104 protein-coding genes (2 of these 104 cut by a window edge) are annotated in these 112,342 nt (G+C 71.1%); 51 read left to right on the forward strand and 53 right to left on the reverse strand.

The features are described 5' to 3' along the window. The 3 genes from FZO89_RS10050 to FZO89_RS10060 all read left to right on the forward strand — a co-directional run. A protein-coding gene (locus FZO89_RS10050; protein WP_187471113.1) for an RtcB family protein crosses the window boundary here: on the forward strand, positions 1-177 show its final stretch. 1,041 nt of this gene lie to the left of the window's left edge; only the last 177 of its 1,218 coding nucleotides appear in the window; its start codon lies off the left edge, out of view; the stop codon is at positions 175-177. Between the two features lie 530 nt (positions 178-707). After that, a complete protein-coding gene (locus FZO89_RS10055) occupies positions 708-1,082 on the forward strand; it encodes a nuclear transport factor 2 family protein (RefSeq protein ID WP_149103122.1) in 375 nt (124 codons plus the stop codon). 230 nt (positions 1,083-1,312) lie between these two features. Beyond that, the gene (locus FZO89_RS10060) at positions 1,313-1,531 is read left to right on the forward strand and encodes a polyprenyl synthetase (RefSeq protein ID WP_149103123.1); all 219 of its coding nucleotides are present in this window, start codon (positions 1,313-1,315) and stop codon (positions 1,529-1,531) included. Positions 1,532-1,803: 272 nt separating this feature from the next. Here FZO89_RS10060 and FZO89_RS10065 read toward each other — a convergent pair whose 3' ends face one another. Beyond that, complete coding sequence (locus FZO89_RS10065; protein WP_149103125.1) at positions 1,804-2,130, reverse strand: nuclear transport factor 2 family protein; 327 nt, start codon at positions 2,128-2,130, stop codon at positions 1,804-1,806. A 92-nt stretch (positions 2,131-2,222) separates the two neighbouring features. Here FZO89_RS10065 and FZO89_RS10070 point away from each other — a divergent pair, with 92 nt between their 5' ends. Beyond that, positions 2,223-2,591: a winged helix-turn-helix transcriptional regulator gene (locus FZO89_RS10070; RefSeq protein WP_149103126.1), complete on the forward strand. Its 369-nt coding sequence runs from the start codon at positions 2,223-2,225 to the stop codon at positions 2,589-2,591. A gap of 870 nt (positions 2,592-3,461) precedes the next feature. On the opposite strand, the gene FZO89_RS10075 is transcribed toward FZO89_RS10070, so the two are convergent. From FZO89_RS10075 to FZO89_RS10100, 6 genes are read right to left on the reverse strand one after another with little or no spacing between them, the layout of a single operon-like run. Next, complete coding sequence (locus FZO89_RS10075) at positions 3,462-3,842, reverse strand: hypothetical protein (protein ID WP_149103127.1); 381 nt, start codon at positions 3,840-3,842, stop codon at positions 3,462-3,464. 18 nt (positions 3,843-3,860) lie between these two features. Beyond that, positions 3,861-4,847: an SDR family oxidoreductase gene (locus FZO89_RS10080; protein ID WP_149103128.1), complete on the reverse strand. Its 987-nt coding sequence runs from the start codon at positions 4,845-4,847 to the stop codon at positions 3,861-3,863. Between the two features lie 36 nt (positions 4,848-4,883). Continuing rightward, entirely contained in the window at positions 4,884-6,002 is a 1,119-nt protein-coding gene (locus tag FZO89_RS10085) for an SDR family oxidoreductase (RefSeq protein ID WP_149103129.1), read from the reverse strand. A gap of 46 nt (positions 6,003-6,048) precedes the next feature. Further along, positions 6,049-6,993: an alpha/beta hydrolase gene (locus FZO89_RS10090; protein WP_149103130.1), complete on the reverse strand. Its 945-nt coding sequence runs from the start codon at positions 6,991-6,993 to the stop codon at positions 6,049-6,051. Position 6,994: 1 nt separating this feature from the next. After that, positions 6,995-7,807 (reverse strand): MipA/OmpV family protein, encoded by an 813-nt coding sequence (locus FZO89_RS10095; RefSeq protein WP_262378599.1) that lies wholly within the window; start codon positions 7,805-7,807, stop codon positions 6,995-6,997. After that, positions 7,804-9,189 carry an NTP/NDP exchange transporter gene (locus FZO89_RS10100; RefSeq protein ID WP_149103131.1) on the reverse strand — a complete coding sequence of 462 codons (1,386 nt, stop codon included), beginning with the start codon at positions 9,187-9,189 and terminating at the stop codon, positions 7,804-7,806. The genes FZO89_RS10095 and FZO89_RS10100 overlap by 4 nt, the downstream gene beginning before the upstream one ends. Before the next feature lie 231 nt (positions 9,190-9,420). Between FZO89_RS10100 and FZO89_RS10105 the strand changes: the two genes are divergently transcribed. Both FZO89_RS10105 and FZO89_RS10110 read left to right on the forward strand, forming a co-directional pair. Then, positions 9,421-10,119, forward strand: coding sequence for a response regulator transcription factor (locus tag FZO89_RS10105; protein WP_262378600.1), 699 nt, complete (start codon positions 9,421-9,423; stop codon positions 10,117-10,119). Beyond that, a complete protein-coding gene (locus tag FZO89_RS10110) occupies positions 10,116-11,504 on the forward strand; it encodes a sensor histidine kinase (RefSeq protein ID WP_149103132.1) in 1,389 nt (462 codons plus the stop codon). Before FZO89_RS10105 ends, FZO89_RS10110 begins: the two co-directional genes overlap by 4 nt. Before the next feature lie 99 nt (positions 11,505-11,603). Here the strand turns inward: FZO89_RS10110 and FZO89_RS10115 are convergent, their stop codons facing one another. Genes FZO89_RS10115 through FZO89_RS10135 form a run of 5 tightly spaced genes read right to left on the reverse strand, consistent with a single transcriptional unit; the run spans position 11,604 to position 18,446 of the window. Further along, the gene (locus FZO89_RS10115) at positions 11,604-13,004 is read right to left on the reverse strand and encodes a glycosyltransferase family 2 protein (protein WP_149103133.1); all 1,401 of its coding nucleotides are present in this window, start codon (positions 13,002-13,004) and stop codon (positions 11,604-11,606) included. Next, positions 13,001-14,086: a HEAT repeat domain-containing protein gene (locus FZO89_RS10120; RefSeq protein WP_149103134.1), complete on the reverse strand. Its 1,086-nt coding sequence runs from the start codon at positions 14,084-14,086 to the stop codon at positions 13,001-13,003. The genes FZO89_RS10115 and FZO89_RS10120 overlap by 4 nt, the downstream gene beginning before the upstream one ends. Positions 14,087-14,089: 3 nt before the next feature. Continuing rightward, on the reverse strand, positions 14,090-15,247 hold the full coding sequence (locus FZO89_RS10125) for a YaiO family outer membrane beta-barrel protein (RefSeq protein ID WP_149103136.1): 1,158 nt from the start codon (positions 15,245-15,247) through the stop codon (positions 14,090-14,092). Then, entirely contained in the window at positions 15,244-15,630 is a 387-nt protein-coding gene (locus FZO89_RS10130) for a response regulator transcription factor (protein WP_149103138.1), read from the reverse strand. The genes FZO89_RS10125 and FZO89_RS10130 overlap by 4 nt, the downstream gene beginning before the upstream one ends. Next, positions 15,627-18,446, reverse strand: coding sequence for an ATP-binding protein (locus FZO89_RS10135; protein WP_222928109.1), 2,820 nt, complete (start codon positions 18,444-18,446; stop codon positions 15,627-15,629). Before FZO89_RS10135 ends, FZO89_RS10130 begins: the two co-directional genes overlap by 4 nt. Positions 18,447-18,713: 267 nt before the next feature. Here FZO89_RS10135 and FZO89_RS10140 point away from each other — a divergent pair, with 267 nt between their 5' ends. The 3 genes from FZO89_RS10140 to FZO89_RS10150 all read left to right on the forward strand — a co-directional run bounded on the left by FZO89_RS10140 (position 18,714) and on the right by FZO89_RS10150 (position 19,942). Continuing rightward, on the forward strand, positions 18,714-18,941 hold the full coding sequence (locus FZO89_RS10140) for a hypothetical protein (protein WP_149103139.1): 228 nt from the start codon (positions 18,714-18,716) through the stop codon (positions 18,939-18,941). Between the two features lie 321 nt (positions 18,942-19,262). After that, positions 19,263-19,565, forward strand: a complete 303-nt coding sequence (locus tag FZO89_RS10145) for an autorepressor SdpR family transcription factor (RefSeq protein ID WP_149103140.1) — start codon at positions 19,263-19,265, stop codon at positions 19,563-19,565. After that, positions 19,562-19,942 carry an ammonium transporter gene (locus tag FZO89_RS10150; protein ID WP_149103141.1) on the forward strand — a complete coding sequence of 127 codons (381 nt, stop codon included), beginning with the start codon at positions 19,562-19,564 and terminating at the stop codon, positions 19,940-19,942. The genes FZO89_RS10145 and FZO89_RS10150 overlap by 4 nt, the downstream gene beginning before the upstream one ends. Positions 19,943-19,964: 22 nt before the next feature. Here FZO89_RS10150 and FZO89_RS10155 read toward each other — a convergent pair whose 3' ends face one another. After that, the gene (locus FZO89_RS10155; protein ID WP_149103142.1) at positions 19,965-20,615 is read right to left on the reverse strand and encodes an NrsF family protein; all 651 of its coding nucleotides are present in this window, start codon (positions 20,613-20,615) and stop codon (positions 19,965-19,967) included. A 3-nt stretch (positions 20,616-20,618) separates the two neighbouring features. Beyond that, positions 20,619-21,182, reverse strand: coding sequence for a sigma-70 family RNA polymerase sigma factor (locus FZO89_RS10160; RefSeq protein WP_149103143.1), 564 nt, complete (start codon positions 21,180-21,182; stop codon positions 20,619-20,621). Positions 21,183-21,302: 120 nt separating this feature from the next. Between FZO89_RS10160 and FZO89_RS10165 the strand changes: the two genes are divergently transcribed. Beyond that, positions 21,303-22,085 (forward strand): alpha/beta fold hydrolase, encoded by a 783-nt coding sequence (locus tag FZO89_RS10165; protein WP_149103144.1) that lies wholly within the window; start codon positions 21,303-21,305, stop codon positions 22,083-22,085. A 304-nt stretch (positions 22,086-22,389) separates the two neighbouring features. Next, positions 22,390-23,436, forward strand: coding sequence for a class I SAM-dependent methyltransferase (locus FZO89_RS10170; protein ID WP_187471114.1), 1,047 nt, complete (start codon positions 22,390-22,392; stop codon positions 23,434-23,436). Between the two features lie 35 nt (positions 23,437-23,471). On the opposite strand, the gene FZO89_RS10175 is transcribed toward FZO89_RS10170, so the two are convergent. From FZO89_RS10175 to FZO89_RS10185, 3 genes are all read right to left on the reverse strand, one after another. Then, positions 23,472-23,927 (reverse strand): nuclear transport factor 2 family protein, encoded by a 456-nt coding sequence (locus FZO89_RS10175; protein WP_149103146.1) that lies wholly within the window; start codon positions 23,925-23,927, stop codon positions 23,472-23,474. Positions 23,928-24,216: 289 nt separating this feature from the next. Continuing rightward, positions 24,217-24,951: an SDR family oxidoreductase gene (locus tag FZO89_RS10180; RefSeq protein ID WP_149103147.1), complete on the reverse strand. Its 735-nt coding sequence runs from the start codon at positions 24,949-24,951 to the stop codon at positions 24,217-24,219. 172 nt (positions 24,952-25,123) lie between these two features. Continuing rightward, a complete protein-coding gene (locus FZO89_RS10185) occupies positions 25,124-25,492 on the reverse strand; it encodes an Atu4866 domain-containing protein (protein ID WP_149103148.1) in 369 nt (122 codons plus the stop codon). A 100-nt stretch (positions 25,493-25,592) separates the two neighbouring features. Here FZO89_RS10185 and FZO89_RS10190 point away from each other — a divergent pair, with 100 nt between their 5' ends. Next, the gene (locus FZO89_RS10190) at positions 25,593-26,489 is read left to right on the forward strand and encodes a LysR family transcriptional regulator (RefSeq protein ID WP_149103149.1); all 897 of its coding nucleotides are present in this window, start codon (positions 25,593-25,595) and stop codon (positions 26,487-26,489) included. A 51-nt stretch (positions 26,490-26,540) separates the two neighbouring features. Here the strand turns inward: FZO89_RS10190 and FZO89_RS10195 are convergent, their stop codons facing one another. Beyond that, positions 26,541-26,945: a hypothetical protein gene (locus tag FZO89_RS10195; protein WP_149103150.1), complete on the reverse strand. Its 405-nt coding sequence runs from the start codon at positions 26,943-26,945 to the stop codon at positions 26,541-26,543. 184 nt (positions 26,946-27,129) lie between these two features. On the opposite strand from FZO89_RS10195, the gene FZO89_RS10200 reads away from it, so the two are divergent. Together FZO89_RS10200 and FZO89_RS10205 are read left to right on the forward strand one after the other, a co-directional pair. Next, the gene (locus FZO89_RS10200; protein WP_149103151.1) at positions 27,130-27,969 is read left to right on the forward strand and encodes a restriction endonuclease; all 840 of its coding nucleotides are present in this window, start codon (positions 27,130-27,132) and stop codon (positions 27,967-27,969) included. 145 nt (positions 27,970-28,114) lie between these two features. Further along, on the forward strand, positions 28,115-28,318 hold the full coding sequence (locus FZO89_RS10205) for an excalibur calcium-binding domain-containing protein (RefSeq protein ID WP_262378709.1): 204 nt from the start codon (positions 28,115-28,117) through the stop codon (positions 28,316-28,318). Positions 28,319-28,438: 120 nt separating this feature from the next. Here FZO89_RS10205 and FZO89_RS10210 read toward each other — a convergent pair whose 3' ends face one another. From FZO89_RS10210 to FZO89_RS10220, 3 genes are all read right to left on the reverse strand, one after another. Then, the gene (locus tag FZO89_RS10210; RefSeq protein WP_149103153.1) at positions 28,439-28,873 is read right to left on the reverse strand and encodes a hypothetical protein; all 435 of its coding nucleotides are present in this window, start codon (positions 28,871-28,873) and stop codon (positions 28,439-28,441) included. A gap of 237 nt (positions 28,874-29,110) precedes the next feature. After that, positions 29,111-30,508 carry an ATP-binding protein gene (locus FZO89_RS10215; protein WP_222928110.1) on the reverse strand — a complete coding sequence of 466 codons (1,398 nt, stop codon included), beginning with the start codon at positions 30,506-30,508 and terminating at the stop codon, positions 29,111-29,113. Beyond that, entirely contained in the window at positions 30,462-31,145 is a 684-nt protein-coding gene (locus tag FZO89_RS10220) for a response regulator transcription factor (protein ID WP_149103155.1), read from the reverse strand. Before FZO89_RS10220 ends, FZO89_RS10215 begins: the two co-directional genes overlap by 47 nt. Before the next feature lie 715 nt (positions 31,146-31,860). On the opposite strand from FZO89_RS10220, the gene FZO89_RS10225 reads away from it, so the two are divergent. The 5 genes from FZO89_RS10225 (at position 31,861) to FZO89_RS10245 (ending at position 38,585) form a co-directional block, all read left to right on the forward strand. Continuing rightward, a complete protein-coding gene (locus FZO89_RS10225; protein ID WP_187471115.1) occupies positions 31,861-32,376 on the forward strand; it encodes a phosphatase PAP2 family protein in 516 nt (171 codons plus the stop codon). Between the two features lie 129 nt (positions 32,377-32,505). Next, a complete protein-coding gene (eptA, locus tag FZO89_RS10230) occupies positions 32,506-34,056 on the forward strand; it encodes a phosphoethanolamine--lipid A transferase EptA (protein WP_187471116.1) in 1,551 nt (516 codons plus the stop codon). Positions 34,057-34,452: 396 nt separating this feature from the next. Continuing rightward, a complete protein-coding gene (locus FZO89_RS10235) occupies positions 34,453-35,943 on the forward strand; it encodes a glycosyltransferase (protein WP_149103158.1) in 1,491 nt (496 codons plus the stop codon). Positions 35,944-35,997: 54 nt separating this feature from the next. Further along, entirely contained in the window at positions 35,998-37,086 is a 1,089-nt protein-coding gene (locus tag FZO89_RS10240) for a glycosyltransferase (protein ID WP_149103159.1), read from the forward strand. After that, positions 37,083-38,585: an ArnT family glycosyltransferase gene (locus FZO89_RS10245; RefSeq protein WP_149103160.1), complete on the forward strand. Its 1,503-nt coding sequence runs from the start codon at positions 37,083-37,085 to the stop codon at positions 38,583-38,585. The genes FZO89_RS10240 and FZO89_RS10245 overlap by 4 nt, the downstream gene beginning before the upstream one ends. Before the next feature lie 55 nt (positions 38,586-38,640). On the opposite strand, the gene FZO89_RS10250 is transcribed toward FZO89_RS10245, so the two are convergent. Both FZO89_RS10250 and FZO89_RS10255 read right to left on the reverse strand, forming a co-directional pair. Beyond that, the gene (locus FZO89_RS10250; protein WP_262378601.1) at positions 38,641-39,192 is read right to left on the reverse strand and encodes a DUF6630 family protein; all 552 of its coding nucleotides are present in this window, start codon (positions 39,190-39,192) and stop codon (positions 38,641-38,643) included. Between the two features lie 101 nt (positions 39,193-39,293). Next, complete coding sequence (locus FZO89_RS10255; protein ID WP_149103161.1) at positions 39,294-40,787, reverse strand: LytTR family DNA-binding domain-containing protein; 1,494 nt, start codon at positions 40,785-40,787, stop codon at positions 39,294-39,296. Positions 40,788-40,919: 132 nt separating this feature from the next. Between FZO89_RS10255 and FZO89_RS10260 the strand changes: the two genes are divergently transcribed. The 3 genes from FZO89_RS10260 to FZO89_RS10270 all read left to right on the forward strand — a co-directional run bounded on the left by FZO89_RS10260 (position 40,920) and on the right by FZO89_RS10270 (position 43,338). Beyond that, on the forward strand, positions 40,920-42,383 hold the full coding sequence (locus tag FZO89_RS10260; RefSeq protein WP_149103162.1) for an alpha/beta fold hydrolase: 1,464 nt from the start codon (positions 40,920-40,922) through the stop codon (positions 42,381-42,383). Between the two features lie 186 nt (positions 42,384-42,569). Further along, complete coding sequence (locus FZO89_RS10265; RefSeq protein ID WP_262378602.1) at positions 42,570-42,896, forward strand: ArsR/SmtB family transcription factor; 327 nt, start codon at positions 42,570-42,572, stop codon at positions 42,894-42,896. A gap of 10 nt (positions 42,897-42,906) precedes the next feature. Next, positions 42,907-43,338: an SRPBCC family protein gene (locus FZO89_RS10270; RefSeq protein ID WP_149103164.1), complete on the forward strand. Its 432-nt coding sequence runs from the start codon at positions 42,907-42,909 to the stop codon at positions 43,336-43,338. A gap of 33 nt (positions 43,339-43,371) precedes the next feature. Here FZO89_RS10270 and FZO89_RS10275 read toward each other — a convergent pair whose 3' ends face one another. Beyond that, positions 43,372-44,424: an aldo/keto reductase gene (locus FZO89_RS10275; protein WP_149103165.1), complete on the reverse strand. Its 1,053-nt coding sequence runs from the start codon at positions 44,422-44,424 to the stop codon at positions 43,372-43,374. Between the two features lie 547 nt (positions 44,425-44,971). Here FZO89_RS10275 and FZO89_RS18520 point away from each other — a divergent pair. After that, positions 44,972-45,454, forward strand: coding sequence for an EF-hand domain-containing protein (locus tag FZO89_RS18520; protein ID WP_187471117.1), 483 nt, complete (start codon positions 44,972-44,974; stop codon positions 45,452-45,454). A gap of 99 nt (positions 45,455-45,553) precedes the next feature. Here FZO89_RS18520 and FZO89_RS10285 read toward each other — a convergent pair whose 3' ends face one another. Next, positions 45,554-46,408 carry a type II toxin-antitoxin system RelE/ParE family toxin gene (locus FZO89_RS10285; RefSeq protein ID WP_149103166.1) on the reverse strand — a complete coding sequence of 285 codons (855 nt, stop codon included), beginning with the start codon at positions 46,406-46,408 and terminating at the stop codon, positions 45,554-45,556. 254 nt (positions 46,409-46,662) lie between these two features. On the opposite strand from FZO89_RS10285, the gene FZO89_RS10290 reads away from it, so the two are divergent. Then, positions 46,663-47,748: an AraC family transcriptional regulator gene (locus tag FZO89_RS10290; RefSeq protein ID WP_149103167.1), complete on the forward strand. Its 1,086-nt coding sequence runs from the start codon at positions 46,663-46,665 to the stop codon at positions 47,746-47,748. A 170-nt stretch (positions 47,749-47,918) separates the two neighbouring features. After that, positions 47,919-48,701, forward strand: coding sequence for a CPBP family glutamic-type intramembrane protease (locus FZO89_RS10295; RefSeq protein WP_187471118.1), 783 nt, complete (start codon positions 47,919-47,921; stop codon positions 48,699-48,701). 6 nt (positions 48,702-48,707) lie between these two features. Here the strand turns inward: FZO89_RS10295 and FZO89_RS19110 are convergent, their stop codons facing one another. Continuing rightward, positions 48,708-48,794: a small membrane protein YohP gene (locus tag FZO89_RS19110; protein WP_484496929.1), complete on the reverse strand. Its 87-nt coding sequence runs from the start codon at positions 48,792-48,794 to the stop codon at positions 48,708-48,710. Positions 48,795-49,291: 497 nt separating this feature from the next. Continuing rightward, positions 49,292-50,200 (reverse strand): AraC family transcriptional regulator, encoded by a 909-nt coding sequence (locus FZO89_RS10300; protein WP_187471119.1) that lies wholly within the window; start codon positions 50,198-50,200, stop codon positions 49,292-49,294. Positions 50,201-50,304: 104 nt separating this feature from the next. Between FZO89_RS10300 and FZO89_RS10305 the strand changes: the two genes are divergently transcribed. Then, complete coding sequence (locus FZO89_RS10305; RefSeq protein ID WP_149103170.1) at positions 50,305-51,048, forward strand: SDR family oxidoreductase; 744 nt, start codon at positions 50,305-50,307, stop codon at positions 51,046-51,048. 79 nt (positions 51,049-51,127) lie between these two features. Here the strand turns inward: FZO89_RS10305 and FZO89_RS10310 are convergent, their stop codons facing one another. From FZO89_RS10310 to FZO89_RS10325, 4 genes are all read right to left on the reverse strand, one after another. Then, on the reverse strand, positions 51,128-51,616 hold the full coding sequence (locus FZO89_RS10310; RefSeq protein ID WP_149103171.1) for a hypothetical protein: 489 nt from the start codon (positions 51,614-51,616) through the stop codon (positions 51,128-51,130). A 302-nt stretch (positions 51,617-51,918) separates the two neighbouring features. Further along, a complete protein-coding gene (locus FZO89_RS10315; protein WP_262378710.1) occupies positions 51,919-52,449 on the reverse strand; it encodes a fasciclin domain-containing protein in 531 nt (176 codons plus the stop codon). A gap of 361 nt (positions 52,450-52,810) precedes the next feature. Next, positions 52,811-53,038 (reverse strand): DUF378 domain-containing protein, encoded by a 228-nt coding sequence (locus tag FZO89_RS10320; protein WP_149103173.1) that lies wholly within the window; start codon positions 53,036-53,038, stop codon positions 52,811-52,813. Between the two features lie 62 nt (positions 53,039-53,100). Beyond that, positions 53,101-53,649, reverse strand: coding sequence for a fasciclin domain-containing protein (locus tag FZO89_RS10325; RefSeq protein ID WP_149103174.1), 549 nt, complete (start codon positions 53,647-53,649; stop codon positions 53,101-53,103). 99 nt (positions 53,650-53,748) lie between these two features. On the opposite strand from FZO89_RS10325, the gene FZO89_RS10330 reads away from it, so the two are divergent. Then, the gene (locus FZO89_RS10330; protein ID WP_149103175.1) at positions 53,749-54,666 is read left to right on the forward strand and encodes a MerR family transcriptional regulator; all 918 of its coding nucleotides are present in this window, start codon (positions 53,749-53,751) and stop codon (positions 54,664-54,666) included. A 351-nt stretch (positions 54,667-55,017) separates the two neighbouring features. Here the strand turns inward: FZO89_RS10330 and FZO89_RS10335 are convergent, their stop codons facing one another. The 4 genes from FZO89_RS10335 to htpG form a co-directional block, all read right to left on the reverse strand. After that, a complete protein-coding gene (locus FZO89_RS10335) occupies positions 55,018-55,473 on the reverse strand; it encodes a PA2169 family four-helix-bundle protein (protein WP_149103176.1) in 456 nt (151 codons plus the stop codon). Between the two features lie 236 nt (positions 55,474-55,709). Next, entirely contained in the window at positions 55,710-56,777 is a 1,068-nt protein-coding gene (locus tag FZO89_RS10340) for a LysM peptidoglycan-binding domain-containing protein (RefSeq protein WP_149103177.1), read from the reverse strand. Between the two features lie 88 nt (positions 56,778-56,865). Next, entirely contained in the window at positions 56,866-57,375 is a 510-nt protein-coding gene (locus tag FZO89_RS10345) for a hypothetical protein (protein ID WP_222928111.1), read from the reverse strand. 665 nt (positions 57,376-58,040) lie between these two features. Further along, a complete protein-coding gene (gene htpG / locus FZO89_RS10350; RefSeq protein ID WP_149103179.1) occupies positions 58,041-59,951 on the reverse strand; it encodes a molecular chaperone HtpG in 1,911 nt (636 codons plus the stop codon). Between the two features lie 85 nt (positions 59,952-60,036). On the opposite strand from htpG, the gene FZO89_RS10355 reads away from it, so the two are divergent. Then, entirely contained in the window at positions 60,037-60,588 is a 552-nt protein-coding gene (locus FZO89_RS10355) for a YdeI/OmpD-associated family protein (protein ID WP_149103180.1), read from the forward strand. Between the two features lie 106 nt (positions 60,589-60,694). Here the strand turns inward: FZO89_RS10355 and FZO89_RS10360 are convergent, their stop codons facing one another. From FZO89_RS10360 to FZO89_RS10385, 6 genes are all read right to left on the reverse strand, one after another. Beyond that, positions 60,695-61,189: a lipocalin family protein gene (locus FZO89_RS10360; RefSeq protein WP_149103181.1), complete on the reverse strand. Its 495-nt coding sequence runs from the start codon at positions 61,187-61,189 to the stop codon at positions 60,695-60,697. Positions 61,190-61,316: 127 nt separating this feature from the next. Beyond that, positions 61,317-62,516: a glycosyltransferase gene (locus tag FZO89_RS10365; RefSeq protein WP_149103182.1), complete on the reverse strand. Its 1,200-nt coding sequence runs from the start codon at positions 62,514-62,516 to the stop codon at positions 61,317-61,319. Between the two features lie 23 nt (positions 62,517-62,539). Next, positions 62,540-64,474, reverse strand: a complete 1,935-nt coding sequence (locus tag FZO89_RS10370; protein ID WP_149103183.1) for an SLC13 family permease — start codon at positions 64,472-64,474, stop codon at positions 62,540-62,542. Between the two features lie 57 nt (positions 64,475-64,531). Further along, positions 64,532-65,689, reverse strand: coding sequence for a mechanosensitive ion channel family protein (locus FZO89_RS10375; protein WP_149103184.1), 1,158 nt, complete (start codon positions 65,687-65,689; stop codon positions 64,532-64,534). A 316-nt stretch (positions 65,690-66,005) separates the two neighbouring features. Beyond that, the gene (locus FZO89_RS10380) at positions 66,006-67,019 is read right to left on the reverse strand and encodes a saccharopine dehydrogenase NADP-binding domain-containing protein (RefSeq protein WP_149103185.1); all 1,014 of its coding nucleotides are present in this window, start codon (positions 67,017-67,019) and stop codon (positions 66,006-66,008) included. Positions 67,020-67,253: 234 nt separating this feature from the next. Next, positions 67,254-68,105: a helix-turn-helix transcriptional regulator gene (locus FZO89_RS10385; RefSeq protein ID WP_149103186.1), complete on the reverse strand. Its 852-nt coding sequence runs from the start codon at positions 68,103-68,105 to the stop codon at positions 67,254-67,256. A gap of 153 nt (positions 68,106-68,258) precedes the next feature. Here FZO89_RS10385 and FZO89_RS18525 point away from each other — a divergent pair, with 153 nt between their 5' ends. Beyond that, the gene (locus FZO89_RS18525) at positions 68,259-68,411 is read left to right on the forward strand and encodes a hypothetical protein (RefSeq protein WP_187471121.1); all 153 of its coding nucleotides are present in this window, start codon (positions 68,259-68,261) and stop codon (positions 68,409-68,411) included. 100 nt (positions 68,412-68,511) lie between these two features. Further along, complete coding sequence (locus FZO89_RS10390) at positions 68,512-69,489, forward strand: zinc-binding dehydrogenase (RefSeq protein ID WP_149103187.1); 978 nt, start codon at positions 68,512-68,514, stop codon at positions 69,487-69,489. 98 nt (positions 69,490-69,587) lie between these two features. On the opposite strand, the gene FZO89_RS10395 is transcribed toward FZO89_RS10390, so the two are convergent. After that, positions 69,588-70,640 (reverse strand): LysR family transcriptional regulator, encoded by a 1,053-nt coding sequence (locus FZO89_RS10395; RefSeq protein WP_149103188.1) that lies wholly within the window; start codon positions 70,638-70,640, stop codon positions 69,588-69,590. Between the two features lie 129 nt (positions 70,641-70,769). On the opposite strand from FZO89_RS10395, the gene FZO89_RS18530 reads away from it, so the two are divergent. From FZO89_RS18530 to FZO89_RS10450, 12 genes are all read left to right on the forward strand, one after another. After that, entirely contained in the window at positions 70,770-71,015 is a 246-nt protein-coding gene (locus FZO89_RS18530; RefSeq protein ID WP_187471122.1) for a hypothetical protein, read from the forward strand. A gap of 23 nt (positions 71,016-71,038) precedes the next feature. Continuing rightward, positions 71,039-71,899, forward strand: a complete 861-nt coding sequence (locus tag FZO89_RS10400) for an SDR family oxidoreductase (protein WP_187471123.1) — start codon at positions 71,039-71,041, stop codon at positions 71,897-71,899. Further along, the gene (locus tag FZO89_RS10405; protein WP_149103190.1) at positions 71,886-73,118 is read left to right on the forward strand and encodes an efflux RND transporter periplasmic adaptor subunit; all 1,233 of its coding nucleotides are present in this window, start codon (positions 71,886-71,888) and stop codon (positions 73,116-73,118) included. The genes FZO89_RS10400 and FZO89_RS10405 overlap by 14 nt, the downstream gene beginning before the upstream one ends. Before the next feature lie 310 nt (positions 73,119-73,428). Continuing rightward, positions 73,429-76,605: an efflux RND transporter permease subunit gene (locus FZO89_RS10410; protein WP_149103191.1), complete on the forward strand. Its 3,177-nt coding sequence runs from the start codon at positions 73,429-73,431 to the stop codon at positions 76,603-76,605. Positions 76,606-76,724: 119 nt separating this feature from the next. Beyond that, entirely contained in the window at positions 76,725-77,471 is a 747-nt protein-coding gene (locus FZO89_RS10415) for an SDR family oxidoreductase (RefSeq protein WP_149103192.1), read from the forward strand. Beyond that, positions 77,465-78,934: an efflux transporter outer membrane subunit gene (locus FZO89_RS10420; RefSeq protein ID WP_149103193.1), complete on the forward strand. Its 1,470-nt coding sequence runs from the start codon at positions 77,465-77,467 to the stop codon at positions 78,932-78,934. Before FZO89_RS10415 ends, FZO89_RS10420 begins: the two co-directional genes overlap by 7 nt. Before the next feature lie 205 nt (positions 78,935-79,139). Then, entirely contained in the window at positions 79,140-79,745 is a 606-nt protein-coding gene (folE, locus tag FZO89_RS10425; RefSeq protein WP_425480440.1) for a GTP cyclohydrolase I FolE, read from the forward strand. Continuing rightward, the gene (locus tag FZO89_RS10430; protein ID WP_149103195.1) at positions 79,746-80,129 is read left to right on the forward strand and encodes a YchJ family protein; all 384 of its coding nucleotides are present in this window, start codon (positions 79,746-79,748) and stop codon (positions 80,127-80,129) included. It abuts the gene before it with no gap. Between the two features lie 368 nt (positions 80,130-80,497). Beyond that, entirely contained in the window at positions 80,498-81,754 is a 1,257-nt protein-coding gene (locus tag FZO89_RS10435) for a lytic murein transglycosylase (RefSeq protein WP_149103196.1), read from the forward strand. A 140-nt stretch (positions 81,755-81,894) separates the two neighbouring features. Beyond that, a complete protein-coding gene (locus FZO89_RS10440; RefSeq protein ID WP_149103197.1) occupies positions 81,895-82,668 on the forward strand; it encodes a hypothetical protein in 774 nt (257 codons plus the stop codon). A 306-nt stretch (positions 82,669-82,974) separates the two neighbouring features. Beyond that, entirely contained in the window at positions 82,975-84,225 is a 1,251-nt protein-coding gene (locus FZO89_RS10445; RefSeq protein ID WP_149103198.1) for a TCR/Tet family MFS transporter, read from the forward strand. Positions 84,226-84,314: 89 nt separating this feature from the next. After that, positions 84,315-84,548 (forward strand): hypothetical protein, encoded by a 234-nt coding sequence (locus tag FZO89_RS10450; RefSeq protein ID WP_149103199.1) that lies wholly within the window; start codon positions 84,315-84,317, stop codon positions 84,546-84,548. Positions 84,549-84,594: 46 nt separating this feature from the next. Here the strand turns inward: FZO89_RS10450 and FZO89_RS10455 are convergent, their stop codons facing one another. Continuing rightward, the gene (locus FZO89_RS10455) at positions 84,595-85,005 is read right to left on the reverse strand and encodes an I78 family peptidase inhibitor (protein WP_149103200.1); all 411 of its coding nucleotides are present in this window, start codon (positions 85,003-85,005) and stop codon (positions 84,595-84,597) included. 103 nt (positions 85,006-85,108) lie between these two features. Continuing rightward, the gene (locus tag FZO89_RS10460) at positions 85,109-85,993 is read right to left on the reverse strand and encodes a hypothetical protein (protein WP_149103201.1); all 885 of its coding nucleotides are present in this window, start codon (positions 85,991-85,993) and stop codon (positions 85,109-85,111) included. Positions 85,994-86,205: 212 nt separating this feature from the next. Here FZO89_RS10460 and FZO89_RS18660 point away from each other — a divergent pair, with 212 nt between their 5' ends. Together FZO89_RS18660 and FZO89_RS10470 are read left to right on the forward strand one after the other, a co-directional pair. Then, on the forward strand, positions 86,206-90,096 hold the full coding sequence (locus tag FZO89_RS18660; RefSeq protein ID WP_149103202.1) for a patatin-like phospholipase family protein: 3,891 nt from the start codon (positions 86,206-86,208) through the stop codon (positions 90,094-90,096). Between the two features lie 209 nt (positions 90,097-90,305). Further along, positions 90,306-91,976, forward strand: a complete 1,671-nt coding sequence (locus tag FZO89_RS10470; protein ID WP_149103203.1) for a serine hydrolase — start codon at positions 90,306-90,308, stop codon at positions 91,974-91,976. A gap of 124 nt (positions 91,977-92,100) precedes the next feature. Here FZO89_RS10470 and FZO89_RS10475 read toward each other — a convergent pair whose 3' ends face one another. Beyond that, complete coding sequence (locus tag FZO89_RS10475; RefSeq protein WP_149103204.1) at positions 92,101-92,712, reverse strand: hypothetical protein; 612 nt, start codon at positions 92,710-92,712, stop codon at positions 92,101-92,103. Between the two features lie 26 nt (positions 92,713-92,738). Next, positions 92,739-96,476 carry an indolepyruvate ferredoxin oxidoreductase family protein gene (locus FZO89_RS10480; protein WP_149103205.1) on the reverse strand — a complete coding sequence of 1,246 codons (3,738 nt, stop codon included), beginning with the start codon at positions 96,474-96,476 and terminating at the stop codon, positions 92,739-92,741. Positions 96,477-96,670: 194 nt separating this feature from the next. On the opposite strand from FZO89_RS10480, the gene FZO89_RS10485 reads away from it, so the two are divergent. Beyond that, complete coding sequence (locus FZO89_RS10485) at positions 96,671-98,512, forward strand: putative bifunctional diguanylate cyclase/phosphodiesterase (RefSeq protein ID WP_149103206.1); 1,842 nt, start codon at positions 96,671-96,673, stop codon at positions 98,510-98,512. A gap of 149 nt (positions 98,513-98,661) precedes the next feature. Here the strand turns inward: FZO89_RS10485 and FZO89_RS10490 are convergent, their stop codons facing one another. The 3 genes from FZO89_RS10490 to ubiK form a co-directional block, all read right to left on the reverse strand. Beyond that, on the reverse strand, positions 98,662-100,746 hold the full coding sequence (locus FZO89_RS10490; protein ID WP_149103207.1) for a S9 family peptidase: 2,085 nt from the start codon (positions 100,744-100,746) through the stop codon (positions 98,662-98,664). A gap of 87 nt (positions 100,747-100,833) precedes the next feature. Beyond that, positions 100,834-102,348 carry a YifB family Mg chelatase-like AAA ATPase gene (locus tag FZO89_RS10495; RefSeq protein WP_149103208.1) on the reverse strand — a complete coding sequence of 505 codons (1,515 nt, stop codon included), beginning with the start codon at positions 102,346-102,348 and terminating at the stop codon, positions 100,834-100,836. Between the two features lie 10 nt (positions 102,349-102,358). Beyond that, a complete protein-coding gene (ubiK, locus tag FZO89_RS10500; RefSeq protein ID WP_149103209.1) occupies positions 102,359-102,637 on the reverse strand; it encodes a ubiquinone biosynthesis accessory factor UbiK in 279 nt (92 codons plus the stop codon). Between the two features lie 156 nt (positions 102,638-102,793). On the opposite strand from ubiK, the gene FZO89_RS10505 reads away from it, so the two are divergent. Then, on the forward strand, positions 102,794-103,132 hold the full coding sequence (locus FZO89_RS10505; RefSeq protein WP_149103210.1) for a P-II family nitrogen regulator: 339 nt from the start codon (positions 102,794-102,796) through the stop codon (positions 103,130-103,132). A 52-nt stretch (positions 103,133-103,184) separates the two neighbouring features. After that, complete coding sequence (locus tag FZO89_RS10510; RefSeq protein ID WP_149103211.1) at positions 103,185-103,769, forward strand: hypothetical protein; 585 nt, start codon at positions 103,185-103,187, stop codon at positions 103,767-103,769. 35 nt (positions 103,770-103,804) lie between these two features. Here the strand turns inward: FZO89_RS10510 and speE are convergent, their stop codons facing one another. Further along, positions 103,805-104,653: a polyamine aminopropyltransferase gene (speE, locus tag FZO89_RS10515; protein ID WP_149103212.1), complete on the reverse strand. Its 849-nt coding sequence runs from the start codon at positions 104,651-104,653 to the stop codon at positions 103,805-103,807. Positions 104,654-104,860: 207 nt separating this feature from the next. Here speE and FZO89_RS10520 point away from each other — a divergent pair, with 207 nt between their 5' ends. The 3 genes from FZO89_RS10520 to speA all read left to right on the forward strand — a co-directional run bounded on the left by FZO89_RS10520 (position 104,861) and on the right by speA (position 110,555). Then, a complete protein-coding gene (locus FZO89_RS10520) occupies positions 104,861-106,678 on the forward strand; it encodes a M48 family metalloprotease (RefSeq protein WP_187471124.1) in 1,818 nt (605 codons plus the stop codon). Positions 106,679-106,751: 73 nt separating this feature from the next. Next, complete coding sequence (locus FZO89_RS10525; protein WP_149103214.1) at positions 106,752-108,608, forward strand: M48 family metalloprotease; 1,857 nt, start codon at positions 106,752-106,754, stop codon at positions 108,606-108,608. Positions 108,609-108,665: 57 nt separating this feature from the next. Then, positions 108,666-110,555 (forward strand): arginine decarboxylase, encoded by a 1,890-nt coding sequence (gene speA, locus FZO89_RS10530; RefSeq protein WP_149103215.1) that lies wholly within the window; start codon positions 108,666-108,668, stop codon positions 110,553-110,555. A gap of 198 nt (positions 110,556-110,753) precedes the next feature. Here the strand turns inward: speA and FZO89_RS10535 are convergent, their stop codons facing one another. The 3 genes from FZO89_RS10535 to FZO89_RS10545 all read right to left on the reverse strand — a co-directional run bounded on the left by FZO89_RS10535 (position 110,754) and on the right by FZO89_RS10545 (position 112,026). Further along, the gene (locus FZO89_RS10535; protein WP_149103216.1) at positions 110,754-111,026 is read right to left on the reverse strand and encodes a DUF4242 domain-containing protein; all 273 of its coding nucleotides are present in this window, start codon (positions 111,024-111,026) and stop codon (positions 110,754-110,756) included. 75 nt (positions 111,027-111,101) lie between these two features. Beyond that, positions 111,102-111,473 carry a DUF6768 family protein gene (locus FZO89_RS10540; RefSeq protein ID WP_149103217.1) on the reverse strand — a complete coding sequence of 124 codons (372 nt, stop codon included), beginning with the start codon at positions 111,471-111,473 and terminating at the stop codon, positions 111,102-111,104. Continuing rightward, a complete protein-coding gene (locus FZO89_RS10545) occupies positions 111,457-112,026 on the reverse strand; it encodes an RNA polymerase sigma factor (RefSeq protein ID WP_149103218.1) in 570 nt (189 codons plus the stop codon). The genes FZO89_RS10540 and FZO89_RS10545 overlap by 17 nt, the downstream gene beginning before the upstream one ends. Before the next feature lie 152 nt (positions 112,027-112,178). On the opposite strand from FZO89_RS10545, the gene FZO89_RS10550 reads away from it, so the two are divergent. Then, positions 112,179-112,342, forward strand: the beginning of a protein-coding gene (locus tag FZO89_RS10550) for an MBL fold metallo-hydrolase (protein ID WP_149103219.1). The gene runs 778 nt beyond the window's last position; 164 of the gene's 942 nt are visible here — the first part of the coding sequence; it begins with the start codon at positions 112,179-112,181; the stop codon falls past the right edge of the window.

Consider the following 112,342-nt stretch of genomic DNA (forward strand, 5'->3'; position numbering starts at 1 on the left):
AGCATCACCCTCAAGCAGCACCGCGAGGCGACCGCGCACGTCGAATGCCGCAAGGACCAGGCCGTGATCGACGAATCCCCGGCCGCGTACAAGGACATCGACGCGGTGATGGCAGCACAGTCGGATCTGGTGGAAGTGGTGCACACCCTGCGCCAGGTGGTGTGCGTCAAGGGATGAGGAATGGCCCGCGCAACTGCCGCTTCCCCCCGTAGCCCGGATAAGCCCGCAGGGCGCATCCGGGGGACCTCCGCATCAGAGCCCCATGTCGTCTCCCGCCTAGGGACGCGCCCGGTCGGGTGGCGCGCGCCCGGCCAACCGCAGGTGCACCGGGCGGCGCGTCGCGTCGAGCTCAACCCCGCCGGCATGAAGCCGCTGCGACGGCTGATGGAAGTGTCCCCGTCGATCGTGGATCGCGATGCGCTCGAAACCCGCCCTGGCCGGCACCCCGTTCCCGGTGGATCAGGCCTTGGCCGCGGCATCGTGCTGCGGCTGTACGGGTGCAACCGCGGGGACTTCCCGATACGCGAGGACAAGTCGCGTGACCACCTGTCTCTCCCGGCGAGCGCGGCAGGCTGCCTCGCAAGCAGGAGGCACACGTGGCACCGCATGGCGGGCGGACGATCGCTCGCAGCTTTCGACAAACCGCAGCAGGAAAGTCCAATGCCTTGCGCGGGCGGCGGAAGCATACTCCGGGGCTGGCCTCCCGCATGACGACACCCATGGACTACGACACCCTGATGCAGGCCAACCTGACCCGCGTGTTCGGCGAGCACGATCCCGGGCGCCGGATCGAAGCCATCGCCGCACTCTATGCCGCCGATGCAGCACTCTACGAACCGCACGCGGTGGCCAGGGGTCATGCCGCGATCAACGCCGCGGTCACCACGCTGCTCGCCGGCCTTCCGCCGGACTTCGTGTTCACCGCGCAGGGCCCGGCCGTGGGCCATCACGGGCTTGGCCGATTGAGGTGGAACGCAGGCCCTGCCGGCGGCCCCGCGGCCGTGACCGGAATGGATGTCGCGCAGGTGGACCGCGGGCGCATCCACGCGCTGCACGTGTTCATCGACCCCGCCAACGCCTGAACTCCTGCGGGTTCGACCGTGTCCCATCGCCCGAAATCGGCGTCGACGGCCTGCTGCGTCCGCAGGACGGCAACCTGGTGCTGATCGACCACTAGCCTCCCGGTTCGTCGACCCTCCCACCGGGGGAGCAGGCTGCTGGCACACGGCCGGGCGCATCTTGGCCGCCCCCGCGGATCGTGCAGTGGTGCATGGCGCACAATACCCGGCACCCCGCACCATCAGGACGTGGCATGGACGTTGAAGCTACGCTCCGCGCAGCCCTGCGCGAAGCAGGTTATGGCCCCGATGCCATCGGATCGGCCTTGCCGCGGATCATGCGCATCGTGCAGGCGGAGGACGTGCGTATCGAAGCCGGACGCGTCCTTTCGCGCAAGGAGCGCGAGTACGTACGCGTGCAGCTCGAGATGGGCGTCGACGTGTCCGAGATCGTGGCCGGCCTGAAACGCTGATGTTCGCCGGGCCCTTTGCGGATGCCCGGGCGGACGCAGTTGTTGCGGGAGCTCGCGCCCGAAGACGTCGCGTGCATCGCGATCCCCGCGGAGTTCACCGCCTGGCATCGCCACGGTGCAGTCCGCGGTGTGGGTGATGGCCACCGGCGTCCCGTTCGCGTGCGTGGGTGCGTGGGCGGCGTGGCGGCTGACGCGTCCGCCCGCGGGCGTGGCGCCTGCCTGAGCGGGGACCGGCTGCCGGCGCCCGTTCCTCGATGCGGAGCGGGGCGTGGTCAGCCAATCGTCAGCGAGCGGATCCGATCGCCCTGCAGTTCGAACACGTGGTCGAGCCGCACCGGGCTGCCGGGGAAGTTGCCCGCCACGTTCGCGGTGACCGTCAGCCGCTCGCCGTCGCGGACCGCATCCACGGGTTCGACCGAATAGTCGAACCTGGCGCGCGCCTCGTCCTTCCAGGCGCGGATCGCGGCGTGTCCGCGGTGGGTCCGGCGCTCGTCGTGCACGATCGCGTCGTCGGTGAAGCAGTCGTCGAGCCGGGCCGTGTCCGCGCCATTGCTGGCCTGGAAGTAGCGGGAGACCGCATCGGGCAGGGAGATGGGCATCGTCGTGTCCTCGCAACGGATTGTCGGTATCCGATGGTGGTCATAGACTCGCGACGCATCAAGAACGCACCCGAAGGTAAGTGGCCCGACCCATGGGGAAGCCGTACACGCCGGAAACCGCCGCACGCGATGTCGAAGCAGCGCTCGGCCTGCTCGAGGGCCGCTGGAAGCTCGTGCTGCTGTTCCACCTCTTCGGCGGGCAGGTGCAGCGCTATTCCGATTTCGAGCGGCTGATCCCGGGGATCTCGCAGAAGATGCTCGCCCAGCAGCTGCGGCAGCTGCAGGCCGACGGGCTGGTGTCGCGCAAGGTCTACCCGCAGGTGCCGCCGAAGGTGGAGTACCGGCTCACGCCGTGGGGCCAGGCGCTGTGCCCAGCGCTGGACGCGATGCTGCAGTGGGCCGCGCAGCGCGAGGCGCTGCCGGCCGGCGGGCCTGCGGACGAGGCGCCTGCCGACGGGTAGACCGCGGTGCCGGTGCGTGACGACATCGCGCCCGCGGCGAGCGCGTCGGCCAGGCGCGGATATTCCGGATCGCGCGCGGCCTGCAGCAGCGTCACGCTCAAGCAGCACCGCGAGGCCACCCACCCGTAGCCCGGATAAGCCCGCAGGGCGCATCCGGGGACCTCCGCATCTGCGCCCCATGTCGTCTCCCGCGTCGGGACGCGTCTGGGCGGGTGGCGCGTCGTCCGGCCAACGTCCCGGGTGCGGCGTTGCCTTACCCGGGCTACGTGGAAGCGGCAACGAGGGTGCGGTGGGCTACATTGCGCCTGCCGCGACCGCATCGGCCAGGCGGGGATACTCGGGCGCGAAACCGAGGTCCTCGCGGATCCGACGCGTGTCCATCCCCATCTCGAACGCCGCTGCACGCGATGCGTCCGCGCCGTCGGGCGGCGGCGTGTCGTCCGGCCACCGCCCCGGGTGCGGCGCTGCCTTACCCGGGCTACGGCGCTCGCGGCGCCGGTCGGGAGGAGTCGCGTAGCCCGGATAAGCCCGTAGGGCGCATCCGGGGATCCCCGCATCCCAGACCCCGCGTCGTCTCCCGCGTCAGGGACGCGCCAGGGTCGGATGGCCGGCCGCCCGGCCACCGCCCCGGGTGCGGCGTTGCCTTACCCGGGCTACGGCGCTCGCGGCGCCGGTCGGCTGGAGTCGCGTAGCCCGGATAAGCCCGTAGGGCGCATCCGGGGATCCCCGCATCCCAGACCCCGCGTCGTCTCCCGCGTCAGGGACGCGCCAGGGTCGGATGGCGGGCCGCCCGGCCACCGCCCCGGGTGCGGCGTTGCCTTACCCGGGCTACGGCGCTGTGTGTCGCGGCGCCGGTCGGGTGGAGCCGCGTCAGCCCGCCATCGCCCCAGGACGCGCCATCCACGCCGCGAGTACCAGCGCGCAGAACACGCCCGCGTTGATCCGCGGCGGCAGATAGGGCGAGAACAGGAACGAGATCGCCAGCCAGCCCAGCCCGGCCAGCAGCGCGAGTGCCAGCGGGGGCGTGGTGCCCAGCAGCGGCAGCGCGCGCGCCGCGACCATCAGCCCGAGCGCGCCGAGCGCCACCTGGCCCAGCGCGTACGCCGAGTGCAGGCCGTAGTACAGCAGCGTGGTCTGCGCGCCGGGCGGGTGCACGCCGCGCACGTGGTGCGAGACCACGTCGATGACGAAATGCGCGATGCCGGTGAGCGTGAGCCAGCCGAAGGCGGTGTACACGAGCCACTTGTGCATGGATGTGCTCCGGATCGGTCAGGCGTGCGCGACGTGGCGCAGGCGGGCGAAGGGAGCGACGCCGCGCGCATCCGCGCCTTCGCGGGCCTCGTCGGCGACGCGCAGGCCGGTGAGCCGCTCCGACACTTCCCACAGCCGCAGCGCGTGGCCGAGGTCCAGCGCGCGGTCGGGCACGCGGGCGAAGCTCGGCGCGCCGCGCGTTTCCCCGAAATACGCCGGCCCGTAATACGCGCCGCCTTCGGCCTGCGGCGCGGTGGCCGCGAACAGCGTCGGCCAGGCGCCATTGGCCGCCGGCTGGAACAGGAACCACAGCCAGCGCCGTGCACGGCCGGCGGCGCTGTCGGGGCCGGCGCCGTTGAGCAGCAGATCGGTGCGCGAGATGCCCGGATGCGCGGCGATGCTGCGCAGGCCCCAGCCGAAGGCCTCGCTGCGGCGCTGCAGTTCCATCGCGAACACCAGGCAGGCGAGCTTGGATTGCGCGTAGGCCGCCATCGGGTCGTAGTGGCGTTCGCCCTGCAGGTCGTCGAAGTCGAAGCGGCCCTGGCGCGCGGCCACGCTCGACAGCGTCACCACGCGCGCATCGCCGCTTCGTCGCAGCAGCGGCAGCAGCTGCGCGGTGAGCGCGAAGTGGCCCAGGTGGTTGGTGCCGAACTGCAGCTCGAAGCCGTCGGCGGTGGTGCGGCGTTGGGGCGGGGTCATGACGCCGGCGTTGTTGACCAGCAGGTCGACGCGCTCGAACGAGGCGCGCAGGCGCGCGGCGCAGGCCGCGACCGAGTCGAGGCGTACCAAGTCGAGCGGCACGTACTCGACGTCCGCGCCGGGCACGGCCTCGCGGATGCGGCGGGTGGCGTCGGCGCCCTTGGCCGCATCGCGACCGGCGATGGCGACGGTGGCGCCGGCGCGCGCGAGCGCCAGCGCGGTCTCGAAGCCGAGGCCGCCGGTGCCGGTGACCACGGCGATGCGGCCGCGTTGCGAGGGGATGTCGGTGGGGGTCCAGCGGTCCATGACGATGCTCCGGTGACGTGGGGATGGCGGCGCGCGTCAGCGCGCGCCGGTGGGGAAGCGGGTGCCGGTCAACTGCTCGGTGACCGACCACAGGCGCGCGGCGACGTCGGCGTCCTGCGCGGCGGGCGGCACGGTGGCGAGGCCGAGCGGGCCGTTGATCTCCTGTGGGCCGGTGGGGCCGTAGTACGCGCCGCCGGCGGCCTCGGGCGCGGTGGCGGCGAACAGGGTCGGAATCGCGCCCTGCGCGGCGGTCTGGAAGTGCTCGCGGCGCGCGGCCCACTGCTGGCCCTGTTCGCTGTCCAGCCCCGGTCCGCGCGCGACCAGTTCGGTCACCGCCACGCCCGGGTGCGCGGCCAGGCTCTGCAGGCCCCAGCCGGCGGCCTCGCTGCGCCGCTGCAGTTCGCGCGCGAACATCAGGCAGGCGAGCTTGGACTGCGCGTACGCCACCATGGGCTCGTAACCGCGCTCGGACTGCAGGTCCTCGAAATCGATCCGTCCGCGCAGCGCGGCGATGCTCGACAGCGTGACCACGCGTGGCGCTTCGCTCCGGCGCAGCAGCGGCAGCAGTTCGGCGGTGAGCACGAAGTGGCCGGCGTAGTTGATCGCGAACTGCGACTCCAGGCCGTCGGGCGAGGTACCGCGCCCGGGCGGCGCCATGATCGCGGCGTTGTTGATCAGGCCGTCGACGCGCGGCAGCGATTCGCGCAGGCGTGCGGCCAGCGCGCGCACCGTGGCGAGGTCGCCAAGGTCGACTGACTCGAACTGCACCTGCGCGTCGGGGTCTTCGGCGCGGATCTTCGCGATCGATTCGGCGCCGCGCTCGGCGTTGCGGGCGACGATCACCACGCGCGCGCCGGCGCCGGCCAGCGCCTTGGCGTCCTCGAAGCCCATGCCGCTGGTGCCGCCGGTGACGACGAAGATGCGTCCGGCCTGCGACGGCATGTCGGCGAGCGACCAGTCGGGCTTGGGCGCGGCCTGCGCGCGTACGCCGCTGCTGGCGAAGGCGGCAACGGCCACCAGGCACAGCGCGGCGATTCGCTGGCGCCAGGCGGCGGGGGCATTGCGCGGATCGCGGGTGGACAGGCGCTGGTGGGCGCTGGACAGCGCGCCGGCGCGGTGCGCGAGGGAGGGTGTGGCGAAGCTCTGGATGGGCATGTCGATCTCCTCGTGGGCGTCGTGGGGAACTGCGGCGGGGGCCGCGTCAGGGGTCGAGGTGGAACTGCAGGAACGGCGCGATGCGGTCCAGCGCCGGGTCGATGTGTTCGTCGCGGTGGTAGAGGTCGTAGTGGCCGGCGCCGGGGATCACCACCAGCGCCTTGTCCGGCCCGCGCGCCAGGCCGTACAGCGCCTGCCCGGTCTCGTACTGGCAGGTGCTGCCCTGGCGGCCGCCGACGATCACCATCAGCGGCTGCACCAACAGGTCGGGCACCAGGTGGAAGGCGTCGAAGCCGAGCATCGGCCCGAGGCTTCGGAACAGCAGCCGGTTGCTGGCGTTCGGGTGGCGATGCGGCGATTCCCGGTAGAAGCGGATCGCTTCGAGCAGGTCGCGGTCGGTGACGCTTTCGGCGCCGGCGGCCTCGAGGCTGTCGGGGATCCAGGGCTTGCGCCGTTCGGCCGCGCCGCGTGCGGCGGCGGTGCGCGCGCGGCCCACCTCGGCCAGGCGCGCATGCAGGCGTTCGCCGCGCAGCATGCGACGGAAGGCGCGGCCGACGTCGGTAGCCACCACCGTGGCCACCGCCTTGAAGCGGTGCTCGGTCAGCGCCGCGTTGACCGCGTAGCCGCCGCCGGCGCAGATGCCGAGCACGGCGATGCGCGACTCGTCGACGAACGGCAGCGTCACCAGGAGGTCGACCGCGCAGCGCAGGTCCTCGACCCGCGTGGCCGGGTCTTCCAGGTCGCGCGGCTCGCCGCCGCTGGCGCCCTGGTGCGCGGGGTCGAACGTGATCGCGACGAAGCCGCGCGCGGCCAGCTTGCGCGCGTAGATCGCGCCGACCTGTTCCTTGACGCTGCTGCCGGGCGTGGACAGCACGACCGCCGGCCAGCTGCGGTCCTGGTCGAAGTCCGGCGGCAGGTGCAGCTGCGCGGCGATCGGGATCGCGCCGTTGTGGAACGTCGCCTCGCGCAGGGTGGGGGTCGCGGCAGCCATGTCAGAAGCGCCGGCTGAAGCCGAGGAACAGGCGGCCGCTGCGATCGCTGTCGGGGTCCAGCAGCGGGCTGTCGCGCAGTTCGTCGGGCAGCTGGCTGGCCTCGGCCGAGGCGACCACGTGCCAGGTCGCGCCCAGCGGATGCATCCAGGTCACGCCGATGCGGTGCACCAGCGCCGAGCCCGGCGCGTATGCGGTCACGCCGCGCGCGACCTCCTCGTCGAGGGTGCCGTAGTAGTAGCCGGCGAGATCGTCCGACAGCAGGCTGCTGCCCACGTTCGCGGTGATCGCCGAGCGCCCGAGCAGCCAGGTGTAGCGGTAGTCGAGCGCGACTTCGAAGCCGTCGCTGGCGTCGCTGACGTCGTGCACGGCCTCCAGCGCCAGCGCGCCCCAGCCGCCGCCGTAGGTCGCGCGGAAGCCGGCATCGAGGCCGTCGTCGCGATCCTCGAGCAGGGCGGCGTCGACGCCGTTGGCGAGCAGTTCGCTGCGGCCGAGGTCGTCGATGTCGAAGCCGTCCAGCCGCACCGAGGCGATGGCGTCGAGCGTGAACCCGCCCGACTGCACCAGGTGCACGCCGGCGGCGGTGCCGCGCACGAAGAAGCGGTCGCCATCGAAGCCCAGCAGCGGCACCGGACGCAGCCGCGAGTCTTCGCCGGCGTAGGGGCTGTCGATGGCGATGACGCCGGCGCCGAGGGTCCATTCGCCGCGCGTGGACGGATCGGCGACCGGTGGCGCGGACTGCGCGGCGGCGGCCGCGGACAGGGCGAGGAGGACGCCGCCGGCGCTGCCGGCGATCGCGTGTCGGATCATGGTCATGGGAAGTCCTGCGATGGAGCCGCGATGCCGCGGGTGCGGCGAGGGGGCGCGGCGGGTGGGGGAAGCGAGGGCGAGGCATCGGGCGCGGCTTCCGGCGCGGCGCGGCGCGCATGCGCGCGGCCCAGCCACAGGCCCAGCGCGGTCCAGGCGAAGGCCAGCGGCACGACCACGCCCACCAGCCCGCCGAGCGCGAAGCCCAGGCGCCCGAGCAGGCCTTCGACCTGGGCGCCGAGCACGTCGCCGCTGCGGTAGACGAAGGTGTCGATCGCGGCCTTGGCCTTGTAGGTATCCTCGCGGCCCAGCACGGTGAACAGCGCTTCGCGCGCGGGCCGGGTGATGCCCCGCTGCATCGCGCGGTTGCCCGCTTCCAGCACCACCAGCACCACGAACGAGCCGTACGCGGCCAGGCCGATGAAGCCGACCGCGGTCGCCACCGGCAGCAGCGCCAGGGCGATGCCCAGGCCGAAGCGCTGGATCAGCCGCCCGGTCACCGTCACCTGCAGCACCAGCACCGCGATCTGGGTCCACATGTCGATGCGGCCCATCACCGCGGCGCGCGCATCGGTATCGCCGGCGACATCGGCCACCATCTGCAGCCGGGTGAAGTAGATGAAGGTCGCCATGACCGTCATCAGCAGCACGTAGCCGGCGATCCCGCTCAGGTACGGCGAGCGCACCACCGCGCGCAGCCCGGCCCAGGCGCTGCCACCCACCGGCCCGTCGCGTTCGCGCATCGATGCGGCCTTGCGGTCGGGCAGCAGCCGCAGCAGCCAGCCGCCCAGCGCCAGCGCCGCGAGCACGAACGCGCCGGCCACCAGCAGCAGCGCGGGCGTGCCGACCACCTCAGCCAGGCGCGAGGTCAGCCACGGGCCGAATATCGCGCCCAGCGTGCCGCCGACCGAGATCGGCGCGAACAGGCGCTTGCCCTGGTCGGCGTCGAAGCGTTCGGCCAGCAGCGCCCAGAACACCATCGTCGCGAACAGGTTGAACACGCTGAACCAGACGTAGAACACCTGGCCGCTGCGCTCGCCCACCGCGCCGGGCGCGAACTGCAGCAGCGCCCAGAACGTGGCCAGTCCCACCGCGAAGAAGCCGTAGGTCGCGGCCAGCAGCGGGAACCGGCGCAGCCGCGCGGCCAGCCAGCCGAACGCCGGGTTCACCGCCAGCGTCACCAGCGCGGTGCCGACGAACAGCCAGCGCACCTGGTCCATGCCCTGCGACATGCCCAGCGCGTCGCGCACCGGGCGCAGCAGCATCAGCGCGGTGAGCACGCAGAAGAAGAACAGCGCCGCGACCGCGACCGCGGCGCGTTCGCCGTGGCGGATGTTGGCCAGCGACTGCAGCAGGCCGGTGCGAGCTGGCGATGACGTGGACGCGCCCATGTCAGCGCGACGCCCCGCGACACAGATCGCCTGTCGCGGGGAACGCGGCGTGAGCGCGCCGCGCGTCCATGGCCGGATCGGTGGTGGGGGTCATCCTTGCGCTCCTGCGTGTGCGGTCGGCGGATGCGACCGTGGCGATGGAGTGCATGCTCGATGGATGCGATTAATTCGGGTTTAAGCGATGCGCCTCGCGCACGCCGCGGCTTAAAACCGTTTTAATAGGCGCACCGCATGATTCCCGGCACCGCCTGCGCACAGCCCCCAATGGACGAAATCCTGCTGGTCGAAGACGACCACATGCTCGGGCGCGCGCTCACCGCCGCGCTGGCCCAGGAGGGCTGGCGCGTGGTGCATTGCGAAGACGCGGCCGCCGCGCGTGCCGTACTGATCGACCACGCCTTCGTCGCCGTGCTGCTCGACCTCGGCCTGCCGCAGGGCTCCGGGCTCGACGTGCTGTCCGCGATGCGCGCCCGCTACGATCCCACGCCGGTGCTGGTGATCACCGCGCGCGACCAGCTCAGCGATCGCGTGCGCGGGCTCGACGCCGGCGCCGACGACTACATCGTCAAGCCGTTCCAGCGCGACGAGATGCTGGCGCGGCTGCGCGCGGTGCTGCGCCGCAGCCGCGGCGCGGTGACGCCGATGCTGCACTGGCGCGACGTCGAGATCGACCCGGCCGCGCGCGTGGTCACCCGCGGCGGCGAGCGCGTCGCGCTGAGCGCGAACGAGCTGCGCATCCTGCTGACGCTGTTCGAGGCGCGCGGGCGCGTGCTGGGCCGCGAGCAGCTGCAGGCGCGGCTGTACGGCAGCGACGGCGGCGTGGGCAGCAACACCGTGGCCGTGTACGTGCACCAGCTGCGGCGCAAGCTCGGCGACGGCGTGGTGCTGACCGAACACGGCCACGGCTACCGCGCGGGAGACGAGGCGTGATCCGCGCGCCACGCGCCCTGCGCACACGGCTGCTGGCCGCGCTGGCGATCGTGCTGTTCGCCGGCTGGGCGGGCTGGTTCGCGCTGCAGTACGTGCAGATGTCCAAGCGCCAGGTCGGCGACATCGACGGCATGATCCGCAACGTCGGCGAGCAGATCCTGCAGTCGCTGCCGCAGGACATCACCGGCGCGGCGCGGCACTCGCGCCGGTTCGAACTCGACCTGGAAGAGAAGAAGACCCTAGGCAAGTTCGACCTGCTCGCGTTCCAGGCCTGGGATCTCGATACCCGCCGGCGGCTGGTGTCGTCGCGCTCGGCGCCGGCGCAGGCGATGGTGGGCGATTTCGAGGAGGGCTTCACCTCGCAGTCGATCGACGGCGTGCCCTGGCGCGTGTACGCGGTGCGCGACCTGGGCGGCAGCGTGCAGGTGCAGGTGGGCATCCCGGAAGCGGGGGTGCACATGGAGATGAAGCGCTGGTTCCGTTCGAGTCTCGGCACCGCGCTGGCGTTGCTGCTCACGCTCGGGCTCGCCGTGTGGCTGGTGATCGAATGGTCGCTGCGGCCGGTGGCGCGTCTGGGCGAGGCGCTCAACGCGCGCGCGCCGCTGGACTTCGCGCCGCTGCCCGATGCCGGCCTGCCGAGCGAGGTCGTGCCCCTGGTGCACGGCTTCAACCGCCTGCTCGAGCGGCTGGCGCAGGCGCTGCAGCACGAGCGCGAGTTCCTCGGCGAGGCCGCGCACGAACTGCGCACCCCGCTGGCCGCGCTGCTGGCGCAGGCGCAGGTGCTGCAGCACGCGGGCGACCGCGAGGAGGCGCGCGTCGCGCTGGAAGAGCTGATCGCCGGCATCGAGCGCACCGCGCGGCTGGCGCAGCAGCTGCTCGACGCGGCGCGGGTCGAAGCCGGCGGCGGCGCACGCACGACCGACCTGGACCTGGCGCTGGTCGCCGGCATGGTCGCGGACGAGTTCGCGCAGGTCGCAACGCGCGACGGCCGCACGCTCGAACTGGATTTGCGCCACGCGCCGGTGCGCGGCGACATCGACGACCTCGGCATCCTGGTGCGCAATCTGCTCGACAACGCGCTGCGCCATGGCGGTGCGGGCGCACGCGTGCGCCTGTCCACCGCGGTGGCGGCGGAGGGTGGCACGCGGATGGCCGTGCTGCGGGTGGCGGACGATGGTCCCGGCATCCCGGAGGCCGACCGCGCGCGCGTGTTCGAGCGCTTCTATCGCGGCGGCAATGGCCACCGCACCTCGGGCATCGGCATGGGCCTGTCGCTGGTGCAGCGCGTGGTCGCCGCGCACGGCGGCGCCGTGTACTGCGGCGAGGGCATCGACGGACGCGGCTGCAGCATCGAGGTCAGGCTGCCGGCGCGCGACCGGGCCTGACGCACCCGCGCGGGGGGCGGATGCATGCGTGGGCGTTGCGGGTTTGCCGCCGTGCGTCCCGGTCGACCGCGCGCTCGTGGCGTCCTTGCGGCCCGCGCGCTACTGCCCCCACTTCCCGCTGCGGCGCATGACGCCCCAGTAGTGCTTGCGGCGGGAGAACCACTGCCACATGCCGCGGCAGCGCCACAGCGTGTTGAGCTGGCGGTAGCCGAGGTTCTCCAGCACCGCCATCGCGAACATCAGCAGCATGTCGCGCTTGCGCGCGTACACTCGGAACGACAGGGTCTCCAGCAGCAGCCCGTTGACCGACAGCAGGATGCCCATGCCGATCGCCACCAGCAGGAACACGATCAGCGCCGCGGGCGAGACCACGCCCAGCGCGAACCCGCCGAGCATCACCACGTAGCCCGCCAGCTCGACCAGCGGGCCGATCCACTCGAACACCGCCATGAACGGCCACGCCAGCAGGCCGGCCGCGCCCGCGCGCGGACTCAGCGCCAGCCGCGCGTGCCGGGTCAGGCTCTCGGCCAGGCCGCGCTGCCAGCGGCTGCGCTGGCGCCCGAGCGTGACCAGGTCCTCCGGCGCCTCGGTCCAGCAGATCGGATCGGGCAGGTAGCGGATGCGGTAGGGAATGCGGCGCTCGCGGTGCCAGCGGTGCAGGCGCACGACGAGCTCCATGTCCTCGCCCACGGTGGTGGTGCTGTAGCCGCCCACCGCCAGCACCCGCTCGCGGTTGAACAGGCCGAACGCGCCGGAGATGATCAGCACCGCGTTGAGCGGCGACCAGCCGAGCCGGCCGAGCAGGAACGCGCGCAGGTATTCGACGATCTGGAACCGCGCCACCCAGTTGCGCGGCAGTCCCGCGCGCACCAGGAATCCGCCGCGTACCTCCGAGCCGTTCGCCAGCCGCACGGTGCCGCCCGCGGCCACGGTGCGCTCGTCCTCCAGGAACGGCTGCACCACGCGCAGCAGGCTGTCGCGCTGCAGGATGGAGTCGGCGTCGACCGCGCAGAACAACGTGTGGCGCGCGGCGTTGATGCCGGCGTTGAGCGCGTCGGCCTTGCCGCCGTTGTCCTTGTCGATCACCCGCAGGTTGGCGTAGCGCCGCGAACGGTAGACCACGCGGATCGGCTTGTGCTCCAGCGTGCGCCGCATCGGTTCGGGGTGCGGCACCAGCTCGAATTCCTCGCGCAGCACCTCGAGGGTGCGGTCGCGCGAGCCGTCGTTGATCACCACCACCTCGAAATCGGGGTACTGCAGTTGCAGCATCGAGCGCACCGAGGTGCGGATGGTCGCCTCCTCGTTGTAGCCGGGCACCAGCAGCGAGATCGGCGGCTCCACGCCGAGGTAGGGCGCCTCGTCGCCCAGCGCGCTGCGCTGGCGCATGTAGCCGCGCAGGCTGGCCATCGACAGCAGGTTGAGCGCCAGGTAGCCGCCGTTGAGCGCGAGGAAGTATCCGATGAAGACCACCTGCGCCCACCACAGCCAGCCGCCGCTCACGGGTGGCGCTCCGCGATCGCGCGCCGCAGCGCGTCGCGGCCGTAGCGGTCCGCCACGGTGTCGGCGACGCGCTCGACCGCCGCGCGGTCGAAGCCGGGCTGGGCGGCGATGGCGTCGGCCGCTTCCTGGCGCACCGCCCAGTCGGGGTCGGGCAGCAGGGCCAGCAGCTGGTCGAGATCCTTGAGCGCCGCCTGCTTGCCCAGCGCCTTGAGTGCGGCCAGGCGCACGCCGGCGTCGGCATCGGCCAGTGCCTGCGACAGGCGGGGGCGGTCGGAGCCGTCGCGCAGCGATCCCACCACCTGCAGCGCGGCCTGGCGCAGCCCCGGATCGGCGGAGTCCCGCGGGCGGTCGAGCACGGCGCGCGACCAGCCGGCCAGCACCGCCGGATCCGCCCACTGCGTGAGCGGCGCGATCCGCCGCTGTGCCGGCACCGGTGCGGACTGCAACGCGTCGAGCAGGGGCGGCGAGACCGCCGCGCGCCCGGCCAGCTGGCACAGCGCGGCGACGCGCTGCGGGGTCCAGTCCTGGCGCGCCACCACCACCGGCAGCAGGTCGCGCATCGCGCGCGCTGCGTCGATGGTGACCAGCACTTCGGCCGCGGCCAGCGCGAGGAAGGGATTGTCGTGGCGCAGGAAGCGCGCCACCACGTCCCAGTGGACGGCGTCGGCGAGTTCGCGTAGCACCGCCAGCGCCAGCAGGCGCAGGTGGATGCCGCGGCGGCGCAGCAGCGCCAGCGCGAACCGGTCCAGCGCGTAGGCCTGCAGCAGGCGGTTGAGCCGCGCATGCGCCTCGCCGCGCAGCTGGCGCTGGGTGCGGCTCCACAGCAGCAGGAACCACAGCCGCTGCTGCGCGCGCGGCGCCGGCCACGGCGGCGGCGCACGTTCGTACAGCGTGGCCTCGGCCAGCCGCGGTCGCCAGTCGGCGTCGAAGCCGCGGCGCCGCACCAGGCGCCGGCTGGCGAGTTCGGCCAGCACCAGCACCTGCCCCAGCGTCAGCAGCGTCACCGCGGCCAGCGCGGCGGTGACGTACACGGCCCAGCGCAGGACCGGATCGGCCAGCGCGATGGCGAGCCAGTCGGGCATCGCTCAGAACGCCCGGCGCAGGCCCAGCTGCAGCCAGCGCCGGTCGTGGAAATCGCCCTGGCGCACGTAGCCCAGGCCCCACTGCAGCGCCCAGGCATCGGACAGGCCGTGGCGCCCCTGCAGCGCGAGCGCGCGCACCTGGCTGGCGACCACCTGCGTGCCCTGCAGCACGTCCTCGCTGCCCGCGGTCAGCCGCAGGCCGATCACGTCGCGTTCGCCGTAGTAGCGGTCGATCGCGGCGTCGTGGCCGTTGACGCGTTCGCCGTCGACATCGGTGCGGTTGAAGGTGTAGCCCAGCCGCCAGTCGCCGACATATTGCTCCACCGCCAGCGCCAGCCGCTCGACGGTGACCTCGGGGTAGCGCGTGCGGCGCAGGCCCGCGGCCAGCACGGTGCCGCCTTCGAAGGCGTGCTGCATGCGCACGTCGCCGAACCAGCGCGGCTGGAAGTCCGAGCCGGGCCAGGCGCCGCCATCGAGCTGCAGCGTCCAGCGCGGCGCCACCGGCAGCGCGACGCCGGCCTCCAGGCCGCTGTCGACCAGGCCGAAGCGGCGTTCGCGCGCCGCGGCGACGTACCAGCCACGGCCGTCGCCGCGGCTCGACACGTCGAGGCGCTGGCCCTGCCAGGGATCGAGGCTTCGGGTCAGCCATTCGTGGCGGGCGCTCACGCCGATCTCGCGGAACCGCGGGGCCACGCGATACCCGCCGTCGACCAGGCTGCCGCGCTCCGCCCCAGGCGCGGGCAGCGTCGACGGCGACGGCTCCGGCCGCATCTGTCGCCGCAGGTCGTCCAGTCCCGGATGCATCGGCGCGATCGCCTCCAGCCGCGCCACGCTCGCCTGGGCCGCGGCGCGGTCGCCCGACCACAACTGGGCCTGCGCGCGGCCGAACAGGTAGTCGGCATTGCCGGGTTCGCGCGCCAGCAGTGCGTCGTACAGCGGCAGCGCCTCGGCCGCGCGCTGCTGCCAGGCGAGGACCCGCGCCAGCTGGAAGCGCGCGGCATCGTCGTCCGGCGCGTCCGCCAGCCGCTCGCGCAGCAGCCGCTCGGCGCCGGCCCAGTCCTCCGCGGCCAGTCGCGCGTCCACCCCGGACCCCACCTGCGCCATGGCGTGCGCGCCCGCCAGCACCAGCAGTGCGGCCAGCAGGCAGCGCGCGAAATTCATGCGGCCCTCCGCATCAGCCGCCGCAACCGCGCCAGCACTTCCTCCGGCTGGAACGGCTTGGTCACGTAATCGTCGGCGCCGAGGTCGAGCGCGCGCACGATGTCCACCTCGCGCGCCTTGGCGGTGAGCATCAGCACCGGCACCTCGCGCCAGCCGGGCTGCGCGCGCAGGCGCTCCACGATCTCGATGCCGTCGTGGTAGGGCAGCATGATGTCCAGCACCACCGCGTGCGGCGGCGGCTGCTCCAGCCGCGCCAGCGCCTCGCGCCCGTCGGCGGCGTGGTCCACCGTGAAGCCTTCGCGCTGGAACAGGAAGCGCAGGATGTAGGCGATGTCCTCCTCGTCCTCGACCACCAGCACGTGTGGCGCGGCCTGTGCGTTCATGGCATCGGATGTCCTTTTGTCGTGGGCCGCGGGGGCCAGTTGCGCAGGTAGTCGCCGATCACCGCCGCCAGGGTGGCGCCGCTGTGGCGCGACTTCACCAGCCGTCGCAGCACCAGGCCGCTGTCGGCGCCGGGCACCACCGCGTCGGTGTCCAGCGCGGAGAAGATGATCGCGAGCGTCGGCGGGCTGGCGGCCGCGAGTTCGGCCAGCAGTTCGCTGCCGTCGCCGTCGGGCAGCATCAGGTCGAGGATGACCAGGTCGTGGTGGCGGGCCGCCAGTTCGCGGCGCGCCTCGGCGAGGCTGCCCGCGCCGTGCAGCCGCAGCGCTTCGTCCTCCAGCAGGTGCGCGACCAGGGTGCGCAGGTCGGCGTCGTCCTCCACGTGCAGCACCTGCGCGGGCGCCCCGGAACCGCGCAGGCAGGCGCGCACCGCCTCGACCACGCGCGCCGGATCCAGCGGCTTGTGCAGCCAGTCGACGATGCCCACCGCGCCGCCGCTCACCGCCTCGCGCTCCGGGGCCGGCGGCTGCACGCCCAGCGCCAGGATCGGCAGGTGGCGGTAGGCCTGCTGGCTGCGCAGCGCGCGCACGAACGCGAGCCCGTCCTCGTCGGGCAGGGCGAGGTTGACCGTGAGCGCATACACCGGAGTGGACGCCAGCACCTGGCGCGCCTGGGCGGCGGAGGCGGCGACCACGGTCGCGTGACCGTGCTGTTCCAGCAGCGCCGCAAGCTGCGTCGCCGCGGCCGTATCGCCGTCCACCAGCAGCACGCGCTGGCGGCCCTCCGCATCGACCGGCGACACCGCGTCGCGCCGCGTCCGCGGCAGGCGCACGAAGAAGCAGGTGCCGTGGTCGGTCTGGGTGTCGAAGCCGATGCTGCCGCCGAGCTGTTCCACCAGCGAGCGGGTGATCGCGAGCCCGAGCCCGGTGCCGCCGCGCGTGCGCACGTCGGAGGAATCGGCCTGGGCGAAGCGCTCGAACACGCGTCCGCGGAACGCCTCTGGAATCCCCGCACCGCGGTCGGCGACCGAGACCTCGACGTGGTCGTCGCGCACCGCCAGCACCACCACCACCTCCTCGCCCTGCGGCGAATGCTTGATCGCGTTCGACAGCAGGTTCGCCATCACCTGGGCGAAGCGGTCCGGGTCCACGTCCACCTCGGCGTCCTCGCCGGGCACCAGGTGCACGCGCACGCCGAATTCGCCGGCATAGCCGCCGATCTGCTCGATCGCCTGTGCCAGCAGCGGCCGCAGCGCCAGTGGCTGCAGGTTCAGCACCAGGCGGCCGCTCTCGAGCTTCTCGATGTCGAGGATGTCGTTGATCAGCCGCACCAGGCGTTCGCTGTTCTTGTGCGCGATCTCCAGCAGCGGCCGCATCGCTTCGGGCACCTCGCCGGCCATGCCGCCGGTGACCATCGACAGCCCGCCGCGGATCGCGGTCAGCGGCGTGCGCAGCTCGTGGCTGACGGTCGAGATGAACTCCGCCTTCATGCGTTCGACCTGGCGCCGCGCGGACACGTCCACCGCCACCGCCAGCACCAGCTGCTGCTGGTCGGACAGCGCCATCGGCCGCTTCAGCAGCTGGAACCAGCGTTCGTGGCCGTGCACGTCGGCCACCGCCAGCTCCGGGCGGCGCAGTTCCGAGGCCTCGCGCAGCAGCGCGGTGTCGCCGTCGAGCAGCGGCGCCAGCAGGTCGCCGCCGGGCAGGTCCTCGACGCGCTGGCCCTCGACCTGCCCGGGCTGCAGGCCGAGCAGCGCCGCGAAGGCCTGGTTGCACAGCAGCACGCGGCCGCCGGCGTCGCGCACGAAGATCAGGTTCTCGTCGGCGTCCACCACGCTGCGCAGGAACGCCTGCTGGTCGCGCAGGCGCCGGCGGGCGCGCGCCGCCTCGGTGACGTTGCGCACGATGGCCAGGCTTTCGCCGCCGTCGCTGCGCGCGATGCGCACCTCGTGGTCGCGTCCGCCGTCATCGTGCCAGTCGAACGCGACCAGGCTGCGGTCCGGGTGGCGGGCGAGGTCGGCGAACGCGCCGGCCAGGCCGGCCGGCACTTCGCCGCGCTGGCCGCCCGCCTGCGACAGCACTTCGATGCGGCCGTCGGCATGCAGTTCGTACAGGTCGTCGGGCACGGCGCGCAGCAGCGCGGCCTGGCGCGCCTCGCCGGCGCCCGCGATGCGCGCCAGCTGCGCCTGGCGCCGCAGGGTGCGGTTCATGGCGCGCAGGAACCAGACCATCAGCAGCGCGATCACCAGGCTGCCGCCCAGCACCTGCCAGCGGCCGCGTTCCAGGATCGAGGCGGCCAGTGCGGTGCGCCGGGCGAGCAGCGCGCGTTCCTTGGTTTCGAGTTCGCCCAGCTGCGCGCGCAGCGCGTCCATCGTTTCCTTGCCGCCGGCGGAAGCCACCGCCTGTGCCGCCCGCTCCAGGCCGAGCCGGTCGCGGCGCTCGACGTTGGCCGCCGCGATCTCCAGCCGGCGCGCGATGTCCGCGTCGAGCTTCGCCAGCCACGTCGCGCGCTCGCGGCCGGCCAGCATGCGGCCCAGCTCATCGCGCAGGGACCCGAGCCGTTCGCGGCCGTCGCGATAGGGCGCCAGATAGTCCGGAGCCGCCGTCAGCACGTAGCCGCGCGAGCCCGTCTCCACGTCCTGCAGCGCCGAGAACATGCCCTGCACCACGGTGATCAGTTCGAGGCTGTCGGCGATGGCGGCGTTGGTGTCGAGCAGCACGTCCTGGGTGCGCTTGCCCTGCCAGGCCATCAGGCTCAGCAGCACCAGCGCGGCGGCGAAGCCGAGGTTGTGCAGGGTCGTGCCGGACGGCAGGCGCAAATGAGGTCACCGGAGGCGGTCCAGGCCGATGCTAGCGGCTCGCCGTCGTCGTGTCGTGGACACAGGTCGCAGGCCCGGACGGAGTTCACGTCCCAGGGCGGGGCGACCACGCGGAGTCGACATCCGCGCTGGTAACACGCAGACAGCCGCCCGGGCCTGCGCCGCTCCGCGCGCGTGGGTCCGACACCACCCGTGCCGATGCGCGGCGATACGCTGCGACGGCGACGGCGACGGCGACGGCGCGGCGACACGAGGCGACACGAGGCGATGAAACCCTATCGCGATGACGACGGCGATTCCGGCGTGGCCGCCTACGAGAGCGGACCGGGCTGGATCGTCGTGCGCTTCCACCACGGCGGCACCTACCGCTACGACGACAGCCATCCCGGGCCCCTCCTCGTCATGGAGATGCAGCGTCTCGCGGACGCCGGCGCCGGCCTCAACACCTACATCAACCGCCACGTGCGCGACGACTACGCGCGCCGCCTCGCGTAGCCGCACAACCCGTAGCCCGGATAAGCCGTAGCCCGGATAAGCCCGCAGGGCGCATCCGGGGACGTGACCACCGAACGCCGGATCCGGAACCCACATGGCCTGTTCCGCGCAGGGAAAGACTGCTCTGGCCTGCACAAGCGTCGTCCCGGTCCCGGGTGCGGCTTCGCCTTGCCCGGACTACGCGCGTCGTGGCCCGGACAATCCGTAGCCACGGACACGTCGTAGCCCGGATAAGCCCGCAGGGCGCATCCGGGACGTTGTCACCCAGGACGCGCCCGGGCGCCACTTGACACAATTAGATGATTAGCTAATCATCTCATCATGAGCCAGGTGTTCAAAGCCCTTTCCGACCCCACCCGCAGGCGCGTGCTGCAGCTGCTGCGCAAGGGTCCGCTGAGCGCCGGCGAGCTGAGCGCCCGGTTCGACGTGTCCAAGCCGACGATGTCGGCGCACTTCGCGGTACTGAAGGAGGCCGACCTCGTGGACACCGAGAAGGCCGGCAAGTCCGTCATCTACCACCTGAAGCTCTCGGTGCTCGAGGAAGCGCTGCTGGGCTTCGCCCATTCCGTCGGCGTGGGCACCACCACAACGACGCCGAAGAAAAAGAGGGAGATCGCACGATGAACAGGGAACTGACCGGTTACATCGCCTGGGCCGTCGGCATCATCGCCGTGGCGCTCGTGGCGAGCTACGCGCGCAAGCTCGGCCATATCGACCAGGACACCACCACGCGCGTGGTGATCGGCCTCAACGGGCTGATGATCGCCTGGATCGGCAACCGCATGCCCAAGGCCGTGGCGCCCAGTGCCGCGATCCGCCAGGTCAGGCGCGTGGGCGGCTGGTCGATGGTGCTGAGCGGCCTGGTGTACGCGGGACTGTGGACCTTCGCGCCGATCCCGGTGGCGGTCGCGGGCGGATGCGCCGCGATCATCCTCGGCATCGCGGTGACATCCGTCTATTGCCTGAAGCTGCGGAACAAGGCGAACGCCACGGTCGCCTGACGCGCGCCGGAACGCGGCGCGCTCACCAGGCGAGCACCCGCCGCCCGACCAGCGCGCCGATCGCGCCCGTCGCCACGATCGCCAGCGAATACCAGACCGAGACGAACACCGCGCCGTCGTTCACGCACGACAGCGTGTACGCGAGCGCGCCGATCGCGCCGGCGAGCAGGCCGGCCATGCCGCCCGCGAATGCCGGGCGCGTAGGCGTGGCACGGCGCAGCGAACGCAGCAGCAGCGCCAGCCCGGGCAGCGCCGCCAGGACGATGGCCAGCAGGCAGATGGGCACGGACACCGCACGCGCACCGGTCAGCGGCACCTGGTCGTCGAGCAGCACGATGCCTGCGAAGAGCACCAGCAGCGCGGGCGCGAACGCCGCGGCCAGGCGCATCGAGGCGCCCGGCGTGCCCGCGGCGCGCACCAGGACGAGGCCCGCGACGACCACGCAGGCCATGGCCACGGCCTTGTAGAGATACATCGACGACGCCACGTGCGCGGCAAGATCGCCGCGGATGCCGAACGCCGCCGCGACCACCAGCACCGCCAGCACCACTGCGCCGCCCGCCGCGACCAGCAGCCGCGGCAGGAACGCACGATGCGGCCGCGGCCGCGCGCCGGCCTCGTCGGCCAGGCGCCGTATCAACGCATCCGTCCGCTGCGGCGGTTCGTGTGCCATCGCCTACCTTCCTCCGCCCTGCGCCAGTTTCAGCAACCTTGCCAGCCCGCGATGGAACGCGACGCGGACCGTGCCTTCCTTCATCCCGGTGGCCTGTGCCGCTTCCCGCGGCGACAGGCCCTCGATGCCGAGCTTCCTGACCACCGACTGCTCGACCCGCGGCAGCGCGGACACCATGTCCTCGATTCGGGCACCGGCGTCGACAACGGGCGCGTCTGCGGCCACGAACAGGTCCGCCCACTCGCGCTCGCTCAGGTCGATCCGCAGGCGCAGTTCCGACCTGCGGCGGCGCAGGACATCGATGGTCTTGTAGCGCGAGATCGCCCCCAGCCACGGCAGCAGCGGCCGCTCGTCGTTCCACTGGTCGCGTCGCTGGTGGATGGCGATCAGCACCTCCTGGACGACGTCCTCGGCCTCCTGCACGTCGAGTCCGGCGCCGGACAGCTTGCCCCTGACCACGCGGCGCAGCACGCTCGAATACTCCTCCAGGAACTGCGCGTAACGCGAGCCGTCGCCCGCGCGCTCGCGGCGCAAGGCATCGGCCCAGGCCTGTTCCTGCATCGTCATGCGCATTCCGAACCCGACCCGCGGCACCCGCGGAGCCGCGACCGCCCGGAATGTAACACCGGCCCCTCGCAGGCGAATACCTCCGTTGAAGCGATCCCGCTTCCCCTCAGGAGCCCATCCATGCGCACATTCCTTTCGTTCACCGTCCCGCTGCTGATCGCCCTGGCGGCCCTCGCCGGCGCACCCGCCCACGCCGCCGAATCGTCGCAACCGCGCGCCCGCAACGTCGTCCTCGTCCATGGCGCTTGGGCGGACGGCTCGAGCTGGAGCGAAGTCATCCCCCTGCTGCAGCAGGCGGGACTCCACGTGGTCTCGGTCCAGAACCCGCTGACCTCGCTGTCCGACGATGTCGCCGCGACCCGGCGCGCGCTCGAGCCGTTGCAGGGGCCGACCGTGCTGGTGGGGCATTCGTACGCCGGCACGGTGGTCAGCGAAGCCGGCGCCGATCCGCGGGTGACCGGCCTGGTCTACGTCGCAGCGCGCGCACCGGACGCGGGCGAGGATTTCGTCGAACTCGCCAGCCGCTTCCCGACCATGCCGGTGCGCGCCGGCGTCGAAACCCGCGACGGCTTCGCGACCCTTCGCGAGGACGCCTTCCTGGCCTATTTCGCCGATGGCGTGCCCGCCGCGAAGGCCAAGGTGCTGTTCGCGGTGCAGCAACCGATCGCGGCGGACCTGTTCGCCGGCCGCACCTCGGTCGCGGCATGGCGCGACAAGCCGTCGTGGTATGCCGTCTCGAGCGCGGACAACACGACATCGCCGGAGCTGCAGCGCTTCCTCGCCGAGCGGATGGGCGCGACGGTGGTGGAACTCGAGAGCGGGCATCTGTCGCTGCTGTCGCATCCGCGCGAGATCGCGCGGTTGATCCTCGCCGCCGCGGGTCGCGAGGACGCCGCGCCCTGAGGGTGCCGGCGCGCCCCGGGTGCGGCTTCGCCTTACCCGGGCTACGCCGCTGGCCCCGGGCATCGCCACGCCGCCTCGCGTAGCCCGGATAAGCCCGCAGGGCGCATCCGGGGTCGTTGTCCTTCGGTGCAGAGAGGCCGCCCCGGCTTGCGGCAGCGTTGGTCGTGGTCCCGGGTGCGGCGTTGCCTTACCCGGGCTACGGAGCACACACGACATGTGCGATGCGTTGCCTCCCCCTTCCTTCCTGAGGCCCCGGTTTGCAGCTACCCTCGCCCGGTCTCCGCCCCGCGTGCTGCGAACCGGCATGATCGAAGTGCATCCGCCCGAGAACAACGACGACACCAACAGCTCGACCCGGCGCAGGGTCTGGTCGACGCACTGGCGACGCGGCCCGTTGCACTCGCTCTCCGGGTCGTTCGCGCTCAACTACGAAGGCAGCATCCGGCGGTTCTGGATCGAGGCGTTCTCGCCGCTGGGCGCAACGCACCGCATCCTCGATGTCGGCACCGGCAACGGCCCCCTGCCGGCGCTGCTGTGCGAGCTCGGTTCGCCGGACATGCCAAGGGTCGACGCGGTCGACAGCGCGGACATCGATCCCGCATGGCTGGCCGCCGCGCCGGCGCGCTGCCGCGACGCCCTGCGCTTCCACCCGGACACCCCGGCCGAACGACTGCCCTTCGCCGACGACACGTTCGATCTCGTCGTCAGCCAGTACGGCCTGGAGTACGCCGAACCCGAACGCGCGATCCCGGAAGTCGCGCGCGTGCTCAGGCCGTCGGGCTCCGTGGCGCTGATCGTCCACCATGCCGGCTCGCGCCTGGCGGACGTGGCCCGCGAGGAAATCCGCCTGGGCGAGTGGCTGCACGCGCAGGGCCAGCTCATGGCGACCGCGTCGGCGATCTTCCCGTACCTGGCCATCGCCGCCCAAGGGCGGGGCGAACACCTCGCCGCCGATCCGGACGCAGGCGCCGCCCGCGATGCATTGAACGCGGCGATGCGGCAGCTCGACGACGAGGCGGCTCGCAGCCCTTGCCCGGACCTGTTGTTCGAGGCGCGGGACGTCGTGGGTGCGCTGATGCAGCGCCTGCTCGCGCGCACCATCACCCTGGAACAGGCGCGGGCCGCGCATGCCGCCCATGCGAGCGCGCTGGACGATGCCGTCTTCCGCCAGCGGGAACTGCTCCGGCACGCGCTCGATGCGGATGCGGTGGCTGCATTCTCCAGCGTGTTGCAGTCCAGTGGACTGTCCGACGCCGATGTCGCTCCGCTCTTCCACGAGCAGTACCTGGTGGGCTGGACCATCCGCGCCACCGGCCCGGCCCATGGCGGCGGCGCGGGCGGGAACGGCTAGGACACCGGGACGCCGCAGCGGCGCTCCCCCGCCGCTCACTCCATCAATGCATCCAGCGCCCAGGTGTCGAGGAAGGCGATGACGCGCACGATCCTGCCGCCCTCGAGTTCCATGTGCCAGGCGTAGTGGTTGGTGTAGGTGCTGCCGTCGCGCGCGCGCGCGCTGCCGCGCCAGACCACCACCACCGCATCGCCCTGTGCCAGCACGTGCTGCACCTCGGGCACGATCGGCGTGGCCAGGCGCGCGAGGATCGGCGCCACCGCGCGGTCCAGGAAGTCCTGCTTCGAGGTGTAGACGCCCGACACCGGGCTGTCGCCGGCCACCGTCCACTGCGCATCGTCGGCCAGCAGGTCGAACACGCCGCCGGTGCCGGCGCGCCAGGCGTCGAAGGCGGTGCGGATCAGTGCTTCGTTCGCGGCGGTGCGGGTGTCGTCTGCGGGATGTGACGGGGCCGCGGCTGTCGCCGGCGATGACAATGCGATGTGATGCATCGGGCCTGCGTGCGCGGTGGATGCGAAGGTCGCCACCAGCAAGGTTCCCGCGATCAGCCACGCGCGCTTCGCGCGCCCCCATCCGCCTTCGGCACCTGTCCGGCCCGGTGCAGCGCACCGGGCGTTCGGTCGACCTGCGCGGCAGTGCCGCGCAGGCAGGTCGCCCTCACCCCCCGTCAACTGGCGAAGGAAAAGACCGCTCCTGGCTCCGTCGTGCCGCCCTTCCGGACGCCCGGCGCGACTGCGCCGGGCTGGAAGAGGGTTGGGGTGAGGGACTGTCCGCCGCCACTCACGCCGGGCTCCTCACGTGGCGCACCACGATGTCGGTGGTGTCCACGTCGGCCGGCTGCGCGATGGCATGCGCGATGGCATTCGCGATCGCCTCCGGCTTGAGCGCGATCTGGCGGAATTCGTCGATCGCCTGCGCCGTCTCGGCATGGGTGATGGTGCTGGCGAGTTCCGATTCCACCGCGCCCGGGTACACGCAGGTCACGCGCACGATGTCGCTTTCCATGCGCAGGCCTTCGGAGATCGCACGCACCGCGTACTTGGTGGCGCAGTACACGGCCGCCGTCTTCATCACGAACAGCCCGGCGATCGAGGACACGTTCACCACGTGGCCGTGGCCCTGGCCCTCCATCAGCGGCAGCGCCGCGGCGATGCCGTGCAGCACGCCGCGGATGTTGACGTCGATCATCGTGTCCCACTCGTCGGTCTTGAGCGCGGACAGCGGCGCCAGCGGCATCACGCCGGCGTTGTTCACCAGCACGTCGATGCGGCCGTAGCGGGCGACGGCCTCGTCCACGAAGGCCTGCATGTCGGCGCGCGAGGTCACGTCCAGCGTGCGCGCGTGGGCGTTGCCGCCGCGCGTGGTGATGTCCTCGGCCAGCGCCTGCAGCCGGTCGATGCGGCGCGCACCGAGCACCACGGTGGCGCCGCGTCCGGCCAGCACGCGCGCGGTGGTCTCGCCGATGCCGCTGCTGGCGCCGGTGATCAGTACAACCTTGTCCTGGAGGTCTTTCATGGTCGGTCTCCTGTTGCGGTGAGGAAAAGAGGGCGTGGCGTGCGATGCGCTTCGCGTGGCGAAGCGGTGGCGGTGCCGGGCGTGGCCAGGTGCCGCACCCTTGTGGCGGCGAGCTGTACCCGTTCGGCGTACACGCCGTCGGCGCGCGCCAGTGGGAGGAAGGTCGTGGCGCTCAGCGCGTGTCGCGTGGCGTGCCGGTGCCGGCGCCGGGCGCGACCCGGCGCAGCACCATCCCGCCGTGGTGCAGCACGTCCGCCTCGACGAACACGCCGTCGGCGGTGAACCCGGTGTCGTCCACGTAGTCGATCTGGTTGCCACGCACCGTGTAGCGGCCCTGGTAGGCGCTTTCGCGGGTGCCGCGCGCCTCGTCGTAGCGGCCGTCGGGCAGCAGCTCGTGGCGGACGTGGCCGTCGTCGGTGACCCACATGCCCACGTAAGGGTGAGGGGCCGCGGGGGTGGCGGGTTCGGCTGCCGCCAGCGCCCCGGCCAGCAGGGCCGAGACGGCGGCGGCGGGGGTCTGGAAGCGGGGGCTGTCCGACATGGCGCATCTCCTGTCCGGTAGGTGTGGAGATACGGTAGGCAGCCAGCGGCGTCGAGAGAACCCGCCAAACGCTGGATGCATTGGTTAGACTTGTTAACCAATGGGCCCCGACCTCAACCTCCTGCGCATGTTCCTGGCCGTCGCCGAGACCGCCAGCTTCCGCGCCGCGGCCGATGCGCTCGGCGTCACCCGCTCGGCCGTCAGCCAGGGCATCCGGCGGCTCGAGGACGGCCTGGGCGTGGCCCTGGTGCAGCGTTCCACCCGCAGCGTGCGCCTCACCGAAGCCGGCGAGCGCCTGCACCGGCAGGTCGCCGGGCCGCTGCGCACCGTCGCCGGCGCGCTGGAGGAAGCCGTGGACGATGGCCCGCCGCGCGGCCTGCTGCGGGTGCACGTGTCGTCGATCGCCGAGCGCTTCCTGTCCGGCCCGCTGGTGGCCGGGTTCGCGCAGGCGTATCCCGGCATCGTGCTCGACGTGACCGTCAGCGACGAGCCGATCGACATCGTCGCCGCCGGCTTCGACGCCGGCGTGCGCCTGGGCGAGGTGATCGAGCAGGACATGGTGGCGGTGCCGCTCACCGGCCCTCAGCGGCAGGTGGCCGTGGCCGCGCCCGGCTACGTCGAAGCGCACGGCATGCCGCATCACCCGCGCGACCTCGTCCACCACCGCTGCATCGGCTGGCGCCCGGCACCCGGCGTCGCACCGTATCGATGGGAGTTCAGCGAAGACGGCCGCGAGTACGACGTGGCCGTGGACCCGCAGGTCACCACCAACGACCTGCGCGTGATGCTGACCACCGCGCTGGCCGGCGGCGGCATCACCTTCGCCCTGGAGGAGAACGTCCGGCCGTGGGTGCAATCGGGCCAGCTGGTGCCGATGCTGCGGGACTACCAGGCCCCGTTCGCCGGCTTCTTCCTGTACTTTCCCAGCCGCCACAACCAGCCGCGCAAGCTGCGCGCGCTGGTGGAGCACGTACGCAGTTTTCGCGAGCGCGAATAGTCCGGTACGCGAGCGCGGGCGCACGCACCACGCGCCACGCGACCCGAAGGATCAGCGTGCGCGCCGCACCCGCGCCTGCCGACGCTGTTCGGCCACGCCCGCCCAGAACGCAAACCCGTGCAGCGAGGCGAAACACAGCGCCAGCAGCGTCCAGGCCACGTCGAGGCTCAGGTACACGCTCGCCGCCCGGTTGAGCCACGCCCAGTCCGAGCGCCGCAGCGCCAGCGAACCTTCGCCCAGCAGCCCGTGCAGCGCCTGTGCGACAGACGGCGAAGCCCAGCCCCCGTCCCGCACCAGCCCCACGATCCCCAGTCCCAGGCACCCGAAGAACGCCAGCGCCAGCGCGCCGCCCAGCCACGGCAGCACCGTGCCCATCCAGCGCGTGCGCGGCCACAGCTGCAGCGCCCCCAGCCCCCAGGCCAGCGCGAGCAGCAGTAACGCGAACAGCAGGGCCATCGACCCGGGCTCCTTGGATAGACGGGCCCGACAGCATGGCGAGGCGGGGCGTGAGGCGGCATGAACGGGCGCGTGGGGGCGCAGCCGGAGCACGGCCCGGGCCCGGCTCCGGCAGGCGCGCACTTCCGCCCGGTCCGCCCGCGCGCTATGGTCGGCGCCGGGGAAAAATGTGATGGGGGTCCGCATGGGACGCGGAAGGCAGGGATTGCTCGACCACCTCGTCGCTCTGCCATGGCCGGTGGGGCTGGCGGCGGGCGTGCTCGGATTCGGGTCGATCCGCTACGGGATTCCCGCCTGGCTCTCCGGACAGGGCGGGCCGCTCACGCAGGGGCTGGCGCAGTCCGATGCGCTCCAGGTCCCCGCGTGGATCTTCCTCGCGCTGTGCACGATGGCCGCAGGCGCCTCCTTCCTCGGCTCGCACCGCAAGCGCCGGCTGCTGGATGCGCAGACCGGGCTGGAGAGCATCGCCGCGCTCGGCTGGCGCGATTTCGAACGGCTGGTGGGCGAGGCCTTCCGTCGCCAGGGTTACGTGGTGGAGGAAAGCGGCCTCGGCGGCGCCGACGGCGGCATCGACCTGGTCCTGCGCAAGGACGGCCAGCGCACCCTGGTGCAGTGCAAGCAATGGCGCCGCCGCCAGGTGCGGGTGAACGTGGTGCGCGAGATGCATGGCCTGCTCGCCCACCACGGCGCGCACGCCGTGCGCATCGCCGCGCTCGGCGGATTCACCCGCGACGCCGCGCGCTTCGCGCAGGGCAAGCCGATCGAACTGATCGACGGCGACACCCTGCTGGCGATGATCCGCAGCGTGCAAGCCGGGCCGCGCGATACCCAAGTCGCAGCGCCCGCCGTGCCGCCACCCGTGCACGCCCGCGTCGAGCCCGTGCTGCAGGCGCCAAGCGTGCCCGGACCCGTCACGCCCGACTGCCCGCGCTGCGGGGTGGCGATGGTGAAGCGGACCAACCGGTTCACTGCGGCCACGTTCTGGGGCTGTGCCAGCTTTCCCGCCTGCCGCGGTACACGTTGAGCGACGTCGCACTGCAACCATCCATCGCAGTCGCAACACGAGGGGACGTGCCATGAAAAAGCTGGTCGTGTTGTTGATCATCGCTGTCGCCACTTGGGGCGGCTATCGACACTTCACCGGGACGAGCGCGCCTGCCGCAGCGCCCATGGCAGCGAACGCTTCATCGGCGCGACCTGCGACACGCGTCGTGAAACCGGCACCCACGTCCGCCTACACCTGCGATGGCCGCACCCATTGCTCGCAGATGCGCTCGTGCGAGGAGGCGACGTACTTCATCCAGCATTGCCCGAACACGAAGATGGATGGGAATGGGGATGGGGTGCCTTGTGAGCGGCAGTGGTGTGGATGAGGCCGGTTGCCGCTCAAAATCAACTTGGCCTGCCGCCCTTGGCACGCCGCGTCACCAACGCTTGATCGCTTTTTCGCGCCAGGCTCCTGAGTCGGCCGCCCATTCCAGACGTGGCGGCGCCTACCTGCCGCCGGCAGAGCTGGCACCGGCGCCACGCCACGGCTCGCCCGCCGCCCGGAGATACTGCGCACGCACGTAGCCCCACGGCACCACCAGCGGTACCAGCACCACGCCCATCAGGCAGGCGAAGAAGGTCTCCGTGCCGTAGGCGTCCAGGCCGGGGCCCAGCCACACCGGCAGCGCGGACGCGGCGATCCACACCACCTTCCACAGCAGTTCGAACAGCAGCAGCGGCAGCATCTTCAGCGGATAGCGCACGCCCAGCGCCGCCATCACCGCGAGCGCGCCCAGCAGGGCGTGGATCACCGAGTCCTCGTCGGCGGTCGCGGGCGGGGTGAGGATCAGCGGCCAGATCGTCAGGCCCAGGCCCACCGCGATGAGTGCGTACATCGCACGCAGCAGCCAGAGTCGCAGGCTGGAAATCCCGTCGGGCATGCGCGTGTATCCGTAGTCGTGTGGATGCCGATGCTGGGCGATCGCGCCAGATGGCAGAAGTGTCGTGAGTGGCCATGACCAATGGTGGCCGGCATCGCCATGGCCGGGATCGATCCGTCATAGCGGATCCATGTCCACGAATGGCGACGCCGGTCTGCGGGCTACCGCTTCAGAAGGCTGTCGTGCACCGGCTGGCGGGTGTCCACGTGGTGCGATGGTGCTGCGGATGCTGCTTCGCTAGGCCCTGGAGGCGCCGTTCTCGGACAACCGGAGCAGCAATCCGGGGTCCGCCCCGTGCGCGGACAGTACCCATCCATGCGCCAGCGCGATTTCGCGGCAGATGGCCAGGCCGAGGCCAGCGCCCTGGTCGCGCCGGTGGGCGCCACGCCAGAAGCGGGAAAACATCTGCGACAGTTGCTGCGGATCCGCGCCCGGGCCCGAATCCCGCACCGTCACCGTTGCAGCGTCCACCTCCACCCGCACCTCGGTGCCGCGCGGCGCATGCTGGATGGCGTTCTCCAGCAGGTTCTTCAGCAGCGTGAACAGCGCACCGCGATCGGCTTGCCACCGCGCGACGGACGTGCTGCCGGAAAGGGTCACACGCACGTGCGCCACCTCGGCCATGCGCTGCAGGTAGGCAACGACGTCCTGCGCTACGTCCTGGACATCGATGGTGGCGAAGCTGTAGTTCTGCACTTCGCTGGCTTCCGCCAGCAGCAGAAGTTGCTGCACCTGGCGCGTCATGTGGTCGACATCGCCGAGCAGAGCATCGCGATCCTCGCCCTCCTCCCGCAGCTCGACCTGCGCACGGATCAACGCCAGCGGCGTCTTCAGCTCGTGCGCAGCCGTCGCAAGGAACTCCTGCTGGACGCGGTATCCGTGTTCCAGTCTGTCGAGTACGCGGTTGAAGCTGTGCACCATGGGCGCGATCTCGGACGGAACCGCCCCGGTGGGCAATCGCGCGTGGAGTGCGCGCGGCGAGATCGAGGTCGCGGCCTCCGAAAGCTTGCGCAAGGGCCGGAGCGTGTATCCGAGCGTGACATAGGCGCAGATGCCGAAGACGACGAGCAGCAACACGCTGAATATGGCAACACCCGCACCCATGAACGGCAGGGTGAATTCCTGATAGATGAAACCCAGCATCCTCGTGCTGGCGGCGAACTGGAAGTACCAGGTCCTTCCGCCATGCTCGAAGGGCTCGACCACGCTGTGCATCCGGATGCCCCCCCGCTCGAAGTTGAAGCTCCCGGGCACGAGTTGCAGCGACTCGGCGGACGGCCAGAATCCTTCTCCGGCGGCGGAGGCAAGCACCGTACGCCCGGATTCGTCCAGCACGCGGTAGGCAGTTTCCCCCTTGAGGCTTTCGTAGATCCACCTGTCGCCATCCTCGCTGGCGGCGAGGCCGTTCGGCACACCCGTGTCGTCGAACCGGACCGCCTCGATCAGGTCCCGCGTGTACTCGGCCAGGTCGGCCCTGAGCCACGCGTCGCTGCGCCAGGTCGTCAGCACGAGCGCCGCCAGGATCATGAGCAGGATGCTCAGGATTACACCGACCACGTACGCGAGCAGGACCCGCAGGCTGAGGCTGTTAGGTCTTGCCGGCTTCACGAAGGACATAGCCGAGAGCTCTGACATTGATGATCCGTTGGCGCGAGCCGATGACGAGCAGTTTGCGGCGGATGCGATGCAGGGCGACATCCAGCGCGCCGGGGGTGACGGCCTCGCCCAATCCCCACCCGGCCGCTTCCAGCGCACCGCGGCGCACGACTTCCCCGTGCTTGCGCAGCAGCAACAGCATGATCTGCATCTCCGCCGGGGCCAGGGCCACGCTTTCCTCGCCGCAACACATGATGCCGGCGGCGGGCCGCAGCGTCAGATCGCCATGGTGGGGATCGAGCGGCCGAACCTCCACCGGACGGCGCAGCAGTGCCCGCACGCGCGCTACCACCTCATCCATGGCGAACGGCTTTGGAAGGTAGTCGTCGGCGCCCGCATCCAGACCTTCCACACGGTCGCGCAACGCATCGCGCGCCGTCAGCACCAGGCAGGGCATGCCGATTCCGGCGCGGCGCATGCGCCGCAGCAGGACCAGGCCATCGCCATCGGGCAATCCGCGATCGATCACCAGCGCCTGGTAAGGCACTCGCCGGATCGTGGCCCATGCCATGTCGACGCGAGCCACGACATCGACGGCGATCCCGGCAGCCCCGAGTCCCTTGCAAACCAGCCGCGCAAGCCGCTCGTGATCCTCGATCAGGAGAATGCGGCTCATCGCGTCGTTTCGTTCCTTGGTGAATGGTGGGGGCAACGCCCTCGCGCTGAAAGCCCTGCACCTGCCTGTGTTCGACACGCCGCAAGCGAGCGACATTGTCGGGCGGCACTCTTACTGGACACTTACCTGACGGCACTTCTGCCTGGCGGTCGGGACTGCCTGGCCGGTAAGTATGCGGCAAGACGCGTCGCCCGACAGTCGGCCCTCGTCAAAGCACGAGGCATCGCATGCGTCCGCACGTTGGAACCAGTCCGCTCGGGCGCGTCGCGGATCCACGCCCGCGTCGCGAGCGGATGGAACTTTCGCCTATCCCCCGTTCCACGACCAGGCATCGGCATTCGGCTTGCCTGGACCACCTGCCGCGGATCGCCGAGCAGTCGCGGTTTCCCGCGGGTTCCTGTCCGTCGACGGTGGAAGCCGCCAGGGCGACGCTGGTTGCGAGGCGCAGTGAGCCGTGAACGCTCCGCGGATCCGGTGGGCGCGCCCGGGTCGCAATCCCGGCAAGAAGGGTGCGATGACGGCTGGACTGGACCTGGCGCTCGGGGATGCCGGTGGCCGTCCCGGAAGCGGGTCTACCGGACCCGCCGGCAGGATGCCGTGGAGGCATCCGGGACATCTCCGAGCCCGCATCGAATCTCTCCTCGCCAAGGCGCGAACAACGAAGTTCAGGGCGTGGGCAACGGCCTACACGCAGGTACAACGACCGAGGCGGTTGATGATGATGTGCCTGATCGGTAGTGCCTTGTCGATCTTCTATCCCTCCGATCTGTCGAGCTACCGCGCTACGCCGCGTAGCGAGGACATACTGGTCACAGGCACGGAGCAGTACGGGCGGTTCATCAACACGATCGCACAGCTCGCATTGCCCATCGTCAAACGCGACCCGATCGGGGTGATCCAGAATCTCTATATCGGTGTCGCCGGCACCATCATGACCCATGGACTGAAACGGGCGTTGGATCCCGTCGTTGTCCTGGGCGTGCGCCTGGGCGAGCGTCCCCATGGCGGGCGGCACAATATGCCCTCCGGACACGCCTCGCTGGCGTCTTCAGCGGTGTACTTTGTGGGACGTCGCTATGGATGGTGGCACCTGCTCTACCTGGTTCCCGTCCTGCTGTTGACCATGTTCGCGCGCGTCGAGCTCGATGCACATACCGGATCGGCCGTGATTGCCGGCGCATTGATCGGCATTCTCTCGGCCGCGTTGTTTACGGGGAAGTACCGATCGTGAGCTCGCAGGCACTAGCGCCTGCCTGGTGGATGTCAGTCCTTCCGCAATCTTGATCAAGCAGGCCCGCATGAGGCGACTTCCATGCCCGTAACAGCGTCCAGGTCGTTGTCTGGCGCTTTCATTCCCAGGATGCGTTGGCATTCCCGAACGCCGGGTTTCATTCTGGCCTGGGCCCTGTTCAATGCCGTGGCATATCACGTACCGCTCTATCTGTTCGGCATCGATCATCTGGATGTCGCATCACTGCCTGCGGGTATGACACTGCTCACGCTGTTCATCGTGGTCGTGGCGATGACCGCATTGTCTATCGGCTTCATCGCCCTGATCGTGCCGCGGCTGGTCAAGCCCTTGTGCATGGTGATGGCGATAGCCAATGCGATCGCACTCTACTTCGTGGTCACGTACGGCGTCGTGCTGGACAAGACCATGATGGGTAACGTCTTCAATACCGACATGTCGGAAGCGGCCGGCCTGCTTCATCCGTGGATGCTTGTCTACGCCTTTTTCCTGGGCATCGTGCCCTGCTGGGTTCTGCTGCAGGTCAGGGTGACGCACACGCCCTTCTTCAAGCGCCTGGCCATGCCCATCGCGGCAGGCTTCCTCACGCTCTGCTGGGTGTATGGCGCATCCCACGGCTGGCTGTGGATCGACAAGCATGCCAAGCAGATCGGCGGCATGGTCCTGCCCTGGTCGTATGTGGTCAACGGTGGATGGTATCTGGCAGGCAGCGCGCCCCCGCGGGAACGCAAGCTGCTGCCTGCCGCCCATTTCGTGTCGAACGAAAGAAAAGTGGTCTTCCTGATGATCGGGGAGTCGGCCCGCGCGCGGAACTCCTCCCTGTATGGCTATGGAAGGCAGACCAATCCGGCGATCGCCAAAGCGGGTGCCACGGTCTTCAGGACGGCCCGGTCGTGCGCCACGTACACGACGGCCGCCCTTGAATGCATCCTGGCCCATCAGGAGCCCGGTACGCGTGCGTCATGGGAGCCATTGACCAGCTACCTCCAGCGTCATGGCGTCGAAGTCACATGGCGAACGAACAACTCCGGCGAGCCTCCAATGGACGTGCGGCACTTCGAGCGCCTTGGAGATGTGAACGCCGGTTGCACGGGAGAGGCGTGCGACTACGACGAAGCTTTGCTGCGTGGCATCGAAGCGCGTATTGCGGCATCGGACCAGCAACGCATCCTGGTGGTATTCCACCTCGAGGGGAGTCACGGGCCGGCATACAACGTACGCTATCCGTCGCGTTTCAACGTGTTCACGCCCGTTTGTGCATCGGTCCAGTTGCACCAGTGTTCGAGCGAAGAACTGGTCAATGCCTACGACAACACCATCGCCTACACGGATTTCGTCGTGGCACAGGCCATTGGCATACTGAAGCGTCTACAAGGCTATTCGACATCGCTGATCTACGTCTCCGATCACGGCGAATCGTTGGGTGAATACAACCTCTACCTGCACGGCACCCCCTGGTCGATTGCACCTGACGTCCAGAAGGAAATCCCGTTGATCGTATGGGATTCCGGCGCTGCCCATTCGAGCGCGGATACGACATCGACTGTCGAAGGCGCGTTCTCCCAGGCGAATGTGTTTCACAGTGTGATGGGCGCATTCGCCATGCGTAGCGACATCTACCAGCCCGCGTTGAATCTCTTCTCACCAGAGAGCCACGAATGACATTGGAAGCGACAGCATTCGGGGCGGCGGCATAGCACCGGATCCCGGCCCCGCTGCGCAACACCCGCGCGCGCGGCGCCGACGCGATCGAAGACATCGACAGTGATCCGGGCCGCCGCAAGTCCCGCTCGAACCAGTCGCGCAAGCTGCTCGTGATCCTGGACCGGGAGAATCCGGGGGATCTTCGTGTCGTTTCGTCCGGTGGTGAGTGATGGAGACAACGCGCCCGGACTGAAAGCCCGTGTCCTGCACGTGTTCGACGGGCCGCCAACGGGCGCCGTTGTCGAGCGCCTTCCCCGCCGGACACTGCCTGGCCGCCGGGAGCTTCGCGGCCGGTAAGTATCCGGTAAGACGCGTCGCCTGACAGTCCGGCCTCGCCACAGCACGAGGCATCGCATGCGTCCGCACGTCGGGAACATTCCGCTCGGCCACGCCCCGGTGCCGAGCCCGCGCCGCGAACGCATTGAACTTTCGATCATCGTTCCGTTCCACGACCAGGCATCGGCGCTCCCGCATTGCCTGGAGCGCCTGCGGCGAGTCGGCGAGCAGCTGGCCGTTCCCTGCGAGTTCCTGTTCGTCGATGGCGGAAGCAGCGACGGCGGCGCCGAATTCCTCGCGCGGCAAGCCGCGAGCTGTCCGCAGATCCGGTTGGTGCGCCCGGGTCGCAAACCCGGCAAGGATGGCGCGATGACGGCCGGGTTGGGTCTGGCCCTGGGGGATGCCCTGGTCGTCCTGGATGCGGACCTCCGGGATCCGCCCGAGCTGATACCGCGGATGGTATCGGCGTGGCGCGAGGGCGCCGACGTGGTGCTGATGCAGCGCCGCGTCCGCGCCGGCGAACCCGTGGGCAAGCCCGTCGTCGCCGATCCGGCCGGCCACGCGATCGATCAGACCGGCAATGTCGATGATCCCCTCCATGCTGGCGACTTCCGCTTGATGGCCCGCAAGGCGTTGGACGCGCTGCAGCTGCTGCCGCAACGCAACGACCGCACGAAGGAACTGTTCGCCCGTGTGGGCATCGAGACCCGTGTGATCGAGTACGACCACGCCCCGGGCGCGGGCTGCGGCTCGAGGTCGGGCACCTTGCGCCTGTTGCGACAGGCGATCGGGAGCATCGCCTCCTCCCCGACCCCGCCTTTTCGCTGGGGCACCCCTGTCGGCGTTGCCTTGGTTGCCGGCCTCGGACTGTGGCTGCTGCTTCTCGGCGAATCGGTGCTGGGGCAGCCGTCGCCGGCTTCGGCGATCAGCTTCTTCGGCGGGGTGAAACTGCTGGATGAGCAGCTCTTCGTGTTCCTGAACTCGCTGGGTTCGGAACCCTGGGATGGTCTGTGGCTGTTCATCACCCACAAACTTACGTGGATCCCGTTCTATGCGGGCCTAGTGTATCTGCTGTATCGCAATTTCGGGCTGAAGAACACGCTGGTCATCATTGCACTGATCACAGTGATGGCTGCCGCCACGGATCAGCTGTCCAATCTCTTCAAGCACGGTTTCGAACGGCCCAGGCCTTGCCGGGAAGAGCATCTGAGCGAGGTGATCCGGTACATCGCGCCGCGCTGCGGGCGATACGGTTACTTCTCGGCCCATGCCGCGAGTTCGATGGCACTGGCGGTCTTCCTGGGTCTGCTGTTCCGGAAAACCCACAGGTACCTGGCGCCCGTGCTGCTTGTCTGGTCGTCGATGGTGGGCTTCAGTCGCATCTACGTGGGCGTCCACTATCCGCTGGACGTCCTGACCGGCATGGTCGTCGGAGCCCTGGTGGGCTGGCTGATCTACAGGCTTGCCCAGCGGCTTGAACTGTCGAGAGCCCCGCAGTCCTTCGGCCACGCATGCCGTCCTTCGAATGGCCACGGCTCCCTCCCGAAGCCGGGCCGCCGACAGACATAGGCCATTCGATACGTGGAGCCATCCGGGACCAGCGGCCCGAAGCAGGGCCGACGCATGTATGACCTGAGCGTCGTCATCCCCACATTCAACGAGAAGGACAATGTCCGGCCGCTGTTCGATCTGTTGCGCGCCGCGCTCGAGGGGCGGTCCTGGGAAGCGGTCTACGTGGATGACGACAGTCCCGATGGCACGGCCGAGGAAGTGCGGTCCCTGGCTCTGGAGTTCGACAATGTCCGTGCGATCCCACGGATCGGGCGGCGGGGCCTCGCCGGGGCCTGTATCGAGGGCATCCTGTCCTCCACGGCCCCGTTCTGTGCCGTGATCGATGCGGATCTGCAGCACGACGAAACCCGGCTCGCACCGATGCTCGACGCGTTGCAGGGTGATGACGAGCTGGACATCGTGATCGGCAGTCGCAACATCGACGGCGGGTCGAGTGGCCATGGCCTGTCCCGTATCCGGCAATGGGGCAGCGATCGTGCGACCGCCCTGACGCGGCGCATGCTGAACATCACGGCCTCGGATCCGGTCAGCGGGTTCTTCATGGTGCGCCGCCTGTCCTTCAACGAGGTGGTCACGTCCCTGCAGGGAGAAGGGTTCAAGATCCTCGCCGACATGCTGGCCGCGTCTGCAGGGCGATGGAAGACGCTCGAGATCCCCTACGCGTTCCGGTCACGCCGCGCCGGAGAATCCAAGATGGATTCCGCCGTCGCGCTCGAATTCGTGTCGCTGCTGGTGGTCCGGAAGACCGGCGGGCTGGTGTCGACGCGGTTCGTACTCTTCTGTGCCGTCGGATTCACGGGCATCTTCGTGCAGCTGCTTGCCGTCAGGGCCGCGTTGTTCCTTGCGACAGATCGGTTCGCGTTGGCGCAGGCCTTCGGGGTGTTCGCAGCCATCAACTCGAACTTCCTGTTGAACAACCTGATCACCTATCGGGACCGCGCCCTGCGCGGGCGCGCGATCTGGCGCGGATTGCTGAGCTTCTACGCAGTGTGCGCGCTCGGCGCGCTCATGAATGTGGGCGTGGCGAACTTCTTCTTTGCGGCTATGCCGTTCTGGGCTCCGGCGAGTATCGTCGGCGCGATTGCTGGCGCGGTCTGGAACTTCGTTGCCTCTTCCCTGTTTACCTGGCGCAAGCGTTGACGAACGCAGGGACCGAAGGCAACTCTCCGGTGCGGCTTTCCGTTTCCACCATATCGCTTTCGTTTCTTGCCGTTCACCTCGCCGTCGCCGCATTGGTGCCCCTCTTCGACGATGAGGCCTACTACGCACTGTGGGCCCGCGACCTGGCGCTTGGCTACTACGACCATCCGCCCGTGATCGCCTACATGATCCGCATGGGAACCGGCCTCCTAGGTGAAACCACACTCGGCATCCGCCTGTTTGCGGTGATCGGTTTCGTCGCCTCGGGATACCTCGTTGGCGATATGGCGCGGTGCATGTCCGGTGGCGCCGTGGGTCTGCCGGTGCTTGCGACAACGCTCTACAACCTTGGCCTGCTCGTCTTCGCCCTGGGCAGTTTCGCCACCCCCGACGCGCCCTCGACCCTGTTCTGGGTCGCCGCACTCTGGGCCGCGGTCCGCGCGACCAACACGCCCCCGGACGCACGTTCCGCGATGCTGTGGTGGGCCTGCACGGGTCTGCTGATCGGGCTCGGCGGCCTGTCGAAGTTCACCAATGCCTTTCTGGCCTTCGGATTGCTGGGCTACCTGATTGCCACGCCGAAGGGCCGCACTTGTCTGTTCACGCGTCTGCCCTGGGTGACCGCGGCAGCGGCGCTCCTGCCGCTTCTGCCCTATCTCTTCTGGAACCTGCAGAACGATTGGCTCGGTCTGGAGCGCCAGGGCGCACGCCTTGTCGCCTCCGGCTTTTCGACCCGATACCTTGGGGAGTATGTGGCGCTCGTGCTCCTGGCCCCGACGCCCCTGGTCTCCTGGTTCGCCTTCCGGGCGCTCAAGGCCCCCCCGGAAGACGGCACGCTGCTGGTCTGGAGTTCTGTTCCGCTCCTGCTCTACTTCGCCTATCACGCCACGCATGCGCCAGTTCAAGCCAACTGGATCGTGCCGCTGCAGGCGCTCTTCGCCGTTCTTGCGGCCTTCGGCCTCGCTCGGGCGCAGTCGCCGCGGCTGTGGACCAGGGCGACCATCGCCATCGCATCGCTGATGAGCGTCGGCCTGGTCGCGACCGCCTTGAACCCGGTCACTCCGATCGGCACGACCGACAATCCGCCGAACCAGACGCGTGGATGGTCGGCGACCCAGCATGCCGTCACTGAGCTGCTCGAAGAAACAGGCGCAAGATGGATCGCCACGACCGACTACGCTCTGACCGGATCGCTCGCGCTTCGCTTTCCTCAAGTGCGCGTGTGGTCCGTCGCTCAACTGCAGCGATACGGCTTCCGTGGCGCCTTCCCTGACGAGTTGTGTACCGCCCCCGGCCTCCTGATCGAGCGGGCAGGGCGGTGGGACACGACCTCCCGGGCCGCCCCAAGCCTCTTTGAACGAGTCGAAGCCACTCGTGCAGCCGTTCGAACGCAGGACGGCGTCACCCTGGCTCGATACCATCTGACACCGATATCCGGGGTCAAATCGACCGACTTGTGCCCAGGCCAGCGGGCATTCGCCGAAGTGTCAGGACTCTGAAGTTTCAAGGACGAACCCGCCTGATCGACACTGGCGCAGCATCGTTCGTTTCGAATCAGGCCGCCGCAGGCCGCACCTCGATCCCCAACGCGGGCGCGATCACGCGCATCGCCTCGTCGTCGCTGGACAGCGTCATCCAGCCTGCGCGCGCCTCGGTGCCGGTCTCCCAGGTCCACAGCGTGTAGCCGTCGAGGCGCAGCTGTTCGTGCGCGGTCTCGAGTAGGGCATCGGGCGACACGCGTGCGAGGAAGGCCGCGTCGGTCGGATCCTCCACGCCCCAGTCGATGCGCAGGTTGAAGCGCGCGGCCAGTTCGCCGAGGCAGTCGATCAGGGCGCCGGGCTCGCTCTCCTCGATGTGGAAACCGGATTTCCAGTCGATCACGTCCTTGAGCAGCCACACCACGTCGATGTCCTCGGCATCGCCACCGTCGAGCGCTTCCTGGAACGCGCCGAACTGCTGCAGCGCAGCGTCCTCGTCGCCGGGGCTGATGACCAGCAGCAGCTGCCAGACCAGGGCCTCGGCACTGGCGTCGTCGTCGATCTCGGTGCGCTCCGGGTCGCTGGTGTAGTTGTCGTCCGGATCGAATTCTTCGTCGGGCAAGGTCATGGCATCGATACGCCGTCGTCTGCAGGAACGACAGTGTGCCGGAAGAGCGCAACGAGGTCGCCCGGACCGCGCCCCGGGCCGCCAGGCCCCGCCATGCGCCTTCAGCGAAGCGCGCGACGCACGCCGGGCATGACGCGTCGGCTGACGGGAACGGGTTCGCTGCCGCGCAGGTGCAGGGTGCCGGTTCCGCCTTCGGCGCGATCCAGGCGCTCGATGTAGTGGGTATTGACCAGGTGCGAGCGATGCACGCGCAGGAAGCGCGGCGACAGATCGGCATCCAGTTCGTTGAGTGTCGTGGTATGCAGCAGCTGGCTGCCATCGTCCATGTGCAGTTCGACGTAGTCGCCGGCGCCCTGGATGCGCACGATCCGTTCGAGCGGAACGTGCTTCACCGTGCCGACCGCCGGCACCGTCAACACGCGGGGCATCTGCTCGGCCTGCGCCTGATCCAGCGCGTACTGGAGGCGGTCCGCGCGCAAGCGCTGTTCGACCCGCAGCCGGCGCTCGCGGCCGTAGGCCGCGGCCTGCAGGATCATCAGCCCGATCATCAGGCCGGCCACCAGCAGGTAGAAGCCGAGGTCGATGAAACCGCCCGGAGCGAGCAGGTTGGCCAGGCCGAAAACCAGCAGCGCGCCGACCTGGAACCACGCGCCGCGCTTGCGTTCGCGCACGCCCGCCAGCGCCAGGCCCAGTGAAGCCGTGGTGGCGACGAGCAGTGCGCTGCTGGTCTTGCCGTCCAGCGAGGGCGCGAGCAGCATCCCGATGACCGTGGCGATGGCAGCGAGCAGGGTGGATGCGGGCAGCCATCGCGGCGCGAACAGGCGGGCGTGGACGGCCACCAGGCACAGGCCGAAGCCGATCGAGCAGGACAGGATGCCGATCAGGCGCAGGTCCTGAACGGGATACGGGTAGGCGAACACGCCACGGCTGATTTCCAGCAACAGTTGCAGCCCCGCCAGCATCGCCAGTGTGCCCAGCAGTGCGGGTTCGAGCTTGCGCTCGCTGCGCACCGTGAGCGAGAAGAAGTAGAAGCCGGCAAGCAGGAACACGCCCAGCGGAAACAGCGAGGGGAGGTAGTAGCGGAGGGTGCGGGCCTGCGGGTCGGTGAAGTCGACGAGTTCGATCGCATGCACCGGGCTGCGCAGGGTCAGCCAGCCGTGGTGCGAGGACATGCGCAGGTCGATGCGGCTTCCTTGCGGGCGCAACCGCTCCCGGGGAATCGGGATCACCACGTCCATGCGCCCGGCTGTCTCCTGGCCCCGAGTCGCGCCAGGCACGCCGTTCGCGCCGATCGGCCGCCCGTCGAGAAACACTTCGCTGGAACCCTTGGCCGAGAGGAGCAGCCCCAGGAAACGGGCATCGGACGGTTCCGTGACGGCGAAAGGCAAGCGCACCCAGATCTGCCGCCCCTGGGGATCGACCTCGTGAAGGGTCATCCGGCGACAGCCGTCGCCGTCATAGACCCGGGGTGGCGTGGGCTCTTCTGCGGTCGCCGGACAGACCTCGAACGGTCCGTTGCCAGGGACCTGTGCCGCGCTTTCGGCGACGAGGCAGGCCAGCGCCAGGAGCGGTGCGATCAGGACTCGGGCAATCATCCCGCCATCTTAGGAGCGGTGAGCGGTGGCGCTCCGCCGCCGGCCGAGCCGACGCCGCCGTTCGCCGACAAGTCGCTGACAACGTTGGAGTTCACGACGATGCTCGTGACACTCCACTGCGACGAGAACCCCATGCCCCTCACCAGGTTCCTGGTTTCCCGCCTCCTGCTCGCGACGCTGCTCGTGGCCGCCGGGGCGTCCGCTGTCGAACCTGCATCCGGTCCGGTCGCCACCGAGGAACCGATCGAGTTCACCGCGGGTTCCGGCGAGACCGTCGCGGCGTTCCGCGGCGAGTTCATCGTGCCCTCGAACTGGAACAGGCCCGGCCAGGCGACGCTGCGGCTGGCCTATGTCCGTTTCCCGGCGTCCGGCGCCGCCAAGGGCCCGCCCATCGTGTACCTGGCCGGCGGCCCGGGCGGTTCGGGCATCGACACCGCACGCGGCCCCCGCTTTGCCCTGTTCATGGCGATGCGGGAGTTCGGCGACGTGATCGCATTCGATCAGCGCGGCACCGGCGCCAGCAGCCGCCAGCCCACGTGCACCAGCACCTACAGGATCGACGATGCGACCGCGTACAGCGACCTCGAGTACGCGGACCTGCACCGTGCCGCCGCGCGGCAATGCCTGCAGCAGTGGCAACGCGATGGCCTGGACCTGCGCGACTGGACCACCGCCCAGAGCGTGCACGACCTCGACGCCCTGCGTCGCCACCTGGGTGCCGACAAGCTCAGCCTCTGGGGCATCTCCTACGGCAGCCATCTGGCGCTTGCGGCCATCACGGCGATGGAGGACCGGCTGGAGCGGGTGGTGCTGGCGAGCGTCGAAGGCCTGGACCAGACGGTGAAGCGACCGGCGGAAACCGATGCCTACTTCACGCGCCTGCAGGCGGCGATCGACACCCGGCCGGAACTGGCGTCGCGGTTTCCCGATGTCGTGGGCCTGATGCGTCGCGTGCTGGCGAGGCTCGAGGCGGAGCCGTTGCTGCTGCGCGTCACGCCGACCGGGGGCGCCGCCTACGATTTCCTGCTCGAACGCCGGGATCTGCAGCAGCTCGCCAGCGGCATGATCGCCGATCCATCGTCGGCCCTCCAGCTGCTCGAGCTGTTCGCGGCGCTGGACGCGGGCGAGACCGCGCCCATCGCCTGGGTGCTGGGCAAGTACCATCGGGCGGGCGAGGCGATCGATTTCAATCCGATGCCGCTGGGCATGGACCTGGCGTCGGGAATATCGCGCCGCTCCCTCGACCGGTTCGAGCGGGAAGCGAAAGCGGCGATCCTCGGCGGCTACCTCAATTTCCCCATGCCCCAGCTGGATCTACTGGTGCCGGGTCTGGACCTGGGGGACCGTTTCCGCCGCGACCCGCGCAGCTGCCTGCCGGTACTCGTACTCATCGGCACGCTCGACGGGCGCACGTATCCCGACGGTCAACGCGAGGCGGTGCGCGGGCTGTCGAACGCCGAGATCACGGTGGTGGTCAACGCCGGCCACAATCTGTTCATGACCTCGCCCGAGGTCACTGGACGCATCCAGTCCTTCATGCGTGGCGAGCAGAGTGCACTAGATCGTATCGTGGTGGACGGCTGGTCGGGCCCCTAGCGGCAACGGTCCGGTTCATTGCTCGCGGGATGGTGTCGGAGCCACGCGGAAGAGCCGCGGGCGCTGATCCAAGCACCCGGTCCCGGCGTTGCGTCTCCTATGCACCGCTTGCCCGTCAACCTGCACCCGCCGACCACGGACAGGCCGTTTGACATCCGCGAAATCATTCACCAACATGGGTGAATGTTGAAACACGATCCCCGAGACAACGTGCTGATCGCCTTCGCCGATCCCACCCGCCGCGCGATCCTGGAGCGGCTCTCGCGCGGGGAGGCGCGGGTGACCGAGGTCGCCGCGCCGTTCGCGATCTCGCTCAACTCGGTGTCCAAGCACATCCGCATCCTGGAGCGGGCGCGGCTGGTGCGGCGCCGGCGGGTGGGCCGAGAGCACGTGCTGCGCATCAACCCGAAACCCATCGAGGACGCGGCGGCGTGGATGCGCACGCGCACCGAGCAATGGAGCGGCCGGCTGGAGCGGCTGGCGCACCTCCTCGACGCCACGCCGCCCGACTGAAGGAGACCGCATGAGCGCGCCCATCCTGATCCGCGTGACCCACCGCTACGCGCATCCGCCCGAGCGCGTGTTCGACGCCTGGCTCGACCCGGCCACCGTCGCGCGTTTCATGTTCTCCACCGAAACCGGCGCCCTGGTGCGCTGCGAGATTGACCCGCGCGTGGGCGGCCGCTTCGTGATGACCGACCGGCGCCCGGACGGCGACGTCGAGCATGTCGGGCATTACCTCGAGATCGACCGTCCGCACCGGCTGGTGTTCACCTTCGGTATTCCCGCCGTCTCGCCCGACGAGGACCGCATCACCCTCGAGTTCCGCGCCATCGACGGCGGCTGCGAGGTCACCCTCACCGACGAGATGGATCCCGCCTGGCGCGAGTACGAGGACAGCAGCCGCAAGGCCTGGGCGAAGATGCTGGCGTCGCTGGAAACCATGCTGGCTTGAGCGGCGCGCCGCGTCCAGCGCCCCGGAGGCCGGTCAGGCGTGGCCCGGCTGCGCCCGGCGCTCGTCCTGCCGTCCAGCCTGGTCGCTCGGCAGGGGCGCGTCCGGATGCACCAGCTGCGCCTCGCGCAGCTCGCGCCAGAAATCGTCCGGCACCGTCTCGGTGAGCGCGGCGCGATCCTCGGCGATGCGGTCGGGTCGGCTGGCGCCGGGAATTACCGCCGCCACCGCCGGGTTGGCCAGCGCGAACTGCAGGCCCGCAGCCTTCATGCTGACGCCGTAGCGGTCGGCGATGGCCTTGATCCGCGCCACCTTGCCGAGGATGTGCGGCGGCGCGGGCGCGTATTCGAAGTTCGGCCCGCCCACCAGCACGCCCGAGCTGTAGGGGCCACCGACCACGATGCCGAGGCCGCGCCCGGCCACCTTCGGCATCACCCGCTGCAGGGCGAGATCGTGGTCGAGCAGGGTGTAGCGGCCGGCCAGCAGGAAGCCGTCGGGGCGCGGTTCGTCCAGGTCCAGCAGCAGCTCGATCGCCTCCACCCTGTTCACGCCCAGGCCCCAGGCCTGGATGACGCCTTCGTCGCGCAGGCGGTCCAGCGCGCGGAACGCGCCGGTGCGCGCGTGTTCGAACTGGCCGATCCATTCGTCGCCGTAGAAGTCCTGGGCCACGTCGTGCACCCAGGCGATCTCGATGCGGTCGGTGCGCAGGCGCTGCATGCTGTCGTCGAGCGAACGCAGGGTGGCGTCGTGCGAGTAGTCGTTGACCACGCGGTTGGGCCGGCCGTGCTCGAACAGGCCGCCCTTCTCGCCCTGGTCGCGCGCGCCTTCTTCCTTTTCGTCCAGCACCAGCCGGCCGACCTTGGTGCTGATCACGTATTCGTCGCGCGGGCGCGCGGCGAGCATCTCGCCCAGGCGCAGTTCGGCCAGGCCGGCGCCGTAGAAGGGCGCGGTGTCGAAGTAGCGGATGCCGTCCTCCCACGCGGCGTCGACCGTGGCGCGGGCTTCGTCCTCGGGGATGTCGCGGAACATGTTGCCCAGCGGCGCGGTGCCGAAACCGATGCGCCGGGGCAGGAGGGCTTTGAGGGACATGGGGATCCTCGGGCTGAGAGTGGAGGGCGGGCGCAGCTAGGTGCGCGATGCCGCCACGATGCCGTACGCCGCCTTCAGGCGATGTCATCGCGGTCGGTGACCGACACAGCCAACTCGCGCGCGGCCTACGCGTACGTGCATGGGCAGCGCGCCTTCGCCACGCGTCCTTGGCTGGACGCATCCGCAGCCCGTCTTCCACCTGTACGCACCCTCGCGCGAACAGATGCCTCGCATGGTGCGCGCGCTGATCGACTTCCTGGTGGAGAAGCGCGAAGCGATCCCGCGCCTCCGACTGTCCTGCACGTTCCCGGCGCAGGCGGCCCGGTTCACGTCGTTCACGATGGCGATTGCGCGCCCGTTCGCGGTCTGCAGCCTGGCCTGCATGCGCGTGGTAAGAACGCGTGAGCCCGGTTCAGCCACGCACGCACGCGGCGCGAAGATCGGGTGTGGTGTGCTCCACGGGCACGCCCGCCATTCCGGTCCGGCCGGTGGCGGATTCCATCAATTGCCCTCGGGTCGTCCATTCGCGCTCGGGAGGGAGACCGACATGAAGCCCATCCACGCGCTTGCACTGACCACCCTGTCCACCGCGATGGCTGCCGCCACGGCGCTCGCGCAGCAGCCCGCGAACCCGGCGGCGGACCCGCCGCAGACGCAACAGGCGAGGCCGCTGGCGCAGCCGACCCGCCCCCTGACGCAGCCGACGCGACCCCTGAACCAGCCCACCCGACCGCTGGTGCAGCCCACCCGGCCGCCGGCACCGTACAACCGGCCGCCGGGCCAGTCCGGCCAGCCGCCGGGCATGCCCGCACGCGACGCCGGCAACGACCGGACGCCCGGCTATGCCGAGCTCAACGCGCGTGGCGACGGCAACGTCACGCGCGCCGACCTGTCGGCGCACTCGCAACTGCGGGAACGCTTCGACGAGATCGACACCGCACGCGACGGCTCGATCTCCCGTGCCGAATACGAAACCTGGAAGTCGAAGACGAAAAGTCGCGAGTTGCTGCGCCCGCAGGACGAGGACTGATCGCGCCCGCGTAGATCCGGAGCACCGGGTCGGTTCGCGGCCGCCTTCGGAGCCGCAACCGCCCTTTGTCGCGTCCCCCCGCCAATGCGGGGGAGGCGCTCAGCGATACGCCCCCGGGCCGCGCCACACGATCTCGCCCTGGCGATAGATCTGGTGCACGCTGATCACTTCGCGCGCATCGCCGATGGCTTCCAGTTCCGGGGAGTCGGGTTCGAGCTGGCGGCACGCGCCCGATTCGCGGCGCAGCGCGGTTTCCAGTGGGCAGACCATCAGCCTTCGCGTGCCCGGCAGGGGAATGAACAGTTCGGTCATGCCCTGGGCCTGCCATTCGCGCAGGCGCCGTTCGCTGCGCAGGTCGTAGACCACCTGGAAACCGGCGACCTCGAGGCTGGGTTCGGCCGTGCTGGCGTTGCCCCGGCTGCTGCCGCGCTCGATCGCGGCGCTGCGCGCGGGCCCGGCGTTCACCGGTGCGAGGTCCTGCACCGCCATCCCGGGCGGCTGGCCCCAGGTGTGGCCGGGTCGGCGGCTGGTCGGCGGCGGGCGGGCGCTCGTGCTCGGCGCGCTCTGGCGCGGTACCGGCCGCGGCACGCGCCTCGGCGTCGGCGCGTCCGCGGTGACGTCGGCGACCGGCGGCACCGGATCCTCGGCGCGCGGGACCGGCGTGGTCTGCACGCGCGATGCCGCGGGCGCGTCTTCGGCGGGCGCGCTGGCGGGGGGCGTGTCGCTGGGGGCGGGGCTGGGGATGGGCGTGCCGTCGCCGATGAACTCCACTGCCACCCGGCTGCCGCCGGCGGCATCGCCCTCCGGCGCGGTCGTGGTGATTGGCGGTGCCAGCATCGCGACCAGCACCAACAGCGCATGCACCAGCACGCTGCCGACCGCAGCGAGCCACGGCTGCCAGCGTTCGATGCGGTGTTGCGGCGCGTCGCCTGGCGGGGTCGACGCCAGGCTCATGCCGCCGGAGGAGCGGCGGGGAAACGGGACTTCATGGGGACGGACGGCGTGCGACGCGTGGGGTGCGGCATCGTAACGCGCCGGACGCGGGGAACAGGGGGCAGGCGGGGGCGCGGGTGGGGTTGCCGACAGGTCGCGCGGGACCATGACGGCGCACCTCATGCCACGAGCGGGCGTGGTGGGTCGCGCCGCGGGCGCCTCCCGACCGGCGCTATCCTCTCTTGCTCCAATCCTGTTCGGACACGCGCCTTCGCATGCTGGCCCTGGACGTGATCGTGCGCGTGGCGGCGGCGACGCTGTGGTTGCTGTTGGCGGCGCGCCTGCTGCGCGCGGTGCCGCGCGAACGACTGGTGCGCTGGTTCGTGCCGCTGGCGCTGGCAATGGCGGGCTTCCTCGCGGGCAACACCCCGTTCGCGCAGGCGTCGTTGCCCGGTGTCGCCGGCGACGTGGCGGGCCTGTTGAGCGGCAGCGCGGCGGTGTTCCTGTGGTGGTACTGCCTGGCGCTGTTCGACGACGGCTTCCGCTTCGGCCCGCCGCAGGCGCTGGTGGCGCTGGCGTGGTGGCCGCTGATGCTGCTCGACCGCGGCTGGCTGGGCGACCGGTTCGCGGGGGTCGGCCTGTCGTGGGGGCTGGTCGCGCTGGGCCTGGGCATGTGCGCGCACCTGGTGGCGCGGCTGCTGCGCGATCGCGAGGGCGACCTGGTCGAAGCGCGCCGCCGCGGGCGCCTGTGGGTGGTGGCCGCGCTGCTGGGACTGCTGCTGACCGACCTGCTGGCCGACATCGCGCTGGGGTTCGAATGGAAGCCTGCGGGCTTCACGCTGGCGCAGAACCTGGCCCTGCTGGCGATCGGCTGGCATCTCGCCCGACGCTGGCTGCGCACCGACATCGCCGGACTGACGTATCGAGAGGCGGCGCCGCCGGCCGCGCCGCCGCTGCAGCACGCGACCGGGCCGGCGGCCGCGCCGGCGCCGGCCCCGCCCGCCGCCGACGCGGCGCTGCTGCAACGCCTGTGGCAGCTGATCGAGGTGGAGCGCATCCATCGCGATCCCGCGCTCACCGTCGCCGCCTTCGCCGCGCGCATGGGCGCGCCCGAACCGGAGGTGCGCCGGCTGGTGAACCGGCACCTGGGCTGGCGCCATTTCCGCAGCTTCCTCAACCACCACCGGCTGCAGGACGCCAAGGCCGCACTGGCCGACCCGGCGAGGGCGGACCGCAAGATCCTGGCGATCGCCTTCGATGCCGGCTTCGCCTCGCTGCCTTCGTTCAATCGCGCCTTCCGCGAGGCGGAGGGCATCGCGCCTGGCGAGTACCGCGCCCGCGTGCTGGCGTCGGCCGATTGAAGTCGATTGCATGCGTGAACGGGCACGCCGGATCGGGTTCTGAGCATCGATGACACGGGTTCTGAGCGGTCGCGCGCCGGGGCGGCCGCTATCGTGCCGGGATGACGACCGACGTTGCGACTTCACCCTCGACTTCAGCTTCCCCGTGCCCGGGCGGACCCGTGCACGCGATGCACGCCTGGATCGCGCTCCCCGTGATCGTGGTGTTCCTGTGGCTGGACCATTTCCACCTCGACCTGTTCCGCCAGGTCGCGGGCGGATGGACCGGCACCGGGCGCACCCTGGCGCTGGCGGCGCTGGGCTACCTGCCGCACTGGCTGGTGGTGGTGGGCGTGGCGGCCCTGCTGGCCGGGCCGCGCCGGGCGGCGTGGGCCCTGGGACTGCACCGCCCGCCGGTGCGCGGGTTCGTGCTGGCGCTGGTGCTGACCCTGCCGATGCTGGCCGCCCTGGCCTGGCACGCGCCGCTCACGATCACGGTGGACACGCCGCACGCGCTGCTGCGCCAGGCCGTGTTGCCGGGGTTCGGCGAGGAACTGCTGTATCGCGGCTTCCTGTTCGGCCTGCTGTTCCGTTTCGCCGGCTGGGGCTTCCTGCCCGCGGCCCTTGGCGCGGCGCTGCTGTTCGGCGGCGCCCATCTCTACCAGGGCGGCGATGCGGCCGAGGCGGCGGGCATCTTTGCGCTCACCGCGCTGGGCTCGTTGTGGTTCGCGTGGCTCTACGTGGAGTGGGAGAACGACCTGTGGGTACCGGTCGCGTTCCACGTGCTGATGAACGCGTGGTGGCTGCTGTTCCCGGCGGCCGACAATGCGCTCGGCCCGGGCTGGTTCGTCGCGATCCGGTTGCTGGTGCTGGCGCTGTCGATCGGGGTGACGGTGATCATGGCGCGCCGTCGTGGTGGATTGCGCATTCGGGGCCGCGACTGGCTGTGGGGCGGCGAACGCCTGCGCGCGTGAGCGCGATCAGAAGATCAGCATCAACAGGCCGATCACGACCAGCAGGCCGATCAGGAAGATGACGAACATGGTCTTGCCTACGAACTTGATCATTGCGGACTCCTCGTCGTTGTCGACTCTGGAGTTACGACTCTAGTCGGTGCAGTGGCTATAACCCGTGAAATAGTGTGGTTTTCGCCTCACTCCTTCATCATCCACCACCGCACTGCCCGCGAGATTGCGTAGAAGGTCGCGCGCCGTCGGGCCGACAGGAAAGTGATTCTTCGTGCGCGCGACGGACGTCAGGCGGGATTGGCGGCGCGCGATCCGTGCCTGCGGGCAACGATCGCCTGTTCCTGATCGAGGACAACTCGAAGCCTCGCACCGGGATCGGCGATGAGTCGCGTCCTGGCAAGCGGGATCGCGACAAGCAAGACATGGATGTCTTGCGTGCGAGTCAGGGCACGATGCCCTGACCGAGCGGAAAGCGATCCCGCCCCCCAGGACGCGGCGTCGATCCGAAGCCCGCGGGTGTCCCTACCCTTATCCGATCCCTTCTCGTCGATCGGCGAAGCACCGGAAAACGGCTTGATGGCGAAGCCAACCGCAGATCAGGAGGCGGCCACTTGCGCCCGCACGTACGCGCCAGGCGCCAGCCCCACGTGCCGCCGGAACGCCACGCTGAATGCGCTGGCCGAGGCGTAGCCCACGCGTTCGGCGATCTGCGCCGCGCGCGACCCGCCCTGCCGCAACAGTTGCCGGGCGACCTGCATGCGCCAGGCCAGCAGGTACTCCATCGGCGCGATCCCGACGGTGCGGGTGAAGCGCTCGTAGAAGCTCGAACGCGACAGCGCCGCCGCCCTCGCCAGCTGCGCGACCGTCCATGGCCGTTCGATGTGCGCGTGCATCAGCGACAGCGCGATGGCGAGACGCTCGTCGCCCAGGCCCCGGAGCAGCCCGGGCGGTGCGTCGCCGGCGGTGGTCGCGCGCATCGCCTCGATCAGCAGCAGTTCGGCCAGGCGCGACAATGCGGCCTCGCTGCCGGGCCGCGGCTGCGTGGTTTCCCCGGCCACCATCGCCACCAGCTGCGACGGCCGCGTGGCGTCGCGCACGTGCACCACGCCGGGCAACAGCGAGACCAGCAGCGCGGGATCGGCGCGGTCGAACACGAAGGCGCCGCCGAGCGAGCGCATGTCGGGCGTGCCGCCGGCTTCGCCGTAGCGCACTTCGCTGCCGTCGCTGGGCAGCGCATGCGGATCGCGCGACACCGGCGCGGGCGGGTCGTCGCTGGACAGGGTGAATGCCGGCGTGGCGGGCAGGAGGATGAAATCGCCGGCTTCGATGGCCAATGGCGGGTGGCCGTCGACGGCCAGGCGGCAGCGACCGCCGAGCATGATGCAGAAGCTGGGCCTGCCGTACTCGGCGTAGCGCACCGCCCAGCGGCCACGGCCGCTGACGACATTGGCGAACACCGCCCGCGGGCGCAGCAGGGCGACGACCTGGGACAGCGGATCGCTCATTCCCGGACGTTCACTAAACAAATGCGGATGTTCGAATATCGATCATCCGGAGATCCTGTTCCAAGCTGGCCTCCCGGTCAAACCCGCCCCAGGAGTCCCGCACCATGAACACCGTACTGATCACCGGCTGCTCGTCCGGCTACGGCCTCGCCACCGCTCGCCATTTCCACGCGCAGGGCTGGCGGGTGATCGCCACCATGCGCCGCCCCCGCGCCGACCTGTTCGTGGACTCGCCCGGGATCCGTGTGCTGGCGCTGGACGTGACCGATGCCGGCAGCATCGCCGCTGCGATGGACGCCGCCGGCCCGATCGACGTGCTGGTCAACAACGCCGGGCTCGGCCTGTTCGGCGCGTTCGAGGCCACGCCGATGGCCACCGTGCGCGAGATCTTCGAGGCCAACACCTTCGGCACGATGGCGATGTGCCAGGCGGCGATCCCGCGCATGCGCGAGCGCGGCGCCGGGACGATCGTCAACGTGACCTCCAGCGCCACGCTCGCGCCGTTCCCGCTGGTCGCGGCCTACACCGCCAGCAAGACCGCGATCGAAGGGTTCACCGGATCGCTGGCGCTGGAGCTGACCGGGTTCGGCGTGCGTGCGAAACTGGTCGAACCGGGCTACTGCCCCGACACCCGCTTCGCAGAGAACGGCGCGGACCGCATGCACGGCCTGGTGACCGAGCCGTATGCGCCGTTCGCGGGCAAGGTGTTCGAGGGCTTCGCGCAGCTCACCGCCGTCACCCAACCCCACGACGTGGCGCAAGCCGTATGGCAGGCGGCGAACGATGCTTCGACGCGATTGCGCTACGCGGCGGGCGCGGACGCACTGGCGCTGGCGCGCGCTGCCTGACGAACCGTGGCAGGGTCGAACGGCATCGCGTTTCGCCGGAAACGGCACAAGCGCCTGCGGCGGCAACGGGTCGCGGCGTCTAGCGGCCAAGCCACCACGCAGCGGCCGCGAGCACGATCAGCCCCAGTCCGGCCCACACGATCCAGCGGCCGCCCGAGTCGCGCTGTACCGTGGCCCCGGCGCGGGGATCCCCGGCCACCGGCATGGCCGGCGTCGCCTGCGGCTCGGGATCCACGCCGGCACGGCGCGCCTCGACCCAGTCGCGCGCGTCCTTCAGGTTCATGCCGGTGGCCGCGCGCACCTGTCTGACCGCCTCGATGACCTGGCCTTCCCGCAGCAGTCCGTCGACGCTGGTCCCGAGGTCGTGGTGGTCGCCGGCCGCGGACGGGCCGTGCGGCGCATCGGCCGTGAAGTCGCGGCGACCCGCGGCGTAGGCGTCCACGGCGGCCTTGGCCTCGCGCAGGCCCAGCGCGTTGTCCTCGCGCAGCAGGCGGATCGCCTCTATCGTCCGTCCTCGGGCGATGGCCTCGACGGTCTGTGGCGAGAAGTACGGCGGACGCGACGACATCGATCCCGGGCTCCGCGGAAGGCAGGCCAGCATAAGCCGGCCGCGCCGATCGCGGCAGGCGGGCGAATGCCGGGACGCGGATGCGCAGGTGCGAGCGACCGGCGAACCTGCCTTGCGACGCCCGACGCCCGACGCCCGGTTCCACGACAGGCGCCCGGTTCCACAACAGGCGGTTCCACAACAAGAAGGAGGCGGCCATGGCCGCCTCCCCGGGGACACGCGGACCAGACGAGGAGTCCACGTGGTGCCGCCTGATCGGCGCCTCGACAGGCGATGGCGCCGTTGGTGTCGCGAACGGCGTCTTACGGCATCAGCACCGTGTCGATCACGTGGATCACGCCGTTGCTGCCGCGCACGTCGGCGGCGGTGACGGTGGAGACGCCGCCCTTGGCATCGGTCAGCGTGACCGTGCCGCCGTCGGCGCGTGCGGTCAACGTGCCGCCCTGCACCGTGGTCAGCGTGGCGCTGCCGCCGCCGGCTTCGATCTGCTGCGTCAGCGTGGCCGCGTCGACGTTGCCCGAGACCACGTGGTAGGTCAGCAGGCCGGACAGGTCGTCCTTCGCCGACGGCTCGAGCAGGCCTTCGACGGTACCAGCCGGCAGCTTCTCGAATGCGGCGTTGGTGGGCGCGAACACGGTGAACGGGCCGTCGCCCTTCAGCGTGTCGACCAGGCCGGCGGCCTGCACGGCCGCGACCAGGGTGGTGTGGTCGGGCGAGGCGATGGCGGCATCGACGACGTCGCCGGAAGCAGGCGCACCGGCCGTGGCGTCCATCGCGGCGGTGGCATCGGCCGAGGTCGTCGCCTCGTCCGCTGCCGGCGCGCTGTCGGCCATGGCGGCCGCGTCGGCGTCGGCGTCGGTCGCCATCGCCGTGTCGGCGGCGTCGTTCTGGCAGGCCGTGAGGGCGAGTGCGCCCAGCAGGGCGGGGGTGAGTACATGGAGTTTCATGGTGGTGTTCCTTAAGGTCTTGTGGAGGGTCGGCTGGCCGCGGCCGGCATGCGGGTCGCGCTGCCTCGCGCCAGAGATTCATCGGTGGAAAAACAGCGGGAAAAAAACCGGGGTCGAAGCGCCTTGTGCCCGAAGGCACCGGGCCACGACGACCCCGGTGCACCAACTGCGTGCGAATGTCCGGGCCGGGGAGGGGGCCGCGCGTGGCGGGCCGGGCCGGGACGGCAGGCGGTGACGGCGTGGTGGATCAGCGGTGCGCTTCGGCGCGCACTTCGCCGACGTTGCCGGCGCGCATCAGCGGCACGATCTGCCACAGCGCGGACAGGCCGACCAGCACGTAGACCAGGCGGGCGAGCAGGGCGTCCTGGCCGCCGAAGATCGTGGCGACCAGATCGAACTGGGCGGCGCCGACCAGGCCCCAGTTGATGCCGCCGACGATGACCAGCGCGAGGGTGACGAGGTTGAGTGCTTTCATGGGTGTGTCTCCTTGGGTGCGTGGGGAGTGCGCGTGGGGGTGCTTGCGGGGATGGGCAGCGATCAGCTGCCCGGGATCAGGACCTTGTCGATCACGTGGATCACGCCGTTGCTCGCCTGGACGTCGGCGCTGACGACGTTCGCCCCGCCGACCGTCACGGCGCCGCCGGTGGCGGCGATGTCGACCGCGTCGCCCTGGACCGTGGTGGCTTCGTCGAGCGTCACCACGCGGGCGGCCGGGTAGCGTCCCGGCACGACGTGGTAGGTGAGGATCGCGACCAGCTGGTCCTTGTTCTCGGGCTTGAGCAGGTCCTCGACCGTGCCTGCCGGGAGCGCGGCGAAGGCCGCGTCGGTGGGCGCGAACACCGTGAAGGGGCCTGCGCCCTTGAGCGTGTCGACCAGTCCGGCCGCGGTGAGGGCGGCGGCGAGGGTCTTGAACTGGCCGGCCGCGACGGCGGTGTCGACGATGTCGGCCTGCGCCTGTGCCTGCGGGGCGGCGGCGGCCGGGGCCGGCTGTGCGGCGAAGGCCAGCGGGGCGGCCAGCCCGAGCGCGAGCGCGGCGACCAGGGTGCGGACGGAGGAGGCGGGGCGGAGCGTGGCTGAACGGGTCATCGGGGTGCTTCCGGATCGGGACAGGTGGGCAGTCTCCGGGGTACGGCGTTAGTCCGTTGTCCAATTTGTACTTGTACGTATGTTGTACAATCATGGGCCATGTTCCCCGTCAAGGCCGCCGCCGAACTCAGCGGGCTCAGCCCCGAGACCCTGCGCGCCTGGGAACGCCGGCACGCGGCCGTGGTGCCGCTTCGCGACGACAAGGGGCGGCGCCTGTACGACGCGGCCATGGTCGAACGGCTCACCCGCCTGCACCGGTTGACCGACCGCGGCCACCCGATCCGCGACCTCGCCGGCCTGGAAGACGCCGCGCTCGACCAGTTGCTGGAGGAAAGCCGCCATGCCGGCTACGGCGGCGTCGAGACCCTGCCGGAACGGATGCTCGATGCGATCGCCGACTACCGGGTGGACGTGTTCGACCGCGACCTGTCGGTGGCGATCGCGACCCTGCCGATGTCGGTGCTGGTCTCGCGCGTGGTCATGCCGCTGCTGCGCGAGGTCGGCGTGCGCTGGGCGGACGGGCGGCTCGCGATCGCGCAGGAGCGCCTGGTCAGCAGCCTGTTGCGTGCGCGCTTCCTGTCGGTGCTCAACCAGCATCCGCGCGAGCAGCGCCCGCGGCTCCTGTTCGCCACCCTGCCCGGCGAGCCGCATGAACTGGGCCTGCTCGGCGCCGCGCTGTACGCCCACGACGCCGGCGCGCCGGTGCTGTACCTCGGGACCGAGCTGCCCGCGCTCGAACTCGCGCGCGTGGCCGAACGCCTGCAGGTGATGGCGGTGGCGCTCAGTTCGGTCGATCCGGGACAGGCGCCGGCCGCGCTGGCGGAACTGCGGGTGCTCGACGAGGCGCTGGCGCCCGGCGTGCCGGTGTGGCTCGGCGGTGCCAACGCACGTTACCTGGCCGAGGCGCTGGCGCTCGAGCGCGTGCAGGCGCTGACCGATCCCGCGGCACTGTCGCGGCTGATCCGGCGCGAGGCGACCTCGCCTCGCGGCCGGCGTGCGGCGAGGCAGGCGGCCTGACGCGCCTGGCGGCGTCGCCGATGACGGCATCGGCGTCCCGCTCGCGCTTGCCGCGATCCCCGCGCCCCAGCACGCGGCTCATCGATGCTCCGGCCGCAATGGCCCGGTGGCCAGCTTCTTCGAAGCCACGCCAATGATGCACCGATGGGCGTTCCGGGCCGGGTGTTGCGGGAAGCAGCGCATGGCTGACCGAGCCGAGTAGCAATGCCCGCCCCCGGAACGACCCGGGCCGCAAGCCCGGGTCCAACCCCCCGAAAACCTGGCCAACGCCCTCACCTTGGAGAAGATCCACGAAAAAGCCCCGGCAGGTGCCGGGGCTTCTTGTCTGTCATGCGGTGCGCAGGGCGCAACTCAGCTCGCGGCCTTCAGCGCATGCTTGTGGTTGCGCATGATGTCGTGGCATTCCACGACGCGCGGCATCAGGCGCTCGGCGGCCATGCGTGCCTGGGCCGGGGTGTCGTCGTCCTTGAGCGTGTCCTTGAACGCCTTCAGCAGGCGGTCCTCGGATTCCTCGAGCTCGGCGACGTAGGCATAGTTGGTGTCGCCCAGCGCGGCGCGGGCCTTGCCGTACATCTGGTGCATCGAGCCCACCATGGTGCCGTGGTCGGCCGGATCGCCACCGCTGGCGGCGACGTCCGCACTCAGCGTGCTCACGATTTCCTGCTTGTGCGCGGCCATCTGGCTGAACAACGTCGCCAGGCGCGCATCCTTCACCTTGCCCGCGGCCTCGGTGTAGAACTCGCCACCATCCCGCGCGATCTCGATCAGGTCGTTCAGGCTGTGCTGGATCTTCTTTTCCACGTTCATGTGATGTCTCCTCAAGTGTGGCCCCGAGTGTGCGACATCAGGCATCAACGCAACGTGCAATCGACACGCCGGACTGAATGCGACCTCAGCTTTGCGTGCGCGGCGTGATGGCGAAGGGGCCGCCATGGCGCTTTTCGTTATGCGATGCGGCCTGGGCTCGACAAGCTCGCGGTAAGCGGTAACGCGCCAGTAGACGTTGCGCGGGCTCGCACGCCGCACGCGGCACGGCGCTTGCGTTACCGGTCGGTCTCCCCGAGCGCCTCGCGCAGTGCGCTGTCTTCCGCTTCCAGCGCGGCGATCGCGTCGGCGCGCTCATTGACGAAGCGCTCGGCAACGCCGCGCTGCACCGCCGCGGAGTTGCTGCTGAAGTGCGCGAGCTCGCCGTTGCGGTCGACCCGGCCGCGTTCGTCGTAGACCGCATCGATCACGGCGCGATCGAAGCCCGCCTCCCAATCCTGCACGCCGGCCGCGCGCACGTCGACGATGGCGTCGGCGACGATATTGCTGCGCGGGCCGTGCTGCACGGCGGTGGACCAGGCCACGTTCTGCAGCGCGCGCGAATGCTGCGACAGGTCGACGCCCGCGGTGGCGATGCCGCCGTCGACGCCGGCCACCGTGGTGCGCTGCTCGACGCGCGCGGCCTGCGGATCGTAGTGGGTGCGTTCGATGTAGTCGTGCTGCGCCTGCTGGAAGGCTTCCGGCTCACGCGCGGCCACGTCGCGCCAGGTCTGGCTGAATTCCGGCGTGCCCGCACGCTGCCCGTCGAACTCGGCGGCCCATTGCGCGCCCTCGGTGGCGAGGAATTCCTGTGGCCGCCCGGCCGCGGTCGAGAGCTGGTAGCTGCCGTAGGACACGCCGCCGATGTCGCCGCGGCCGGTGGACACCGTGCCGGGCCCGCGGTTGCCGGTTTCGTAGTGCGCCGACAGCGAGCCGATTTCCGGCTTGTCGACCGGCGGCGCGACGCTGATCGTCTGCCCCGGCTGCACCGTCTCGGGGTTGGCGATGTGGTTGGCGATCGCGAGCTCGCGAACCGTGGTGCCGAACGCGGTGGCGACGTCCTGCAGGGTCTGGCCCGGCTGCATGGTGTAGCAGACCGGACCCGAGAGCGCGATCGGCGTCTGCGTCGCGATCGCATCGGCGACCGCGCGTTGCGCGGCGGGATTGTCGAAGCTGACCGCATCGAGCGCGTCGAACGCGCCGGTGGTGGCCGACGTGCCCGATGCGCTCGAGGCCTGGGGATTGCCCTGCACGTCCTGCGAATGATCGCGGCCGTCCGCACTGCCGACGCCGTTGCTGCTGTCCATGGCTTTTGTGTTCCGCACGCGGGAGTCCGCAGGAATAACCCGGGCGGCGGCGACTCACATCCTCGGGTCGACCCCAGTGCGCGTGCGCTCAGTCACGGTTCCAGCACGCGGCGGGCAGCGGGGCGCATGCTTCGAAGAGCCTGGTCGTCGTCGTGCGCCGGTACGTGCCGGCCATCGCCGTGCCCATCGGGCAATGCTCGAACCTGCCGTCCAGTTGCACAGCGTCGCCCTGCAGCGTGAGGACCAGTCGCGGCGCGGAATGCAGGTCGCTCGCATCGAGGCCGCCGATGTCGCTTTCGAACGGAACCGGGGCCGCGTCGATGCGATCGCCTTCCAGCCGCCCTTCGGCGACCGCCTGGCAATCGGCCGCGACTCCGGCGCCATCACCCGGATCGCCGCCACCGTGCACTTCGATCCGGTACTCGCCTGCGCGGCCGGGCAGGGCGACCACGCGCAACTCGGAGACCAGCGGCGGTGCCATCGCGTAGATGCCGACAGGTGAACGGGCTTGCGCAGGAGCCGGCGCCTGCGGCGCCTTCGCGGTCGCGCCGGAGGCCACGGCCTGGGTGCGCGCTTCGCAGGCCGCGAGCACGAGCACGCATGACAGGGCGATGCTGCGGGCAGACGGCGCGGCGCCTGCGTGGGAACCGGTCGGGGCCATGCGTGTCTCCGGGGCGAAGAGCGGGGAACGATAGCGCGGTGGCCTTGGGCGTGTCGTGAGCGGTCCGGATGCTCCTTCCCGCCCGCAGGGCGCCGGACCCTTCACGGGTGGAAGGAGCCGAAGGCGGATCGGGGCGTTGCAGGCGGGTGCGGCGCGTCGAAAGCCGGCCCTCACCCCAACCCTCTCCCCCAGAGCGGGAGAGGGGGCAAGAGGCGCCGCGCCGCTTGAAGGATGACCCGGCCCGCCGGAGAAGGTGCCGAAGGCGGATGAGAGCGCGCCGCAGGCGCGCATTGCGACGGGAACCCGTCCCTCGCCCGGGCACTCCCCGCTGGGAGGCAGAGGGAGCCGACCATTGCCCATTCCTTCTCCCGCTTGCGGGAGAAGGTGCCGAAGGCGGATGAGGGCGCGCCGCAGGCGCGGGGCAGTGGGGCTCATGAAGGTGCGTGTATGCGGCGCTTCATCATCCAGCCCGGCGCAGCACGCCGGGCGTTCGAAAGGGCCGCACGGCAGTGCCGTGCAAACGGCCCTTCCTCACCCAGCCCGGCGCAGCACGCCGGGCGTTCGGGACGGCCGCACGGCAGTGCCGTGCAAGCGGCCATCCCTCACCCCACCAGCAGGCGGTTCATCCGTTGCACGAATGCGGATGGGTCCGGCAGCGGGGCGCCGGCGGCGAGTTCCGCCTGCTCCAGCAGCAGGGTGGCGAGGTCGCCGGCACGGGCGTCGTCGGTTTCGCTTTCGATCTTCTTCAGCAGGGCGTGTTGCGGATTGATCTCCAGCGTCGGCCTGTTCTCCGGGAGCTCCTGGCCGGCTTCGCGCAGGAGGCGAGCCAGGTGCGGCGCCATCTCGTGGTCCGACAGGGCGAGGCACGAGGGCGAATCGGTGAGGCGCGCGGATACGCGCACGTCCTCGACGCGTTCGCCCAGCAGGCCCTTGAGCCTGTCGAGCAATGGCGCCGCGGCCTTCGCGGCTTCTTCCTGCTTCGCCTTGCCGGCCTCGTCCAGCGGCAGTTCGCCCTTGGCGACATGGCGCAGCGGCTTGCCGGCGTATTCGCGCAGGTGGCCGAGCATCCACTCGTCGATGCGGTCGGACATCAGCAGCACCTCGATGTCCCTGGCGCGGAAGGCCTCCAGCTGCGGGCTGCCGGCGGCGGCGCGATGGCCGTCGGCGGTGATGTACCAGATCGCGTCCTGGCCCGGCGCCATGCGGCCGATGTAGTCGTCGAGCGACACGGTCTGCGCCGCGCCCTCGCCTTTCGTCGAGGCGAAGCGCAGCAGCCTGGCGATGCGCTCGCGATTGGCATGGTCTTCGACGATGCCCTCCTTCAGCGTGTTGCCGAAGGCCTTGAGGAAGGCGGCGAACTTCTCCGGCTCGTCGCGCGAGAGCTTCTCGATCAGGTCCAGCACGCGCTTCACGCACGCGCCCCTGATGCGTTCGAGCTGGCGGTTGTGCTGCAGGATCTCGCGGCTGACGTTGAGCGGCAGGTCGTCGGCATCCACCACGCCGCGCACGAAGCGCAGGTAGCTGGGCAGCAGCTCCTCGGCCGCGTCCATGATGAAGACGCGCTTGATGTAGAGCTTCAGCCCCTTGCGCTCGTCGCGCCCGCCCATCATCAGGTCGAACGGCGGTTGCGAGGGCAGGTACAGCAGGGTGGTGAAGCTCTGGCTGCCCTCGACCCGGTTGTGCGACCACGCCGCGGCGTCGTTGAAGTCGTGGCCGAGCGACCTGTAGAAGTTCTGGTACTCCTCGTCCGTGATCTCGCTCTTGGGACGGGTCCACAGCGCGGAGGCGTCGTTGGCGGTTTCCCACTCCGGGGCGGCATCGGCCTTGGCCTCGTCGGCGTCGTCGTCCGCCTGCGCGGGCGCAGCCTCCTTCGGCATCCGGATCGGGAACGCGACGTGGTCGGAATACTTGCGCACCAGCGCGCGCAGCTTCCAGCCGTCGAGGAACTCGTCCTCGTCGGGCTTGAGGTGCAGCACCACGGTGGTGCCGCGCTGGTCGAGCGTGGCGGGTTCGAGCGTGTACTCGCCGCGGCCGTCGCTCTCCCACTTCACGCCGGCCTCGGGGGCGTCATCGGCGCGGCGGGTGAACACGGTCACCCGGTCGGCGACCACGAAGGCGGAGTAGAAGCCCACGCCGAACTGGCCGATCAGGCGCGCGTCGGCCTTCTGCTCGCTGCCCAGCGCCTCGAGGAAGCGGCGCGTGCCGGAGCTGGCGATGCTGCCGATGTTGGCCACCACCTCGTCGCGGTTCATGCCGATGCCGGTGTCGGCGATGGTGATCGTGCGTGCGTCCCTGTCCCAGCTGACGTCGATGTGCAGCTCGCCGGCGCCCGACAGCAGCTCGGGCTTGGCGATGGCCTCGAAGCGCAGCTTGTCGCAGGCATCGGAGGCGTTGGAGACCAGCTCGCGCAGGAAGATCTCCTTGTGCGAGTACAGCGAGTGCGTGACCAGGTGCAGCACCTGGGCGACCTCGGCTTCGAACTTGCGGGTTTCGGTGGTGGTGGCGTCGGTCATGGACCCTTCCCTTGCATGGCCAGGCAGGCCGCGGATATGCGTGCGCCAGCGGCGATTTCAAGCGCGCCGGTGCTATCTTCCGCGCATGGACAAGGCCCCTGCCGGCATCCGGTTCAAGGCGACGCTGCAGCGCCCGGCGCAGCCCAAAGGCGCTTCGTGGCGGTTCCTGGTGCTGCCCGCCGCGGCCAGCGCCAGGCTGCCCACGCGCGGCATGGTCACCGTCGACGGCACCCTGGAGGGCCAGCCGTTCCAGGCGACGCTGGAGCCGGATGGCAAGGGCAGCCACTGGCTGAAGGTGGAGAAGAAGCTGCGCGAGGCCGCGGGCGTCGACGCCGGCGACACGGTCGCGCTGGAGGTCGCGCCGGTGGCGCGCGAGCCCGAGCCGAAGGTGCCCGCGGACCTGCGCCGCGCGCTGTCCGCGCATCCGGCCGCGCTGGCGACCTGGAAGGACATCACCGCGGTCGCGCGTCGCGACTGGATCCACTGGATCACCTCGGGCAAGAAGGCCGAGACGCGCGCCAGGCGCATCGCCACCGCCTGCGACAAGCTCGCCTCGGGCATGCGCCGCGCCTGCTGCTTCGACCGCTCGGGCATGTACAGCCAGGGCAACATGGGGGCACCGGAAGCGGCGGCGTAGACGCCGCCGGACGGGACCCTGCGCCAGCGATCGCGGCACACGCACGCATCGTCCGGCGTCCGCGTCCGGCGCGTTGCGCCGTTGTCCGCACCTGCGCGCGTGGCGGTCAGGCCGTTGGCTGCCGCGTGTGCGGGGTGTGGATCAGCCGCGTGAGGTCGAAGCCCTGGCGCTCGGCCAGGGCGAGGTAGTGGGTGCGGGTGGTTTCGTCGAGCCGGGGTTCGCGCGACAGCAGCCACAGGTACCTGCGGTCGGGACTGCCGACCAGCGAGACGCTGTAGTCGGGCGCCAGCGCGAGGATCCAGTAGTCGCCCCGGGTGAAGGGAATCCAGCGCAGGCCTTCGGGCAGGAAGCTCACCTCCAGCCGGCTGCCGCTGTCGTCGACCGCGCTCGCCTCGCCCACCGCCTCCTCGACCTCGCAGTTGCGGCGCATGCGGTTGCGTACTTCCACCTTGCCGTCGTCCTGCAGCGCGTAGTGGGCCGAGATGTCGGTCGCGTCTTCCGGTTCGAAGCGCATCGGCAGGCGCGCGATCTCGTACCAGGTGCCCATGTAGCGCGCGAGGTCGACCCGGGCGACGGTGGCCGGTTCCTGGTGGTCGGACATGCGGTGCCTGCGTTGCGGGGAGGATGGGCGCAGGTATAGGCGCCACGGGGTGAATTCGCCGTCGTCGTGGCGACGCGCCGTCCGGTCGGCGGTGGCATGTTCCTGCATGGGATGCCGCGCCTGGCTGCTATCGGCTGGCGTAGCGCTCCACCAGCGCGACCGCTTCGGCGCAGCCGTCCTCGCCCTGCATGCGCTCGCCGAGCGACGCCGCCTGGCGGCGCGCGTCCTCGCTGCCGGCGAACGCGATCGCCTCGCCCAGCCGCGCGGCGGTGATCGTGCTGCCCCTGAGCGCGTGGCGCATCACGCCGGCCTGGCGCAGGCGCGCGTTCCAGAAGAACTGGTCGCCGGCGAAAGGCACGATCACCGACGGCACGCCCGCGCGGCAGGCCGAATGGGTGGTGCCGGAGCCGCCGTGGTGGATCGCCAGCGCGGTGCGCGGCAGCAGCCAGTCGTGCGGCACGTGCCCCACCGCATGGAAATTGGCGGGCAGTTGCGCGGCATCGATCCCGCTCCAGCCGGGGTGGAACAACGCGCGGCGCCCGCCGACCGCGCCGACCACGGCGTCCAGCAGGCGCGCATTGTCGAAGCCGGTCATGCTGCCGAAGCCGACGTAGACCGGCGGCTCGCCGGCGTCGAGGAAGGCGAGCAGGTCCGCGTCCGGTCGCCAGTCCGGCGCCCTCGGCGGGATCCACTGGCCACAGACGTGCGCGTTGTCGCGCCAGTCGGCCGGCCGCGGCACCAGCGCGGGCGAGATGCCGTAGAGCATCGGGTGCTCGTCCCAGATGCGGCGACGTGGCGGCAGCCCCGCGGCCCGTCGCGCGCGATTGGTGGCGCCGCGGAACAGCTGCCAGGTGAGCCGGCTGAAGAGCCAGTGGCTGGCGAAGTTGAGCGCACGTGGCGGTGCCAGCGGCAGGAACGGCGAGGGAAATTCCGACGTGCCGGAAATGGGGATCAGCAACGCGCCGATCGCGGGGACGCGCAACGCCTCGGCCGCCGACAGCCCCGCGAACGCCGCCAGACCCGACACCACCACCGCATCGCAATCGCGCCCCGCCTCGATCGCCTGCGCCAGCCAGTCGCCGGTGTGGCGCAGCGAGAGCGCCGAGAGGTTGCGGGTGATCTCGCGCATCGCACCCTCGACCGCGAGCGCGGCGCGGATGTCGCCCGCCAGTGCACTGCACGGCAGGCCGAGGGCGCGGGCGCTGTCGAGGGTGGAGGCGTCGGCCAGCAGGTGCGCCTCGTGCCCGGCCTGCTGCAGCGCATGGCCGAGCGCGGCCAGTGGGCGGGTGTCGCCTTCGGTACCGTAGGTGAGCAGCAGGATCTTCATCCGCCCCGATGATAGCCGTCGCGCTACAGCGGCCAGAAGCGCAGCAACAGCGGAATCGACACCACCAGCACCAGCAGCTGGACCGGCACACCGAGTCGCCAGTAATCGCCAAAACGGAAACCGCCGGGCCCGAGGATCAGGGTGTTGTTCTGGTGGCCGATCGGGGTCAGGAACGCGCACGAGGCGCCGATGGCGACCGCCATCAGGTAGGGGTCCGCGTTGACGCCGAGGGTGTTCGCGGCGCCGACCGCGATCGGGCACATCACCGCAGCGGTGGCGGCGTTGTTCATCAGGTCCGACAGCGTCATGGTCACCACCATCACCAGCACCAGGCCGAGCACCGGCTGGCCCCGCGCCACCGATTCGAACAGCCCGCGTGCGAGCAGGTCGGCGGTGCCGGTGGATTCCATCGCGCCGGCCACCGGAATCAGCGCCGCCAGCAGCACGATCACCGGCCAGTCGATCGCCTCGTAGACCTCGCGCGGCGGTACCGTGCGCAGCGCCATGGACGCGACCACGCCCAGCGCGAACGCGACCGCCGCCGGCAACAGGCCGAACGCGGTCGCGGCGATGGCGAGCGCCAGCACCAGGGTCGCGGTGATCGCCTTGCGCCGGTCCGGGATGCGCAGCGCGCGTTCGGCCAGCGGCACTGCGCCGAACTGCGCGGCGAACCCGGAAATCGCATCCTGGGTGCCCTGCACCAGCAACAGGTCGCCTTCCTCGAACGGCTGCGAGCGAAGCCGTTCGAGCGAGCGCCGGCCGGCGCGCGAGATCGCGAGCACGTTGATGCTGTAGCGCGTGCGCAGGTCGAGTTCGGTCGCGGAACGGCCGGCCAGGCCGGAGCCCGGCCGCACCGCGATCTCCTGCAGGATGATGTCGGCGTGCGGGGTGCGGCGGTCGTCGTCCTTGCGCTTCTCCGGGCCGCCGGCGGGCTCGCTGCCGTCGACCGTATCGCCCGCGTGGCTGCCGTCAGCGGCCGGCGCGCGGGCTTGCGGGCCCTGCGCCGTTGCCGCTGCCCCGCTCCGATCGTCGGCTTGCGCCTGCTTCGCCTCGTCGTCCCCGGCCGGGGGCACGTCCTCCTCGAGCTTGAGCCCGAGCCCGGACAGCAGTTCGGACAGCGTGTCGGCATCGGCCTCGATCACCAGCACGTCGCCGGCGCGCACCACCCGCGACGGATGCGGCGCGTGCACGCGGAACTCGGACTGCACCATGCCCAGCACCTGCGCCTCGTGCCTGTCGAGCGACTGTTCGATCTCGGCCAGGGTCTTGCCGACCGCGCGCGAACCCTCGGGCACGCGCACCTCGGTGAGATACGCACCGGGATCGAACCCCTCCGCCGCCGCCTCGCGCCGCACCGGCACCAGTTTCCAGCCGCCGATGGCGATCAGCAGCACGCCGGCGGCTGCCACGGCCACGCCCACCGGGCTGAAATCGAACATCGAGAACGGCGCCTGTCCATTGGAGGCGCGGAAGCCCGACACGATCAGGTTCGGCGGCGTGCCGATCAGGGTGGTCATGCCGCCGAGGATCGAGCCGAACGCGAGCGGCATCAGCACCTGCCCCGGCGCGAGCTTGCGCTTGCGCGCGATCTGCAACGCCACCGGCATCAGCAATGCGAGCGCGCCGACGTTGTTCATGAAACCCGACAGCAACGCCGCCAGCCCCGTCAGCGCCGCGATCGAGAGCATCGGCCCGGCCTTGTCCGGCAGCGCGACCCGCGCCAGCGCATCGACCGCGCCGGAGGTCTGCAGGCCGCGGCTGAGCACCAGCACGCAGGCCACCGTGATCACCGCGGGATGGCCGAAGCCGGCGAAGGCGTGCTCGGGCGCGACCACGCCGACGCCGACACAGGCCATCAGCGACGCGCCCGCGACCAGGTCGTGGCGCCAGCGCCCCCACAGGAACATCGCGACCGTGGCCGCGAGGATGGCGAGGATCAGGATCTGGTCGGTCTGCATGGACGATGCCGCGGGCGGGACACGCGACAGGGTAACGATCCCGCGTGGACGTGCGCATCACGCAGGCGCGTGCGGGGGATCCTGGCTGGCATCGTCTTCCGCGCCGGGCGACATCGTCTCGGCGTGGCCCGGGGGCACCGGCGCGGGCGTTGCCGCTGCCGCACCGGCACCTTCGCGCGTGAGGTCGGCGCGCAGCCGCGGCAGCGAGTGCGGATGCGCCTGCGCGAGGAAATCGATCATGCGTTCGCGCACCACGCAGCGCAGGTCGAACAGGTCGCCGGAGTTGCGCGCGCTGACCAGCAGCCGTACCTCGATGCTGCGTTCGCTGGTCTCGGTGACCTGGGCCACGCACACCCGGCCGTCCCAGCGCGGATCCTCCTCGCAGATGCGCTGCAGCTGCGCGCGCACCTCGGCCATCGGCGTGCGGTAGTCCAGCCACAGGAAGGTCGTGCCCAGCAGCTGCGCGCTGGTGCGGGTCCAGTTCTGGAACGGGTTCTCGATGAACCACTGCAGCGGCACCACCATGCGCCGCTCGTCCCAGATGCGCACCACCACGTAGGTGCTGGTGAGCTCCTCGATCCGGCCCCACTCGCCGTCGACGATCACCACGTCGTCGAGCCGGATCGGCTGCGCCAGCGCGATCTGCAGCCCCGCGATGAGGTTGCCGAACACCGGCTTGGCGGCGATGCCGGCGACCAGGCCGATGATGCCGGCCGAGGCCAGCAGGGTGGCGCCGACCTGGCGGATCGCGGGGAAGGTCATCAGCGCCAGGGCCACGCCGACCAGGATGATCGCGCCCTGGATGGTGCGCGCGATCACCCGTGTCTGGGTCTGCACCCGGCGCGCGGCGAGGTTGTCCTCGATGTCGACCGGGTTCTCGCGCAGGATCCTCGCCTCCAGCGCCCCGACCGCGCGCACCGCCAGCCAGGTGACGCACAGCACGAGGCCGATGCCGAGCCAGTGGCGCAGGCGCGCGGCGACCTCGGCCGACAGCGGCGTCGCGTCCACCGCCAGGATCAGGAACAGCAGCGGCAGCGCCAGCGCGGCGGGCACCGCGATCACCTGCACCACGCGCGCGGCCAGCGACTCCCGCGACTTCGCCCGTGCGCGCCGCGCCACCCCGAGCATCACCTGGCGCACCACCAGTCCGAGCAGCAGCGCGGCCAGCAGCGGCCACGCGATGGCGGTGATCTGGGGCCAGTCGGGAGTGGGCATCGTTCCGGGGGTCCTCGGTCTCGAATCGTGCAGGATGCCAGTTGTGGCGTGCAGGGTGTGTTGATCCGCGGTTTCCGGAATCTTGAGGTCGTTGGCGAGAGACGGGTTCGTTGAACCGTGATGTCCTCACTCCGCAACGTGCGCCGCATAGCAAGTGAGGTCGATGTGCCCTCGTTCTTCGTTCTCCTCACTGGAATTCTGCGGAGCAAGAGCTTCCGTCCGCCTGCGGCGGACGGAAGCTCTTGCTTGTCGGAGTCCGAAGCAGAGCTATTGGCAGAAGATCGCCATTCGCAGGCCCAGGCAGTGTCCGGCTCCGCTACGTCATCTCGAATTCCAACCACTCCGGCGCGAGCGCCTCCAGAAAACCCCTCGGATCGAATGCCGCCCCCAGCGTCTGCGCCCCCGCGTGCGCCGGCCCCTCCGCCATCAGCCGCGTCGCGGCTTCCACCACCAGCGGCGCGGACACCGCGTAGATATCCTGCCCGTGCGCCGTGGCGCGCCGCGTGCCGCGCGCATCCTCCAGCACCACCTGCATCGTGAAGCGTTGCGCCGAACGGCCCAGCGGATCGACCGGGGCAGGCGACGCGGTGGCCGGATCGCGGATGTCGCGCAGGGCGCGGGTGCCGAGCCAGGCGTGGATGCGGCGTGCGCACAGGTGGTGGGCGAGCGTGACGATCTCGCTGAAGGGCATCGCCTCCATGTCCTCGGCGCCGTGCGGCGGTCCGAAATCCCAGCGGCATCCGCGTGCCGCCAGTGGCACCAGCCGCCCGTCCTCGACCACGACACGCGGGAAGGTGTTGCGCGCACCGGTGCGGCGCGTCCCCGCGGTGGGCCACCAGTGGTCGAGGGAGACCGCGACGTTGATCGATTCGATCGGCGCGGCCGCGCGCGCATCGCACGCAAGCGCGCTGGCCAGCAGGTCGGCCAGGCCGCCATAGAAGCCGGCGGCCGGGATCAGCGCCACGCCACGCGTGCGCGCGGCGGCGTCGTGGTCGTGCAGGGTGGCGCGTGCGCTTTCCTGTTCCGCGGTCACGTCGATGTAATGGCAGCCGGCGGCCAGCGCGCCGGCGATCACCGGCGCGGCGGTGTCGAGGAACGGGCCGGCGACATTGATCACGACGGCGCAGCCGGCGAAGGCACGCGCGAGCGCCGGCGCATCGTCGAGCGGCGCCACCCGGAACGGCACCTGCGTGCGCGTGGGCACGATGCGGCGGCCGACGGCGACGGCATCGATCGCGCGGCGTGCGAGCTGGTCGAGCACGAAGCCGCCGGTGTGGCCGCCGGCGCCGTAGACGGCGACGGCCCCGGAACTGCGTCGGAACGAGGTCATGCGGGTCTCTTGCGTGGATGCCGGCCGCGCATTGCAGCGGACCCGGCCATCGCCCGCTTTCGGAATATTTAGTCGCTGTGTCGCGACCTGCTGCGGCTGCCCATCCAGTCAACCGACCCGCAACGCTGCGCACGCGCGGGTCGCCGCTGGCCATGCCGTACGCAGCCCCTCGCGGGCGCGTGGAACGACGACGAACCGGCCGGCGCCGCGGTTGGTGTCGTGGGTCGTGCGCGATCAGCGCGATGGCGCCCCGCGCCGCTGCCCCAGCACGTGCTGGCGGAACGCCGAGGGCGTGCGCCCGTAGGCCTGCTGGAAGCTGGCGGCGAAGTGGCTGTGGCTGGAGAAGCCCAGCTCCAGCGCCAGCGCGGACAGGTCCTCGTGGTCGGCGAGCCGGTCGAGCGCGCGCGCCAGCCGCAGCCGCACCTGGTAGCGGTACAGCGGCACGCCCTCCACCTGGCGGAAGCACTGGGTGAGGTAGACCGGCGACACGCCGACCTGCGTGGCGATCTCGGCCAGCGTCCAGCGCCGTGCGAGGTCGCCGGCCAGCACCAGCTTGGTCCGCTCCACCAGCCGTTGCCGCGCGCTGCTCGCACCGGCGGCATGCGCGGTGCGCGGACCGAGCGCGCGACTCGCCAGCACCAGGGCCAGGCTCTCGCCTTCGAGCGCCTCGGCGGTGCCCTCGCGCAGCGCATGGCGCAGCAGCGCCACCAGCACCTGCGCGCGCGGATCGATGCGCAGGCGCTGCCGACGGAAGCGCAGGGCGGCGCCGTCGTGCAGCAGCGCGGGCGGCGCCAGTTCGCGCAGCAGCGCCTCGTCCACCTCGAGCACCAGGCTGGCGTCGCCGCCCGGATGCGGATGGCTCACCTGGTAGGTCTCGCCGGCGTTGAACAGCAGCACCTGGCTGGCATCGGCGACCGCGGCGTCCGCACCGAGGTGGCGCACGTAGGTGCCCCGGTAGGGAAACACCAGGTGGGTGCGCGAGGAGGTTTCGGGTTCGCTGCGATGCGCGGTGCCGCCGGGGCACCACACGTCGAGCACGCTGACGACCGGCGTGCGCAGCAGCGTCTGGACCTGGAAGTGCGGCACGGGCGACCCGGCGTATCGGCTGCGGGCAGGATACGCCGCGACCGCGCTCCCGGCAGCAGGCGGCGGCGATCGCTAAAGATCCCGACAGCCCGCGCGCCTGCGGCGTGGCGCAATGGCGTCGCCTGGATGGCAGGCATCGACGGAGACACCACCATGAGCGAGAAGACCTGTGCGGCCTGCGACTATCCGCTGGACGCGAACGCGATAACCGTGAGGATCGGCGGCCAGGCGGTCGAAGTGTGTTGCGAGGACTGCGCGGTGAAGCTGCGCGAGGCGCACGCGGCGGCCACCGCGCAGCAGGGCTGAAGCATCGCCGGGACCGGCCGCCCGCGCGATACGGTCGCGACGGGCGCGGCGGGCCCGGATGCGCTAGCTTGGGCGCCTGTCTTCTTCCGGAGTCCGGCACATGCGCAGCGCAGTCCATGCCTCGTTCGGCGAACCGGCCGACGTGATCGGCCCCGCGGACAGCCCGATGCCGCAGCCGGGCCCCGGCGAAGTCCGCGTGCGCATGACCCTGGCGCCGATCCACAACCACGACCTGTGGACCATCCGCGGACAGTACGGCTGGAAACCCTCGCTGCCGGCGATCGGCGGCAGCGAGGCCTGCGGGGTGGTCGACGCGCTCGGCGAGGGCGTCGAAGGCCTGCGCGTGGGACAGCGCGTCAACACGGCCGCGGGCCGCGGGACCTGGGCCGAGTATTTCGTGACACCGGCCGGCATGGCGATCCCGTTGCCGGACGCGATTCCCGACGAGGTGGCCGCGCAGCTCGTCGCGATGCCGCTCAGCGCGCTGATGCTGCTCGAGTTCCTCGACGTGCAGCCAGGGCAGTGGATCGTGCAGAACGCGGCCAACGGCGCGGTGGGCAAGACCCTGGCCATGCTCGCCGCCGCGCGTGGCGTGAACGTGCTGAGCCTGGTCCGGCGCGACGCGGGCGTGGACGAACTGGCCGCGGTGGGCGTGGACAACGCGGTGTCGTGCGCTTCGCCGGACTGGCGCGACCGGGCGAAGGCGATGCTGGGCAAGGGTCGCGCGCGCGCCGCGGTGGACTCGGTCGGTGGCCAGGCGAGCGCGGACCTGGCCTCGCTGCTGGGCGAGGAGGGCGTGCTGGTGTCGTTCGGTTCGATGAGCGGCGAGCCGATGCAGATCCCGTCGGGCGACATGATCTTCCGCCACTTGGTGGTGAAGGGTTTCTGGGGCAGCAAGGTCGGCCGCGAGATGGGCGCGGACGATCGCCGCCGCCTGGTCGGCGAGCTGCTGCAACGCGCCGCGCAGGGGGAGCTGCGGCTGCCGGTGGACGCGATCCATCCGCTCGGGGAAGCGGCGCAGGCGATGGCGGCGAGCCTGCGCAAGGGCCGCGCCGGCAAGGTGCTGCTGCGGCCCTGAGCCGGTGCGCCGGCGCCTTCGCGCGCGCGAAGGCGGGCATCAGGGCGACGGCGGTGCGTCGGCCACCGGCGCGCACCGCCGCAGGTTTCGAGCGACGCTCAGCCGCCGGTGGCCGTTTCCAGGATCCGCTTGCCCGCGGCGATGTCCTCGGCCTGCTCGGTATCGGTATCGGTGTCGGCCACGACCTCCTTGCCGGTGTCGTGCCCGCTGCCGCAGGTGCCGGCCATCAACGGGCAGTGCGCGGACATGTAGTCGATCTCGAGGTTCAGGCGCTCGAGCAGGAAATCGACGAATGCGCGCACCTTCGGCGACTGCCCATGGCCGCGCGGGAACACCGCGTTGAGTTCGTAGTCGCCGCCGGTCCAGCCGGCGAGCACGCGCTTGACCAGGCCCTGCTCGACGAACGGCTTGACCATCACGTCGGCGCCGATGATCACGCCCTCGCCGCAGAGCAGGGCGCCCTTGAGCGCAGCCGGGTCGTTGGCGACGAGGATCGGATTGATCTGGAACTGCTGGCGGCCGTTGCCGTCGTCGAGCGTCCACACGTAGCCGTTGCCCTGGCGGTGCTTGGCCATCGCCAGGGTGCGGTGGTATTGCAGTTCGTCCGGATGCAGCGGTTCGCCGTAGCGCGCGATGTACGCGCTGCCGGCGAACAGCTGCGTGCGCAGGGTGCCGAGCCGGCGCGCGACGAAGCTCGAATCCGGCAGCGGGCCGACCCGGAGCGCGACGTCGATCTCGCCGGCGATCAGGTCGAGCGGCTCGTTGGACAGGATCATCTCCACCCGCACTTCCGGATGGCGCATGTGGAACTCGCCGAGCAGCGGCGCGATCTTGTCGATGCCGATCGAGTAGGGCGCGGTGAAGCGCAGCCAGCCGCGCGGGCCCGCCTGCAACTGGCTGACCGCGCTCTCGGCCTCGCTCAGGTCGCGCGCGATGCGCTGCGAATGCTCGTAGTACACGTTGCCCGCCTCGGTGAGGCCGAGCTTGCGCGTCGTGCGATGCAGCAGCTGCGCGCCGAGCCGCGCCTCGAGTTCCTGCACCTTGCGGCTGACCGTGGTCTTGGGCAGGCGCAGCGATTTGGCCGCGCCGACGAAACTGCCGTGTTCGACCACCCGCACGAAGATCAGGGTGTCGTTGAGATCCTGGGACATGGGTAGCTCCGGAAAGAGGGGAGACGCTGATTGGCCCACCTGCTGGACAATTATTCCCTTGATTGGGGACTAATCAAGTCCTGATTGCAGGCGCAACCTAGGCGCCATTCCCGCCGATGGAGCGCCGACATGCGCACCGCCCCGCGTCGCCACCTGTCCTACGCCAGCCTCGTGCTGCTGCTCGCGGCCGACCTGCTGGCCCTGGGCGCACTGCTTCTGAATCAATGGCTTGAGATCGGCCAGGGATGGTCCTGGCTGCTCGCCGCGGGGGCCACCGCGGTCCTGATGCCGGCCCTGCTGTGGCTGGCAGACCGGGTGTTCGAAGCGGCCCGTTCTTTCGGAAACGTCACGATTTCGGGAGGAACAATCCCGTGAGCAGGACAATAGAACCCGGGACAATGCCTCGCGCGCTGGTGGTGCTGGGCGCCGGCGGCGGCATCGGGCGCGGCGTGGTCGAGGCCGCGGTCGAGGCCGGGCATGCGGTCGTCGCGGTCGGGCTGGACGAGGCCGGGCGGCTGGCCTTGCTCGAGCGCCACCCGCGCGCCGACGTGGTCGCAATGGCCGCGCCGATCGCCAGCGACGCCGACGCGGCCGCGCTCGCCACCCGCCTGCGCGGGATGGGTTGCGTCATCGACGGCGTGGTCGCCAGCCTCGCCGGCGAACATCCCTGCGGCCGCCTGATCGACGAGCCGGCCGACGTCCTCCAGCGCGCGCTCGACCAGGACCTGCTGCCGCATCTGTTCGCCGCGCGCCACCTGTTGCCGCTGCTCGGCGCCGGCGCGTCGGGCTACGTGCTGGTCGGCGGGCCGGGTGGACGCTATCCCTGGGCCGGCTACGGCCACTGTTCGATCGCCGCCGCGGCGCTGCGGATGATGGCGCGCGTGCTGCACGACGAGGCCGCGCGACATGGCCAGCGCGTGCAGTTGCTGTCGCTGGACGCGCCTGTCGCCGGCGCGCGCGAAAAGAACCGCAGCGCCGGCGCTTCGGACCAGGCCGTGGCGGTCGGCCGCCGCGCGCTGTCGATGCTCGACGCTGCGCGCGGCCGCCGGCCGGCGCCGATCCTCGACTACTCCGATGCCATGACCTCCCAGGTCATCGCCCGGGCGCCCCTTCGTGCGCCATCGTCGCATCCATCGGCCGAGCGCCACGCCGCCGACGACGCGCTGCTGCCCGCGCGCGACCTGCGCGCCGCACGCGCATTGCTCGATTCCATCGTCTCCCCCACGTCTCCAGGAAGCCTCCACGATGAACACTGCTGATCGCACTGCGATTCCGTTTACCCGAAGCCTGCGCCGCGCGCGCCTGGTCCCGGTGCTGCTGGCGGCCGCGCTCGCGGTGGCCTGCAGCAGCGAAGCCGCGCCCGGCGACGGCGCACCGCCGCCGCCGGAAGTCAGCGTCGCCGAAGTGGTGGCCAGGCCGGTGCGCCAGTGGGACGACTTCACCGGCCGCGTCAGCGCGATCGAGACGGTCGAGCTGCGCGCACGCGTCAGCGGCTACGTCGAGCGCGTGGCCTACGAGGAAGGGCAGGAGGTGCGCAAGGGCGACCTGCTGTTCTCGATCGACCCGCGGCCTTACCGCGCCGCGCTCGACCAGGCACTCGCCGAGCTCGAGCGGGCGCGCAGCGAATCGCGGCTGGCCCGTGCGCAGAACACGCGGGCCAAGGCGCTGGTCGATGCGCGTGTCATCTCGCGCGAGGAATTCGAGACGCGCAATGCCGCCAATGCCCAGGGCGATGCCGCGGTGCGCGCTGCCGAAGCCGCGGTCGCCGCGGCACGCCTGGACCTGCAGTTCACCCAGGTGCGTTCGCCGATCGACGGCCGCGCCGGTCGCGCGATGGTGACCACCGGCAACCTGGTCCAGGCCGATGCCACCCTCCTGACCACCGTGGTCTCGCAGGATCCGGTGCACGTCTACTTCGAAGCCGACGAGCAGACCTGGCTCCGCTACAGCCGCCTCGCCCGGGAGGGCGAGCGCGCCACCACCGACAACGCGGTCCGGGTGGCCCTCGCCGGCGAGGACGGCTATCCGCATGCGGGCACCGTCGACTTCGTCGACAACCGGGTCGATCCGGCCACCGGGACCATCCGCGCACGCGCCGTGCTGCGCAATCCCGAGCGCCTGTTCACCCCCGGCCTGTTCGCGCGCGTGCAGCTGGAAGGCAGCGGCGAATTCGACGCGCTGCTGGTGGACGACAAGGCGGTGCTGACCGACCAGGACCGCAAGTACGTCTACGTGCTCGGCGAGGACGACACCGCGCAGCGGCGCGACGTGGTGCTCGGCCGCGTGGTCGACGGGCTGCGCGTGGTGCAGTCCGGGCTGGAGCCGGGCGACCGCGTGATCGTCAACGGCGTGCAGAAGGTGTTCATGCCGGGCATGCCGGTGGCGCCCAAGCAGGTGGCGATGGAAACCCCGCCGCCGACCGGCGCGCCGCAGGTCGCGCAGGCCGCCGGGCCGGCGTCGCCCGAGCGGACGGACTGATCCAGCCGGAGGCCAGGGACGGCCATCCGGGCGCGGCGAAGGATCCGTCGGCTCGCGCACAGCGTTGCGCGGGACCCGCCAGACGGATCGCCGCTGCGCCAGGGATGACGGCACGCGCCGAAGGCCGACCGCCGGATCGCGCTTGCCACCGCCCGCAACATCGTTTCCCCCGGGCCGCCCCCCGGCCCGTCCGGCCGGTGGCCTTCCCCGACTCCTCCCTCGCAAGGGGAAGGTCGCCGGACCGGGTTTTTCTTCTCCCCATGCCGCGCGCCGCGCGTCATGAACGCGGCGCCGCCGCACAGGACACGCCATGGACTTCTCAAAATTCTTCATCGACCGGCCGATCTTCGCCGCGGTGCTGTCGATCGTGATCTTCGCCGCCGGGCTGATCTCGATCCCGCTGCTGCCGATCGGCGAATACCCCGAGGTGGTGCCGCCGTCGGTGGTGGTGCGCACCGTGTACCCGGGCGCCAATCCCAAGGTGATCTCCGAGACGGTGGCCACGCCGCTGGAGGAGGCGATCACCGGCGTCGAGGACATGATGTACGTCAAGTCGGTCGCCGGCTCCGATGGCGTGCTGCAGCTCACCGTCACCTTCAGCCCCGGCACCGATCCCGACGAGGCCACGGTCAAGGTGCAGAACCGCGTCTCGCAGGCGCTTGCGCGCCTGCCAGAGGACGTGCGCCGCCAGGGCGTGACCACGCAGAAGCAGTCGCCGGTATTCCTGATGGTGGTGCACCTGACCTCGGAGGACGGCCGTTACGACTCGCTGTACCTGCGCAACTACATGCGCCTGCACGTGCGCGACGAACTCTCGCGCATCAGCGGCGTGGGCGATGCGCAGCTGTTCGGCGGCGGCGACTACGCGATGCGCCTGTGGCTGGACCCGGACAAGATCGCCTCGCGCGGCCTGACCGCCGGCGACGTGCTGCGCGCGGTGCGCGAGCAGAACGTGCAGGTCTCGGCCGGCCAGCTCGGTGCCGAGCCGATGCCGAACGGCAGCGACTTCCTGCTGCCGATCAATGCGCGCGGCCGACTGCAGAGCGTCGAGGAATTCGGCGACATCGTGCTCGAGGCCGGCGCCGGTGGCGAGATCGTGCGCCTGCGCGACGTCGCCCGGATCGAACTGGCCGCCGGCGACTACACCCTGCGCGCGCGCCTGGACGGCAAGAACGCGGCCGCGATCGGCATCTTCCAGGCGCCCGGCGCGAACGCGCTGCAGATCCGCGACGCGGTGGTGGCGAAGATGGACGAGTTGCGGCCATCTCTGCCGCCCGGGGTGGAGATCCAGTCGATCTACGACACCACCATCTTCGTGCGCGATTCGATCAAGTCGGTCATCGTCACCCTGCTCGAAGCGGTCCTGCTGGTGGTGCTGGTGGTGATCCTGTTCCTGCAGACCTGGCGCGCTTCCATCATCCCGCTGCTGGCGGTGCCGGTCTCGATCGTGGGTACCTTCGCGGTGCTCAACCTGCTCGGCTTCTCGATCAATACCCTGACCCTGTTCGGCCTGGTGCTGGCGATCGGCATCGTGGTGGACGATGCGATCGTGGTGGTGGAGAACGTCGAGCGCCATATCGAGGAAGGCGCGCAACCGCTCGAGGCCGCGCACCTGGCGATGCGCGAGGTGTCGGGGCCGATCGTCGCCATCACCCTGGTGCTGTGCGCGGTGTTCGTGCCGATGGCGTTCCTCGACGGCGTGACCGGCCAGTTCTACAAGCAGTTCGCGGTCACGATCGCGGTCGCCACGGCGATCTCCGGCCTGAACTCGCTGACCCTGTCGCCTGCGCTGGCGGCCAAGCTGCTCAAGCCGCACGGCGCGCCGCCCGATGCGCTCGGCCGCCTGATCGAGCGCCTGTTCGGCTGGGTGTTCCGCCCGTTCAACCGCTTCTTCAAGCGCAACTCGGAGCGCTACGAGGGCGCGGTGTCGCGCACGCTGGGCCGTCGCGGGGCGGTGTTCGTGGTCTACCTGGTGCTGCTGGCGGGCGCGGGCCTGATGTTCAAGGCGGTGCCGGCGGGCTTCATCCCGGTGCAGGACAAGCTGTACCTGATCGCCGGCGTGAAGATGCCCGAGGGCGCGTCGATCGAGCGCACCGACGCGGTGCTCAAGCAGATGGCCGCGATCGCCAAGGACGTCGACGGCGTCGCCAGCGAGGTCGCGTTCCCGGGCCTGAACCCGCTGCAGTTCACCAACACGCCCAACAACGGCGTGGTGTTCTTCACCCTCGATCCATTCTCGGAGCGCTCGCGCACCGCGGAGGAGATCACCGCCGAGCTCAACCAGAAGTTCGCCTCGATCCAGGAGGGCTTCACCTTCGCCTTCATGCCGCCGCCGATCCAGGGCCTGGGCAACGGCTCCGGCTGGTCGCTGTTCGTCGAGGACCGCACCCGGCTGGGCTACGGCGCGCTGCAGGACGCGGTGCAGGCGTTCCAGGGCGCGGCCTCGCAGACGCCGGGGATGGGCTTTCCGATCACCAGCTACCAGGCCAACGTGCCGCAGCTCGATGCCGAGGTCGACCGGGTCAAGGCCAAGGCCCAGGGCGTGCCGCTGACCGAACTGTTCGAGACCCTGCAGGTGTACCTGGGTTCTGCCTACGTCAACGACTTCAACATGTTCGGCCGCACCTGGCAGGTGATCGCGCAGGCCGACGGCGGCTTCCGCGACGAAGTCACCGACATCGCCAGCCTGCGCACCCGCAACGAAGCCGGCGCCATGGTGCCGATCGGGTCGATGGTCGACGTGCGCCAGACCTACGGTCCCGATCCGGTGATCCGCTTCAACGGCTATCCGGCCGCCGACCTGCTGGGCGAGGCCGACCCGCGCGTGCTGTCCTCGGGCGAGGCGATGGCGAAAGTCACCGAGCTCGCGCAGCAGGTGCTGCCGACCGGCATGGGCATCGACTGGAGCGACCTGAGCTACCAGCAGGCCACCCAGGGCGACGCCGCGCTGGTGATCTTCCCGCTCGCGGTGCTGCTCGCCTTCCTGGTGCTGGCGGCGCTGTACGAGAGCTGGACCCTGCCGCTGGCGGTGATCCTGATCGTGCCGATGACGATGCTCGCCGCGCTGTTCGGCGTGTGGCTGAGCGGCGGCGACAACAACGTGTTCGTGCAGGTCGGCCTGGTGGTGCTGATGGGGCTGGCGTGCAAGAACGCGATCCTGATCGTGGAGTTCGCGCGCGAGCTGGAGCTGCAGGGCAAGGGCATCGTGGAAGCGGCGCTGGAAGCCTGCCGCCTGCGTCTGCGCCCGATCGTGATGACCTCGGTGGCGTTCATCGCCGGCACCGTGCCGCTGGTGCTCTCCAGCGGCGCCGGCGCCGAGGTGCGCTCGGTCACCGGCATCACCGTGTTCGCCGGCATGCTCGGCGTCACCGCCTTCGGCCTGTTCCTCACCCCGGTGTTCTACGTCGCGCTGCGCAAGCTGGCCAACCGGCCGCTGGTGTCGCACGCGCCGGCGCATGCATCGACCGCGGCACGGCTAGACGCATGATGCTGCGGCGCCCGGAACCGGCGAGCCCCGGCGCGAACCGGTTCCCGCACTGACGATGGCGCGGCGACCTGCGCCGCGCCCCACTCCCATTCCCCCATCGACGCAAGGACAACATCCAGATGAACACCGTTTCCAGAATCGCCCTGGTCACCGGCGCCACCCGCGGCATCGGCTTCGAGACCGTCCGCCAGCTGGCGGAAAATGGCGTGCACACGCTGCTGGCCGGACGCAATCGCGAGCGTGCGGTCGAGGCCGCGCTGAAACTGCAGGCGCAGGGACTGCCGGTCGAGGCCATCGTGCTCGACGTCACCGACGCGGCCAGCATCGACGCGGCGGTCGCCGACGTCGAACGACGCCACGGCCGGCTCGACATCCTCGTCAACAACGCCGGCATCGCGATCGACGCCGCCGACAAGGGCGTCTCCGGGCAGTCGCTCGAGACCTGGCGCACCACGTTCGACACCAACGTGTTCGGACTGATCGCCGTGACCCGGGCCTTCCTGCCGCTGCTGCACAAGTCCACGGCCGGACGCATCGTCAACGTGTCCAGCGCGCTGGGCTCGGTGACCCTGCACGCCGATCCGTCTTCCTTCATCTACGACTTCAAGATCCCCGCCTACAACGTCTCCAAGAGCGCGGTGAACGCCTGGACCGTGCAGCTGGCGTACGAACTCAGGGACAGCACGATCAAGGTCAACACCATCCACCCGGGTTACGTGAAGACCGAAATGAACCACGTCGACGGCGAGCAGCGCGGCGAGCTCGAGGTGCCCGATGGCGCGCGCACCAGCGTGCGCCTGGCGCTGATCGACGACGACGGTCCGAACGGAGGCTTCTACTACCTCGACGAGGTGCTGCCATGGTGACCCGCCTCGCGATCACGACGCTGGCCGCCGCGCTGCTGGCGGCCTGCGCGGTGGGCCCCGACCACGTGCGGCCGCAGGTAGCCGTGCCCGACCGCTTCGGCGCCGATGACGCGACCACCGGCGAGGCCGCCGCACCATCGGCGGACGCTACCGCGCCGGCCGGATTCGACGATGCCTTCCTGCAGGGCCTGGGCGATGAACAGCTGGCCGGCCTGGTGCGCGACGCGCTGCATGCGAACCACGACCTGCGCATCGCGCTGACCCGCTACGACCGCGCCAACGCGCTGTTGCGCGGTTCGCGCCTCGACGCCCTGCCGACCATCACCGCCCAGGGTGAGGCCGCGGACGTGCGCGGCAGCGCCGACCAGGCGCCGGGCGTGGGCCGCGAGGCGCGCGATGGCGAGCAGTGGAGCGCCGGCATCTCGGCCAGCTGGGAACTCGACCTGTTCGGCCGCGTGCGCCGTGGCATCGAGTCCGGTCGCGCCGAGGCCGAGGCCAGCGCCGCCGACCTGCGCGCGATGCAGGTCGCGATCGCCGGCGAGGTCGCGCGCACCTACGTCGAGCTGCGCGGCACCCAGGAGCGCTTGCGCGTGGCCGTCGCCAACCGCGACAACCAGCAGCAGACCCTGGACCTGGTGCAGGCGCGCCTGGATGCCGGGGCCGGCACCGAGTTCGACATGGTCCGCGCCCGCGCGCAGCTGGAAACGACCGCGGCGCGGGTCCCGGCGCTGGAGGCGCAGCGGCAGGTGGCCATGCACCGGCTGGCGGTGCTGACCGGACGCGACCCGACCGCGCTGGTCGCCACCCTCGCCCCGCAGCGTGCGTTGCCGGCGTTGCCGCCGCGGATCGATCCCGGCGCGCCCGGCGAACTGCTGCGGCAGCGTCCCGATGTCGCCGCCGCCGAAGCCCGGCTGCATGCCGCGACCGCGCGCATCGGCGTCGCCACCGCGGACCTGTTCCCGCGCTTCACCCTCGGCGGGCTGATCGGCAGCCAGGCGATCGACTCGAGCGCGCTGTTCGAGCGCGACAGCGAGACGCGGATCGTCGCGTTGGGCATCGACTGGTCGTTCCTCGACATCGGCCGCGTACGCGCCCGCATCGCAGCGGCCGATGCCGATGCCGAGGGCGAACTCGCGCGCTACCAGCAGTCGGTGCTGCTGGCGCTCGAAGACGCCGAGAACGCGCTCGTGCGCCATGGGCGCGCGCGCACCGAGGACGCGCACCTGGAACGCGCCGCGATCGATGCCGAACAGGCGGCGCAGCTGGCGCGTGCGCGCTTCGAGGCGGGGGCGTCCGGCCTGTTCGACGTGCTCGACGCCGAACGCGTGCAGTTGCAGGCGCAGGACGCCTTCGCCGATGGCCGTACCCGCAGCGTCGCCAGCGCGGTGGCGCTGTACCGCGCGCTGGCCGGCGGCTGGCCGCGGGTGCTGCCGGAGCGCGAGCGGATCGCCGGGCGCCGCTGAGCCGCGCCCGGCGGGCCGCGTCGCCGCCGCGTGCGAGGCCTGCGCAGGGTGCGCCCGGGGGTGACGGTCGGCGGAGAGCGGCTGAAGGCCCCGGGCCGTCGGGTCCACGCGCTGCTTCGCCGGATGGCATGCCGCGAAGCGGGTCCGCCGATTTTCGTCGCGCGCTACCATGTGCACCCGCTTTGCCTGCCCGCCGGAGCCTGCCGTGACCGATTCCCACGACCACCGCAACGGCGTGCCGCGCACGCAGGCCGAGGACGCGGTGCGCACCCTGCTGCGCTGGGCCGGCGAGGACCCGGCGCGCGAGGGTCTGCTCGACACGCCCAAGCGCGTGGTCAACGCCTACACCGAGTGGTTCAGCGGCTATGCGCTCGATCCGGACGAATACCTCGCGCGCACATTCGAGGAGGTCGCCGGCTACGACGAAATGATCGTGCTGCGCGACATCGAGTTCGAAAGCCATTGCGAGCACCACATGGCGCCGATCATCGGCCGCGTGCACGTGGGCTACCTGCCCGACGGCAAGGTGGTGGGCATCAGCAAGCTCGCGCGCGTGGTCGAGGCCTATGCCCGCCGCTTCCAGGTGCAGGAGAAGATGACCGCGCAGATCGCCGGCTGCGTGCAGCGCGCGCTGGCGCCGCTGGGCGTGGGCGTGGTGGTGGACGGCAGCCACGAATGCATGACCACGCGCGGGGTGCACAAGCGCGGCGTGAGCATGGTCACCTCGACCATGCTCGGCAGCTTCCGCGAGGACGCGCGTACCCGCGACGAGTTCCTGCGCTTCATCGAGGGCGGCGGCGGCCGTCGCTAGGTGGGGGCCTGTCCCTGTGGCACCGGCCGCGACTACGCCGACTGCTGCGGACCGCTGCACGACGGCGCGCCGGCGCGCGATGCCGAGGCGCTGATGCGCTCGCGTTACAGCGCGTACGTGCGCGAGGACGCGAACTACCTGCTGCGCAGCTGGCATCCGACCACGCGCCCGGGCGAACTGTCGTTCGACGCACCGAAGACGCAGCGCCCGACCTGGCTCAAGCTCGACGTGCTGCGCCATGTCGCGACCGGCGTGGACAGCGCCGAGGTCGAGTTCGTCGCCCGCTATCGCATCGGCGGTGGCTCGGTGGTGCGCATGCGCGAATGCAGCCGTTTCGTGCGCGAGGATGGGCGCTGGCTCTACCTGGAAGCGGTGCAGGACTGATTGGATCGGGTCCGGCGCATGGGGTGCGCGTCGGCTGGGTACCGCGGAGGGCGCGGAGGCGTCACGCGCGGTGGAGGCGGGAGGCCGTCCCCGGGTGCGCTGCGCTTGCCCGGGCTACGTGTCGTGGAGATGCGTAGCCCGGACAAGGCCGAAGGCCGCCGTCGGGGTGGAGGTGTGCTGCGCAATGGGTGTGGCGGGGGCACCGTCCCCGGGTGCGCTGCGCTTACCCGGGCTACGCGGCGACGCGGTGGGCCTTGCGGGCGGAATCGCGCCGTGTGAATGCGCCGCGAACCGGTGCGCCGCCTTGCATGTGGCGCTTCGGGACGCGCGGCTATGCTGCGCGCTCGTATGTGTGCGGGAGCCCTTCCATGATCCGGTCCCTCGTCCTTGCCCTGGCCTGCGCAGCGCCGGCCCTGACTGCGGCTGCCCAGCAGGCCCCTGCACCTCCGGTGCCCGCACCCGCACCTGCACCTGCACCCGCTGCCGCGCCAGATCCGGCCTACGACACCTGCGTCGCCAACCGCCTGCGCCCGCAGGCGATCGCACGCGGTATCCCGGGCGAGGCCTTCGACCGCTACATGGCCGGCGTGACCGCTGACCGCAGCGTGCTCGACCTGCTCGACGCGCAGCCCGAGTTCACCACGCCGATCTGGGACTACCTCGCCGGCCTGGTCGACGAGCAGCGCGTGACCGACGGACGCGCGATGCTCGAGACGCACCGCGACCTGCTGGCGACGGTCTCGGCGCGCTACGGCGTCGATCCGGAGACCATCGTCGCGGTGTGGGGCGTGGAGAGCGACTACGGCCGCGTGCACGGCAAGCGCCCGCTGCTGCAGTCGCTGTCGGTGCTGTCGTGCTTCGGCCGGCGCCAGGCGTTCTTCCGCGACGAATTCCTGGCCACGTTGAAGCTGCTGCACGACGGCGACCTGCGCGATCCGGCGATCACCGGTTCCTGGGCCGGCGCGTTCGGGCATACGCAGTTCATGCCCACCACCTACGCGCGCATCGCGGTCGACGGCGACGGCGACGGCCGCCGCGACCTGGTCGACAGCATCCCCGACGCGCTGGCATCGACCGCGAACTATCTCAAGCGCAGCGGCTGGCAGACCGGGCGCCCCTGGGGCTTCGAGGTGAAGGTGCCCGGGAACTTCGACGTGGCGCTCGCGGGCCGCACCAGCCGGCGGCCTCTCTCGGACTGGGTGGCGCGCGGCGTGGTGCGCGTCGACGGCGGTGCGATCGCGCCTTCGGATGCGCGCAGCGCGATCCTGCTGCCCGCGGGGCGCAAAGGTCCGGCGTTCCTGGTGTTCCGCAACTACGATGCGATCTATTCCTACAACGCCGCCGAGAGCTACGCGCTGGCGATCGCCACGCTCGCCGACCGCCTGCGCGGCGGAAGCGGGCTCGCGACGCCGTGGCCCACCGACGACCCGGGCCTGTCGCGCGCGCAACGTCGCGAACTGCAGACCCTGCTGCTCGCCCGCGGCCACGCCATCGGCGAGGCCGACGGCATGATCGGCACCAACACGCGACGCGCGATCGTGGTCGAACAGCAGCGCCTGGGGCTGGCACCGGCCGATGGCCGCGCCGGCACCAGGATCCTGGAGATGCTGCGCGCCGCGCAGTAGGCAGGCATCGATCTCCGGGCCGGCGCGCGCACCGCGCCAGCGTCGCGGCGGCGAGGCCCGGCGCTGGGGTTTGCCCCAGCTGGAAGCGATGCGCCAGCCGCCTATGCTCGACGCAACGCATTCAGCCAGGGATGTTCGCCATGAGCGATGGCAGCGACGGCGCCGGCGGCGTCGGCAACGACGGCGGCAACAGCGCCGACAATGGCGTCGGCGCGGCCGACAGTGCGACTGGTCTGGGCGAGGCGATGGCCGACGCCGTCAGCGGGCTTGCCGATGCGGTCAGCCAGGCGCTGGGACTCGATGCCGACGCGCTCGGCAACGCCCTGTCGGGCCTGGCCGATGCGCTCGGGCTGGAGACGCAGGACCTGCAGGACATCGTCGGCGCGGCCCTGCTCGGCGCCATCACCGGTGGACTGCCGGGCGCGGTGATGGGCGTGGTCAACGGCCTGGTCGGTGGCAGTCTGAGCGATGCCGCGCGCGACGCGGTGGCGGCGAACGTGCCCGAGGCGATGCAGCCGTTCGCCAATCTCGCCATCGACGCATTCGCCAGTCGCGTGCCAGGCGCCAACACATCGCTGGACAGTGCCCTGGCCAGCTTCGCCAGCGGCGCGCTGACCAATGGCCGCGCGCCGGACATCGGCGACATCGGTGCGGTCGCCCGCTCGCTGGCCGACGTGCGTTCGCTTGCGAACGGCGTGGTCTCGGGGCTCGACGTCTCCAGTGCGGACGCCGCCGCGGCCAGTATCGAGCGCGCGCTCGGAACCCACTTCGCCGAAGCGCGCGCGATCGCCACCGGCGTGGCCGACGGTTTCGCGCGCAGCGGCACCGCCCATGCCGATGGCGGCCATGGCCCGTTCGGCGATGGCGTCGAGGCGCTGGCGGTGGACGTGGTCCGGATGCTCGCCAACCGCTGACCACGCTTCGCGCTGCTCTGGCGGGCACCTCGCCGGCGTGGCAGTCCGGTGGCATGCGACCGCCGCCCCGGGCCGCGGTCGGCAAGGACGGCTGCCAGATCCGCCAAGCCACGCGTGGCCTGCACCGTGCATCCGTGCGCTGCTTGCGGGGAGTCTTTCGCGAGGCGGTCTTGCGGCGAACGCGACCGGCGCCTGCGTGTCAACGGGCCAAGCGCGTGGCCCGCGCGGTCCGCGAACCGTCTCGCGGCCCACGGTATGGCCGCGGGATTCGCGGATAATGGGTGATCCCACTTCCTGGCGGCCCGCGTGAGCGAACCGACGGCATCCCGGCGCAAGGCCGCGCTGGTCTTCATCTTCCTGGTCGTGCTGATCGACGTGCTGGCGTTCGGGTTGATCATCCCGGTGCTGCCGCACCTGGTGGACCAGTTCACCGGCAGCAAGGCGCAGGCGGCGCTGTGGATCGGCGTGTTCGGCACGGTGTTCGCGGCGGTCCAGTTCATCTGCTCGCCGATCCAGGGCGCGCTCTCGGACCGCTACGGGCGGCGCCCGGTGATCCTGCTCTCGTGCCTGGGCCTGGGCCTGGATTTCGTGATCATGGCGCTGGCGCCGACGCTGTGGTGGCTGCTGGTGGCGCGCGTGTTCTCGGGCATGTTCTCGGCGAGTTTCACCACCGCCAACGCCTACGTGGCCGACATCATCGCGCCGGAGCAGCGGGCGAAGAGCTACGGGATGATCGGCGCCGCGTTCGGCGTCGGCTTCACCATCGGCCCGGTGCTCGGCGGCTGGCTCGGCGAGATCGACCTGCGCCTGCCGTTCTGGTTCGCGGCGGGGCTGGCGCTGCTCAACTTCTGCTACGGCCTGTTCGTGCTGCCCGAATCGCTGCCGCGCGAATCGCGCGCGACGCGCTTCGACTGGGCGGCGACCCGCCCGCACGCGGCGATCGTGCTGATCGCGCGCTATCCGTCGATCGTCGGCCTGGCCGCGGTGGTGTTCATCGCCAACCTCGCCCACTACGTGTATCCGAGCGTGTTCGTGCTGTTCGCCGACGTGCGCTACGGCTGGGGACCCTGGCAGGTGGGGTGGGTGCTGTTCCTGGTGGGCGTGTGCAGCGTGATCGTCAACGTCGCGGTGGTCGGGCGTGCGGTCAAGGCGTTCGGCGAGCGCCGCGCGCTGATCCTGGGCCTGGGCTGCGGCGTGGCCGGTTTCGTGGTCTACGCGTTCGCGCCGCAGGGCTGGATCTTCCTGCTCGGCCTGCCGGTCAGCGCGCTGTGGGCGATCGCCGCGCCCGCCAGCCAAGCGCTGATCACGCGCCAGGTGGACAAGGACATGCAGGGCCGCATCCAGGGCGCGCTGATGAGCCTGGTGTCGGTGGCGGGGATCATCGCGCCGATCTCGTTCGCCAGCGTGTTCGGCCTGTTCATCGGCGAACGCGCGCCGGTCGAGTTCCCGGGTGCGCCATGGATGCTGGCGGCGGTGCTGCTGGCGACCGCGGCGCTGATCGCGTGGCGCTACGCGCCGCGGGCGCAAGCCAACGATGCGTTGGCCGAGCCGGGCTGAACGCTCGCCGGGCCGCGTGGCCGGCGAGTCTGTCGCGGCGTGCAGCGGGGTGCGAGGATCACGGACCCACCGACCGGAGGAGGACCGGGATGCGGATGATGACCGGAATGGCGCTGGCCGTGTTGCTGCTCGCCGGCTGCGCCGGCTACGAATATCGCGACACCAACGCGGCGGTCGATCGCGATCCTGCCTGCGCGAGCCGCGCAGATCGCCCGGGCGAGCCGGTCTCGCTCGCGTGCGAGCGCAAGACCGAGGCGAAATGGAACGTCGAGCGCAAGGACGCGGCGCCGATCGACTTCAGCGGCAAGCCCAGGGACGACTGAGCGCAGACCGCCCCGCGCAGCCGCAAGGTACGCGGGGCGGGGGCCGTCAGCCGCAGGCGATCCGTTCGATCACGCCGGCATCGTCGGTGTGGATGTTCAGGCGATCCTCGCGGAAATCCATGGTCGCCGCGTCGTCGGGCTTGAGCACCCGCACGCTGGCCGAGCCGCTGTCGGCAGTGGCCTGTGCGACCAGCGCCTCGGTGGCCTCCTGGCCGACCAGGTCCTGCACCGCATCGGCGTTGCAGAGGCTCGGCGTCTCGTCCGCATTGACGGCGGGAGGCGGCGTCGGCCCGGCGGAGGCGGGTGGACGGGTGTCCGCCGGCGTGTCGGCCGGATCGACGGCGGCCGGCGGCGCCGGCTCCTGGGAACCGGGCGCGCAGGCGCCGAGCAGCAGGACCAGCGTTGCCGACAGCATGGCGACGGGAATGGCGCGGGTTCGACGGGGGGCTTGGACCATGACGGGCCTCCTTGGCTCGACGGATTCAGGTTGGGGGGCGCCACCATAGCGCCCCGTTCCTGAAGACTTTCCGGCCGCGCCGGGCGCGCGGGTTCGGGGCCGTTCAGCCCACCGCGCCACGCTTCGCCACCGGCAGCGCGTGCCGGATCATCGCGTTGAAGCCGGTCGCGAGCAGGCCGAAGCCGGCTTCGGTGGGATGGATCTCGTCGTACCAGAAGCCGCGATCGTCGACCGAACCGATGCCCGAGAAGTCGGCGTACGAGAACAGCTGCGGCCAGGCCGCGCGGGTGGGCACGAGCACCTGGTCGCGGAAGCCATCCACCATCAGGCGCCAGGCGAAACGCTCGGCCTCGGCCTTGCTCCCCAGGATCGGACGCATCACCGGCCACAGCCACGGCCCCACCGTGCCCATCACCACCGCAGCCAGGCCGAGGTTGCCGACCGTCAGCGCGCCCTCCTTGCCGATCGCATGGCGCGACAGCGGGGCGTAGCCGTGGCCGACGACGCGGAAGTCGTCGCCGACGGTCGCCATCGCCGACAGCAGCGTGTCGTAGCGCGCGCGCAACCGCTCGAACACGCCGTGCGCGACCACCGCCTCGAACGCGGCGTCGGCATCCATCCGGCCGCGGCCGGCGAACACCCGTGCCAGGCGTTCGCCGAGGCAGTCGTTGCCGCCGATGCTCAGGCACAGCAGGTCGAAGCCGCGCGCGGCGAAGCGTTCGGCATTGTTGCGGCAGGCCGCTGGCGTGAGCATCTGCGCGGCCGTGAAACCGGGTCCGCCGAGCCGGATCGACATGCCGTCGATGCGCGCGAAGCTGTTCCAGCACAGGTTCCTGTATAGCGGCGTGCTGAACCAGGAATCGCCCCAGTAGGCGATCAACGGACGCCGTTCGAGGTAGGCGCGCCATTCCCGCCGCAGGCGAGAGCCCGGCGTGCCGCTGGCGGCGCGAAGCTGGCTCCAGTTGTCGTAGATGCGCTTGAGTGTCATGCCGCCGTCTCCTGCCGCGAGTGTGGTCCGGCCTGCGGGACTCCGCCAGTCCCGGTCGCGCCGCATGGAGCACGCGCGCGACCCGCCCCCAGCACGCACCAACGCCCCACGGGCGCGGCCGCGGCCATCGCCGCCGCGGCCGCGCGACGCGCCCGGCCGCGTTTGCACTACAGTGGCTCCGGGGGGATCTGCCAACGCACACGGAGGATGCGGTGCGCCTGCAGAACATGTTGCCGCCGGCCCTGAAGGCACGCTGGGGCGGCGCCGCGGCGCCGGCCGCTCCCGACATCGACGCGGTCAAGGCGGCCGAGCTCCACACCATCCTCGGCGGCGGCCTGCGCGGCGATCCGGCCGGGGTCGAGGCCTGGGGCCTGGCGCTCTCGGGCGGCGGGATCCGCAGCGCGACGTTCGGTCTCGGCGTGCTGCAGGCGCTGGCGCGCAATGGCCTGCTCAAGTGCTTCCACTACCAGTCGACCGTGTCCGGCGGCGGCTACATCGGCGCCTTCCTGCAGGCGCTGATCCGCCGCCACGGCTTCGAACGCGCGTTCCGCACGCTGGCGCCCCGCAGTGGCGACGATCGCCCCGACGAGGCATCGCCCGGCACCCGGCCGATCCGCCACCTGCGCGAGTACAGCAACTACCTCAGTCCGCGGAAGTCGCCGTTCTCCGGCGATACCCTGGGTATGGTCGGCACCTACGTGCGCAACGTGCTGCTGGTGCAGGCGCAGCTGTGCGCGCTGATCCTGGCGCTGTGCCTGCTGCCGCTGCTGCTGTACGCGGGCGCGGACGAGGTGACGCGACGCAATCCCACGCTGCTGCTGTCGCTGGCCGGCCTGACCGGGATGCTGGCGATCGTGCTGCTTGCCTACGTGAGCACCTACGCCAATCGCCGTACCCAGCCGGCCTCGGGCGAGATGCCGCCGCCGCCACGCCGGGTGGTGCTGGCGGCACTGGCGACGATCGTCGCGCTGGCGGTCGCGTCGATGCTGGGTGCGCTCGGCCTGGCCCGGTTCGAGCGCCTGCCGGGACTGTTCGCGACCGCACTGGGCTGGTTGCCGCGGGCCTGGACCGAAGGCTTCGACCTGGGCATCGTGACCGCGGCGCTGTACCTGCTGATGTGGCACGCCTGGCTGCTGCTCGACCCATGGTATTCGCGCCTGGTGGCGACCGGCGATGCGCCGCCGCCGGCGCTGCAGCGGCACCCGTGGCGCTTCGTGCTGGCGACGGTGGGCGCGGCGGCGTTCGCGGGCGTGGCGATCATGCTGCTGCGCGACTGGCTGTCGGGCTGGCAGGCGGTCGGCAGCCTCTGGCACATCCTCGCCTTCGGCCCGCCGCTGGTGGTGGCCGCGGTGGTGCTGACCGCGATCGTGCACCTGGGCCTCGCCGGCCCGGCGATGAGCGACCTGCAGCGCGAGATCTGGGCGCGCGTGGGCGGCAAGACCTGTGCGCTGGTGGCGCTGGGCATGACGCTCACGCTGGCGCTGACGATCTACGGCCCGTGGCTGATGCGCTATGGCGCCGGGCAGGGCGTGCAGGCCTTGTCGGGCGCGGGCTGGGCCGGCGTGCTGGCGTGGGTGTCGACCACCGGCATCGGCCTGCTGGTCGCGCACGGCAAGCGCGACGGCAGCGAGCGGGGCAAGCGTTCCCGCCTGCTCGACCTGGTGGCGCGCACCGCGCCATGGGTGTTCCTGCTCGGCCTGCTGATCGCGCTCAGCCTGGCCGGTCACGTGCTGCTGCAGGCGGCCGGACCGGTCCTCGAGCGGCTGGCAGGCGGGGTTCCGGGACCGGTCGCGGCGCTGGAGAGCCAGCGCGTCGGCGCCTATCTGGGGCACCTGCATGCCGTGGTCGTCGGCCACCCGCGCGCCCTGCTGCTGCTGATCGCCGGCGCGCTGGCGGTGTGGCTGCTGTTCGGCTGGGCGGTGAACGTCAACGAGTTCAGCCTCAACGCCTTCTACCGCAACCGGCTGGTGCGCTGCTACCTCGGTGCGAGCAACGACCACCGCAACCCCGAACCCACCACCAACTTCGACGTGCAGGACGACCTGGTGCTGGCCGACCTGGTGGAAGTCGTGCGCCACGACGGCGCACGGCCGCTGTATCCGCTGGTCGGCACCGCGCTGAACATGGTCGCGGCCAAGCAGCTCGACTGGCAGGACCGCAAGGCCGCCTCGTTCTGCCTCACGCCTGGCTGGTGCGGCTACCTGCCGCCGGACTCGCGCGCGGGCGACGCACCGATCGGCGATCGCGCGGCGGCCACCGCGGGCACCGCCGGCGCGGCGCCGGGCGGCGCGCACGCCGACTCGCTGGCGGCCTCGCTCACCCTGGGCAGCGCGATCGCGATCTCCGGCGCCGCGGTCAACCCGAACATGGGCTACCACAGCTCGCCCGCGGTGACCTTCCTGCTCACCCTGTTCGACGCGCGCCTGGGCTGGTGGCTGCCCAACCCGCGCCATCCCGAGCATCCGCGCGCGGACAGTTCGCCGTTCTTCGGCCGCTGGCTGCTGGCCGAGCTGCTCGGGCGCACGCATGCCGGCGGCAAGTTCGTGCACCTGTCCGACGGCGGTCATTTCGAGAACCTCGGCCTGTACGAGCTGGTGCGGCGCCGGTGTCGCTTCATCCTCAGCGTCGACGCCGCCGCCGACGGCGACCGCGCGTTCGCCGACCTCGGCAATGCCGTGCACAAGTGCCGGGTCGATTTCGGCGCCGACATCGACATCGACGTCGCCGCGCTGGCCGCGCGCGACGGCGCCCTGGCCGAGCGCAGCTGCGCGGTGGGACGGATCACCTACGCGGACGGCAGCGTGGGCACCCTGCTGTACCTCAAGCCGACCCTGACCGGCGAGGAGCCGGCCGACATCGCCCACTACGCGCGCAGCCACGACTGCTTCCCGCACGAGCCGACCTCCGACCAGTTCTTCGACGAGGCGCAGTTCGAAAGCTACCGCCGGCTCGGCGAGGACATCGCCCAGCGCGCGCTGGACCCGGCGCTCGAACGCGTCGACGCCGCACCCGGATCGCCGGCCCACGACCAGCTCGGGTTGTACGACTCCGCGCTCAAGGACAAGCTGCTGATCGCGCTGCGCCAGCGCTGGGTGGCGCCGTTGCCCGGCGTCGCCGACCGCTTCGCGCTGCACGGCAAGGCGCTGACCCGGCTGTTCGGCAAGCTGCGCGACACGCCGGCGCTGGCGGTGCTCGATGCGCAGTTCTACCCGGCCTGGACCGACCTGGTCGAGGGCGCGTCGTCGCGCCCCGGCGCCGCGCCGCCCTCGCCGCTGGAGCGGCGCACGCGGCTGCCCGCGCCGGAGGATTTCCGTGCCTGCTTCTACTTCTGCCAGGAGCTGATCCGGGTGATGGAGGCGGTCTACCACGACCTCGACCTGGAGCATGCCTGGGACCATCCCGACAACCGCGGCTGGCTCAACGCGTTCCGGCACTGGAGCTGGGCGCCGATGTTCCGCATCGCCTGGATCGTCGGCGCGCCCACCTCCGGTGCCCGCTTCGTCGCGTTCTGCCAGCAGCGGCTGGACCTGCCGCGACTGGACAACGATGGCGAGGACCGCCACCGCGTGCTGCGGCTCGAGCGGCACGAAGTGCCGCCCGGCGGCGACTGGCGGGGCCTGTGCGACGGCTTGATGGCCGGCGGCACGATCAACCACATCGAGCACTCGATCCTGCTCTCGGATCCGCTGTGCAAGCACGCGGTGCGGCCGACCCACCTGTACGTGCTGCGTCTGAAGTGGTCGGCGGTGCTCGCGCGCACCGGCACCGACATGGGCGACAGCACGCTGGGCGTGGCCGCGATGGCGGAGGGCACGCTGCGCCTGCTGCGCGTGCAGGACCATGTGAGACGGCTGGGCCTGGCGACCGAGTTCATGCGCCTGCTGATCAACCGCGAGGTGGTCTCGGAGGTCGACGTCCGCAGCGGCTACTACGGTCTCGGCGGCGTCTGCCGCAACCGCCGCGCGCAGCAGGTGCGGGCCTGGCTCGAGCAGGCGCTGGCCCTGGCCCGCAAGCGCCAGCGCGCGCGCAACGACGCGGCGCGGGCGAAGCGCGAGGCGCGTCGCGCGCGCAGGCAGGCACCGCCGCCGGCGCCTGTCGAATGACCTGTGCGGCGGGAGTGCGACTCCCGCCGTGGCGCCTGTCGATGCACTGCGCGGCGCGCCGACCGATGCCACCGCGTGGTGAATCCTCTGGAGGCTCCGGCCGCGGTGCGTGACACGCCACCGGCCCGCCCGCGTCAGCCATCAAGACCCGCACACGCGTGGCCGCCCACAGGCAGCTACAGTGCACCCTGCCTTCCGGAGGACCGCCGATGCGCCTGACCGCGACCCTTGCCCTGCTGCTCGTGCCGTTCGCTTCCCATGCCGCGGCACCGCCGACGAACCCCGACGTCGCCGCCTTCGCCGCCCGCACCCTCGAGGCCAACTGCGCGGCCGATGCGCCCGGCATGACGGTGCTGCTGGCGCGCGGCGACGAGGTGCTCTACCGCGGCGCCTGCGGCCGGGCCAGCCTCGAACTGGGCGTGCCGCTGTCGCCGGACCACGTGTTCCGGATCGGTTCGGTGACCAAGCAGTTCGCCGCCGCAGGGGTGCTCAAGCTGGCCGAGGACGGCAAGCTGGCGCTGGCCGATCCGGTGACGAAGCACGTGCCCGGGTACCCGGGCGGCGACGCGGTCACGGTGGAGAAGCTGCTCAACCACACATCCGGCATCCGCAGCTACACCGACATCGAATCGATCATGTCGGGCGGCGGCATCATGAAGGATCTGACGACCGCGCAATTGATCGACACCTTCAAGGACGAGAAGCCCGACTTCGCGCCCGGCGAGGGCTGGCACTACAACAATTCGGGCTACGTGCTGGTCGGCGCGCTGATCGAAGCCGCCAGCGGCAAGCCATGGCACGTCTATCTGGACGAGGTCTTCTTCCAGCCGCTGGGCATGTCGCACACCGGCTACGGCAACGAGGCCGATGCGGTGATCCCCCGCCACGTCGGCGGCTACAGCCGCAAGGACGACCACTGGACGCGCGCGATGTACCTGAGCATGACCCAGCCGCATGCGGCCGGCGGGCTGGTCTCGACCGTCGACGATCTGCTCAGGTGGAACCGCGCGCTGCACGAAGGCAGGGTGCTCGAGGACGCGGGCTATCGCGCCATGATCACACCGGTCGGCAAGGCTGCCGAAAGCGGCTACGGCTTCGGCATCTTCACCGGCACCCTGCGCGGCGAGCCGCAGCTGTGGCATGGCGGCGGCATTCCCGGCTTCAGCAGCTACCTGCTGTACCTGCCCGGCAGCGACATCACGGTCGCGGTGCTCTACAACGCCGACAGCGGCCGGCCCGGCATGCTCGGGACCGGCTACATCGCCAACCGGCTGGCGGCGCATGCGATCGGCAAGCCGTATCCGGAGAAGAAGGCGATCGAGGTCGACGCCGCCACGCTGGCGCAGTACGAAGGCGTTTACCGCATCGACGAGGATGCCGCACGCGTGCTGCGGGTCAACGACGGAACGCTGACCTCGCAGCGCACGGGTGGCCTGGTCCATGCGCTCATCCCGGTGGCGAAGGACACCTTCCTGTTCGAGGAAGGCTATTCGCGCATCGTGTTCGAACGCGATGACGCCGGAGACGTCGCGGCGATGCGCTTCTTCCCGGAGGACGAAGGCGAGGGTGAGGTGGTGCCGCGCAGCGACGAGCCGTTGCCGCCCGCGCGCACCGGACAGCAACTGCCGCGCGAGGCGCTGGAACGCATCGTGGGCGGGTATGCGGTCGGCGGGATGCTGCTGAAGGTCTTCCTCGATGGGGACACTCCGATGGCGCAACTCACCGGGCAGCCCGCGTTCGAGATCTTCGCCGAATCGCCCTCGCGGTTCTTCCTGCAGGCGGTCGACGCGACCCTGGTGTTCGCGCCGGACACGGGCGCACCCGCCTCGGTAACGCTGCACCAGGGCGGGCGGGAGACGGTGTTCGTGCGCGCGGAGTAGCGGGCGCCGGGCGGACGTCGCGCGGCGTGTATACGCCTGTGGCGACGAGCGCGGCGGACGGCGAGGAGAAGTTCCACGCGGTCCAACGGCGATCATCGCGTCTACGTGCGGTGACGCTCCCGGCTCAGCCGTTCCACAGCACGTCGGGCGTGCGCGGGCACTGGCGCACCGGTTCGGGCTCGTCCTCGCGACTGTCCAGCAGCCAGCAGTCGTCGAGCACGGAGCAGTAGCACACGCGCAGTTCGATCCGGTGGCGCTCGCGGTCGAGCGCGTTCCACAGCGGGTGCGCCGGCTGCGGCTGCGGCACGCGCAGCAGCGCGATCCACTCGTCGGCGCCGACCACGCGGCGCTGGATGCCGCTGCTGAGGAACTGCAGCCGGTCGCGCGCGGCGGCGCCGCCCTCGCCGGCGCAGCAACGCGACAGAAGCTCGTCGACGTCGCGGACCGGCGTGTCGTCGTGCAGCAGCTGCGCCCAGCGCACGCGCGCCGGTCCGGTGCCGCGGTTGAGCAGGTCGATGGACACCTGCGGGTCGCCCTCGAGGGTGATGTTGCTGGTGCCGGTGATCAGCGAGGGCCACACGCTCGCGGCGAGCATGCGTTCCTGGGTGCGATTGGCGCTGATCGCCACGAACAGCGAGATCACCGAGATCAGCACCACGCAGCCACCCATCACCACTTCGTAGAGGCGTAGCGGGCGGTGGCGGCCAGTACGGGCGATCGGCTGCTCGTCTGTCATGCGCGACTCCTTCCGGCGCGTTCCGCTCAGGCCGCCTGCACGATGCGCAGGGGGTTGTTCCACTGCGCGAGCAGTTCGGCCTCGCGGGCCCTGGCCGCGTGCAGGTGCGCTTCCTTGACGTGCCCGTAGCCGCGGATCTGCTCGGGAATACCGGCGATCTCGGCGGCGAGGTCGACGTTGCCGGCGTCGAGCCCGTCCAGCAGGCCGCCGACGGTACGCTCGTAGTCGTCGATCAGCTGCCGCTCCATGCGCCGCTCGGCGGTGCGACCGAACGGATCCAGCGCACCGCCGCGCAGGAACCTCAGCTTCGCCAGCAGGCCGAAGGCCTTGAACACCCAGGGGCCGTACTCGCGCTTGACCAGTTCGCCCTTGGCGTTCTTCTTCGCCAGCAGCGGCGGCGCGAGGTGGAAGTGCAGGCGGTAGTCGCCGTCGAACTGCTGCTCCACCCGGCGCAGGAACTCGCCGCTGGTGTACAGGCGCGCGACCTCGTACTCGTCCTTGTAGGCCATCAGCTTGAAGAAATAGCGCGCGACCGCTTCGGACAGGTCGGTCGAGCCGGGCGCCTTCAGGCGTTCGGCCTCGCGCACGCGCGCGACGAAGTCCGCGTAGCGCTTCGCGTACTTCGCGTCCTGGTACTCGGTCAGGAACTCGACCCGGCGCGCGATCAGTTCGTCGAGCGAGCGCGACAGGCGCAGGTCGTCCAGCGGCAGGAACGCGACCGCATCGGTGCCGGCATGCGCGGGCACGTGGCGCAGCTCGTCCTCGGCGCGCAGCGGACGCGGCGCGGAGGTCGCGCCCCACTCGGTGCTCTCCCACTCGCCCGGCGGCAGCGACTGCAGCGCGGCGGGCGTGTCCTCGGCGACAGTCGACGCGTTGCGCACCACGCCTGCCGCCTCGTACACCGCTTCCGGGTCGATCGCCGCCAGCCGGCCCCAGGCGAACGCGGTCTTGTTCATCTCCACCGCGGCGCCGTTGAGTTCCACCGCGCGCATCAGCGACTCGAACGACAGCGGCACCAGGCCGCGCTGCCAGGCATAGCCGAGGATGAACAGGTTCGAAGCGATCGCATCGCCCATCAGCGCGGTGGCCAGTTCGGTCGCATCGATCCGCAGCGGCGCCTGGCCGCCGAGCGCCTGCGTCACCGCCTGCACGATGTCGGCGGCGGGGAACTGCATGTCCGGGCGCGTGGTGAAGGTGCCCGGCATCGCCTCGTAGGTGTTGAGCACCACCTGCGAGCGGCCGGCGCGCAGCTTCGACAGCGCCCAGTAATCGTTCACCACCACCATGTCGCAACCCAGCACCAGGTCGGCCTCGCCAGCGGCGATGCGCACGGCGTGGATGTCTTCCGGCGCCTTCGCGATGCGGATATGGGTCGTCACCGCGCCGCCCTTCTGCGCCAGGCCGGTCTGGTCGAGCACGGTCGAGCCGCGGCCTTCCAGGTGCCCGGCCATGCCCAGCAGCGCGCCGATGGTCACCACCCCGGTGCCGCCGACGCCGGTGATCAGGATGTTCCAGGGCTGCGACAGGTCGCTGGCGAACGGCGGCTTCGGCAGGCTGCGCAGGCGCTCGACGGTGGGGCTGCCGCCGCTGCCGGCGGCATTGCCCTTGCGCGGCTTGCCGCCGTGCACGGTGACGAAACTGGGGCAGAAACCCTCGACGCAGCTGTAGTCCTTGTTGCAGTTGCTCTGGTCGATCTCGCGCTTGCGGCCGAACTCGGTGTCCTTGGGCAGCACCGAGACGCAGAAGCTCTTCTTGCCGCAGTCGCCGCAGCCCTCGCACACCAGGGTGTTGACGAACACGCGCTTGGCCGGATCGGCGATCTTCCCGCGCTTGCGGCGGCGGCGCTTCTCGGTGGCGCAGGTCTGGTCGAAGATCAGCACGCTCGTGCCCTTGACCTCGCGCAGGCGCCTTTGCACCGCGTCGAGTTCGCGGCGGTCCTCGAATTCGGTACCGGCGGGGAAGATCGAGCGGTCGCGCCACTTGTCGATGTCGTCGCTGACCAGGACGATCGTGTACACGCCCTCGCTGCGCACCTGGTGCGCGATCTGCGGCACGCTCAGGGTGCCGTCGACCGGCTGGCCGCCGGTCATCGCCACCGCGTCGTTGTAGAGGATCTTGTAGGTGATGTTGACGCCGGCCGCGACCGACTGCCGGATCGCCAGCGAGCCCGAGTGGAAATAGGTGCCGTCGCCGAGGTTCTGGAACACGTGCGGGGTGTCGGTGAACGCCGCCTGCCCGCACCAGGTCACGCCTTCGCCGCCCATCTGGGTGAAGGTGTCGGTGCTGCGGTCCATCCACGTGACCATGTAGTGGCAGCCGATGCCGGCCAGCGCGCGCGAGCCTTCGGGCACGGTCGTGGAGGTGTTGTGCGGACAACCCGAGCAGTAGTGCGGCACGCGCGGGAACTGCGCGCGCGGCAGCGCCAGTTCGCCTTCCTTCTGCTCCATCCAGCGCAGCACCTCGCGGATGTGCGCGGTGTCGCGGCTGCCTTCGGGGATGAACTGCTGCAGCCGGCGTGCGATCACGCCGGCGATGGTGGCGGGGGTGAGCTCGCCGGTGCTCGGCAGGATCCACTGGCCCTGTTCGTCGTACTTGCCGACGATGGACGGGCGGCTGTTGTCGAGATTGATGCCGTCGAAGTTGTAGAACAGCTCCTTCATCTGGCTCTCGATGAAGGCGTGCTTCTCCTCGACCACCAGGATGTCGCGCAGCCCGCGGGCGAAGGCGCGGATGCCCAGCGGTTCCAGCGGCCAGGTCATGCCCACCTTGTAGACGCGGATGCCGAGCTCGCGACAGCGCCCGGCGTCCAGGCCGAGGTACTCGAGCGCCTGCAGCACGTCGAGGTAGCTCTTGCCGGTGGTGACGATGCCGAAGCGCGCGTCGGGTGCGTCGAGCACCACGCGGTCGATGCGGTTGGCGCGCGCGAACGCCTGCGCGGCCTTGACCGCATAGCGGTGCAGGCGCATCTCCTGGTCCAGCGGCGGATCCGGCCAGCGGATGTTGAGCCCGCCCGGCGGCAGTTCGAAATCCTCGGGCGTGAGGATCTGCAGCGCCAGCGGGTTGACGTCGACCGACGCGGAGGATTCCACCGTCTCGGCGATCGTCTTGAAGCCGACCCAGCGCCCGGTGTAGCGGCTCATCGCCCAGCCCACCAGGCCCATGTCGAGGATGTCCTGCACCCCGGCCGGATTGAGGATCGGCATCATCGCGCTGGTGAACTCGCCCTCGCTGCCGTGCGGCAGGGTCGAGCTGCGGCAGGCGTGGTCGTCGGCGGCCAGCGCCAGCACGCCGCCGTGGCGCGAGGTGCCGGCGGCATTGCCGTGCTTGAACACGTCGCCGCAGCGGTCCACGCCCGGGCCCTTGCCGTACCACATCGCGTACACGCCATCGACGGTGGCGCCCGGGAACAGGTTGGTCTGCTGCGTGCCCCAGACCATGGTCGCGCCGAGGTCCTCGTTGAGGCCCGGCTGGAACTTCACGTTCGCCTGCGCCAGGTACTTCTTCGCCCGCCACAGCTCCAGGTCGAAGCCGCCCAGCGGCGAGCCGCGGTAGCCGGAGATGAAGCCGCCGGTGTTCAGCCCCGCCGCCTGGTCGCGCAATCGCTGCATCAGCGGCAGCCGCACCAGCGCCTGCACGCCCGACAGGTAGATCCGCCCCTCGGTGCGGATGTACTTGTGGTCGAGGCTGTAGTCCGGGTCGGTGACGCCGTGGGTCAGGCCGGTGTTCGCGGAGGCGGGGGAGGACAGTTCGGCGGTGCTGGTCATGGCGGTTCGCTTGGCGGGCGGCGCGGGGGCGCCGCTGGCTGGACGCAGCATGGCGCCGCAGGTCCCGGTGATCGTGTCAAGTGTAACAGTGGCCCCGGTGGCTCCCGGCCGGTTTGCGTGCCCCCCGCCGTGGGTATACAACGACGAAGACCGGCGTGACACGGGGGCCGGGCGGCGCAGGGAAAGGGGGCGGAATGTCACCCAGGCGACAGGCGAGTGCGCGACACGACCGCGGGGCCTGGGCGCGTCGGCACAACCATGCCCTGGTCTCGCTGGCGCGGCGCGTCTGGCAGGACGACTGCACCCTGGAGGATGCGTTCGCGCTGATCTGCGAGACCGCCGCGGAGACCCTCGAGGTGGAGCGGGTCAACATCTGGCGGCACGACCCCGAGGCGCGGCTGCTGCATTGCCTGCACCACTACGAGCGCGGCAGCGGCCGGCACAGCCGGCCGTGCGACGCGCCGCTGCGCGTGGAGGGGGACTACAACGCGGCATTGGGCGAGGTCCGGGTCATCAACCTCGGCACCATCGAGCGCCAGGGCGACGACAGCGGGCTCGGCGAGTACCTGCGCCGGCACGGGATCGGTTCGCTGCTGGACGCGCCGGTGCGCTCGGCCGGCGAGCTGCTCGGCGTGATCTGCCACGAGCACGTCGGCCCGCCGCGGGTCTGGTCGCCCGAGGACCAGGCCTTCGCCGGCAGCATCGGCGACTACGTGGCCATGGCCCACGAGATCGATCGCCGGCGACGGCTCGAGGGCCGTGTGCGCTATCTCGAACTGCACGATCCGCACACCAACCTGCCCAACCGCGACCACCTGCTGGAAGTGGTGCACGCGGCGCTGCGGCCGATGCACGGAGGAGAGAACGGGCTGGTCGCGATTCACCTCCACCTCGATGCCTCGCCGCACGAGGGCGATGCCGGGCACGAGCTGCTGGCCGGGGCGGCGGCAAAGCTGCGCGGCGAGCTCGCCGGCACCGCGACGCTGGCGCGGGTGCGCGGCAATGCCTTCGCCGTGCTGCCGCACCGCCATCTGCACGAGACCGAGGCGCTCAACCTGGCCGAGCGCTGCGTCGACCTGGTCCAGGCTCATCTGGACGAACGCAGTACCGCGACCATCGTCACCGCCGGCATCGCCTTCTCGCGCGACCTCGCCGCGCCTTCCGCCGACAACCTGCTGCGCAACGCCGAGACCGCCAGCCAGAACGCGCGCAACACGCGCCTGGGCCGCTGCGAGATCTTCGATGCCGAGCACCATCGCGGCCTGGTCACCCGGTTGCGCCTTGAGCGCACCCTGCGCGAGGCTTTCGAGGCGGGCGACATGTGCGTGCATTTCCAGCCCGAGGTGGACCTGGCCAGCGGACGCTGGGTCGCGGCCGAGGCGCTGCTGCGCTGGCGAGACGGCGAGGGACGTTGCCGCGCCGCGCGCGAATTCATCGACATCATCGAAGGCTGCGGGCTGATCGTGCCGATCGGCCGCTGGATGCTGCACGAAGCCTGCCGGATGGCGCGACAGTGGCCGCTGCGCGACGGCCGCGGGCCGAAATTGCGGGTCAACCTGTCGGCGCGCCAGTTCGCGCAGGCCAGCCTGGTCGAGGACGTCGTCGCGGCGCTGGCCGCAAGCGGCCTGCAACCCGGGCGTCTGTGCCTGGAACTGACCGAGAGCGCGCTGCTGCCGGACGTGGACGCGGCCGCGCAGACGCTCACCCGCCTGCGCGATCTCGGCGTCTGCGTCGCGCTCGACGACTTCGGCACCGGCTATTCCTCGCTGGCCTATCTCAAGCGCCTGCCGATCGACGTGATCAAGCTCGACCAGAGTTTCATCGGCGGGCTGCCGGACGATCCGTACGACCTCGCGATCGTGCAGGCGGTCGCCGGACTGGCGCGCAAGACCGGCGTGGACATCGTCGCCGAAGGGGTGGAGACCGAAGCCCAGGCGCACACCTTGCGCGAGTGCGGTGTCGTCCGCGCCCAGGGCTACCTGTTCTCGCGGCCGGTCGACCACGAGACGCTGCTGCGGGGGTTCGCGGTGGCGTAGTCGCTGTCCGGTCGAAGGCCCGCTGTGGAGCGAACCGCCACGGCCGGGTCATGCCCGACCAAACCGCGCAGGCTGGCGGACGCGCGCCGCACGCCGCGTCCGGACACGGCCGAAGCCGCATCCGGGGTCGCGTCGGCTGCGGACCAGGCCTACTTGCGCACTTCCTGGGTGTGCGAGCGCAGCGCCTCGGCCAGGCCCGGCACGCCGTCCGCGCCGGTGGGCACGGTGATGCTGGAACCCTTGAACTCCTCGCCGATCGGCTGCGCGCGGCCGCCCAGGCACTGCGACAGGAAGCCTTCGGCCACCGCATTGAAGGCCTTGTTGTTCTCGGGGCGGGCGAAGCCGTGGCCCTCGTCGGGGAACAGCACGTAGGTGACCGGGATGTTCTTGGCGGTCATCGCGTCGACGATCTGGTCGCTCTCGTCCTGCTTCACGCGCGGATCGTTGGCCCCCTGCCCGATCAGCAGCGGCTTCTTGATCGCGTCCACGCGCGAGAGCGGCGAACGCTCGGTCAGCCAGGCCTTGCCCTCCTCGGTCTGCGGATCGCCCATGCGTCGCACCAGTTGCTGGTAGAAGCTGGCCCAGTACGGCGGCACGGTCGAGAGCAGGGTGTTGAGGTTGGCCGGGCCGACGATGTCGACGCCGCAGGCGAAGGTGTCCGGGGTGAAGGTCAGGCCGACGAGCGTGGCGTAGCCGCCGTAGCTGCCGCCCATGATCGCGACCTTGTCCTGCGTGGTCACGCCCTCCTCGACCGCCCATTCGACCGCGTCGATGAGGTCGTCGTGCATCTTGCCGGCCCATTCGCCATCGCCGGCGTTGGTGAAGTCCTTGCCGAAGCCGGTGGAGCCGCGGAAGTTGACGCTCAGCACCGCGTAGCCGCGGTTGGCCAGCCACTGGTCGTAGCTGCTGTAGCCGTAGGCGTCGCGCGCCCATGGGCCGCCGTGCACCAGCAGCACCATCGGCACCGGCGCGTCGGCCTTGCCGTCCTTGTCGGCATCGGCATGCGGCGGCAGGGTGAGGTAGCTGACCAGGGTCTTGCCGTCGCGCGACTTGAGCTCCAGCGGCCACATCGGCACCAGCGGCTTGCCCTCGAGCGCGGGCCGCCCCGAGAACAGCCGGGTCAGCTTGCCGTCGTCGCCGCGGTCGTAGCGGTAGTACTCGACCGGGGACTCGGCGGCGGAATAGGCGACGATCCAGGTGCTGTCGTCGAGCGTGCGGGTGTTGATCGAGGCTTCGCCCGGGCCGATCGCGGCCAGCCTGTCGAGATCGGCCTTGATGCCGTCGTCGAGCACGGTCCACGCCTCGCGCAGGTAGTTCACCGACACCGCCTGGACCTTGCCGGTCTTCGGGTCGGCGAGGCTGTAGCCGATGTCGGCGCGGGCGTCCTCGTGCAGCAGCGACCTGTCGCCGGTCTCGGTGTCGACCGCGAACAGCGCCACCGTGTTGCGTTCGCGCGAGTCGCGCATGTAGAGGGTGGCGCCGTCCTTGCTCAACCCGGCGTAGCCGGTGGTCAGGCCGTCCTCGAACGGGATCTCGTCGTACTTCTCCCAGGTTTCGCCGGTGCGGCGCAGCAGGTCCTCGCCGCCGTCGGGACGGGCGCGCGAGGCGAAGCGCAGGCGATAGTCGGCATCGGCGACGTAACCGGAGATCTCCTGGTCGTTCCTCTCGACCAGGCTGCGCTCGCCGCTGGCGAGGTCGACGCGGTACACGTCATGCCACTTCGGATCGCGGTCGTTCATGCCGACCAGGATCGTGCCGGGATGGCGGTCGCTCACGCCCAGCACCTGCGCGGTGGTCTTCTCGAAAGGGGTCAGGTCGCGGCTCTCGCCGTTGGCCAGGTTCACGGCGTAGAGATGGAAATCCTCGTCGCCGCCGGTGTCGCGCAGGTACAGCAGGGTGTCGGGCTGGTAGGACCAGAAGTAGCTGCGGATGCCGCGCGCGGTGTCGCGGGTGGCCGCCTTCGCCGCGGACAGGTCGTCGGCCGGTGCGGTCCAGACGTTCAGCGTGCCGTCGAGCGGCGCCACCCAGCTCAGGTACTTGCCATCCGGGCTGAGCTGCACGTTCGCGCGCTCGGGGTTGCCGAACAGGGCTTCGCGCGGGATCAGTTCGACCTCGTCGAGCGACGCGGGCGCCTTCGGCGTCGCCTCGACGGTCGGTCCGGTGTCGCCGGATTGACCGCCACTGCAGGCGGCGAGGGCGAGGGTGATGGCGGAGGCGAGCAGGAGACGGGGCATGGGCGGTTCCAGGGTGGCGGTCCACCGAGGATACGGCGTCGGGGACCGCGGTTGCGCCGGCCGTCGGTCACGGGCCCGCGGCCCCCCTCAGGCGGCCTGCTGGCCCGTGCCGCGATCGGCCTGGCGGTAACCCAGCGCTTCGGTCAGGTGTGCGGTGGCGATGTCGTCGCTGCCCGCGAGGTCGGCGATGGTGCGCGCCACCCGCAGGATCCGGTGCATCGAGCGCGCCGAGAGCTGCAGCGCGTCGACCGCACGTTCGAGCAGGGACTGGTCGCGCGGCGCCAGGCGGCACCAGGCCATGGTCTCGGCCTGCGAGAGCTGGGCGTTGAGCCGGCCGGCGCGGCGCAGCTGGAGCGCACGGGCGGCTTCCACGCGCGCACGGATCGCGGCGCTGGCTTCGCCTTCCGGTGCGTCGGGGCGCAGCTGCGCCGGCGGCAGGCGCGGCACCTCGACATGCAGGTCGATGCGGTCGAGCAGGGGTCCGGAGATGCGCGCGCGATAGCGCGCGATCGCCTCGGCGTGGCAACGGCAGCGGCCGGAGCTGTCGCCGGCCCAGCCGCAGGGACACGGGTTCATCGCCGCGACCAGTTGGAACCGCGCCGGGAATTCGTTCTGGCGCGCCGCGCGCGAGATGGTGACCACGCCCGATTCCAGCGGCTCGCGCAGCACTTCCAGCGCGCGCCGGTCCCACTCTGGAAGTTCGTCGAGGAACAGCACGCCGTTGTGCGCCAGCGAGATCTCGCCCGGGCGCGGCTCCGCGCCGCCGCCGACCAGGGCCACCGCGCTCGCGGTGTGGTGCGGGGAACGGAAGGGGCGCGCACGCCAGCGGGCGGGATCGAGCCCACGGCCGCTGATCGAGGCGATGGCGGCGGTTTCCAGCGCCTCGTCCTCGCCCGCCTCCGGCAGCAGTCCCGGCAGGCGCGAGGCGAGCAGGGTCTTGCCGCAGCCCGGCGGGCCGACGAGCAGGAGGTGGTGGCCGCCGGCGGCGGCGATTTCCAGCGCGCGCCGGGCCTGCGCCTGGCCGCGGACGTCGCGCATGTCGGGCCCGTCCACGCGCTGCTGCGGCGGTGCGATCGCCGCCGGCAGCGGCTTGCGGCCGCAGAGCAGGGCACAGACTTCGAGCAGGGTGCGGGCGGTGAAGGCTTCCAGGCCGGCGGCGAGCGCGGCTTCGGCGCCGTTGCCCTGCGCCACCACCAGCTTGCGGCCGGCCTGGGCCGCGGCCAGCGCGGCGGGCAGCACGCCGTCGACCGGGCGCAACTCGCCGGTCAGGCCCAGTTCGCCGATGAACTCGTAGTCGCGCAGGCCCTCGGCCGGCACCTGCCCGCTGGCGGCGAGGATGCCGAGCGCGATCGGCAGGTCGAAGCGGCCGCCGCCCTTGGGCAGGTCGGCCGGCGCGAGGTTGACGGTGATGCGGCGCGCGGGGAACTCGAACTGCGCGCACTGGATCGCCGCGCGCACGCGGTCCTTGGCCTCGCGTACCGCGGCCTCGGGCAGGCCGACGATCGACATCGAGGGCAACCCGCCGCCCAGGTGCACCTCCACCTTGACCGCGGGCGCACGCACCCCGGCGCGCGCGCGTCCATGCACGAGCGCGAGTCCCATGGCGCCGGACTCAGTTGGTCGGCTTGCCGGCGCCGGCGTCGTCCGCGGCCAGGCGCGCCTCCAGGTCGGCCACCACGCCCTGCAACTGCTCGAGCTTCTCGCGCGTGCGCAGCAGCACCGCGCGCTGCACGTCGAACTCCTCGCGCGTGACCAGGTCCAGCCGCGACAGGCCGGACTGCAGCACCGCCTTGAAGTTCTCCTGCATCTCCTCGCGGCTCTCGCGCAGGCCGGGCGGCACCAGGCCGCTGAGGCGGCGGGCGAGGTCGTCGATGTGGTTGAGATCGATCATGCGCGTGTCCGGTTGCGGGAATGCGCCCAGCTTCGCCGGGCCGTCGTGACGGCGCAGTCGGCGGCGGGCGCGGCCGGCTGTAGGAAAACCCCGACCCCGGCTGCGGGTATGCTAGCGCGACGCGGCCAGCGGGCGCGTGGGACAGGAGCGAAGCAGATGAAGATGGTGATGGCGATCATCAAGCCGTTCAAGCTCGACGACGTGCGCGAGGCGCTGGCCGAGGTCGGCGTCACCGGCATCACCGTCAGCGAGGTCAAGGGCTTCGGCCGGCAGAAGGGCCACACCGAGCTCTACCGCGGCGCCGAGTACGTGGTCGACTTCCTGCCCAAGGTCAAGATCGAGGTGGTGGTGGTCGACGACCAGGTCGACGCGGTCACCGAGGCCATCGTCAAGGCCGCCGGCACCGGCAAGATCGGCGACGGCAAGGTGTTCGTCTACGAGCTGCAGCGCGCGGTGCGCATCCGCACCGGCGAGCTGGATGGGGATGCGGTGTAGGCGATCGCTTCTGGTCGGCCTGCTCGCCGGCCTCGGCGTGCTGGCGTGGCCGGTGCAGGCCGCCGACGTTTCCTCTGGGCCGGTCGCGGCACCACCGCTGGCGATCTTCGTCGGGCGCCTGCTTTCGATCGAGGAAGTGGATACGGATTGCGGCGAGAACTGCGCGCCATTCGATTCCGGCTACGTGCTCGTCTATCAACCGCTGAAGTCGATGGAAGGTGGACCCTTGCCGTCGCCGGTTCGCGTGCAGTTCTTCGGACACTACGGGCTTCCGTCGTTCGCGCGCTTCGACACGGCGCTGCTGTTCGTCTTCCTTGGCGAGCATCAGGACGTTCTTGCGCGCTACCTCGGCTTTCCCGTTGCGCAGACCGCGGACGGGCGCTGGGCTTACTGCCCAGACACGCACCCCGACGATACTTCGCCGCGCGACAGGTCGCTGGCGCGGATCACGTTCGCCCGCAAGGTGGAGGCGACCGATGCCGAGATTCCGCAGGATGACGCCAGGCACCGCTTCACACGGCGCGACGCGATGCGCCCCGGCATCCGGCACTGCGCGGCAGGCATGCATGCCGAAGACCTCGTGCGATTGCATGCTCCGGACGCAGAGCCTGGTTACCTGCGGGTCTGGCAGTTCTGAGGTCGTCGCGCGGCAGCAGCGAGCCGTAGCGTGGCTCAGCGTGTCAGCGCCTCCGCCACGAACGGCGGCAGCGTCTGCGCGCCCTTGTGGATCTCCGCACTGTAGTACTTCGTGGCGAACGGTTTCGCTCGCGCGTCGGCCTCGCGGAATTCGAAGCCCTGGCCCTTGCGCGCCAGGGTGCAGCTCCACCAGCCGGTGGGATAGCACGGCTGGGGGAACGGCAGCGTCTGGAACGTGGTGAAACCGGCCTTGCCCATCTCCGCGCGCATCGCCTTGATCAGATCGAGCAGCACCAGCGGCGATTCGGACTGCTGCACGAGGATGCCGTCGTCCTTCAGTGCACGGAAGCAGCTCTCGAAGAAAGCCTTGTTGAACAGCCCCTCGGCGGGACCCACCGGGTCGGTGGAGTCCACGATCACCACGTCCAGGCTGCCGGTCGCGGCCTTGGCCATGTACGCGATCCCGTCGTCGAACAGGATCCGCGCGCGCGGGTCGCCGTTGGACTCGCACAGCTCGGGGAAATACTTCTCCGCCATGCGCGTGACCTGCTCGTCGATGTCGCACTGCACGGCCTGCTCGACCCCCGGGTGGCGCAGCACCTCGCGCAGGGTGCCGCAGTCGCCGCCGCCGATGATCACCACCCGCTTGGGGTCGGGATGGGTGAACAGCGCCGGGTGCGACATCATCTCGTGGTAGAGGAAGTTGTCGCGCGTGGTGACCATCATCGCGCCGTCGATGAGCATCACGTTGCCCCAGTCGGTGCTCTCGAAGATCTCGATCTTCTGGAACGGCGACTGCACCTCGTCGAGCCTGGCGCGCACGCGGAAGCCGATCGACGAGCCGGCGGGTTCGAAGTTCTCGTACAGCCAGTCGCTGGATGTCATGGTCGGTCCTGGGGGTGGGCGTGGGCGTGCGGCGTGGCGGCGGGCCGAACTCGCCAGGTGCGCGGCGACGCGTGCATCGTCGACGCAGCGGGCGGTCCGCGCGGCGCCATTGTAGCCAACCGGCTGCGACGGTTCCGCCAGCGATCCACTACGATGGCCGCGACGATGCGGGGCGGGCGGATGGCGGAACACGGGGATCGGGAACGGATGCGAGAACTGGAGGCGGAGGCGCGCGATGCGCCGGGCCGCTACCGGTTGCGGCTGCTGGCACTGGCGCTGCTCGGCCACGGCGTGATCGCCGGCCTGCTGCTGCTCGCACTGGCGCCCTTCGTGCTGGTGGCAGTGCACCTGTTCGTGGGCGGCGCCTCGCTGGCGCCGCAGCACGCCTACGTGCTGGTGCTGCCGGCGGTGGTTGCGGCGGTGGTGCTGCGCACGCTGTGGGTCCGGTTCGAACCGCCGCCTGGCCACCGGCTGGCGCCCGAAGAGGCGCCGCTGCTGCAGGCCGAGGTCGAGCGCATGCGCCTGGCGATGGGCGGGCCGCCGCTGGAAGGCATCGTCATCGACGGCGATTTCAACGCAAAGGCCGCCAGCGTGCCGCGCGCGCTGGGCCTGCTGGGTCACCGCCATACCCTCGTGCTGGGATTGCCCTTGATGCGGGTGCTCGACCGCGACGAACTGCGCGCGGTGATCGCGCACGAGTTCGGGCATTTCGCTGCGCACGACGGGCGTTTCGCGGCCTGGATCTATCTCTCGCGCGGCACCTGGTACCGGCTGCGCGACGGCATGGCCCGGCACGGGTTGTCGTTCGCCTGGCTGCTGGCGAAGTTCTACGGCTGGCTGGCGCCGCATTTCGACCTGTGCAGCCGCGCGCTGACGCGGCGCCACGAATACGCGGCCGATGCCGCGGCAGCCGGGACGGTCGGCGCGGAGGCCGCAGCGAGCGCGTTGCTCCGCGTCGAGATCGCGTCCCGGCGGCTGGAGACGCGCTTCTGGCCGCAGCTGTGGGCGCGTGCGCGCACGCAGGGCCATCCGCCGGCGCAACTGCAGGCGTCGCTGCTGCAGGCGATGCAGGGCGACGCGGTCGACCTCGATCGACTGCTCGCGTCCGCCGCGCGTGGACAGGATCCGCGCGACACCCATCCGACGCTGCCGCAGCGGCTCGATGCGCTGCAGGCGCCGGCACGGTTGGGTACGCCCGGCGAATCCGCGACGACGCTGCTCGGTCCGTTGCAGGACGCGCTCGAGCGTCGCCTCGACGCCACCTGGCGCGATGCCATCCGCGGCCACTGGGACGCCCTGCATACCGCCGCGTCCCGCGACCGGGCACGCCTGGCCGAACTCGACGGCGTGCGCGAACCCACCCCCGAACAGCTCGCCGAACACGCGCTGCTGGTGGAGCAGCTGCGGATCGACTTCGACCCGCTGCCGCTGTACGAACGCGCGCTGGCCGCGGACCCTGCCCGCGTCCTGGCCCTGTTCCGCGCCGGCCTGCTGCAGCTGCGCCGTGGCGAGGCCGAGTCCGGCGCCGCGCGCCTGCGCAAGGCGGTGGAACTCGACCCCGGCGCCGCGCGCGCCGCGCTGGAGGAGTTGCATGGGATCGAGGCCGATCCCGATCTCGATCCCGCCACCGTCGCCACGATCGACGCCCTGCGCGAAACGCTGTCGCCGCTAGCCGTGGCGCTCCCCGCGCCGGGCGAGTCTTCCGCCGAAGACGTTCTGCAGCCGCACGCGCTCGATCCCGGAGCCCTGCAGCGCCTTTGCCGCCGGCTCGCCTGCGAGCCGCGCATCGCCCGCGCCTGGATCGCGCGACAACCCATGGCCCTGCGCGAAGCGCCGGCGCACTACCTGGTCCTGCTCGACTGGCGTGGCTCCGTCGCCGGCGAGGCCGCGGCCCTCGGACCGCTCTCGCAGTCGCTGGCCATCCCCGGCGCCAGCGTCGAACTGTTCACCGGCACCGACCGGCGCAGGCTGGCCGCGCAGGTACGCGCGGCCTGCGGCGAACCGGTCTATCGCAAGGGCCGCTGAGCCGCCGCCACCCCGCGACGGACCTCCCCCGGCGCCTTACGATATCGCCGGGGATCGCCACGGGGGACAGGGGATGGCATCGGCGGAAGCGTATCGCGGACTGGTCGAACGACTGGAAGTCGTGGCGCGGCAATCTCCCGGCGGCTACAGGCTGCGGGTCGCGCTGCTCGCGGCCCTGGGATTCGTGGTGCTCGGCGGCTCGGTGCTGCTGGCGTTCGGCCTGTCGGTGGGACTGGTGCTGGCGCTGCTGGCGATCAGCCCGCTGCTGCTGCTGAAACTCGCCAAGCTGGTCTGGATCCCGATCGCCTTCGGCTGGGTGGTGTTGCGCGCGCTGTGGGTGACGTTCCCGGCGCCGGAAGGCCATCGCCTCGACCAGCACGAGGCGCCGCTGCTGCAGGCGGAAGTCGAGCGCCTGCGCGTGGCGGCCGGTGCTCCGAGGCTGTCAGGCATCGTCGTCGACGCCGACCTCAACGCCGCCGCGGCCAGCGTGCCGCGCGCGCTCGGCCTGCTCGGGCATCGCCACTACCTGGTGCTCGGGCTGCCGCTGATGCAACTGCTCGATCGCGAGCAGTTCGCCTCGGTGGTGGCGCACGAGTTCGGCCATTTCGGCGGCGGCCACGGCCGCTTCGGCGGCTGGATCTACCGCGTGCGCGCGAGCTGGTACCGGTTGCTCGACGCGCTCGCCGTGCGGCAGGGCTGGGTGAACCGCCTGTTCGTGCGCTTCTTCGACTGGTATGCGCCGTACTTCAACGCCTACAGTTTCGTGCTGGCGCGCGCCAACGAATACCAGGCCGACGCGACCGCCGCGCGCATCGCCGGTGCCCGCGCCGCCGGCGAGGCGCTGGTGCGGGTCAACCTGGGGTCGGCGCGGCTGTCGCAGGAATTCTGGCCGCAGCTGCAGCGCGCCTCGCTGTCGCAACCGGCGCCGCCGGCGCTGCTGTATCGCGAGATGGGCACACGCCTGCGCGACGACGGGGGGGACGACGAGGCCCGGCTGGCGGCGGCGCTGGCGGCGCAGCCGGGGTTCGACGATTCGCATCCCACCCTCGCGCAGCGATTGCAGGCCCTGGGGGTCGCGCCTGTGCGTGTGCCACCGCCGCGCGAGTCTGCGGCCGAGGCGCTGCTCGGCGAGCTGCTGCCGCGACTCGAGCAGCGCTTCAGCGAAGAATGGCGCGCGCACATCGAGGCGCACTGGGACGAGAACTACCGCCAGCATGCCCGGGATCTGGAACGCTTCGAAGCACTGCGCGCGCAGCAGGTCCGATCGCCGCAGGAAGCGGTGGAGTTCGCCGGCCTGAGCGAGCGGCTGGTGCCGGAGGCCGATGCGATCGCCCTGTACCGCGCCGCGATCGAGGTCGCGCCGGACGATCCGTTCGCCCGCTTCCGCCTCGGTACGCGACTGCTCGAGCATGGTGAGGCCGAGGGAATCCAGCACCTGCGCCGCGCGATGACGCTCGATCCGGAGTGCGCGGCCCCGGCCCTGGAAGCGCTGGCCGGCCACTACCGGGAGACCGGCGATGCGACCGCCCTGCAGGGCATCGAGGCGGAATGGTCGCGGCTGCAGGCCTCGTGGGCGCGCGCGCAGCAGGCGCGTGGCGCGCTGACGGCCAGGGACGAGTTCCTGCCGCACGCGCTGGACGCGGCGCAGGTCGACGCGGTCTGCGCGGCGCTGCAGCGCATCGGCGCCGTTCGCAAGGCCTGGCTCGCGCGCAAGCGCATCGTGGACGAGCCGCACGGGGCTCCGCATTTCGTGCTGCTGGTGCAGTGGCGGCTGTTCGTGCTCGACGGCGGCTCTCGCCTGCAGCGGATCGTCGACGCGGTGGAACTGCCGGGCAGCTTCCTGGTCTTCACCGCACCGCACCAGCGCGCGATCGCGCGCCGGCTGCGCAAGGCGGCGGGCGCGCCGATCCTGGGCGGGGGACGACCGTAGCCCCGGCGCCGTCGCCCAGGGCCTAGAATGCGCATCCACGTTCCCGGATGCCCGCCGATGACCGCCTGGTCGACCGAGCACGCGCGCAAGACCTATTCGATCCCGCACTGGGCGGAAGGCTATTTCGATGTCGACGACGCCGGCCACGTGGTCGTGCGCCCGCTCGGCGCCGACGGGCTGTCGATCGCGTTGCCGGAAATCGTCGACAAGGCACGCGAGCGCGGCGCCAACCTGCCGTTGCTGCTGCGCTTCCCCGACATCCTGGGCGACCGCCTGCGCCGGCTGCAGGCCGCGTTCGAGCAGGCGCAGGGCGAATGCGGCTACGCCGGCGGCTATACCGCGGTGTATCCGATCAAGGTCAACCAGCACGCCGGCGTGGCCGGCACCCTGGCTTCGCACCACGGCGACGGCTTCGGCCTGGAAGCCGGCAGCAAGCCGGAACTGATGGCGGTGCTGGCGCTGTCGCGGCCCGGCGGGCTGATCGTCTGCAACGGCTACAAGGATCGCGAGTACATCCGCCTCGCGCTGATCGGACGCAAGCTCGGCCTGCACACCTTCCTCGTGGTGGAGAAGCCCTCGGAGCTGCCGCTGATCCTGGAGGAGGCGAAGGCGCTGGACGTGGAACCCGGGATCGGCGTGCGCATGCGGCTGGCCTCGCTCGGCGCCGGCAAGTGGCAGAACAGCGGCGGCGACAAGGCCAAGTTCGGCCTCTCTCCGCGCCAGGTGCTGGACCTGTGGAAGACCCTGCGCGACGGCGGCATGGCCCATTGCCTGGGCCTGCTGCATTTCCACATGGGTTCGCAGATCTCCAACGTGCGCGACATCGCCAACGGCATGCGCGAGGCGACTCGCTACTTCGTCGAACTGTCGAAGCTTGGCGCGACGATCAGCCATGTCGACGTCGGCGGCGGCCTCGGCATCGATTACGAAGGCACGCGTTCGCGCAGCTTCTGCTCGATCAACTACGGCGTGCTCCAGTACGCCTCGACCATCGTCCAGCCGCTGGCCGACGCCTGCGCCGAGCACGACCTGGCGCATCCGCGCATCGTCACCGAATGCGGCCGCGCGATGACCGCGCACCACGCGATGCTGGTGGCCAACGTGGTGGAGGTCGAGCGCGCGCCGGAGGGGAGGGTGCCGGACGCGCACGACGACGAACCGCACGCGATCGCCTACCTGCGCGAGATCCACGGCGACCTCGACCGGCGCCCGCCGGTGGAACTGTTCCAGGAGGCGCAGCACTTCCACGCCGAAGGCCTGTCGGCCTACGCGCTCGGCCAGATCGACCTGGTCGCGCGCGCACGCATCGACGACCTGTTCTACGCGATCGCGCACGGCGTGCGCGGCCGCCTGAGCTACGACGAGAAGAGCCACCGGCCGTTGCTCGACGAACTGGCCGAGCGCCTGGTCGACAAGTACTTCGTCAATTTCAGCGTGTTCGAATCGATGCCCGACGTGTGGGCGATCGACCAGGTGTTCCCGATCGTGCCGATCGAGCGCCTGGACGAGTTCCCCGACCGGCGCGGCGTGATCGCCGACATGACCTGCGATTCCGACGGCAAGATCGACACCTACGTCGAGAACGAGGGCCTCGACACCTCGCTGCCGCTGCACGCGCCGCGCCCGGGCGAGAGCTACCGGCTCGGTTTCTTCCTGGTCGGCGCCTACCAGGAGATCCTCGGCGACATCCACAACCTGTTCGGCGACACCGACGCGGTCGAAGTGCGCCTCAACGGCGACGGCTACGCCATCACCCAGCAGCGCAAGGGCGACACCACCGACGTGATGCTCGATTACGTCGGCTACAGGCTCGAGGACCTGCGCCGCATCTACAAGGCGCGGGTGGGCGCGGTCGACCTGAGCAAGGGCGAGGCCGCGCGCCTGAACGAGGCGCTGGAAGCCGGACTCACCGGCTACACCTACCTGGACGACGCGCCGCTGGCGTGATCGTGGCACCGGCGCGCTCCGCGCCGGTCGGGGCAGGCCGGGCACGCGGGCGTGCGGGCCGCAGGGCGGCTGCCGCGTGAGCCGGTCCCCGTTGCATCGCGCGGGCAGGTCTTCCCACCGGCCGATGGCGGCCGACGCGAATCCGGATCGCCCGCGCGGTCGTCGGACCGCTCCGTCCGCGGGCAAGCGGCGTTGGTGTCAGTCCGCGGTCGCGGGGCTGATCACCGTGGTCACCTGCGACACCCGGTTGGCCGGGAAGCCGCCCTGGCGTGCGTGCTCCAGGATCAGCGCTTCCGAGGGCGCACTGTAGATGCAGTAGATCCGGTCGCCGGTGACATAGCTGTGGTGCCACTGGATCTGCGGACCGAGGGCATCGAGCACCGCGCAGGACTTCTGCGAGATGCCGCGCAGCGCGTCTGGCGAGAGCTGGCCGGCGCCGGGAATGTCGCGTTCGATCACGTACTGCGGCATGTCGGGTTCTCCGTTGGAACGCCCCTGCCTCCGTGCCAACGCAGGAGCCCGCGTCGGGCGGCCATGCGGTGCGGTTCAGTCCACCGATTCGCGCAGCATTGCCACCTGCAGCTCCACGCGCTTGAGTTCGCGCAGGGTGCGGTTGGCTTCCACCCGCGTCCCCATGAAGGCCTTCATCATCGCCGCGTACTGGAGCAGCAGCACCGCGACGACGCCCCACTTCAATGCCGCCAGCACGTCGTCGCTCGTCCACAGCTGCCAGAACGCGAACGCGAACCCGGCGAACGATGCCAGCGCGGTGACGTACGCGAGCATGCCCACCCACCCCTGCGGGCCGCGGAACAGCCCCAGCGCCTGCGAGAGGTAGCCGGGCTCGCCATGGCTGGCCAGCAGTGCGCGGTCCTCGGCCGACAGCGCGCGTTCGATCAGGTCATCGGTCTTGTCCATCTTCAGCTCCTTCGAGTCTTGCGCGGATCCTGCGTCGCGCATGCATGAGCCGGGTCTTCACCGTCCCCGGCGGGATGTCGAGCGCGACCGCGATTTCGGCCACGCCCAGGTGTTCGAGGTAGTACAGCGACAGCGCCGCGCGCTGCTCCGCGGGCAATCCGGACATCGCGCCCAGCACGTTGCGCAGTTCGGCCGCGGTTTCGCCGGTCGGTTCCAGCGCATGCGCCAGCGTCGGATCGGTGGCGACGCCCGCCAGTCCGGCACGCTCGCGGCCGGCGTCGCGGAACATCCGCTGGCAGCGGCGGGTCACGATCCGCAGCGCCCATGCCGGAAACGCCGCCGCGTCGTCGAGGCCGCGGATGCCGCGCAGGATCTCCAGCCACGCGTCCTGCACCGCGTCGCGCGCCTGCTCCGGCTGCCCGGTCAGGCGCCAGGCATGCCGCAGCAGTCGCGGATGCCAACGCGCGACCAGGCGCTCCCAGGCGACGCGGTCGCCCGCGCGCGCCGAGGCGGCGAGGTACTCGTCGAAGATCCGTCCGCTGTCGCGCCGCACGTGCCGGCTCCCGTTGCCGTGTGTCGTGCCAGTAAGGTGTCGCGTTCCGGCGGAACGGTTCAATCCGGTCGATCCGTTGCGCTGCCCGGGTCAACCGCCACCCTCCGGTGCGGCGCTATGCTGACCCTATCGCCCTCCCCCGAGAGACGCCCATGTCCCTGACCAACGCCACCTTCCTTGCCGTCGCCCTGGCCGCCCTGCTGGCAGGTTGCGCCGAGTCCCCGCCACCCCCGGCGCCGACACCCGCGCCGCCCGAGGCCCAGGCCACCCCCGCGCCCGCGGCGCATCCCGACGTGCACCACTTCAGCATCGGCCG

It is taken from the genome of Luteimonas viscosa, assembly GCF_008244685.1.
GTDB lineage: Bacteria > Pseudomonadota > Gammaproteobacteria > Xanthomonadales > Xanthomonadaceae > Luteimonas > Luteimonas viscosa.

Coding starts and splice junctions, on each gene's coding strand:
- FZO89_RS10055 (WP_149103122.1), top strand. CDS start 708: ATGACGACACCCATGGACTACGACACCCTGATGCAGGCCAACCTGACC.
- FZO89_RS10060 (WP_149103123.1), top strand. CDS start 1,313: ATGGACGTTGAAGCTACGCTCCGCGCAGCCCTGCGCGAAGCAGGTTAT.
- FZO89_RS10065 (WP_149103125.1), bottom strand. CDS start 2,130: ATGCCCATCTCCCTGCCCGATGCGGTCTCCCGCTACTTCCAGGCCAGC.
- FZO89_RS10070 (WP_149103126.1), top strand. CDS start 2,223: ATGGGGAAGCCGTACACGCCGGAAACCGCCGCACGCGATGTCGAAGCA.
- FZO89_RS10075 (WP_149103127.1), bottom strand. CDS start 3,842: ATGCACAAGTGGCTCGTGTACACCGCCTTCGGCTGGCTCACGCTCACC.
- FZO89_RS10080 (WP_149103128.1), bottom strand. CDS start 4,847: ATGGACCGCTGGACCCCCACCGACATCCCCTCGCAACGCGGCCGCATC.
- FZO89_RS10085 (WP_149103129.1), bottom strand. CDS start 6,002: ATGCCCATCCAGAGCTTCGCCACACCCTCCCTCGCGCACCGCGCCGGC.
- FZO89_RS10090 (WP_149103130.1), bottom strand. CDS start 6,993: ATGGCTGCCGCGACCCCCACCCTGCGCGAGGCGACGTTCCACAACGGC.
- FZO89_RS10095 (WP_262378599.1), bottom strand. CDS start 7,807: ATGACCATGATCCGACACGCGATCGCCGGCAGCGCCGGCGGCGTCCTC.
- FZO89_RS10100 (WP_149103131.1), bottom strand. CDS start 9,189: ATGGGCGCGTCCACGTCATCGCCAGCTCGCACCGGCCTGCTGCAGTCG.
- FZO89_RS10105 (WP_262378600.1), top strand. CDS start 9,421: ATGATTCCCGGCACCGCCTGCGCACAGCCCCCAATGGACGAAATCCTG.
- FZO89_RS10120 (WP_149103134.1), bottom strand. CDS start 14,086: ATGCCCGACTGGCTCGCCATCGCGCTGGCCGATCCGGTCCTGCGCTGG.
- FZO89_RS10125 (WP_149103136.1), bottom strand. CDS start 15,247: ATGAATTTCGCGCGCTGCCTGCTGGCCGCACTGCTGGTGCTGGCGGGC.
- FZO89_RS10130 (WP_149103138.1), bottom strand. CDS start 15,630: ATGAACGCACAGGCCGCGCCACACGTGCTGGTGGTCGAGGACGAGGAG.
- FZO89_RS10140 (WP_149103139.1), top strand. CDS start 18,714: ATGAAACCCTATCGCGATGACGACGGCGATTCCGGCGTGGCCGCCTAC.
- FZO89_RS10145 (WP_149103140.1), top strand. CDS start 19,263: ATGAGCCAGGTGTTCAAAGCCCTTTCCGACCCCACCCGCAGGCGCGTG.
- FZO89_RS10150 (WP_149103141.1), top strand. CDS start 19,562: ATGAACAGGGAACTGACCGGTTACATCGCCTGGGCCGTCGGCATCATC.
- FZO89_RS10155 (WP_149103142.1), bottom strand. CDS start 20,615: ATGGCACACGAACCGCCGCAGCGGACGGATGCGTTGATACGGCGCCTG.
- FZO89_RS10160 (WP_149103143.1), bottom strand. CDS start 21,182: ATGACGATGCAGGAACAGGCCTGGGCCGATGCCTTGCGCCGCGAGCGC.
- FZO89_RS10165 (WP_149103144.1), top strand. CDS start 21,303: ATGCGCACATTCCTTTCGTTCACCGTCCCGCTGCTGATCGCCCTGGCG.
- FZO89_RS10170 (WP_187471114.1), top strand. CDS start 22,390: ATGATCGAAGTGCATCCGCCCGAGAACAACGACGACACCAACAGCTCG.
- FZO89_RS10175 (WP_149103146.1), bottom strand. CDS start 23,927: ATGCATCACATCGCATTGTCATCGCCGGCGACAGCCGCGGCCCCGTCA.
- FZO89_RS10180 (WP_149103147.1), bottom strand. CDS start 24,951: ATGAAAGACCTCCAGGACAAGGTTGTACTGATCACCGGCGCCAGCAGC.
- FZO89_RS10185 (WP_149103148.1), bottom strand. CDS start 25,492: ATGTCGGACAGCCCCCGCTTCCAGACCCCCGCCGCCGCCGTCTCGGCC.
- FZO89_RS10190 (WP_149103149.1), top strand. CDS start 25,593: ATGGGCCCCGACCTCAACCTCCTGCGCATGTTCCTGGCCGTCGCCGAG.
- FZO89_RS10195 (WP_149103150.1), bottom strand. CDS start 26,945: ATGGCCCTGCTGTTCGCGTTACTGCTGCTCGCGCTGGCCTGGGGGCTG.
- FZO89_RS10200 (WP_149103151.1), top strand. CDS start 27,130: ATGGGACGCGGAAGGCAGGGATTGCTCGACCACCTCGTCGCTCTGCCA.
- FZO89_RS10205 (WP_262378709.1), top strand. CDS start 28,115: ATGGCAGCGAACGCTTCATCGGCGCGACCTGCGACACGCGTCGTGAAA.
- FZO89_RS10210 (WP_149103153.1), bottom strand. CDS start 28,873: ATGCCCGACGGGATTTCCAGCCTGCGACTCTGGCTGCTGCGTGCGATG.
- FZO89_RS10215 (WP_222928110.1), bottom strand. CDS start 30,508: ATGTCAGAGCTCTCGGCTATGTCCTTCGTGAAGCCGGCAAGACCTAAC.
- FZO89_RS10220 (WP_149103155.1), bottom strand. CDS start 31,145: ATGAGCCGCATTCTCCTGATCGAGGATCACGAGCGGCTTGCGCGGCTG.
- FZO89_RS10225 (WP_187471115.1), top strand. CDS start 31,861: ATGATGATGTGCCTGATCGGTAGTGCCTTGTCGATCTTCTATCCCTCC.
- eptA (WP_187471116.1), top strand. CDS start 32,506: ATGCGTTGGCATTCCCGAACGCCGGGTTTCATTCTGGCCTGGGCCCTG.
- FZO89_RS10235 (WP_149103158.1), top strand. CDS start 34,453: ATGCGTCCGCACGTCGGGAACATTCCGCTCGGCCACGCCCCGGTGCCG.
- FZO89_RS10240 (WP_149103159.1), top strand. CDS start 35,998: ATGTATGACCTGAGCGTCGTCATCCCCACATTCAACGAGAAGGACAAT.
- FZO89_RS10250 (WP_262378601.1), bottom strand. CDS start 39,192: ATGACCTTGCCCGACGAAGAATTCGATCCGGACGACAACTACACCAGC.
- FZO89_RS10255 (WP_149103161.1), bottom strand. CDS start 40,787: ATGATTGCCCGAGTCCTGATCGCACCGCTCCTGGCGCTGGCCTGCCTC.
- FZO89_RS10260 (WP_149103162.1), top strand. CDS start 40,920: ATGCCCCTCACCAGGTTCCTGGTTTCCCGCCTCCTGCTCGCGACGCTG.
- FZO89_RS10270 (WP_149103164.1), top strand. CDS start 42,907: ATGAGCGCGCCCATCCTGATCCGCGTGACCCACCGCTACGCGCATCCG.
- FZO89_RS10275 (WP_149103165.1), bottom strand. CDS start 44,424: ATGTCCCTCAAAGCCCTCCTGCCCCGGCGCATCGGTTTCGGCACCGCG.
- FZO89_RS18520 (WP_187471117.1), top strand. CDS start 44,972: ATGAAGCCCATCCACGCGCTTGCACTGACCACCCTGTCCACCGCGATG.
- FZO89_RS10285 (WP_149103166.1), bottom strand. CDS start 46,408: ATGAGCCTGGCGTCGACCCCGCCAGGCGACGCGCCGCAACACCGCATC.
- FZO89_RS10290 (WP_149103167.1), top strand. CDS start 46,663: ATGCTGGCCCTGGACGTGATCGTGCGCGTGGCGGCGGCGACGCTGTGG.
- FZO89_RS10295 (WP_187471118.1), top strand. CDS start 47,919: ATGCACGCCTGGATCGCGCTCCCCGTGATCGTGGTGTTCCTGTGGCTG.
- FZO89_RS19110 (WP_484496929.1), bottom strand. CDS start 48,794: ATGATCAAGTTCGTAGGCAAGACCATGTTCGTCATCTTCCTGATCGGC.
- FZO89_RS10300 (WP_187471119.1), bottom strand. CDS start 50,200: ATGAGCGATCCGCTGTCCCAGGTCGTCGCCCTGCTGCGCCCGCGGGCG.
- FZO89_RS10305 (WP_149103170.1), top strand. CDS start 50,305: ATGAACACCGTACTGATCACCGGCTGCTCGTCCGGCTACGGCCTCGCC.
- FZO89_RS10310 (WP_149103171.1), bottom strand. CDS start 51,616: ATGTCGTCGCGTCCGCCGTACTTCTCGCCACAGACCGTCGAGGCCATC.
- FZO89_RS10315 (WP_262378710.1), bottom strand. CDS start 52,449: ATGGCCGACAGCGCGCCGGCAGCGGACGAGGCGACGACCTCGGCCGAT.
- FZO89_RS10320 (WP_149103173.1), bottom strand. CDS start 53,038: ATGAAAGCACTCAACCTCGTCACCCTCGCGCTGGTCATCGTCGGCGGC.
- FZO89_RS10325 (WP_149103174.1), bottom strand. CDS start 53,649: ATGACCCGTTCAGCCACGCTCCGCCCCGCCTCCTCCGTCCGCACCCTG.
- FZO89_RS10330 (WP_149103175.1), top strand. CDS start 53,749: ATGTTCCCCGTCAAGGCCGCCGCCGAACTCAGCGGGCTCAGCCCCGAG.
- FZO89_RS10335 (WP_149103176.1), bottom strand. CDS start 55,473: ATGAACGTGGAAAAGAAGATCCAGCACAGCCTGAACGACCTGATCGAG.
- FZO89_RS10340 (WP_149103177.1), bottom strand. CDS start 56,777: ATGGACAGCAGCAACGGCGTCGGCAGTGCGGACGGCCGCGATCATTCG.
- htpG (WP_149103179.1), bottom strand. CDS start 59,951: ATGACCGACGCCACCACCACCGAAACCCGCAAGTTCGAAGCCGAGGTC.
- FZO89_RS10355 (WP_149103180.1), top strand. CDS start 60,037: ATGGACAAGGCCCCTGCCGGCATCCGGTTCAAGGCGACGCTGCAGCGC.
- FZO89_RS10360 (WP_149103181.1), bottom strand. CDS start 61,189: ATGTCCGACCACCAGGAACCGGCCACCGTCGCCCGGGTCGACCTCGCG.
- FZO89_RS10365 (WP_149103182.1), bottom strand. CDS start 62,516: ATGAAGATCCTGCTGCTCACCTACGGTACCGAAGGCGACACCCGCCCA.
- FZO89_RS10370 (WP_149103183.1), bottom strand. CDS start 64,474: ATGCAGACCGACCAGATCCTGATCCTCGCCATCCTCGCGGCCACGGTC.
- FZO89_RS10375 (WP_149103184.1), bottom strand. CDS start 65,689: ATGCCCACTCCCGACTGGCCCCAGATCACCGCCATCGCGTGGCCGCTG.
- FZO89_RS10380 (WP_149103185.1), bottom strand. CDS start 67,019: ATGACCTCGTTCCGACGCAGTTCCGGGGCCGTCGCCGTCTACGGCGCC.
- FZO89_RS18525 (WP_187471121.1), top strand. CDS start 68,259: ATGAGCGAGAAGACCTGTGCGGCCTGCGACTATCCGCTGGACGCGAAC.
- FZO89_RS10390 (WP_149103187.1), top strand. CDS start 68,512: ATGCGCAGCGCAGTCCATGCCTCGTTCGGCGAACCGGCCGACGTGATC.
- FZO89_RS10395 (WP_149103188.1), bottom strand. CDS start 70,640: ATGTCCCAGGATCTCAACGACACCCTGATCTTCGTGCGGGTGGTCGAA.
- FZO89_RS18530 (WP_187471122.1), top strand. CDS start 70,770: ATGCGCACCGCCCCGCGTCGCCACCTGTCCTACGCCAGCCTCGTGCTG.
- FZO89_RS10400 (WP_187471123.1), top strand. CDS start 71,039: ATGCCTCGCGCGCTGGTGGTGCTGGGCGCCGGCGGCGGCATCGGGCGC.
- FZO89_RS10405 (WP_149103190.1), top strand. CDS start 71,886: ATGAACACTGCTGATCGCACTGCGATTCCGTTTACCCGAAGCCTGCGC.
- FZO89_RS10410 (WP_149103191.1), top strand. CDS start 73,429: ATGGACTTCTCAAAATTCTTCATCGACCGGCCGATCTTCGCCGCGGTG.
- FZO89_RS10415 (WP_149103192.1), top strand. CDS start 76,725: ATGAACACCGTTTCCAGAATCGCCCTGGTCACCGGCGCCACCCGCGGC.
- FZO89_RS10420 (WP_149103193.1), top strand. CDS start 77,465: ATGGTGACCCGCCTCGCGATCACGACGCTGGCCGCCGCGCTGCTGGCG.
- FZO89_RS10435 (WP_149103196.1), top strand. CDS start 80,498: ATGATCCGGTCCCTCGTCCTTGCCCTGGCCTGCGCAGCGCCGGCCCTG.
- FZO89_RS10440 (WP_149103197.1), top strand. CDS start 81,895: ATGAGCGATGGCAGCGACGGCGCCGGCGGCGTCGGCAACGACGGCGGC.
- FZO89_RS10450 (WP_149103199.1), top strand. CDS start 84,315: ATGCGGATGATGACCGGAATGGCGCTGGCCGTGTTGCTGCTCGCCGGC.
- FZO89_RS10455 (WP_149103200.1), bottom strand. CDS start 85,005: ATGGTCCAAGCCCCCCGTCGAACCCGCGCCATTCCCGTCGCCATGCTG.
- FZO89_RS10460 (WP_149103201.1), bottom strand. CDS start 85,993: ATGACACTCAAGCGCATCTACGACAACTGGAGCCAGCTTCGCGCCGCC.
- FZO89_RS10470 (WP_149103203.1), top strand. CDS start 90,306: ATGCGCCTGACCGCGACCCTTGCCCTGCTGCTCGTGCCGTTCGCTTCC.
- FZO89_RS10475 (WP_149103204.1), bottom strand. CDS start 92,712: ATGACAGACGAGCAGCCGATCGCCCGTACTGGCCGCCACCGCCCGCTA.
- FZO89_RS10480 (WP_149103205.1), bottom strand. CDS start 96,476: ATGACCAGCACCGCCGAACTGTCCTCCCCCGCCTCCGCGAACACCGGC.
- FZO89_RS10485 (WP_149103206.1), top strand. CDS start 96,671: ATGTCACCCAGGCGACAGGCGAGTGCGCGACACGACCGCGGGGCCTGG.
- FZO89_RS10490 (WP_149103207.1), bottom strand. CDS start 100,746: ATGCCCCGTCTCCTGCTCGCCTCCGCCATCACCCTCGCCCTCGCCGCC.
- FZO89_RS10495 (WP_149103208.1), bottom strand. CDS start 102,348: ATGGGACTCGCGCTCGTGCATGGACGCGCGCGCGCCGGGGTGCGTGCG.
- ubiK (WP_149103209.1), bottom strand. CDS start 102,637: ATGATCGATCTCAACCACATCGACGACCTCGCCCGCCGCCTCAGCGGC.
- FZO89_RS10505 (WP_149103210.1), top strand. CDS start 102,794: ATGAAGATGGTGATGGCGATCATCAAGCCGTTCAAGCTCGACGACGTG.
- speE (WP_149103212.1), bottom strand. CDS start 104,653: ATGACATCCAGCGACTGGCTGTACGAGAACTTCGAACCCGCCGGCTCG.
- FZO89_RS10520 (WP_187471124.1), top strand. CDS start 104,861: ATGCGAGAACTGGAGGCGGAGGCGCGCGATGCGCCGGGCCGCTACCGG.
- FZO89_RS10525 (WP_149103214.1), top strand. CDS start 106,752: ATGGCATCGGCGGAAGCGTATCGCGGACTGGTCGAACGACTGGAAGTC.
- speA (WP_149103215.1), top strand. CDS start 108,666: ATGACCGCCTGGTCGACCGAGCACGCGCGCAAGACCTATTCGATCCCG.
- FZO89_RS10535 (WP_149103216.1), bottom strand. CDS start 111,026: ATGCCGCAGTACGTGATCGAACGCGACATTCCCGGCGCCGGCCAGCTC.
- FZO89_RS10540 (WP_149103217.1), bottom strand. CDS start 111,473: ATGGACAAGACCGATGACCTGATCGAACGCGCGCTGTCGGCCGAGGAC.